This window comes from Candidatus Aciduliprofundum sp. HYA1 (genome assembly GCF_056175085.1).
This window is the reverse complement of record NZ_CM149694.1, coordinates 391,918-500,675: the sequence shown is the minus strand read 5'-3', so window position 1 is coordinate 500,675 and position 108,758 is coordinate 391,918. Positions and strand designations below refer to the sequence as shown.

Annotated in this window: 129 protein-coding genes, 6 tRNA genes and 1 other RNA gene (2 of these 136 only partly in view); 57 read left to right on the top strand and 79 right to left on the bottom strand. The window is 45.3% G+C overall.

The genetic code is table 11. The annotated features are described in order from the left end of the window. The 4 genes in view from AC0S1O_RS02900 to AC0S1O_RS02885 are tightly spaced (at most 3 nt apart) and all read right to left on the bottom strand, a layout consistent with a single transcriptional unit that may run on beyond the window. On the bottom strand, positions 1-181 hold the 5' end (the start) of the coding sequence (locus AC0S1O_RS02900; RefSeq protein WP_475394262.1) for a DUF58 domain-containing protein. Its footprint begins 995 nt before the window's first position; only the first 181 of its 1,176 coding nucleotides appear in the window; it begins with the start codon at positions 179-181; its stop codon lies off the left edge, out of view. A 3-nt stretch (positions 182-184) separates the two neighbouring features. Then, the gene (locus AC0S1O_RS02895; RefSeq protein WP_475394261.1) at positions 185-1,117 is read right to left on the bottom strand and encodes an AAA family ATPase; all 933 of its coding nucleotides are present in this window, start codon (positions 1,115-1,117) and stop codon (positions 185-187) included. Further along, complete coding sequence (locus AC0S1O_RS02890) at positions 1,114-1,680, bottom strand: hypothetical protein (protein WP_475394260.1); 567 nt, start codon at positions 1,678-1,680, stop codon at positions 1,114-1,116. The genes AC0S1O_RS02895 and AC0S1O_RS02890 overlap by 4 nt, the downstream gene beginning before the upstream one ends. After that, a complete protein-coding gene (locus tag AC0S1O_RS02885) occupies positions 1,661-2,485 on the bottom strand; it encodes a DUF4129 domain-containing protein (RefSeq protein WP_475394259.1) in 825 nt (274 codons plus the stop codon). The genes AC0S1O_RS02890 and AC0S1O_RS02885 overlap by 20 nt, the downstream gene beginning before the upstream one ends. A gap of 72 nt (positions 2,486-2,557) precedes the next feature. On the opposite strand from AC0S1O_RS02885, the gene AC0S1O_RS02880 reads away from it, so the two are divergent. From AC0S1O_RS02880 to AC0S1O_RS02870, 3 genes are read left to right on the top strand one after another with little or no spacing between them, the layout of a single operon-like run. Continuing rightward, a complete protein-coding gene (locus AC0S1O_RS02880) occupies positions 2,558-3,040 on the top strand; it encodes a deoxycytidylate deaminase (RefSeq protein ID WP_475394258.1) in 483 nt (160 codons plus the stop codon). Further along, positions 3,037-4,365: a serine--tRNA ligase gene (gene serS / locus AC0S1O_RS02875; protein ID WP_475394257.1), complete on the top strand. Its 1,329-nt coding sequence runs from the start codon at positions 3,037-3,039 to the stop codon at positions 4,363-4,365. The genes AC0S1O_RS02880 and serS overlap by 4 nt, the downstream gene beginning before the upstream one ends. A 34-nt stretch (positions 4,366-4,399) precedes the next feature. Beyond that, entirely contained in the window at positions 4,400-5,971 is a 1,572-nt protein-coding gene (locus AC0S1O_RS02870; RefSeq protein WP_475394256.1) for an NAD(P)H-hydrate dehydratase, read from the top strand. A 24-nt stretch (positions 5,972-5,995) separates the two neighbouring features. Here AC0S1O_RS02870 and AC0S1O_RS02865 read toward each other — a convergent pair whose 3' ends face one another. Continuing rightward, on the bottom strand, positions 5,996-6,799 hold the full coding sequence (locus AC0S1O_RS02865) for an HD domain-containing protein (protein ID WP_475394255.1): 804 nt from the start codon (positions 6,797-6,799) through the stop codon (positions 5,996-5,998). A gap of 1 nt (position 6,800) precedes the next feature. Next, positions 6,801-7,553, bottom strand: coding sequence for a hypothetical protein (locus tag AC0S1O_RS02860; RefSeq protein WP_475394254.1), 753 nt, complete (start codon positions 7,551-7,553; stop codon positions 6,801-6,803). A 94-nt stretch (positions 7,554-7,647) separates the two neighbouring features. Here AC0S1O_RS02860 and AC0S1O_RS02855 point away from each other — a divergent pair, with 94 nt between their 5' ends. Next, positions 7,648-8,658, top strand: coding sequence for an alcohol dehydrogenase catalytic domain-containing protein (locus tag AC0S1O_RS02855; RefSeq protein ID WP_475394253.1), 1,011 nt, complete (start codon positions 7,648-7,650; stop codon positions 8,656-8,658). Here the strand turns inward: AC0S1O_RS02855 and AC0S1O_RS02850 are convergent. The 3 genes from AC0S1O_RS02850 to ppdK form a co-directional block, all read right to left on the bottom strand. Further along, a complete protein-coding gene (locus AC0S1O_RS02850; RefSeq protein ID WP_475394252.1) occupies positions 8,650-9,060 on the bottom strand; it encodes a 4Fe-4S dicluster domain-containing protein in 411 nt (136 codons plus the stop codon). The genes AC0S1O_RS02855 and AC0S1O_RS02850 overlap by 9 nt on opposite strands. Positions 9,061-9,159: 99 nt before the next feature. Then, entirely contained in the window at positions 9,160-9,675 is a 516-nt protein-coding gene (locus AC0S1O_RS02845; protein ID WP_475394251.1) for a DUF367 family protein, read from the bottom strand. A 26-nt stretch (positions 9,676-9,701) separates the two neighbouring features. Further along, positions 9,702-12,440, bottom strand: coding sequence for a pyruvate, phosphate dikinase (ppdK, locus tag AC0S1O_RS02840; protein WP_475394250.1), 2,739 nt, complete (start codon positions 12,438-12,440; stop codon positions 9,702-9,704). Between the two features lie 89 nt (positions 12,441-12,529). On the opposite strand from ppdK, the gene AC0S1O_RS02835 reads away from it, so the two are divergent. The 3 genes from AC0S1O_RS02835 (at position 12,530) to AC0S1O_RS02825 (ending at position 14,245) form a co-directional block, all read left to right on the top strand. Then, the gene (locus AC0S1O_RS02835; RefSeq protein WP_475394249.1) at positions 12,530-12,913 is read left to right on the top strand and encodes a hypothetical protein; all 384 of its coding nucleotides are present in this window, start codon (positions 12,530-12,532) and stop codon (positions 12,911-12,913) included. A 38-nt stretch (positions 12,914-12,951) separates the two neighbouring features. After that, on the top strand, positions 12,952-13,356 hold the full coding sequence (locus tag AC0S1O_RS02830; RefSeq protein WP_475394248.1) for a hypothetical protein: 405 nt from the start codon (positions 12,952-12,954) through the stop codon (positions 13,354-13,356). An 82-nt stretch (positions 13,357-13,438) separates the two neighbouring features. Beyond that, entirely contained in the window at positions 13,439-14,245 is an 807-nt protein-coding gene (locus AC0S1O_RS02825) for a hypothetical protein (RefSeq protein WP_475394247.1), read from the top strand. Between the two features lie 5 nt (positions 14,246-14,250). On the opposite strand, the gene nadC is transcribed toward AC0S1O_RS02825, so the two are convergent. The 3 genes from nadC to nadX are packed head-to-tail and all read right to left on the bottom strand — an operon-like array spanning position 14,251 to position 16,675. After that, complete coding sequence (gene nadC, locus AC0S1O_RS02820; protein ID WP_475394246.1) at positions 14,251-15,051, bottom strand: carboxylating nicotinate-nucleotide diphosphorylase; 801 nt, start codon at positions 15,049-15,051, stop codon at positions 14,251-14,253. Continuing rightward, complete coding sequence (gene nadA / locus AC0S1O_RS02815; protein ID WP_475394245.1) at positions 15,051-15,938, bottom strand: quinolinate synthase NadA; 888 nt, start codon at positions 15,936-15,938, stop codon at positions 15,051-15,053. The genes nadC and nadA overlap by 1 nt, the downstream gene beginning before the upstream one ends. Positions 15,939-15,940: 2 nt before the next feature. Then, complete coding sequence (gene nadX / locus AC0S1O_RS02810) at positions 15,941-16,675, bottom strand: aspartate dehydrogenase (RefSeq protein ID WP_475394244.1); 735 nt, start codon at positions 16,673-16,675, stop codon at positions 15,941-15,943. A 99-nt stretch (positions 16,676-16,774) separates the two neighbouring features. On the opposite strand from nadX, the gene AC0S1O_RS02805 reads away from it, so the two are divergent. After that, positions 16,775-17,752 (top strand): transcriptional regulator, encoded by a 978-nt coding sequence (locus tag AC0S1O_RS02805; RefSeq protein WP_475394243.1) that lies wholly within the window; start codon positions 16,775-16,777, stop codon positions 17,750-17,752. Here AC0S1O_RS02805 and AC0S1O_RS02800 read toward each other — a convergent pair. Together AC0S1O_RS02800 and AC0S1O_RS02795 are read right to left on the bottom strand one after the other, a co-directional pair. Beyond that, positions 17,739-18,608: an Lrp/AsnC family transcriptional regulator gene (locus tag AC0S1O_RS02800; RefSeq protein WP_475394242.1), complete on the bottom strand. Its 870-nt coding sequence runs from the start codon at positions 18,606-18,608 to the stop codon at positions 17,739-17,741. The two genes, AC0S1O_RS02805 and AC0S1O_RS02800, sit on opposite strands and share 14 nt — an antisense overlap. 245 nt (positions 18,609-18,853) lie before the next feature. Next, positions 18,854-19,483, bottom strand: coding sequence for an endonuclease III domain-containing protein (locus AC0S1O_RS02795; RefSeq protein WP_475394241.1), 630 nt, complete (start codon positions 19,481-19,483; stop codon positions 18,854-18,856). Positions 19,484-19,565: 82 nt separating this feature from the next. Here AC0S1O_RS02795 and AC0S1O_RS02790 point away from each other — a divergent pair, with 82 nt between their 5' ends. Continuing rightward, the gene (locus tag AC0S1O_RS02790; RefSeq protein ID WP_475394240.1) at positions 19,566-19,928 is read left to right on the top strand and encodes a DUF6015 family protein; all 363 of its coding nucleotides are present in this window, start codon (positions 19,566-19,568) and stop codon (positions 19,926-19,928) included. A gap of 4 nt (positions 19,929-19,932) precedes the next feature. On the opposite strand, the gene AC0S1O_RS02785 is transcribed toward AC0S1O_RS02790, so the two are convergent. The 5 genes from AC0S1O_RS02785 to AC0S1O_RS02765 all read right to left on the bottom strand — a co-directional run bounded on the left by AC0S1O_RS02785 (position 19,933) and on the right by AC0S1O_RS02765 (position 22,034). Further along, positions 19,933-20,055 (bottom strand) — tRNA-Gln (locus tag AC0S1O_RS02785). Between the two features lie 90 nt (positions 20,056-20,145). Beyond that, positions 20,146-20,451 (bottom strand): hypothetical protein, encoded by a 306-nt coding sequence (locus AC0S1O_RS02780; protein WP_475394239.1) that lies wholly within the window; start codon positions 20,449-20,451, stop codon positions 20,146-20,148. Positions 20,452-20,489: 38 nt separating this feature from the next. Further along, the gene (locus AC0S1O_RS02775) at positions 20,490-20,963 is read right to left on the bottom strand and encodes an HD domain-containing protein (protein WP_475394238.1); all 474 of its coding nucleotides are present in this window, start codon (positions 20,961-20,963) and stop codon (positions 20,490-20,492) included. 22 nt (positions 20,964-20,985) lie between these two features. Next, a complete protein-coding gene (locus tag AC0S1O_RS02770) occupies positions 20,986-21,813 on the bottom strand; it encodes a TatD family hydrolase (protein ID WP_475394237.1) in 828 nt (275 codons plus the stop codon). Beyond that, a complete protein-coding gene (locus tag AC0S1O_RS02765; protein ID WP_475394236.1) occupies positions 21,810-22,034 on the bottom strand; it encodes a hypothetical protein in 225 nt (74 codons plus the stop codon). The genes AC0S1O_RS02770 and AC0S1O_RS02765 overlap by 4 nt, the downstream gene beginning before the upstream one ends. Positions 22,035-22,076: 42 nt before the next feature. Between AC0S1O_RS02765 and AC0S1O_RS02760 the strand changes: the two genes are divergently transcribed. Further along, a complete protein-coding gene (locus AC0S1O_RS02760; RefSeq protein ID WP_475394235.1) occupies positions 22,077-22,745 on the top strand; it encodes an SDR family NAD(P)-dependent oxidoreductase in 669 nt (222 codons plus the stop codon). A 4-nt stretch (positions 22,746-22,749) separates the two neighbouring features. On the opposite strand, the gene AC0S1O_RS02755 is transcribed toward AC0S1O_RS02760, so the two are convergent. The 16 genes from AC0S1O_RS02755 to AC0S1O_RS02680 form a co-directional block, all read right to left on the bottom strand. Beyond that, positions 22,750-23,811, bottom strand: coding sequence for a hypothetical protein (locus AC0S1O_RS02755; protein ID WP_475394234.1), 1,062 nt, complete (start codon positions 23,809-23,811; stop codon positions 22,750-22,752). Between the two features lie 80 nt (positions 23,812-23,891). Further along, positions 23,892-24,017: transfer RNA gene (locus tag AC0S1O_RS02750), tRNA-Arg, on the bottom strand. Positions 24,018-24,046: 29 nt separating this feature from the next. Next, positions 24,047-24,340 (bottom strand): DUF5611 family protein, encoded by a 294-nt coding sequence (locus AC0S1O_RS02745; protein ID WP_475394233.1) that lies wholly within the window; start codon positions 24,338-24,340, stop codon positions 24,047-24,049. Between the two features lie 25 nt (positions 24,341-24,365). Further along, a complete protein-coding gene (locus tag AC0S1O_RS02740) occupies positions 24,366-24,851 on the bottom strand; it encodes a 4Fe-4S binding protein (protein WP_475394232.1) in 486 nt (161 codons plus the stop codon). Between the two features lie 4 nt (positions 24,852-24,855). Continuing rightward, complete coding sequence (locus AC0S1O_RS02735; RefSeq protein ID WP_475394231.1) at positions 24,856-25,983, bottom strand: NADH-quinone oxidoreductase subunit D; 1,128 nt, start codon at positions 25,981-25,983, stop codon at positions 24,856-24,858. Then, a complete protein-coding gene (locus AC0S1O_RS02730) occupies positions 25,980-26,477 on the bottom strand; it encodes an NADH-quinone oxidoreductase subunit C (protein ID WP_475394230.1) in 498 nt (165 codons plus the stop codon). Before AC0S1O_RS02730 ends, AC0S1O_RS02735 begins: the two co-directional genes overlap by 4 nt. After that, positions 26,474-27,016: a NuoB/complex I 20 kDa subunit family protein gene (locus AC0S1O_RS02725; protein WP_475394229.1), complete on the bottom strand. Its 543-nt coding sequence runs from the start codon at positions 27,014-27,016 to the stop codon at positions 26,474-26,476. The genes AC0S1O_RS02730 and AC0S1O_RS02725 overlap by 4 nt, the downstream gene beginning before the upstream one ends. Continuing rightward, entirely contained in the window at positions 27,013-27,981 is a 969-nt protein-coding gene (locus AC0S1O_RS02720) for a respiratory chain complex I subunit 1 family protein (RefSeq protein WP_475394228.1), read from the bottom strand. Before AC0S1O_RS02720 ends, AC0S1O_RS02725 begins: the two co-directional genes overlap by 4 nt. Beyond that, positions 27,978-29,813 (bottom strand): proton-conducting transporter transmembrane domain-containing protein, encoded by a 1,836-nt coding sequence (locus tag AC0S1O_RS02715; RefSeq protein WP_475394227.1) that lies wholly within the window; start codon positions 29,811-29,813, stop codon positions 27,978-27,980. Before AC0S1O_RS02715 ends, AC0S1O_RS02720 begins: the two co-directional genes overlap by 4 nt. 1 nt (position 29,814) lies before the next feature. After that, positions 29,815-31,233 (bottom strand): proton-conducting transporter transmembrane domain-containing protein, encoded by a 1,419-nt coding sequence (locus tag AC0S1O_RS02710; protein WP_475394226.1) that lies wholly within the window; start codon positions 31,231-31,233, stop codon positions 29,815-29,817. Continuing rightward, complete coding sequence (locus AC0S1O_RS02705) at positions 31,233-31,568, bottom strand: sodium:proton antiporter (RefSeq protein WP_475394225.1); 336 nt, start codon at positions 31,566-31,568, stop codon at positions 31,233-31,235. Before AC0S1O_RS02705 ends, AC0S1O_RS02710 begins: the two co-directional genes overlap by 1 nt. Beyond that, positions 31,565-32,293: a Na(+)/H(+) antiporter subunit B gene (locus tag AC0S1O_RS02700; RefSeq protein WP_475394224.1), complete on the bottom strand. Its 729-nt coding sequence runs from the start codon at positions 32,291-32,293 to the stop codon at positions 31,565-31,567. The genes AC0S1O_RS02705 and AC0S1O_RS02700 overlap by 4 nt, the downstream gene beginning before the upstream one ends. Then, positions 32,290-32,538, bottom strand: coding sequence for a DUF4040 domain-containing protein (locus tag AC0S1O_RS02695; RefSeq protein WP_475394458.1), 249 nt, complete (start codon positions 32,536-32,538; stop codon positions 32,290-32,292). Before AC0S1O_RS02695 ends, AC0S1O_RS02700 begins: the two co-directional genes overlap by 4 nt. 4 nt (positions 32,539-32,542) lie before the next feature. After that, complete coding sequence (gene mnhG / locus AC0S1O_RS02690) at positions 32,543-32,890, bottom strand: monovalent cation/H(+) antiporter subunit G (protein WP_475394223.1); 348 nt, start codon at positions 32,888-32,890, stop codon at positions 32,543-32,545. After that, positions 32,887-33,153, bottom strand: coding sequence for a monovalent cation/H+ antiporter complex subunit F (locus AC0S1O_RS02685; protein ID WP_475394222.1), 267 nt, complete (start codon positions 33,151-33,153; stop codon positions 32,887-32,889). Before AC0S1O_RS02685 ends, mnhG begins: the two co-directional genes overlap by 4 nt. Next, complete coding sequence (locus AC0S1O_RS02680) at positions 33,150-33,674, bottom strand: Na+/H+ antiporter subunit E (RefSeq protein ID WP_475394221.1); 525 nt, start codon at positions 33,672-33,674, stop codon at positions 33,150-33,152. The genes AC0S1O_RS02685 and AC0S1O_RS02680 overlap by 4 nt, the downstream gene beginning before the upstream one ends. 129 nt (positions 33,675-33,803) lie before the next feature. Here AC0S1O_RS02680 and AC0S1O_RS02675 point away from each other — a divergent pair. Both AC0S1O_RS02675 and AC0S1O_RS02670 read left to right on the top strand, forming a co-directional pair. After that, positions 33,804-33,929: transfer RNA gene (locus AC0S1O_RS02675), tRNA-Pro, on the top strand. Between the two features lie 31 nt (positions 33,930-33,960). Next, positions 33,961-34,713 (top strand): Rossmann-like domain-containing protein, encoded by a 753-nt coding sequence (locus tag AC0S1O_RS02670; protein ID WP_475394220.1) that lies wholly within the window; start codon positions 33,961-33,963, stop codon positions 34,711-34,713. Here the strand turns inward: AC0S1O_RS02670 and AC0S1O_RS02665 are convergent. Further along, the gene (locus AC0S1O_RS02665) at positions 34,694-36,541 is read right to left on the bottom strand and encodes a S9 family peptidase (RefSeq protein WP_475394219.1); all 1,848 of its coding nucleotides are present in this window, start codon (positions 36,539-36,541) and stop codon (positions 34,694-34,696) included. The two genes, AC0S1O_RS02670 and AC0S1O_RS02665, sit on opposite strands and share 20 nt — an antisense overlap. Positions 36,542-36,638: 97 nt before the next feature. Between AC0S1O_RS02665 and AC0S1O_RS02660 the strand changes: the two genes are divergently transcribed. Continuing rightward, entirely contained in the window at positions 36,639-36,947 is a 309-nt protein-coding gene (locus AC0S1O_RS02660; RefSeq protein WP_475394218.1) for a hypothetical protein, read from the top strand. On the opposite strand, the gene AC0S1O_RS02655 is transcribed toward AC0S1O_RS02660, so the two are convergent. Further along, positions 36,937-38,136, bottom strand: coding sequence for an adenylosuccinate synthase (locus AC0S1O_RS02655; protein ID WP_475394217.1), 1,200 nt, complete (start codon positions 38,134-38,136; stop codon positions 36,937-36,939). The two genes, AC0S1O_RS02660 and AC0S1O_RS02655, sit on opposite strands and share 11 nt — an antisense overlap. Before the next feature lie 170 nt (positions 38,137-38,306). Between AC0S1O_RS02655 and AC0S1O_RS02650 the strand changes: the two genes are divergently transcribed. The 6 genes from AC0S1O_RS02650 to AC0S1O_RS02625 are packed head-to-tail and all read left to right on the top strand — an operon-like array spanning position 38,307 to position 45,165. Further along, positions 38,307-38,711, top strand: coding sequence for a DUF6015 family protein (locus AC0S1O_RS02650; protein ID WP_475394457.1), 405 nt, complete (start codon positions 38,307-38,309; stop codon positions 38,709-38,711). Positions 38,712-38,720: 9 nt separating this feature from the next. After that, complete coding sequence (locus AC0S1O_RS02645) at positions 38,721-40,481, top strand: ribosome biogenesis/translation initiation ATPase RLI (protein WP_475394216.1); 1,761 nt, start codon at positions 38,721-38,723, stop codon at positions 40,479-40,481. 29 nt (positions 40,482-40,510) lie between these two features. Continuing rightward, positions 40,511-41,173, top strand: coding sequence for an ERCC4 domain-containing protein (locus tag AC0S1O_RS02640; protein WP_475394215.1), 663 nt, complete (start codon positions 40,511-40,513; stop codon positions 41,171-41,173). 34 nt (positions 41,174-41,207) lie between these two features. Continuing rightward, positions 41,208-43,307, top strand: a complete 2,100-nt coding sequence (locus AC0S1O_RS02635; RefSeq protein ID WP_475394214.1) for a DEAD/DEAH box helicase — start codon at positions 41,208-41,210, stop codon at positions 43,305-43,307. 30 nt (positions 43,308-43,337) lie between these two features. Next, positions 43,338-43,763: an Lrp/AsnC family transcriptional regulator gene (locus AC0S1O_RS02630; RefSeq protein ID WP_475394213.1), complete on the top strand. Its 426-nt coding sequence runs from the start codon at positions 43,338-43,340 to the stop codon at positions 43,761-43,763. Between the two features lie 37 nt (positions 43,764-43,800). Then, positions 43,801-45,165: a transporter substrate-binding domain-containing protein gene (locus AC0S1O_RS02625; RefSeq protein ID WP_475394212.1), complete on the top strand. Its 1,365-nt coding sequence runs from the start codon at positions 43,801-43,803 to the stop codon at positions 45,163-45,165. A gap of 5 nt (positions 45,166-45,170) precedes the next feature. Here AC0S1O_RS02625 and rnpB read toward each other — a convergent pair. Beyond that, an RNA gene (gene rnpB / locus AC0S1O_RS02620) (RNase P RNA component) lies at positions 45,171-45,534 on the bottom strand. A gap of 177 nt (positions 45,535-45,711) precedes the next feature. On the opposite strand from rnpB, the gene AC0S1O_RS02615 reads away from it, so the two are divergent. Genes AC0S1O_RS02615 through AC0S1O_RS02605 form a run of 3 tightly spaced genes read left to right on the top strand, consistent with a single transcriptional unit; the run spans position 45,712 to position 47,042 of the window. Further along, complete coding sequence (locus AC0S1O_RS02615; protein WP_475394211.1) at positions 45,712-46,431, top strand: DUF2202 domain-containing protein; 720 nt, start codon at positions 45,712-45,714, stop codon at positions 46,429-46,431. 9 nt (positions 46,432-46,440) lie between these two features. Next, positions 46,441-46,797, top strand: a complete 357-nt coding sequence (locus AC0S1O_RS02610) for a hypothetical protein (protein WP_475394210.1) — start codon at positions 46,441-46,443, stop codon at positions 46,795-46,797. Then, on the top strand, positions 46,794-47,042 hold the full coding sequence (locus AC0S1O_RS02605) for a DUF4405 domain-containing protein (RefSeq protein ID WP_475394209.1): 249 nt from the start codon (positions 46,794-46,796) through the stop codon (positions 47,040-47,042). Before AC0S1O_RS02610 ends, AC0S1O_RS02605 begins: the two co-directional genes overlap by 4 nt. An 8-nt stretch (positions 47,043-47,050) precedes the next feature. Here AC0S1O_RS02605 and AC0S1O_RS02600 read toward each other — a convergent pair whose 3' ends face one another. From AC0S1O_RS02600 to AC0S1O_RS02590, 3 genes are all read right to left on the bottom strand, one after another. Next, a complete protein-coding gene (locus AC0S1O_RS02600; protein WP_475394208.1) occupies positions 47,051-49,237 on the bottom strand; it encodes a CDC48 family AAA ATPase in 2,187 nt (728 codons plus the stop codon). A gap of 31 nt (positions 49,238-49,268) precedes the next feature. Then, complete coding sequence (locus AC0S1O_RS02595) at positions 49,269-49,691, bottom strand: Hsp20/alpha crystallin family protein (protein WP_475394207.1); 423 nt, start codon at positions 49,689-49,691, stop codon at positions 49,269-49,271. Between the two features lie 147 nt (positions 49,692-49,838). Next, positions 49,839-50,228, bottom strand: a complete 390-nt coding sequence (locus AC0S1O_RS02590) for a hypothetical protein (RefSeq protein WP_475394206.1) — start codon at positions 50,226-50,228, stop codon at positions 49,839-49,841. Positions 50,229-50,292: 64 nt separating this feature from the next. Here AC0S1O_RS02590 and rph point away from each other — a divergent pair, with 64 nt between their 5' ends. Together rph and AC0S1O_RS02580 are read left to right on the top strand one after the other, a co-directional pair. Next, positions 50,293-50,997: a ribonuclease PH gene (rph, locus tag AC0S1O_RS02585; RefSeq protein WP_475394205.1), complete on the top strand. Its 705-nt coding sequence runs from the start codon at positions 50,293-50,295 to the stop codon at positions 50,995-50,997. Then, entirely contained in the window at positions 50,990-51,652 is a 663-nt protein-coding gene (locus AC0S1O_RS02580; protein WP_475394204.1) for a class II glutamine amidotransferase, read from the top strand. The genes rph and AC0S1O_RS02580 overlap by 8 nt, the downstream gene beginning before the upstream one ends. Here AC0S1O_RS02580 and AC0S1O_RS02575 read toward each other — a convergent pair. The 5 genes from AC0S1O_RS02575 to AC0S1O_RS02555 are packed head-to-tail and all read right to left on the bottom strand — an operon-like array spanning position 51,609 to position 55,241. Beyond that, positions 51,609-52,295 carry a metallophosphoesterase gene (locus AC0S1O_RS02575; RefSeq protein ID WP_475394203.1) on the bottom strand — a complete coding sequence of 229 codons (687 nt, stop codon included), beginning with the start codon at positions 52,293-52,295 and terminating at the stop codon, positions 51,609-51,611. The two genes, AC0S1O_RS02580 and AC0S1O_RS02575, sit on opposite strands and share 44 nt — an antisense overlap. Continuing rightward, positions 52,282-52,926: a 2,5-diamino-6-(ribosylamino)-4(3H)-pyrimidinone 5'-phosphate reductase gene (locus tag AC0S1O_RS02570; protein WP_475394202.1), complete on the bottom strand. Its 645-nt coding sequence runs from the start codon at positions 52,924-52,926 to the stop codon at positions 52,282-52,284. The genes AC0S1O_RS02575 and AC0S1O_RS02570 overlap by 14 nt, the downstream gene beginning before the upstream one ends. A 4-nt stretch (positions 52,927-52,930) precedes the next feature. Then, a complete protein-coding gene (gene uppS, locus AC0S1O_RS02565) occupies positions 52,931-53,707 on the bottom strand; it encodes a polyprenyl diphosphate synthase (RefSeq protein ID WP_475394201.1) in 777 nt (258 codons plus the stop codon). Further along, positions 53,686-54,306, bottom strand: a complete 621-nt coding sequence (locus tag AC0S1O_RS02560) for a potassium channel family protein (protein WP_475394200.1) — start codon at positions 54,304-54,306, stop codon at positions 53,686-53,688. Before AC0S1O_RS02560 ends, uppS begins: the two co-directional genes overlap by 22 nt. Then, on the bottom strand, positions 54,303-55,241 hold the full coding sequence (locus tag AC0S1O_RS02555) for a potassium channel family protein (protein WP_475394199.1): 939 nt from the start codon (positions 55,239-55,241) through the stop codon (positions 54,303-54,305). Before AC0S1O_RS02555 ends, AC0S1O_RS02560 begins: the two co-directional genes overlap by 4 nt. Before the next feature lie 89 nt (positions 55,242-55,330). On the opposite strand from AC0S1O_RS02555, the gene AC0S1O_RS02550 reads away from it, so the two are divergent. After that, positions 55,331-55,564 carry a hypothetical protein gene (locus tag AC0S1O_RS02550; protein WP_015283136.1) on the top strand — a complete coding sequence of 78 codons (234 nt, stop codon included), beginning with the start codon at positions 55,331-55,333 and terminating at the stop codon, positions 55,562-55,564. On the opposite strand, the gene AC0S1O_RS02545 is transcribed toward AC0S1O_RS02550, so the two are convergent. After that, the gene (locus AC0S1O_RS02545; protein ID WP_475394198.1) at positions 55,565-55,867 is read right to left on the bottom strand and encodes a ribonuclease P protein component 4; all 303 of its coding nucleotides are present in this window, start codon (positions 55,865-55,867) and stop codon (positions 55,565-55,567) included. Between the two features lie 168 nt (positions 55,868-56,035). Between AC0S1O_RS02545 and AC0S1O_RS02540 the strand changes: the two genes are divergently transcribed. Further along, entirely contained in the window at positions 56,036-56,305 is a 270-nt protein-coding gene (locus tag AC0S1O_RS02540) for an HU family DNA-binding protein (protein WP_475394197.1), read from the top strand. 17 nt (positions 56,306-56,322) lie between these two features. Here AC0S1O_RS02540 and AC0S1O_RS02535 read toward each other — a convergent pair whose 3' ends face one another. Genes AC0S1O_RS02535 through AC0S1O_RS02525 form a run of 3 tightly spaced genes read right to left on the bottom strand, consistent with a single transcriptional unit; the run spans position 56,323 to position 59,515 of the window. Further along, positions 56,323-57,135 carry an isopentenyl phosphate kinase gene (locus AC0S1O_RS02535; RefSeq protein ID WP_475394196.1) on the bottom strand — a complete coding sequence of 271 codons (813 nt, stop codon included), beginning with the start codon at positions 57,133-57,135 and terminating at the stop codon, positions 56,323-56,325. Further along, positions 57,135-57,962, bottom strand: a complete 828-nt coding sequence (locus AC0S1O_RS02530) for a diacylglycerol/polyprenol kinase family protein (protein WP_475394195.1) — start codon at positions 57,960-57,962, stop codon at positions 57,135-57,137. The genes AC0S1O_RS02535 and AC0S1O_RS02530 overlap by 1 nt, the downstream gene beginning before the upstream one ends. A gap of 56 nt (positions 57,963-58,018) precedes the next feature. Next, positions 58,019-59,515, bottom strand: a complete 1,497-nt coding sequence (locus AC0S1O_RS02525) for a carboxypeptidase M32 (RefSeq protein ID WP_475394504.1) — start codon at positions 59,513-59,515, stop codon at positions 58,019-58,021. A gap of 93 nt (positions 59,516-59,608) precedes the next feature. Here AC0S1O_RS02525 and AC0S1O_RS02520 point away from each other — a divergent pair, with 93 nt between their 5' ends. From AC0S1O_RS02520 to cysS, 3 genes are all read left to right on the top strand, one after another. Then, the gene (locus AC0S1O_RS02520; RefSeq protein ID WP_475394194.1) at positions 59,609-60,733 is read left to right on the top strand and encodes a pyridoxal phosphate-dependent aminotransferase; all 1,125 of its coding nucleotides are present in this window, start codon (positions 59,609-59,611) and stop codon (positions 60,731-60,733) included. A 51-nt stretch (positions 60,734-60,784) separates the two neighbouring features. Beyond that, a complete protein-coding gene (locus AC0S1O_RS02515; RefSeq protein WP_475394193.1) occupies positions 60,785-62,665 on the top strand; it encodes an aldehyde ferredoxin oxidoreductase family protein in 1,881 nt (626 codons plus the stop codon). A 177-nt stretch (positions 62,666-62,842) separates the two neighbouring features. After that, positions 62,843-64,219: a cysteine--tRNA ligase gene (gene cysS, locus AC0S1O_RS02510; protein WP_475394192.1), complete on the top strand. Its 1,377-nt coding sequence runs from the start codon at positions 62,843-62,845 to the stop codon at positions 64,217-64,219. On the opposite strand, the gene radA is transcribed toward cysS, so the two are convergent. From radA to AC0S1O_RS02495, 3 genes are all read right to left on the bottom strand, one after another. Further along, a complete protein-coding gene (gene radA / locus AC0S1O_RS02505; protein ID WP_475394191.1) occupies positions 64,216-65,208 on the bottom strand; it encodes a DNA repair and recombination protein RadA in 993 nt (330 codons plus the stop codon). The two genes, cysS and radA, sit on opposite strands and share 4 nt — an antisense overlap. Positions 65,209-65,226: 18 nt before the next feature. After that, positions 65,227-66,225 (bottom strand): type I glyceraldehyde-3-phosphate dehydrogenase, encoded by a 999-nt coding sequence (gene gap, locus AC0S1O_RS02500; protein ID WP_475394190.1) that lies wholly within the window; start codon positions 66,223-66,225, stop codon positions 65,227-65,229. Between the two features lie 89 nt (positions 66,226-66,314). After that, on the bottom strand, positions 66,315-66,425 hold the full coding sequence (locus AC0S1O_RS02495) for a tyrosine-type recombinase/integrase (RefSeq protein WP_475394503.1): 111 nt from the start codon (positions 66,423-66,425) through the stop codon (positions 66,315-66,317). A 148-nt stretch (positions 66,426-66,573) separates the two neighbouring features. Between AC0S1O_RS02495 and fbp the strand changes: the two genes are divergently transcribed. The 9 genes from fbp to AC0S1O_RS02450 all read left to right on the top strand — a co-directional run bounded on the left by fbp (position 66,574) and on the right by AC0S1O_RS02450 (position 73,968). Next, entirely contained in the window at positions 66,574-67,686 is a 1,113-nt protein-coding gene (gene fbp / locus AC0S1O_RS02490; protein ID WP_475394189.1) for a fructose-1,6-bisphosphate aldolase/phosphatase, read from the top strand. 69 nt (positions 67,687-67,755) lie between these two features. After that, positions 67,756-68,187: a FeoA family protein gene (locus AC0S1O_RS02485; protein ID WP_475394188.1), complete on the top strand. Its 432-nt coding sequence runs from the start codon at positions 67,756-67,758 to the stop codon at positions 68,185-68,187. A 4-nt stretch (positions 68,188-68,191) separates the two neighbouring features. Continuing rightward, positions 68,192-70,186 carry a ferrous iron transport protein B gene (feoB, locus tag AC0S1O_RS02480; RefSeq protein ID WP_475394187.1) on the top strand — a complete coding sequence of 665 codons (1,995 nt, stop codon included), beginning with the start codon at positions 68,192-68,194 and terminating at the stop codon, positions 70,184-70,186. 2 nt (positions 70,187-70,188) lie between these two features. Continuing rightward, a complete protein-coding gene (locus tag AC0S1O_RS02475; protein WP_475394186.1) occupies positions 70,189-70,617 on the top strand; it encodes a hypothetical protein in 429 nt (142 codons plus the stop codon). Next, positions 70,614-70,865, top strand: a complete 252-nt coding sequence (locus AC0S1O_RS02470) for a MarR family transcriptional regulator (protein ID WP_475394185.1) — start codon at positions 70,614-70,616, stop codon at positions 70,863-70,865. Before AC0S1O_RS02475 ends, AC0S1O_RS02470 begins: the two co-directional genes overlap by 4 nt. A gap of 26 nt (positions 70,866-70,891) precedes the next feature. Then, positions 70,892-71,398: a metallophosphoesterase gene (locus AC0S1O_RS02465; RefSeq protein WP_475394184.1), complete on the top strand. Its 507-nt coding sequence runs from the start codon at positions 70,892-70,894 to the stop codon at positions 71,396-71,398. 47 nt (positions 71,399-71,445) lie between these two features. Next, positions 71,446-72,288: a DUF835 domain-containing protein gene (locus tag AC0S1O_RS02460; RefSeq protein ID WP_475394183.1), complete on the top strand. Its 843-nt coding sequence runs from the start codon at positions 71,446-71,448 to the stop codon at positions 72,286-72,288. A 6-nt stretch (positions 72,289-72,294) separates the two neighbouring features. Further along, complete coding sequence (locus AC0S1O_RS02455; RefSeq protein ID WP_475394182.1) at positions 72,295-73,620, top strand: RAD55 family ATPase; 1,326 nt, start codon at positions 72,295-72,297, stop codon at positions 73,618-73,620. 6 nt (positions 73,621-73,626) lie between these two features. Beyond that, positions 73,627-73,968, top strand: coding sequence for an ArsR family transcriptional regulator (locus AC0S1O_RS02450; protein ID WP_475394181.1), 342 nt, complete (start codon positions 73,627-73,629; stop codon positions 73,966-73,968). Here the strand turns inward: AC0S1O_RS02450 and AC0S1O_RS02445 are convergent. Beyond that, positions 73,863-74,444 carry a hypothetical protein gene (locus AC0S1O_RS02445; protein ID WP_475394180.1) on the bottom strand — a complete coding sequence of 194 codons (582 nt, stop codon included), beginning with the start codon at positions 74,442-74,444 and terminating at the stop codon, positions 73,863-73,865. The two genes, AC0S1O_RS02450 and AC0S1O_RS02445, sit on opposite strands and share 106 nt — an antisense overlap. A 126-nt stretch (positions 74,445-74,570) precedes the next feature. On the opposite strand from AC0S1O_RS02445, the gene AC0S1O_RS02440 reads away from it, so the two are divergent. The 3 genes from AC0S1O_RS02440 to AC0S1O_RS02430 are packed head-to-tail and all read left to right on the top strand — an operon-like array spanning position 74,571 to position 76,145. Next, the gene (locus AC0S1O_RS02440; RefSeq protein ID WP_475394179.1) at positions 74,571-74,909 is read left to right on the top strand and encodes an ArsR/SmtB family transcription factor; all 339 of its coding nucleotides are present in this window, start codon (positions 74,571-74,573) and stop codon (positions 74,907-74,909) included. Positions 74,910-74,911: 2 nt separating this feature from the next. Then, complete coding sequence (locus AC0S1O_RS02435) at positions 74,912-75,481, top strand: hypothetical protein (protein ID WP_475394178.1); 570 nt, start codon at positions 74,912-74,914, stop codon at positions 75,479-75,481. Beyond that, positions 75,471-76,145 carry an RAD55 family ATPase gene (locus tag AC0S1O_RS02430; RefSeq protein WP_475394177.1) on the top strand — a complete coding sequence of 225 codons (675 nt, stop codon included), beginning with the start codon at positions 75,471-75,473 and terminating at the stop codon, positions 76,143-76,145. The genes AC0S1O_RS02435 and AC0S1O_RS02430 overlap by 11 nt, the downstream gene beginning before the upstream one ends. Here AC0S1O_RS02430 and purC read toward each other — a convergent pair. Genes purC through AC0S1O_RS02415 form a run of 3 tightly spaced genes read right to left on the bottom strand, consistent with a single transcriptional unit; the run spans position 76,128 to position 77,607 of the window. Then, positions 76,128-77,024, bottom strand: coding sequence for a phosphoribosylaminoimidazolesuccinocarboxamide synthase (purC, locus tag AC0S1O_RS02425; protein WP_475394176.1), 897 nt, complete (start codon positions 77,022-77,024; stop codon positions 76,128-76,130). The genes AC0S1O_RS02430 and purC overlap by 18 nt on opposite strands. Positions 77,025-77,053: 29 nt before the next feature. Continuing rightward, the gene (locus AC0S1O_RS02420; RefSeq protein WP_475394175.1) at positions 77,054-77,209 is read right to left on the bottom strand and encodes a hypothetical protein; all 156 of its coding nucleotides are present in this window, start codon (positions 77,207-77,209) and stop codon (positions 77,054-77,056) included. A gap of 14 nt (positions 77,210-77,223) precedes the next feature. Next, complete coding sequence (locus AC0S1O_RS02415) at positions 77,224-77,607, bottom strand: DUF4064 domain-containing protein (RefSeq protein ID WP_475394174.1); 384 nt, start codon at positions 77,605-77,607, stop codon at positions 77,224-77,226. A gap of 88 nt (positions 77,608-77,695) precedes the next feature. Here AC0S1O_RS02415 and AC0S1O_RS02410 point away from each other — a divergent pair, with 88 nt between their 5' ends. Next, entirely contained in the window at positions 77,696-80,227 is a 2,532-nt protein-coding gene (locus AC0S1O_RS02410) for an AAA family ATPase (protein ID WP_475394173.1), read from the top strand. On the opposite strand, the gene AC0S1O_RS02405 is transcribed toward AC0S1O_RS02410, so the two are convergent. After that, a complete protein-coding gene (locus AC0S1O_RS02405; RefSeq protein WP_475394172.1) occupies positions 80,228-80,458 on the bottom strand; it encodes a hypothetical protein in 231 nt (76 codons plus the stop codon). A gap of 153 nt (positions 80,459-80,611) precedes the next feature. On the opposite strand from AC0S1O_RS02405, the gene AC0S1O_RS02400 reads away from it, so the two are divergent. Next, the gene (locus AC0S1O_RS02400) at positions 80,612-80,950 is read left to right on the top strand and encodes a response regulator (protein WP_475394171.1); all 339 of its coding nucleotides are present in this window, start codon (positions 80,612-80,614) and stop codon (positions 80,948-80,950) included. A gap of 37 nt (positions 80,951-80,987) precedes the next feature. Here AC0S1O_RS02400 and AC0S1O_RS02395 read toward each other — a convergent pair whose 3' ends face one another. The 5 genes from AC0S1O_RS02395 to AC0S1O_RS02375 are packed head-to-tail and all read right to left on the bottom strand — an operon-like array spanning position 80,988 to position 84,251. Continuing rightward, entirely contained in the window at positions 80,988-81,191 is a 204-nt protein-coding gene (locus AC0S1O_RS02395; protein ID WP_475394170.1) for a KEOPS complex subunit Pcc1, read from the bottom strand. 11 nt (positions 81,192-81,202) lie between these two features. Then, complete coding sequence (locus AC0S1O_RS02390) at positions 81,203-82,132, bottom strand: 3'-5' exoribonuclease YhaM family protein (RefSeq protein WP_475394169.1); 930 nt, start codon at positions 82,130-82,132, stop codon at positions 81,203-81,205. A gap of 45 nt (positions 82,133-82,177) precedes the next feature. Continuing rightward, entirely contained in the window at positions 82,178-83,266 is a 1,089-nt protein-coding gene (locus tag AC0S1O_RS02385) for a M24 family metallopeptidase (RefSeq protein WP_475394168.1), read from the bottom strand. 23 nt (positions 83,267-83,289) lie between these two features. After that, positions 83,290-83,865, bottom strand: coding sequence for a DUF998 domain-containing protein (locus AC0S1O_RS02380; RefSeq protein ID WP_475394167.1), 576 nt, complete (start codon positions 83,863-83,865; stop codon positions 83,290-83,292). A 20-nt stretch (positions 83,866-83,885) separates the two neighbouring features. Further along, positions 83,886-84,251: a YigZ family protein gene (locus tag AC0S1O_RS02375; protein WP_475394166.1), complete on the bottom strand. Its 366-nt coding sequence runs from the start codon at positions 84,249-84,251 to the stop codon at positions 83,886-83,888. Between the two features lie 955 nt (positions 84,252-85,206). Between AC0S1O_RS02375 and AC0S1O_RS02370 the strand changes: the two genes are divergently transcribed. Genes AC0S1O_RS02370 through AC0S1O_RS02355 form a run of 4 tightly spaced genes read left to right on the top strand, consistent with a single transcriptional unit; the run spans position 85,207 to position 87,992 of the window. After that, positions 85,207-85,629 (top strand): hypothetical protein, encoded by a 423-nt coding sequence (locus AC0S1O_RS02370; RefSeq protein WP_475394165.1) that lies wholly within the window; start codon positions 85,207-85,209, stop codon positions 85,627-85,629. Positions 85,630-85,682: 53 nt separating this feature from the next. Continuing rightward, the gene (locus AC0S1O_RS02365; RefSeq protein WP_475394164.1) at positions 85,683-86,471 is read left to right on the top strand and encodes a hypothetical protein; all 789 of its coding nucleotides are present in this window, start codon (positions 85,683-85,685) and stop codon (positions 86,469-86,471) included. Between the two features lie 2 nt (positions 86,472-86,473). Then, a complete protein-coding gene (locus tag AC0S1O_RS02360) occupies positions 86,474-87,301 on the top strand; it encodes an ATP-binding cassette domain-containing protein (RefSeq protein WP_475394163.1) in 828 nt (275 codons plus the stop codon). A 28-nt stretch (positions 87,302-87,329) separates the two neighbouring features. After that, entirely contained in the window at positions 87,330-87,992 is a 663-nt protein-coding gene (locus tag AC0S1O_RS02355; protein WP_475394162.1) for a hypothetical protein, read from the top strand. A 344-nt stretch (positions 87,993-88,336) separates the two neighbouring features. Here the strand turns inward: AC0S1O_RS02355 and AC0S1O_RS02350 are convergent, their stop codons facing one another. The 4 genes from AC0S1O_RS02350 to AC0S1O_RS02335 form a co-directional block, all read right to left on the bottom strand. Next, positions 88,337-88,564 (bottom strand): hypothetical protein, encoded by a 228-nt coding sequence (locus AC0S1O_RS02350; RefSeq protein WP_475394161.1) that lies wholly within the window; start codon positions 88,562-88,564, stop codon positions 88,337-88,339. Between the two features lie 154 nt (positions 88,565-88,718). Beyond that, positions 88,719-89,072, bottom strand: a complete 354-nt coding sequence (locus AC0S1O_RS02345) for a M56 family metallopeptidase (RefSeq protein ID WP_475394160.1) — start codon at positions 89,070-89,072, stop codon at positions 88,719-88,721. A 210-nt stretch (positions 89,073-89,282) separates the two neighbouring features. Then, positions 89,283-89,576 carry a hypothetical protein gene (locus AC0S1O_RS02340; RefSeq protein WP_475394159.1) on the bottom strand — a complete coding sequence of 98 codons (294 nt, stop codon included), beginning with the start codon at positions 89,574-89,576 and terminating at the stop codon, positions 89,283-89,285. Positions 89,577-89,897: 321 nt separating this feature from the next. Then, positions 89,898-90,827, bottom strand: a complete 930-nt coding sequence (locus AC0S1O_RS02335; RefSeq protein ID WP_475394158.1) for an endonuclease V — start codon at positions 90,825-90,827, stop codon at positions 89,898-89,900. 84 nt (positions 90,828-90,911) lie between these two features. Here AC0S1O_RS02335 and modA point away from each other — a divergent pair, with 84 nt between their 5' ends. Genes modA through AC0S1O_RS02315 form a run of 4 tightly spaced genes read left to right on the top strand, consistent with a single transcriptional unit; the run spans position 90,912 to position 94,306 of the window. After that, entirely contained in the window at positions 90,912-91,697 is a 786-nt protein-coding gene (gene modA, locus AC0S1O_RS02330; protein WP_475394157.1) for a molybdate ABC transporter substrate-binding protein, read from the top strand. Then, a complete protein-coding gene (locus AC0S1O_RS02325) occupies positions 91,688-92,494 on the top strand; it encodes an ABC transporter permease (protein WP_475394156.1) in 807 nt (268 codons plus the stop codon). The genes modA and AC0S1O_RS02325 overlap by 10 nt, the downstream gene beginning before the upstream one ends. Further along, a complete protein-coding gene (locus AC0S1O_RS02320) occupies positions 92,463-93,521 on the top strand; it encodes an ABC transporter ATP-binding protein (protein ID WP_475394155.1) in 1,059 nt (352 codons plus the stop codon). Before AC0S1O_RS02325 ends, AC0S1O_RS02320 begins: the two co-directional genes overlap by 32 nt. Further along, a complete protein-coding gene (locus AC0S1O_RS02315) occupies positions 93,518-94,306 on the top strand; it encodes a beta/alpha barrel domain-containing protein (RefSeq protein WP_475394154.1) in 789 nt (262 codons plus the stop codon). Before AC0S1O_RS02320 ends, AC0S1O_RS02315 begins: the two co-directional genes overlap by 4 nt. A gap of 4 nt (positions 94,307-94,310) precedes the next feature. Here the strand turns inward: AC0S1O_RS02315 and tmk are convergent, their stop codons facing one another. Beyond that, positions 94,311-94,910, bottom strand: a complete 600-nt coding sequence (gene tmk, locus AC0S1O_RS02310) for a dTMP kinase (protein WP_475394153.1) — start codon at positions 94,908-94,910, stop codon at positions 94,311-94,313. A 51-nt stretch (positions 94,911-94,961) separates the two neighbouring features. Here tmk and hxlA point away from each other — a divergent pair, with 51 nt between their 5' ends. Further along, a complete protein-coding gene (gene hxlA / locus AC0S1O_RS02305) occupies positions 94,962-96,242 on the top strand; it encodes a 3-hexulose-6-phosphate synthase (RefSeq protein ID WP_475394152.1) in 1,281 nt (426 codons plus the stop codon). On the opposite strand, the gene AC0S1O_RS02300 is transcribed toward hxlA, so the two are convergent. Further along, positions 96,243-96,764, bottom strand: a complete 522-nt coding sequence (locus tag AC0S1O_RS02300) for a ferritin-like domain-containing protein (RefSeq protein ID WP_475394151.1) — start codon at positions 96,762-96,764, stop codon at positions 96,243-96,245. Positions 96,765-96,847: 83 nt separating this feature from the next. On the opposite strand from AC0S1O_RS02300, the gene AC0S1O_RS02295 reads away from it, so the two are divergent. Then, the gene (locus AC0S1O_RS02295) at positions 96,848-97,540 is read left to right on the top strand and encodes a PHP domain-containing protein (protein ID WP_475394150.1); all 693 of its coding nucleotides are present in this window, start codon (positions 96,848-96,850) and stop codon (positions 97,538-97,540) included. Beyond that, positions 97,537-98,340 carry an SDR family oxidoreductase gene (locus tag AC0S1O_RS02290; protein WP_475394149.1) on the top strand — a complete coding sequence of 268 codons (804 nt, stop codon included), beginning with the start codon at positions 97,537-97,539 and terminating at the stop codon, positions 98,338-98,340. Before AC0S1O_RS02295 ends, AC0S1O_RS02290 begins: the two co-directional genes overlap by 4 nt. Here AC0S1O_RS02290 and AC0S1O_RS02285 read toward each other — a convergent pair. Then, positions 98,337-99,419: an MFS transporter gene (locus AC0S1O_RS02285; RefSeq protein ID WP_475394148.1), complete on the bottom strand. Its 1,083-nt coding sequence runs from the start codon at positions 99,417-99,419 to the stop codon at positions 98,337-98,339. The two genes, AC0S1O_RS02290 and AC0S1O_RS02285, sit on opposite strands and share 4 nt — an antisense overlap. A gap of 84 nt (positions 99,420-99,503) precedes the next feature. Here AC0S1O_RS02285 and AC0S1O_RS02280 point away from each other — a divergent pair. Together AC0S1O_RS02280 and AC0S1O_RS02275 are read left to right on the top strand one after the other, a co-directional pair. Next, positions 99,504-99,575, top strand: a tRNA-Gly gene (locus tag AC0S1O_RS02280). A gap of 240 nt (positions 99,576-99,815) precedes the next feature. Then, positions 99,816-101,033, top strand: a complete 1,218-nt coding sequence (locus AC0S1O_RS02275; RefSeq protein ID WP_475394147.1) for a cation:proton antiporter — start codon at positions 99,816-99,818, stop codon at positions 101,031-101,033. A gap of 1 nt (position 101,034) precedes the next feature. Here AC0S1O_RS02275 and lat read toward each other — a convergent pair whose 3' ends face one another. The 3 genes from lat to AC0S1O_RS02260 all read right to left on the bottom strand — a co-directional run bounded on the left by lat (position 101,035) and on the right by AC0S1O_RS02260 (position 104,428). Then, a complete protein-coding gene (gene lat, locus AC0S1O_RS02270; RefSeq protein WP_475394146.1) occupies positions 101,035-102,354 on the bottom strand; it encodes an L-lysine 6-transaminase in 1,320 nt (439 codons plus the stop codon). A gap of 192 nt (positions 102,355-102,546) precedes the next feature. Then, positions 102,547-102,620: transfer RNA gene (locus AC0S1O_RS02265), tRNA-Ala, on the bottom strand. 38 nt (positions 102,621-102,658) lie between these two features. Further along, complete coding sequence (locus tag AC0S1O_RS02260) at positions 102,659-104,428, bottom strand: GH25 family lysozyme (protein ID WP_475394145.1); 1,770 nt, start codon at positions 104,426-104,428, stop codon at positions 102,659-102,661. Positions 104,429-104,485: 57 nt separating this feature from the next. Between AC0S1O_RS02260 and AC0S1O_RS02255 the strand changes: the two genes are divergently transcribed. Next, a tRNA-Asp gene (locus tag AC0S1O_RS02255) sits at positions 104,486-104,602 on the top strand. Between the two features lie 153 nt (positions 104,603-104,755). Here the strand turns inward: AC0S1O_RS02255 and AC0S1O_RS02250 are convergent. The 6 genes from AC0S1O_RS02250 to AC0S1O_RS02225 all read right to left on the bottom strand — a co-directional run. Further along, positions 104,756-104,950, bottom strand: coding sequence for a hypothetical protein (locus AC0S1O_RS02250; protein ID WP_475394144.1), 195 nt, complete (start codon positions 104,948-104,950; stop codon positions 104,756-104,758). Between the two features lie 7 nt (positions 104,951-104,957). Next, on the bottom strand, positions 104,958-105,284 hold the full coding sequence (locus AC0S1O_RS02245) for a hypothetical protein (RefSeq protein ID WP_475394143.1): 327 nt from the start codon (positions 105,282-105,284) through the stop codon (positions 104,958-104,960). 197 nt (positions 105,285-105,481) lie between these two features. Beyond that, a complete protein-coding gene (aspS, locus tag AC0S1O_RS02240; RefSeq protein WP_475394142.1) occupies positions 105,482-106,768 on the bottom strand; it encodes an aspartate--tRNA(Asn) ligase in 1,287 nt (428 codons plus the stop codon). 43 nt (positions 106,769-106,811) lie between these two features. Next, positions 106,812-108,209: an ATPase domain-containing protein gene (locus AC0S1O_RS02235; protein ID WP_475394141.1), complete on the bottom strand. Its 1,398-nt coding sequence runs from the start codon at positions 108,207-108,209 to the stop codon at positions 106,812-106,814. After that, positions 108,199-108,591 carry a ribbon-helix-helix domain-containing protein gene (locus AC0S1O_RS02230; protein ID WP_475394140.1) on the bottom strand — a complete coding sequence of 131 codons (393 nt, stop codon included), beginning with the start codon at positions 108,589-108,591 and terminating at the stop codon, positions 108,199-108,201. Before AC0S1O_RS02230 ends, AC0S1O_RS02235 begins: the two co-directional genes overlap by 11 nt. A 17-nt stretch (positions 108,592-108,608) precedes the next feature. Continuing rightward, a protein-coding gene (locus AC0S1O_RS02225; RefSeq protein WP_475394139.1) for a transcriptional regulator crosses the window boundary here: on the bottom strand, positions 108,609-108,758 show its 3' end. The gene runs 150 nt beyond the window's last position; only the last 150 of its 300 coding nucleotides appear in the window; the start codon falls outside the window, past its right edge; its stop codon occupies positions 108,609-108,611.

Genomic DNA, 108,758 nt, shown 5'->3' with positions numbered 1-108,758 from the left:
ACCTGCGCTCTTCAAATTTGCGCTTGAATTTCACAGGCTTAAAAGGGAGAATTTCTGAGAATATTATAAGCCAGAGTATGGGCAGAGCGAGGAACATGGCTAATGGAGAGAAAAGCACTATTCCCACAAACACGAGCAGAGCGAAGTAGAGCGTAAGGGCATAGTAGTGGAGGGTTCGCATCCTTTACACCTTGGGCACAGGCACCTTCTTCAGCACATCCTCCACAACATCCTTCGGCCTAACACCCCTAATCCAGGGCTCAGGTTTGAGGATTATCCTATGCACCAGAGCGATTCGGGTAACCGCCTTCACATCGTCGGGAACCACGTAATCCCTGCCATATACCAGAGCACGGGCACGGGATAGCCTCATTATAGCCAGACTTCCCCTGGGACTTGCCCCAACTTCAACCTGCACATGGCTGCGTGTGGAACGAACTATACGTACTATGTAATCAAGAATATCGTCCTGGATGAACACATCCTCCACCATCTTCTTCATTTCGAGCAATTCTTCCCTTGTCACCACCTTGTTTAAGGGTATCTCGTCCCTTCTCCAGGCTATTCTCCTCTTCAGAATCTCAATTTCGTCCTTCTTGCTCGGATACCCTATACTCAGCTTTACCAGAAACCTGTCAAGTTGTGCCTCTGGAAGTGGATATGTGCCCTCGTACTCTATCGGATTTTGGGTCGCTATGACTATGAATGGCTCCTCAAGTTTGTAGGTCTCACCCTCAATGGTAACCTGTCTCTCCTGCATGGCCTCAAGTAATGCGGCCTGGGTCTTTGGAGGAGAGCGATTTATCTCATCGGCAAGAAGAATATTCGTGAACACAGGTCCCTTCATAAATTTGAACTCTGAAGTTTTCCTGTCAAATATGTAGGCGCCTGTGATATCGCTGGGCATAAGATCTGGTGTGAACTGAACACGCTTGAAATCGCATCCCAGAACCTGGGCAAAGGATTTCACTATAAGCGTTTTTGCCAGACCGGGATAGTCCTCAAAGAGTATGTGCCCTCCGGCCAGAATTGTGTACAGAACCTCACGCAGCACCTCGTCCTTTCCAACTATTACCTTCTTCACCTCATCAATAATTTTTTCCATCTTTTCCTTCATTTCATCGCCTCCAGAATGGTATTTATATTTTTCAAAAACTCATCCTTGGGTAGAGCGGTTCTCAGATCATGGATTCTCCTGAACATTTCAGCCACTATTTTTGCTCTATCTCCCAGATACCTTCTTAGGAAATCCTCATTGGCAAGGTTCTTTCTCACAAGGAGTTCCGGAAGATCGTACCTTATGCTCAGATCTATGGCAAGAGTATTGAGAACCCTTAACTCTATATCCCTCTGGGCAACTGCCTTGCCCTCAAGGGCTTTTTTCACGGTCTCTTTGAAATGGGCAATATCCTCATCCACGACCACACGTTCTTCCTCTTCAACCCGGGGTCTCGGGGCATTTCTTATGGCAAAGATGAATGGTATGTAAATCAGGGATATGAGGAGCACGATGAGGAGGAAAAACTCAACGGACATTATGGCGTAAAAAGAGAAGGCAAGGATTATGGCAATGTACCATACCCAGGCATTGCTCTTTCCTGTGGGTTCTGGATTCATGCCCATAAATCCCATCCTTCTCGCAATAACCATCCTCGTTACCTTACTTTCCTCCGGCTTCATTTTTTATCTCCTCCAGGGCATTAAGTGCAAGTTTTCTATGCTCCTCGGTCATATGGTGACCGCTGTATCTGGCAATCTCAAAAAGGGTAGTGAGGATATCCACAGGCTTGGGAGAGATTTTAAGGGTGCTCAGTGCAAATTCTCTAAACTCACGGGGTGTGTAGTAACTCTTATCCTCAACTCCCTGGCTGCGCATCAGAAGTTCCATCTCCTTATAGGCAGAAAGTATGGCTCCACGAACATCCTTGCCAATCTTGACCTCATAAATTGCCTTTTCCACCGCTTCCCTTGTGGTTATCTTCTTCTTTTCAACCTTGACCTCCCTGCGACGGTAGACCATCACCACGAACAATCCGAAAATCAGGCCCATCACAACAGAAAGGATTATGAGAATGAGCATGTTTCCAGCATAGGAAGGAGTGCTTCCCTGGTGGGCAGGAATACCTCCTGTCTTTGAATAAAGAATGAAGGTGACTTTATCTGCAAGGAAATAAATAGCCCCAAACATCAAAAGAGCCAAAAACATGCCAACTACACCCATAAGGGCCTCCTTCAAAAATCTCTGACGATAGATGAATGCACCCACAACTGCTATGGCAACTATACCCCAGAGAATCGCCTGCAGGAAATACATGAAGTATGAGGAGCCCGAAGATTCCTGGGTTGGGGGTGCCACCACAACCTGCTGCGGTCTCGTGGAAACGGGTGTGCTGAACTTTATGGTTGTTGTTGGCAAAATTGCACCTAAGGAAACTGTAAGCCATATGAGAAGTAGTGCTGCTGGAATCTTCAGGCTCATTTTCATTGCAAGGTGAATGGCTTAAGAAATTTAAAACCTTCCCATCAAATATTAAATACCCAATGACCATGCATACCCATGCGTCCTTCCTGGGATGAGTACTTTATGCGAATGGCCTACCTTGTTTCCACACGCTCCACCTGCACAAGAAGGAAGGTTGGAGCCGTGATTGTCAAAGATAAGAGAATTCTAGCCACTGGCTACAACGGGCCTCCAAAGGGTCTGGCGCATTGCGATGTCACCGGCTGCATTCGCGAAGAACTGAATGTGCCAAGTGGAGAGAGACACGAATTGTGCCGTGGATTGCATGCGGAGCAGAATGCCATAATACAGGCGGCCGTGCACGGCGTATCCATCAAGGATGCAACCATATATGTGACGAATCATCCCTGCGTTGTATGTGCAAAGATGCTAATAAATGCGGAAATTAAGGAAATCGTGTACGCGGAGGGCTATCCGGACGATCTGGCGGCCCTCATGCTTCTTGAGAACGATATTAAGGTGAGAAGATTCACCCTTCCTGAGGAGGAAGTAATAAAAATTCTGGGTGAGGAAGAATGATTGACATAAAGATTCTGCGTGCAAACCCGGAAAGCGTGAAGGAGATGCTTCGAAGGAGGTACGAGTCCACGGATATTGTGGACGAGATTCTGAAATACGACAGAATGTGGAGAGATACTCTGAAGGAAATTGAGAATCTCAGACATCTGCGCAACAAAAAAAGCGTGGAGATAGGAAAACTCGTGAAAATGGGTGAGGATATCTCCACGGTAAAGATGGAAATGAAGGAAATAAACCAAAAAATAAAGGAACTGGAAGGTAGGGTGGAAGATTACAAGAACAAGAGGGACTACCTTCTCCTGCGCCTCCCAAATTTCCTGATGGAGGACACACCCATATGTGAGGGTGAGGAGAATTCCCCCGTGCTGCGCACCTGGGGCAGGGCCATGGTTCTAAATGAGAGTTTAGAGGATTTTAAAAGATTCTCAAATGGAATGGATTACGAAATCATAGAAAAAAGGCCGGAGAGCCATGTGGATATAATTGAGAAGTACGACCTCGCAGACATAGCCCGTGCTGCCAAGGTGGCGGGAGCGAGATTTTATTACCTGAAGAATGAACTCGTGTTGCTTGAACAGGCCCTCATAAGATTCGCCCTGGATAAAATGGTTGAAAAGGGGTACGTGCCCGTATCTCCGCCCCTTATGATTCGTCGCGCCGCAATGGAGGGCGTCACCGATTTCTCAGCCTTTGAGGAGATGATTTACAAGATTGATGGGGAGGATCTCTATATGATTGCCACAGCGGAGCATCCCCTGGTTGCAATGCATATGAAGGAAATTCTTGAAGAGGAGGATCTGCCCAAAAAGTATGTGGGCATCTCACCCTGTTTCCGCAAGGAGGCGGGGGCGCATGGTAAAGATACCAAGGGCATATTCCGTGTGCACAATTTCTACAAGGTGGAGCAGGTCATATTCTCAAGACCTGAGAACTCACAGCAGTATATGGAGGAACTGATAAGGAATGCTGAGGAGATTCTCCAAGCCCTGGAACTTCCATACAGGGTCATAAACATATGCTCCGGCGAGTTGGGCGCGGTGGCTGCAAAGAAGTACGACATAGAGGTGTGGATGCCCGCACAGCAGAAGTTCCGCGAGGTGGTCTCCTGCTCAAACTGCCTTGAATATCAATCCCGGAGACTCAAAATAAGGTACAGACATAAAGGAGAGTTAAAATTTGTGCACACCCTCAACAGCACGGCACTGGCAACAACGCGCATCATGGTGGCCATAATCGAGAACTTCCAGGATGATAGGGGAATAAGAATTCCAGATGCTCTGCAACCTTACACGGGATTTGAGCGCATAGAATTTGGGAAAAATTAATCTTCACGATGCCCATGGAGATTCGGTGATAAATATGAGGATAAGCACCGTTGAGCAGATGCGAAATCTTGATAAAAGGGCTATTGAAAAATACGGCATTGAGGACAAATTGCTCATGGAGAACGCAGCCCATGCCCTCTACTTCATCATTCTCTCCCATTTCGGAAATCTGAATGGAAAAAAATTCGTGGCCTTTGCCGGCCCCGGCAACAACGGCGGAGATGCCATAACCCTATCGCGAAAGCTTTTTTCCAACGGCGCAGATGTGAAAATATATCTCATGAGCAACCCTGAAAAGTACAGGGGCTCTGCGAGAATAAACTACGAAATCGCGGAGAGAATAGGCATATCAATTGAGAGGTTTGAGGGAGATAACGCCATGGTTCGCCTGGAAGTTGAGAATGCGGATGCTGTCATAGACGGAATTCTTGGAACAGGCATATCCCGCAATGTGGAAGGAAGGTATGCAGAGGCAATAAGGATCATAAATGAATCCGCGAAACTCGTTTTCTCCGTAGATATCCCTTCGGGGATAAGCGGTAATACGGGCAAAATAATGGGCACCGCAGTAAAGGCGGATTACACCGTCACCTTCGGATTGCCAAAAATAGGGAATGTTCTTTATCCCGGCTACGAGCACTGCGGAAAGCTGTATGTCTCTCACATCTCCTTTCCCCCTGAGAACTACGATGACGAGGAGATAAATATCCTCACCAACGATCCACTGCCACTGCCTCCCAGAAAGAGGGACGGACATAAGGGCACATTTGGAGATGCCCTGTTCGTAGCGGGAGCAAGAAAATATTACGGTGCCCCATATTTCTCGGCCCTCTCCTTCCTCAAGGCCGGGGGTGGATACGCCAGATTGGCCACCGCAAGATCGGTTGTTCCCTACATAGGTACACAGGGCAGGGAGATAGTTTTCCATCCCCTACCTGAGACGGAGGAGGGTAGCATAAGCTATACCGCCAAGGATGAGATATTGAAGATCGTGGAAAATGTGGATTTCGTTGTTCTGGGTCCAGGGACCTCGCTGAATGAGAGAACCCAGAATCTCATTAGAGATTTGATAAGGGAAATCCACAGGCCGATGCTCGTTGATGGAGATGGCCTCACTGCCTTGAGCAAAGATCTGGGCGTGCTTGAGGGTAAGGAGAATGTAGTGCTGACGCCCCACCCCGGAGAGATGGCACGTCTCACAGGACTCAGCGTGAGGGAGATTCTGGATAGGAGTGTTGATGTGGCCAGGGATTTTGCGATGAAGCATGCTGTTATTGTGGTTTTGAAGGGCGCACACACACGCATAGCAATGCCAGACGGAAGAGTTTATATCAACATGAGCGGAAACTCAGGGATGGCCACCGCGGGCAGCGGCGATGTTCTCACGGGCACCATAGCCGCGATGTTCGGTCTCGGTTTGGAATTTGAAGATGCTGTTCTTATGGGCGTGTTCATGCATGGCCTCGCCGGCGATATTGCAGCGGAAAGGAAGGGCGAGGATGGAATGACTGCGAGGGATATTATGGAAGCCTTGCCTGAGGCGATGCGCCGCATAAGGGAGAATTTCAAAGAAATCAGAAGGAAGTATGAGATTGAGATTGTTTAGTTCATGAAATTGAGATCAAGAGTACTAAATAACACCCAACGATTTGAGGGTTCTGTAGTACCATAGATGATAATACGCCGATGTGTCGGCGGCAAGAGGATAGTACCACTTAAGTGTATCTTCAAGGTACCGTTTTCTCTTTCCCCAAGAGGCGTGTTGGAGGCAAAAAACGTTGTTAAGACGATCCGCAAGTTTCACAAGTTTGACCTCTTCAGGGCCATTTCTTATCTTTGCCATGTACTCCTCCATAATGTACGATTTCTCCCATGGTCTTTTCTTGGTGAGATGCTCAATCATCCTATAAACCCTATAACCAAACTCCTCCCTTATTATATCCTCATCCAAATTGGTATCTTCAAGTGAATCATGCAGCAGGGCAACTATTATTGTATCCTCCAGATTATGGGGTGAGAAATTAGGAGCGCGGTTCTCCGGAAATGCCTTTTTATATTCATCCAGCAGTTTTCCATTGAGAGCACGTATCCATAACATCATTGCAGCCACTGGGTAGATATGCTGCTCAAGATAGGGCGAGCCATCATCCCTCTTCTGATCCCAGTGCGCTTCCTTGGCAATCTCTATTGCCCTCTCCACTCTCTCATTCATGTACCCGCGGGATTCAAGCCAGATTCTGAGATCTTCCTCCTGAAAACATGGATCAATGAGCACCGTTTTTCTATCATCCTTACTCCCAAGCCCTGGATAGGTTCGATAGGTGCTAGGTAGCATTATTCCTGATTTTACCATCAGCCAGTGCCCCCCATGTAGCCAGTGCTCAAAAGAACCATCGCCAGGAATGGTTGGAGAGTTCATCCTTTTACACACCATCTTACCACGCCCCCATCCTATAGCGAAGGTAGAATCCACGGAAAGTAGAGAACCGCGTTCCATCCTGCAGTTTCAGATATATACGATCAAATTTGCCGCCCATAGCCAAACCCGGATCCATGGGATCCATCCAAGAAACCAACGAATCTTCATAAACCCGTACTATTGAGCCGTAAACTCCCCCGATGTTGCTTACCACAATGATTTCCTCCCAAGGGCGAGATTCCATAACATAGTCCCAAGCGTAGCTTTCGGCCTCCTTCCAGGTCTCCATCTCTGTTGTTTCAAAATCTATACCATTCTCCGATTTTCTGGCTATAAGAACAATCCACTTCTTTTCCTCCAAAAGCACATACTCGACTGGAAAGATAGCAATGCCATCAAGGATGGTCACCATAACATATTTCTTACCCTCCTTTTCAAGAAGCGCTGCCCTTATCCCGTAGATTATCTCGGGTATGGCCACAATATCGTATGAATCGTCCGGCAAAAATCTGGAGCCATCGTAAATCACATTTCCCTCAAAATCAATAACTCGCGGAACATAATCGTGCAGTTTTCCCTCCTCCCACACGGCCTCCTGAAACAGGAGTAGCGCGCTCCTCGCCTCAATCTTCGTTGGATATGCCCCCAATAAAAATTCACTTCCATCCTCACCTCTGACAACAAGCCTGTAATAATTTTTATGGCTCGGCAAATTTAAGGAATGTTTCATTCTCTCTTTGTCCTCCAGCCAGGGAAAGTGCCTGCTCATATTTTTCACCCCATTCATTTGTAGTTTTGATGGTATAAATATGTCCCGCAGAAGTATCGGAAAAACATTTTACCCCTTATCACCATATCCCCCCATGAAAGCCTGGATCGTGGAGGAGCAAAAGCCCATTGAAGAGGGGCCCTTAAAATTGAGAGATGTTCCCATTCCAGAACCGGGAGAGAAGGAAATAAGAGTTCGCGTGACGCACTGCGGGATTTGCCGCACTGATTTGCATATTGCCGAGGGTGACATTCCCCTGAGTAAAAGGCCAATAATTCCCGGGCACGAGATCGTGGGCGTGGTGGATAAACTCGGTTCGAGAACGAAAAGATTCAATGTGGGAGATCGCGTTGGCATTTCCTGGCTCAATTCCACCTGCGGTACCTGCAAGTACTGCATGCGAGGTGATGAGAATTACTGCCCAGATATAAAGCGCACGGGCTACGATGTTGATGGCGGATTCGCGGAGTATGTGCTTGTGCACGAGGATTATGCTTTTGACCTGCGCAACATTTCTCTCTCATCGGATGAGCTTGCACCCATAATGTGCCCTGGCATCACAGGACATTATGCATTCCGCATCTCGGAGATAAGGGAGGGTGAGCGCCTCGGAATGCTTGGATTCGGGCCCACCGCATATTACATTCTTCGTGTGGCAAAGAGCATGGGCATTGAGGTTTACATAAGCACCAGGAGCGAGGAGCATAAGAGAATCGCAAAAAAATACGGCGCCGATTGGGTTGGAAATATAGCAAATGAGAACTTCCCGCATAAGGTGGACGCATTCATATTCTTCCCCACTGCCGGGCATCTCGTTGAAAGAGCCCTAGAAAACACCTTACCTGCCGGCACGCTCGTGCTTGGAGCGGTGACAATGAGCCCGATAACCATTGGAAACTACACCCAAAATCTCTGGGGGAGGAAGATAAAGACCATCTATCAGGTTCGCCGTGATTACGGGAGAGAATTTCTGGAGATTGCAGATAAGCTCAAACTGGGAATTGAAAAGGAGATGGTGCGGTTTGAAGATGTGCCGGATGCCATGGTGAGGCTCAAAAAGGGCGAAATTAAGGGAATGGTGCAGGTGATTGAATTTTCACCCTGATTCCTTTGGATTATTTCTCAAAAACTTATTTTTGTGTTCCTCTCTAAACACAAATTTTATACCGTATCTCTTTTTGAACGGAAGTTTCAGAGTGCTGTAAAGTAGAACAAATCCGGGATGCTTGACCTCCTTTCCTGCAGGCCTCAGCGCCCCTGTGGGACATGCTTCCACACATATATTGCACCTTTTACAAAGTTCTGGATGCGCCATCACAGGTCTCCTTCTAACTTTGTAATTGAATCCAAATAGAGAGACCTTCATTTCCACAACATCCCATATCTTATCTCCAAACGGACAGGCTGTTATGCATTCCTCGCCACCACCACAAAGGGGATAGTATATTCTAAGAGGATTATCCCTTTGAAGTTCCGCAAAGTATTTCCAGTCCTTGACATCGTCCATCAATCAGGGAAGGGCGTTTGGAAAATAATAAATTTTTGTAGTTTTAAAAATGACATCAGTCCAAAATTGGTGAAATTTTCAGTAAATTTTTCTTGAATTTTACTCTATTTCCAAAAATTCTTTTTCATAGCTAATTACCTCCTCCCACGATTTTGCCCGGGCATAGAGTTCCAGGGGCTCCTTATTCACCACAAAGAAATTCGGGCCCCATTTGAAAATCCCCATAATTTTCCTTGCCTGCTCCTCAAAACCGAGAATGTACAGCGAGGCAGCAAGGGCTTCAGCGCTGCTCAGCTGGTAGGGATGCCCGAAGTTGGTGGGATTCACGGCCACGAGATAGGGCAAGCGGCGAAAATTTCCGCGCAGCCTGTAAAATGTTTCTCTGGCATTCTTCCAGGAGCAATCCACCGCTGTTATCCCCTGCCTCTCAGCGGTGCACTTATCTGCCGGGGATAAAACACGATGGGTGTAGGGTGAGAGAACTATGCTCCCTCTGGGTATGTGGGAAATCTGCGATGTGAGCTTCGCATATCCAAACCTTCCAAGTTTTTTAGCGGTGCATTTTTTGGGATCGTCCTGGTTCAGGTGCAAAACATAGAGGCGGATTTCATTCACAAAAAGAGAAAGGAAAGAGATATTAATTAATTTCTGGGATGCTTTACCTGGGCCTGTGCAGCCGCGAGCCTCGCTATGGGCACGCGATATGGAGAGCAGGACACATAATCCAAACCAGCCATGTGGAAGAACTCAATACTCTTGGGATCTCCACCGTGCTCTCCGCATATTCCCGCCTCAAGATCTGGATTTGTGCTCTTGCCCTTCTCAACACCCATTTTCACAAGCTGCCCTACACCATCCCAGTCAAGGCTCTTGAAGGGATCATCCTTCAGTATTCCCATCTCCACATATTTCTTCAGGAACTTGGCCTGGGCATCGTCACGGCTGTAGCCGAATGTCATCTGTGTCAGGTCATTTGTGCCAAAGGAGAAGAACTCCGCAACCTTGGCAATCTCATCGGCAGTTAGGGCTGCGCGCGGTATTTCTATCATCGTACCGAACATGTATTTGATCTCCTCACCGGCCTTTTCCATTTCCTCCCTGGCTACCTTCTCGAGATCCTCCTTTAAGATCTTGAGTTCATTGATGTGCCCGATGAGCGGTATCATTATCTCCGGATATATGTCCTTGCCCTCGCGCTTGACCTCTATGGCCGCCTGAATTATGGCACGAACCTGCATCTCGTAAATTTCCGGATATATTATACCCAGCCTGCAACCGCGGAATCCGAGCATTGGATTGAACTCGTGGAGCTCATTTACCACATTGAGCACCCTCTTCTTCTCATTTATCTGGGACAGGATCAGGTCCATCTCCTTCAAACTGGTTGCCTCTTTCAGTTTCATCTTGAGTTCGTTTATCTCCTCGGTGAGCTCCTCTCTGCTGGGCAGGAACTCGTGCAATGGGGGATCAAGGAGTCGAATTATCACGGGGAATCCCTCCATTGTGCGGAAGAACTCAATGAAGTCGCTGCGCTGCATAACCAGCAGTTTTTCAAGGGCTTTCACACGCTCTTCCTTGCTCTGGGCCATTATCATCTCCTGCATTATGGGCAGGCGCTCCTCACCAAAGAACATGTGCTCCGTTCTCGCCAGTCCAATTCCCTCTGCTCCAAATTCTCTGGCCTTCCTTGCCTGCTCAGGAGTATCCGCATTGGCACGCACACCAAGAACCCGAATCTCGTCGGCCCACTCAAGGATCCTCTCAAGATTTCCACTTATTGATGGAGGGATGAGGGGTACCTCTCCAAGATAAACCTCGCCAGTTGTTCCATCAATCGTTATCATATCGCCGTGATTTATCCTGTGTCCCCTGGCCACAAAGTACCCCTCACGCATATTGATGCTGAGTTCCTCACAACCCACCACTGCAGGCTTGCCCATGGCCCTCGCAACCACCGCAGCATGGGAGGTCATACCGCCACGGGCCGTGAGAATACCCTGGGCTGCATTCATACCGTGTATGTCATCAGGAGTGGTTTCCGGGCGCACCAGCAAAACTCTCTCACCCTTCTCTGCCAGTTCCACCGCCTCATCTGGATCGAAAACAACCTTGCCCACCGCTGCTCCAGGACTTGCAGCAAGACCCTTGGCTATGAGTTCCTTCTTCGCCTTGGGATCTATCTGAGGATGCAGAAGTGTATCCACATTATCAGGAGTGACACGCATTATTGCCTCTTCCTTGGTTATCAATCCCTCATCAACCATTTCCACAGCTATACGCACAGCCGCCGCTGCAGTTCTCTTTCCATTGCGGGTCTGCAGTAGATAAAGTTTGCCCTTCTCAATGGTGAACTCAATATCCTGCATATCCTTGTAGTGCTTCTCAAGAAGTTCGGCAACGCGCAGAAGTTCCTTGTAAACCTTGGGCATGGATTCCTCAAGGGTGGGTAAATCGCGATTTGCATCCTGCTTGCTGTACTCGTTTATTGCGTGGGGCGTGCGAATTCCAGCGACAACATCCTCCCCCTGAGCGTTTGGCAGGAACTCACCATAAAGATGCTTCTCTCCCGTACGAGGGTCACGGGTGAATGCAACCCCTGTGCCGGAATCATCACCCATATTACCGAAAACCATCATAACCACGTTAACTGCGGTGCCCATATCATCTGGAATCTTGTTTATCTTCCTGTAAACTATGGCACGCTCATTGTTCCAGGAGTCAAACACTGCCTTTATGGCCATTTTCAACTGCTCGTAGGGATCCTGGGGAAACTCGTAGCCATGCCTCTTGTAAACCCTCTTGTAGGCCTCAACCAGTTCCTTCAGGGCATCCACAGTAAGGTCCACATCCTGCTTTGCCCCGTACTTCTCCTTTATCCTCTCAAGTTCCTCCTCAAACTCGTTGTGCTCTATTCCGAGAACCACATTACCGAACATCTGTATGAGTCTTCTATAGGCATCCCAAGCAAACCTGGGATTTGAGGTCTGCTTGGCAAGACCCTCAACGCTCTTCTCAGTGAGTCCAAGGTTGAGAATGGTATCCATCATTCCTGGCATGCTTATGGGTGCCCCTGAGCGGACGGATACCAGAAGGGGATTATCCTCGCTTCCAAATTTTTTGCCCGTGTGCTCTTCAAGTTTCTTTGTGGCCTCAAGAACATCCTCCCAGAGCCCCTTTGGAAATCCCTTTTCCTCAAAATACTTCATGCAGGTTTCTGTGGTTATTGTGTAACCCGGTGGAACGGGCAATCCGATGCGAGTCATCTCTGCAAGCCCTGCTCCCTTGCCCCCGAGCAGTTTCTTCTTCTCTGCCATGGTGGGCGCCACTTCGTTTAACTTCTCTATGTCCTCCTTCAGGAAATACGCGTATATGTACTTCATTTCAATCACCTTTGTGTGTGGGAAATATAAAACCCTATAAATACCTTCTCAATAAAAAACTATAAGTAAAAGCAGCAAAATTGAAGCCCGTGGATGAAACAATGAAAAAACTCAGAATGAAACGCAGAAAAAGGGCCAGAAGATTCTTGTTTTCCTTTATTTTGATTTCACTTCTCCTGATGCTCGTATCACCATGGCTCTCCATGATCTTCGCACTTCTTCTGGCAGGTGCCGCGGCCTATGGGTTGAGCCCAACAATGGACCTTTACAGAGGCTTCAAGTCCGCCGCCACGCTGAGCGTGATATCAAAGAATGCAGCCATGGATGTTTACAAAAATGAGACAAATGAGGTAGAGGGTAGAAAATCACAGTATGCGGATCTCGTGATAGTTATATTCATTGCAATCTCAATTTTCATCGCTTCCATATTTCTTCTTGCCTCGGGATGGGGAGGGTTAATTCTTGGCCTCTGATTTCAAAAATTTTATATGCACAATTAAGATATGAGGGTATGAAAGAAGAGATAAAGATCCTGCTAAGTTTTTTGACCACGTCCCCTCCAGATGTATTGATAACCCCATGCGATTTAATGAATGAAGAGTGGGTCGAGGAAATAAAGGCAAAGAGCATAAAATGCACATCCACCAAGTGCGAGGAGGAGGATAAAAACTGCATAACCATGCACCCAACAGGAATGTACCTGCCCATGAAAAGATTTGACATTTGGATCATAGACCTCGAGAGTTTTCCCTACACTCCAGGATATGCCTTTTACCTTGGGAACAGTGCAATGAAACGGTTTGGAATAATCACCCTGACCTCTCTGCCCGATGATTCAATGGACTCTGTTGCCCTGAGTTATGGATTTCAGATTCTGCACCATGGCTCTTGGCACTACTACCTTAAATCCTCGTGATTCCATTAGAAATTTATAAATAATTTCAAACAATATACTTTTTGGGGTGAAGTATTTGAAAAAATGGGGCTTGATGTTGATTATGACCATTGTTATGATGGTCTTGGTGGGAGCAAGTGGTATAGCGAGTGCTGCAACAATAAGTTTTGAAGCCAGCGATCCCGTGGATACGACAAACCCGGATTTTGACATTGTTGCTTTTGGAGCCACGCCCAATGGAAACTACGTGGATTTCTGGATTCAGGTTAGGGGCAATATCGACACACAACCGGGAAATGGATATATGAACGCCTACGTGATAGAAATAAACGGCAACACTGATTATGAGATTGCATCAATCTGGTCCAACTTCAACGGAAACATCCAGTATCTTGGCTGGTTCAAGGTTGGAGAGAACACCAATCCCCTGCCAACAAGTGACATAAAAATTTCTGGAAACAAGATAACTTATCACATAGATGCTCAGATGCTCTCGGGCATAGGTGATGAATACAGCGTTACCGTACAAACTGTGCATGCACAGGGAAACAATCCTTCGATGCTCAACACCTATGCAGATGAGGCCGAATATTATTACAATGCCCAGAGTGGAGGATCCGGGGGAGAGAACAACGGGGGCAATGGTGGTGAAGGAAGCGGAGATATGGATATGCTCTATGGCATGGGAATCCTTGCAATCTACCTAGCGTGTATTTTTGTGTGGATCATAATCTGGATCATCGTGGCCTGGTGGGCATACAAGGATGCCAAGAGCAGGTGTATGGACAGTCCTATAATATGGTTCCTGGTTGTGCTTCTTCTGGGGCTAATTGGATTGATCATATACCTAATCATAAGGAAGGATCAGTGCCAGAAGGATCTTGGGACCATACCACCACCGCCCACATAACCCTTTCAACATTTTTTTATTTCCAAAGAAAAATTGCAGGAGCGGGCAGAATGGGTGAGATAACCCATTGAAATCACATCAACATCACACCTTGCATATTCTTCCACATTCTCGGGGGTTATGCCACCAGATACCTCAATTATAACCCCATATGCCCTCAGTTTTTTTGCAATGCGACAGATCTCATCGGGAGTCATGTTATCAAGCATTATTACATCCACGCCCATCTCAGCGGCCCTTATTGCGGAACGCTCATCTTCCACCTCAACCTCTATCTTCTTTGTAAAACCCACACTTTTGGCACGCTGGATGCTCTCCTCAAAACCAACAAGGGCTATGTGATTATCCTTTATCATAACCATGTCCCCGAGGTTCCAGCGATGCGGGTCTCCTCCCCCAATCTCCACAGCCACCTTATCCAGATAACCCCACAGGGTTTTACGGGTCGCTGCGATTCTCACATTCTTGTTTACTTTTTTCACTCTTTCCACAACACGCCGCGTTTCAGTTGCAATGCCGCTCATCCTGCCAAGGATATTCAGCAGCGTTCTTTCCACCATCAGAATATCCCGCGCATTCCCCCTTACTCTCATCACCACGGTGCCCCTATTAACCTCAGCACCATCATTCAGAGACTCAACATCCAGGCCAAGGTTTTTCAAATTTTTTTTAAGATACTTCACACCGGCCAGAAGACAATCTTCCCTCGCTATAACTTGTCCCTCAGCCATCAAATCCTCTGGGATTACCGTGGAGGAGGTCACATCACCGAAAATCGTATCCTCCTGATACATCTTCCAGAACATCACGAAACCTCCAGCATGCGCTCAATGGCCCTTCTCGCCCTCTCGGCTATTTTATCATCAACCTTCACCACGTACTTTTTATCACGTAAACTCTCATAAATCTTTCGCACAGTGATCTGCTTCATTCCGAGACATATGGCATTTTCCCACGCAGGCACGAATTCTTTATCGGGAAAGAGTGTGCGAAGACGCTCCACCATATCACGCTCGGTGGCCACCACAAATCTCTTGGCATCACTTTTTGCCACAAATTTGACCATCCCCCCGGTGCTCGCAATGACATCTGCCTCCTTCTGCAGGTCTGGCGGGCACTCGGGATGTACCATGAGCACACCATCGCGCCTCACAACCTCTGGTGTGAGATTGGTATGCACATAGCAGTGTCCGTTGGTAGGCAAAGGTATGATCCTCTTATCCGTTCTCTCAGACACATAATGGGCAAGATTGGCATCCGGTCCAAAAAGAATGGTATCTACATCAAGGGAATTCACAACCTTAACGGCATTGGCGGATGTGCAGGTTATATCGGCAAGGGCCTTGCATTCTGCGGTGGAGTTCACGTACAGCACAACCCTTGCCCCGGGGTATTTTCTCTTCGCTTCCAAGATGATCTCCGGGGTGAGATACCTGGCCATCTCACAACTGGCTGTTTTTGACGGGATTAACACCACCTTGCCAGGGTTGAGAATTGCCGCAGTCTCGGCCATGAAATCCACCCCTGCAAACACTATGTAATCAGCGTCAATGCTTGTGGCCTTTCTCGCAAGTTCGAGGGAATCGCCCAGAAAATCGGCAATTCTCTGTACCTCACCTCTCTGATAATTGTGGGCCAGAATTACCGCGTTCATCTCCTTTTTCAATTTTTTTATCTCATCCTCATAGTTCATTCTCACACCCCCACCCACACAGATGAATCAATAAGATCAAGCACCTCAAGAGGTGAAAGGGCTGCAAGATAACTGGTGCGCGGGTTGCTCTTACTTGGATTGTTGCTCACCCTTATTACCGCCTCTCCAAAATCGCCCTCCAGATGGATTTCGTGGGTGTTTCTCTTTGCGTTGGGATCGGCATAAACCTCCACCTCCACATCAATACCCGTGGCAATGCTGAGGAGCACGGTCACATTGGTGCTTTTTGGAAACTTTTCAATTGCCTCCTTGGCAGAGCCCTTGAATATCAGCGTTCTCTCCTTGCACTCAACCCCAAGGGTTTTTGAGTTCTTGGTACTCATTATTTTTGCCTTTCTTATACCGGCCCTGCGGGCGGACCTTATTATGTCAATGCCTCCTATTGCTCCAGCAGGGAGGTATATGTGCACACCCCTTTCTCTGGCCATTCTGAAGATTTTGGCACGGAAATTATCATCTGCAAGGCCTCCAACACTCATAATCAAAAGATCCTTTCCCGCCTCAATGATCCTCTCAGCATACTCCTTCACGGCGGATGGTGATGCGGCCTCAATGATGAGATCGGAGCGTGAGATGAGAGAATCAATATCCTTGCAGAGAAAACCGGGTAAATCCTTACATTTATTACCATCAATATCGTAAAGGGCCACCACATCATCTCGATGCTTTGCAATCTCGTGCGCAATTGCACCACAACCGATTATTCCTATTTTCATGTGAATCACCTTTGAACATGTGTTCAATGGTGCATGCCGATTTTCAATTTTAACCTTGCGATTAACCAAAAATTAAAATTTGTAAATCAATTATTGTCTATGCAGGAAAGAATTCTGAAAATTCTCAAAAGAGCGGGAAAGGACGGTGTACTGCAGGAAGAATTTACAGGCATATATGGAATAAGCAAGAGCACCGTGTCCACCGTGCTTTCAAAACTTGAAAAGGAAGGTGTCATTTTCAGAAAAAAAGTAGCGGGAAAATCCTACAGGGTCTGGTATGTGAATCACTCTCCCTACACCCCCAAGGGAACAATAAGAGTTGGCATACTCAAGGCAATCGAATACCCTGCAATATTTCTCACTGCAAAGGATTTGAAGGACCCGAAAATAATAATAAAGATTTACAAAAACGCGTTTGAACTCACAAAGGACCTTGCAGAGGGGTATCTGGAGGTAGGATGCTCGCCCCTTATCACCCAGAGTATGTTTGCCCTTGTTTACCGGAGCATAAAAATTAGAGCCGGATGCGGTTTTGGTGGTGGAGGTATTGTGAGAAGGGTTGAAAATCCAAGGATATTCGGAAGCACGGAACTATCCACAATGGAATACATGCTCAGAAAATACATTGGTGCACGGGAGGATGTGCAAATAAGGTACTTCAACTCCCCAGAGTCCATGCTGAGGGCCTTTGAAAAAAGAGAAATAGAGGCATTTGCCATATGGGAGCCATATCTCACACTCCTATCCGAAAAATACGAGACATCAAGATTTGACTCCATATTTGGAAAATATCCATGCTGCACCCTGGCCATAAACAACAGGGTGGAAAACAGCCCGTTAATTGAAAGATTTTTGAATCATTACAAAAAAGCAGTAGAGCATATTCCCGCAAGAAGGAATGAGGCCATATCCCTTGAGAGCAGGGCATTGAGAATGAGAAAAAAGGATGTTGAAAGGGCCTTTGATGGATACCTCTATCACTGGAAACTTGAAAAGGAGGATGCTAAAAGGGTTCTGGAGGATTTCGGAATAAAATTAACTGAGGAGAGTTCAAAGAGGATATTCAATCTGCTCTGAATCCCATCTTTGTTGCAACATAATCCAAATAATCCGGATAAAATCTTTCCTTCACTATTATCTCGTAGAATACCCGCCTTACACTGGGCATCCCCACAACGGTTTCCATAATTTCATCAACCTCCTCAATTGTGCGACCGTAAAAAACACCATAAACCATGGGGGGGTCTGCGAATGTGGATGTCCTCCAAAGGTTTTTTATTTTCCTTATGCGGCTCTCAAATAATACATCATCGGTCTCTATGAACAGGGAGAACCAGAATATTTCCTTGCTTGAGGGCCTATTCACAACGGGATAAACCTTGCATGCATCCATTTCCCTCAACCTTCTGCACCTCTTTGCCACAGTTTTTGAAGACACATTGACCTCCTTGGCCACTTCAGAGAATGGACGCCTGGCATCTCCCCTCAGTGCAAGAAGAATTTTCCAGTCCAGATCCGAGAGTTTTATGTCCTCCTCCTTTCTGTGCTTGTAAACTTCAATTCTGTAAGCACCGGTGAGATGCTTCAAATAATTGACCTTGTCCTTCAATTCGTAGTTATCGCTGTACCATATCTCCGCATAATACCTGCCCCCAAAACCCGCCACAACATGCATTGTTCCACTCAAATTCCCAAGAATTTCCATAACCTCATCACGCTTCTTTCTGGCCCTTATGGATATCACAGCGCTGTTCAGGATTTTGTCAGAATTGAGAAGAATTGAGAATCCATTCAATTCTCCCCTCTCCCTCATAGCCACAATTCTCTTGTACACTGCTCCATTCGAAATACCAATCTTCTTCGCAATGGAGTATATGGGCATCCTCCCATCTTCCCAAAGCAGTTTCAGAATCTTCACGTCGAGATCATCCATACTGGGTAAATGGCTCTCACCCTTATAAATTTTCCTATTTTGTTACTTTTTGTTTTAAAAATTTCCAATTAAAGGTATTTTTTCCAAAAATTTTCCATTTTCTAAACAATACTTCAAATATAAGGTGAATATATAGGAATTTAGAGACCCGAAAAGGGAGGTGATAAGGATGATAGAGATGATGCTTGCAATAGGAAAGAACAAGGCCGAGGAGATGCGAAGAAGGAAGTAATCACGCTGACCCCCTACCTTTTCTTTTTATTTTTGAAATACTCACAGAAATCCCTTACGGGGCACTCGTCGCATTTTGGTCCCACGGGTCTGCATATTGTGCGTCCAAACATCACGAGAAGTTCGTTTATATCCCTCCAGTATTTCCTGGGCAAAATTTTCATCAATTCCCTCTCCGTTTCTTCAGGGGTACGGGTACTCACCCAACCGAGACGATTTGATATTCGATGCACGTGAACATCAACTGCAATTACATCCTGATCAAAGCATCTTGAAAGCACTATGTTGGCTGTTTTCCTGCCCACCCCCGGAAGTTTAAGGAGTTCATCCAGAGTGCGAGGCACAACACCACCGTATTCCTCGTCTATGATCCTTGCAATCTCCTTTATTTTCCTGGCCTTCTGCTTGTAAAACCCGGCTGGATAGATCAAACGTGCTATATCATCCCCAGGAGCATTTTTTAAGGATTTTGCATCTGGATATTTATCAAACAATCTTTCAGCAACCGAATATGTGACCTCGTCCTTTGTTCTCTGAGAAATCACCGTGGCTATGAGAACCCTGAATGGTTCCCTGGATTTGTAGGGGTGGGGAGGCACCGTGGCCTTTAAAATTTCTACAACCTTTTCTATATTCTCGGGCATCATAACCTTAAAGGGCACTGCGTATAAAAATATTAGAACATCCACGAAAATTTTATAATTTTTATGGCCATGCCCCCTTGCAATGGATATTGTCACCTATGAGATTTTGTACACTGTTCTGAAAAAATTGCTTGGGGGGAAAATGGAAGAAGAGGATATTAAGGATTTGGCAGAGTACGTTGTGAATTTTTTTGGTTATGGGGACAGAATAATAGACAACATGCTAACTCCTGCGGACAGGGATGTGTTTTACTATCTTGAAGAACTCGAAATAGTAAAGCCCATGGAGGAGGAGATAACCATATCCAAGGGCAAACTATGGAGAATCCACTACTGGGTTTACAGAAAGGACAAAATAGAGGAGGTGCTGAAGAGCAAACCTCAGGAAAAGAAGGAAGAGTCTCCAGAAGAACTCTACAAAAGGCTTTTTGAGGAAATGGAATAAGTAGCAGCCCCGGGAGGATTCGAACCCCCGTCGCGGGATCTCTCCGAAGCCGCCTTTGATGATGAAGTACCTTTTCCAAAGGGGCTCCGCCAAAGTCCCGCATGCTTGACCGCTACACCACGGGGCTATGCTCCGCTCGCTCCGGGGCTAGTTCGCATCTTCCGATGCTCACCACACCACGGGGCTACGGTGCAATATTTTTCAGATATTTTAATTTTTATTTCTCCAGATCATCGCCCATGAAATTCAATATTATGTTGGCCCTCGCGAGCATCTCCTCCTCATACATATCGGGTCCATAATAATTCGAGAGAGCATTTAGAACCGCGGCAACAGCCCTTTCATCCCTGTCCTCCACATCCAGATTTGCATATTCCTTCTTTACCTCTTCCACGAATTTTCTCTCCAACTTAACCTCCGTTGGACTGTCCATAAAAATTCCCTTCTTCATCATATCCACTATGAGAGCCATGCTGAGGTGCTCCACATACTCTTCAAGCAATTTGCAGTATTCCTCGTCCATAAATTGTGAAGAGGAGGGATGTATAAAAATCTATGCCCTCATTTCAGGTACTCCGGCAGGTACTTTAACATATCCCTATAAATTGGAAATCCAACACTTGAGTACTCCAGGGCCTGATAGGCCATCTCCGCCTTATCAACCTCCCTTGCGAGTTCGGCCTCTGCAGATGTCCCGTAATTGAACTCTCTCCACAATTCATATATTTTCCTGCTCCCTATTTTATCCGCCAGGAATTTCACCGCCCTATCCTCCACCTCGCTCTTTTCCAGAAACTCCTCACCCTCCGGGGTGATATCACCTATAAGTGCCTCGCCAATATCGTGGATGAGAAGCATACCGGCAACCTTTCCGGCATCAAGGCCTCTTTCCAACGCGAGAAAATAACCCAAAAGTGCAGCACGATAGGAATGATCCGCAATGCTCTCGGGCTCGGATATTCCCCGAACAACCCATCCTGTACGCTTTATCCTCTTCAACCTACCTGCATAGTCAAGGAGAGTTTTGAAGTTCATGGGTAGAAATGAAACAAATATATTAAGACCATTCTGCAAATGTTTTGTAAATTCTCCTCGCATTCTCCATTATCCTGCACCATGTCTCCTCTCCGTACTCCTGCACTATCCACCTTGCCCTTTTCGGCACGGATTCTATGGGTAAAACCGCGTTCCTGCGCGATGGTTCGTCCATGAAATCCGTCTCAAGGAGGAATCTCGTGCCCTGCTTCAGTGCCTCTCTGACATTTTTGCGAGATGCCAGAACCGATGGAAATATACCCCGATTACGAGCATCAACCACTGGCGGGGAGTAGTGCTTTATCACCATGTCTTTTGAGATGCCGGCCCTCTCGGCAAGATCAGAAAGGTCTTTCCACGTTCTCTCCGTGGCACTCTCCGTGTGGAGAATCACAGGCACGCCTAAATTCTTCGCAATTTTCATTCCTTCCAGAATGACCTCGTTGCTCGCATTCCATATCTCCTCGCCCACGGGAAAATGCGGCCTGCCGATCTCTCCGATGGCATGGGCTTTTCCCTCCTGAATGTACTTCGCCGCCAGCTCAAGCCCAGAGATGAGGAAATCCTTTGCTTCTTCCACACCCTTACCTTTCTGAACGAGTTCAACCATATCTACAGGGTACGGACCAATTGTTATGAGAACCTTCACTTTTGTCTCTCTCTTTACCATTTCAGCCAGTTTAAGTGTATCCTCATAAATGCGCTTGTAATAATTTTCATCAAGGGGATAGGAATAATTGGGCACATTTGTCAGGTTTATGTGCGTTCCTCCGAGGTGCTCGAATCTCTTCACGGCGAGAGCATTCTCCCCGTGAAACTGAAGATGCATATGATTGTCAAATACTATCATTCCTGCACCTCAAACACAACTATTCCTTTTTCCAAAATTCTGAAACTTTGCTCCTCAATACCCAGGATTCCTTTTATCTTTTCAACCCTTTGGAGCATATACCTTTCAAAATCCTCCTTCCTATCCTCCCTGAATACCTTTAGGGCGGTGTTGTAGAGCGATATCTGAAGTTTGACCTCGAACCTTGTATTCTCGTCCAGATCATTGAGTTCAACATCCATACGCTTGGAAAGATTTAGATATATTTAAACCCATTTCCACCCATGTGGGCCCTGATAACTGGCGGTTCAAGAGGACTCGGATTCTTCATAGCCAGAGAGTTGAAGGAGAGAGGATACAGGCCGATCCTCATTGCGAGAGACGAGGAGAAATTGCAAAGGGCAGCAAAAGCGCTCAATGGAGAGTGGTTCGCCATGGACCTATCAAAGAGATACCGGGAGGCTGGAAAAATAATCGAAGAGTACAAACCAGAGGTCCTGGTAAACAACGCTGGATTCGGGTTATATGGGAACCTCCCGGAGCAGGATTGGAATAAAATTGAGGATATGCTCCTGCTGAATGTGCTTGCACTTACATATCTCACGAAGAAATTCATAGATGTGAATGATATGGGCTACATATTGAACATATCCTCCGTGGCAGCCTGCAGAGCACAGAAAAAATTGAGCGCCTACGCGGGATCCAAATCCTATGTGGCCCACTTCACAAGAAGTTTGAAGAGAGAATTACCTGAAGGAATAAAAGTATCCTATCTCATTCTCGGTCCAACGAGGACGGATTTCTTCAAAAATGCAGGTATGCCCACCCATGGATTTGAAAAATTGATGCTCTCCCCGGACAGGGTGGCGAGATACGCTGTTAAAAATATGTTGAGAGGGAAGAGCAGAATAGTTCCGGGCATACTCTACAAACTTTACTGCCTTGGAAAATGAAAAATCAGAGTTTGGAGGAGAGGTCAAATTCTAAAATCTCTGGATTTTCGTTGATAAGAGCGGCAATGTAGAGTTTTTCATTTATAATGGCACTCGTGGGCTGTGAGTAATCCACCTGCATATCGCTCAATTTGTAAAATTCATTGAAATGCACGCCGTCCTTTGAGTACATCAGTGCACCTTCTTGCCCAATTCCGATGGTTATCTCATTGCTGGAATGGTAGAACGGCAATGCTGCAACACGCTTCTCCGTATTTTTTCCATCTGGAGAGATAATATAAAGATCAATGTCCTTCTTTGCGGGCACATATAGATACACCTTTCCCTGAGATGTGTAGGAGTATATGAGTGGGGTATGGGGGCTGCTGTGGAAAATGCACTCTATGTTATTACCGGATATTTTTATGAGAGACAGGTCATCATTTGTGCTGTTTTTCAGAGATAGCAGATATGTTAGATAGAAATTCGCACTATCGTGCATGAAATAGCTTCCCATGATGAATTTCACACTCTCAATGGATTTTATGGCAATGTAGCTCCTGAAATCATTGGTCATTAATAGCGTTGCATTGCTGCCACTCAACCCCATCATGTAAAATTTCCCATTGTTTTCGCCGATTGCATACACAAGAACATTTCTGAGCCAGTGGGCGGCAAGCATTTTTCCTTTCTCGTTCAGCACAATAATCTCTGTAACGGCAGTGTTATTGCCTGTGCCGTTGTTCATTGCGATGACCACATAGAACTTGTTACCGGTTTTCACCTTGCTGAAATACACGGGATGCCCTGAAAGCGTTTGGATTTCATTGCTCTTACCAAAAGAAATATTCACACCGGAAGAAATGGGTGCAATGTGAAGCGTTGTATTCTCACCTTTGTGCGATGTTCCCAGAAGATACACTGAATTTCCTGTGTTGAGAAGTACTCCATTTCCGTCCCAGTTGGAAACCGAAATCTCCGTGGGTTTTATCTCCTCATTCCCTATGGTGAAGTAAACATAGCCGGCCACAATGGCCACAACCACAACGGATACAGAGATAATGCCCATAAGCTTCTTGCTGATCATTTTCCTCACTCTGGGGAATCATGGCCAATTGAGATATATATCTTTCATATCTTTCCAAAAAAGAGACAATTTTATATCAGTGCCCGAGCCGGGATTCGAACCCGGGTCCGGGGCTGCCTGCAAAGCCACCCTTTTGGGGGTAGAGCACCTTTTCAAAAGGGGCTTTTCCGCAGGCCCCTAGGATATCCAAGCTACCCCACTCGGGCACAGGATAGGGATAATTGATCCCATTTATTTATGTTTTGGTCATCCTCTTCTTCCTCTCCTTGGCAGTATAGCCGGTAACCCGGAAAAGAAAATCGTTCCAGCGCTTCAAAGTTTCCTGAGCAATTGAACTCTCCACTTTCCTGCTCTTTGTCTCTGCAGCCATCTTACCTGCTTCAATCCAAATTTCAATTTTTTCAAGTGCTCCATAGGAAGAGATAAGGTGTTCATTCTCTCTGCTCACATTTCCAAAAATCTCCTTCATTATGACCTCAATTTCATCAATGCCCTTCTTGTGCCCTCTTTTGAAAGGATACAATCTCATAAAATTGGGAAAAATTGAGAGATTATTAAGTTTTCTCTTTCTCCTCCTTTGGCTCGGGAGGCACGTAATCTTCTGGCTTAAAGAGAACCTCATCCATATGTATTGCCTTGTCCTTCTTCTCCCTGATCTGGTATGTGGGTATGAACTTGAACTCCTCAATATTTTCCGTCACAAGTTCATATCGAGGAGTGAGAATCAGAGATTTTGTGGGACATATATCCGTACAGAAACCGCAGTAACAGCAACGACCGTAATCTATAACAGGTCTCCACTTCAATCCCTTTTTCCCGGAGTTTTCAATCTTCACATAGGTTATGGCATTTGCCGGGCAGACCTTGGCACATAACTGGCAACCTATGCAGGTTTCAATATTATTTGAATGGAATCCCCTGTACCTCTCCGTTGGTAGTTCAAGACCCTCAATATCGGTATGCTTCTGATACGGATATCTGACAGTGTGCGGTTTCCTGCCAAGATGCTTTAATGCCTTAAATGGCTTAACTATACTCATTTTATCACCTCTCAATATCCGGCGGGCAAACGTCAAGGCTGAATGCGGTGGGCGAGAAATCGGCAATGTTCAATCCAGGAGCGATCTTCTCAATCACATTTATCCCGTGGGTGTAGGATGGCCCACGCACATGAACCCTGTAGGGCATCTTTCCACCATCACTAACAACGAGATATCCAAACTCGCCCTTTGAACTCTCCACGCGGGCAAATGCGTAACCTGCAGGAACCTTCCAGGCAACAGGATTTGGAAGTTTGAGTGTGTGTGGGCCCTCCGGTATCTTCTTTATAATTTGTCTAAGAATCCTTATGCTCTGCTCTATCTCCAAACGTCTCACTATCATGCGGGAATAGGCATCGCATCCGTGCCCGTAGGCCTCAAACTCTCCAAACTTTGGATAGTGGGGTATCTCAAACTCCAGATCAGGATAGGCAGCATAGGGATCCACCTTCCTCACATCGTAAGGATATCCACAGGCCCTTAAATTTGGCCCCGTAACTCCCCACTCTATTGCCTTATCCTTTGGAATCACCCCCACATCAATGGCCCTGCGGAAGAAGATCTCGTTACGGAACATTACCTCATCGTAGAGTTTCAATCTCTCCTCAAGGTAATCAAGCACCTTGCCCAGTTTGCGAAGGAATCCATCGGGCAGATCCCAGCGCACGCCTCCCGGGAAGATGAAAATATGGTAAACCCTCGCACCTGTAAGTTGCTCAAAGAGATCCAGAAGATAATCCCTATCTCCTATGGCCCAGTTTGGAAGGGTATAGAGACCTATGGCTCCTGCATATCCACTTATTGCGAGAAGGTGCCCGCTTATTCTTGCCATCTCAAGCACAATGGCACGGATGTACTTTGCCCTCTCGGGTATGTCCCAGTCCATAAGAGATTCGACGGCCATTGCATATACGGCCTCATTCACATCTGGCTCGGGAACACATATTCTTGGAATGAGAGCCACATTCATAAGCCAGCTACGCCTCTCCATGAGTTTTTCAAAACCCCTGTGCAGATATCCCACATTGGTTTCAACCTTAACAACGGTATCACCATCAACCCAGACATGGTACATCATGTTTCCCGTGACACCAACGTGCTGAGGCCCAACAAAAAGTTCAAACTCCTTCATTTCTTTTCACCCCCTTCCTCCACAAGGGGCACATCCTCATAATGCTCCTTGGCATACTTCACCGTATCAAAGTCCTTGCGCATTGGTGGCATATCGTTCCAGTCCTCAAGTATAAACTCTCCAAGCCTATCATTGCCCTCAAAATCGACGCCAAACATCTCATGGGTCTCCCTTTCATAGGTTTCAATCTGAGGAAATAGGTGTCTCAAACTCTTGAACTTCGGTTCATCCCTCGGAAGGTATATGCTCAGAAACACATCCTCCATATGCTCGTAACTGAAGAGATGGTATATGAGTTCAAGATTTCCATCCTTTATCCAGTCCACACAGCTCATGGCAACGAAGTGGTTAAATCCATTTTCCTTGAATTTCAAAATTATGCCCTCAAGTTTATCGGGCTCTACTTTGGCCTTGAATCTTGGAGCACGATTACCCTTGACCTTCATAGGCTCATATTCCAAACCCAACTCCTTGAATATTGCCTCTGCCTTCATTCATCCCACCTCTTGAACACGCGCATCTGGTTAGCCTTGTACTTCTCGTAATATTTGCGATATCTCATCCATCCATTAGCTTTACCTTCATCAATGTCCTTCATGAGTTTGAGGAATGCGTCCATTATGGCCTCGGGCCTTGGCATACATCCTGCAATGTACATATCCACGGGGATGTACTTGTCAAGCCTCTTTATGATGTTGTATGAATCCCAGTATATCCCACCGTTTATCGGACATGAGCCGAAGGCTATCACATACTTTGGATCCTGCATCTGTTCATAGACGCGCACTATCCTTTTCAGGGTTTTTACGGCCACATATCCCGTGACGAGGAGTAAATCGGCCTGACGCGGGGTGGCCATAGGTATTATTCCAAATCTCTCCATATCATATCTAGAGGTCATGGTCGGGGGCATCTCCATCGCACCGCACCCGGTACAGAAGTGAATCATCCATAGGGAACGTTTGGAGAGCATTCTCTGAATTTTCTTCCAGTCCTTCTCAGGTATGACATTTGGCAGTGGATTCTCATTCATGGTACCACCCCCAGGAACACGCTCATTATATATGCCTGCGCCAGCCCAATTATGGCAATTATGGTGGGCCACTTCCAGTAGAACTTGAAGGCCTGCTCAATTCTGAATCTCGGAAACACTGCATTTATGAATATTGCAATAAGCCAAACAATGAGAATAAGTATGAACCACACAATGTAGTTCACTATGTACGCAAGGATACCGTAGGTGGCCGGATTCAAAACAATACCTCCGCCAAGGAAGAGGTCCACAAAGAGAGAGGTCTCCACAACCACAGCTCCAGCGGAGTAGAGCATTAGCATGCCCAGGTAATTACCGCCAAACTCCACCATTGGTCCAGAGGCAATTTCATGTGGAGCTATTGGTATATCAAAGGGCTTCTCCATCATCATACCCTGAAGCGCCATATCCGCAGCGAGGGCAGATATGGGAAGCACTGCAATGGCCCACATGCCCATCTGCTTTTGCAGAAGAACGTTGAGGGAAGCTGTGTTGTAGTAAATCATCAGGGAGAGAAGCACTATGAGAAAAGGCATTTCGTAGGAGAGCATGAGGGTCAGGGCCCTCATAACACCCACTCCCGCATTTGGATTTGCCGATGCTCCTGCACCCAGAGCGAAGCCAAGGGCAGGTATGACCATTATGTAGAGAAGGAGAATCAAATCTCCCTGTGCACTCAGCATTCTGTAACCACCCATTGGGAGAAATGCCAGGGTCAGGAGCACACCTGAAAACCCGAAAAGGGGAGCTAGATCAAATATCCAGTTATGTTTTATATTCGTTTTCTTGGCAAGCAACTTACCCACATCAATGAAGTTCTGGTAAACTGGAGGGCCCACCCTGTTATGGATTCTTGCCGTTACCTTCCTGGCTATACCCATAAATAGAAGTCCTATGACTATGGCGAGAAACAGATACAGAGCAGTGACTCCTGCAGTGATGAGCACACCTATCCAGTCAGTCATAGCAACCACCACCCTACGATCAGAAATGCCAAAAATGCGATTCCGAGATAAGCGGCATAATCCTGAGGATTACCTGTATACATTCTCTTTATCTCCTCAAATCCATCGGTGAAGAATTTGCTGAATCTCTCATAGGCCCTATCAATGCTGTATTTCAGCAGGGGAGCCCAGGTATCTCTCAGGGGCTTGTAGAAGTTGTGGGCTGCATGAAGTTGCACATAATCCCTTGCCTCTCCACCAAGGTAATTGTCATACTGATCAACCACAACCGTGGTCTTTGCCTTCCTGAGGAATATGATGAAGGCAGCCATAAACAGCAGGATGAATGCCACCCAGAAGACCGCCATATCTGCTCCACCTATGGAGGAGTAATAGGCAAAGGTGGTGTAATCCAATTTTCCAACACCCATATTCACAAGGATCTGATTTATCCATCCCATAATCCATCCGGGGAATATGGAAAACAGAACCAGGGGAATTGCAAGAATACCCATTGCGGCCAGCATGGGGGCTGGAGCCTCCTTCACATTCTCATTTGGCCTATCCAGTTGACCAAGGAAGACACCGTAAAGTATGCGGAACGAGTAGAGGAAAGCACCAACAGAGGCAATGAGCATGAGAGGTGCAATTATGACAAACTTCCTTGCTATGGCTGCCTCATAGAGCATCCACTTTGATATGAACCCTGAAGTTATTGGTATTCCTGCAAGGGAAAATATGGCCAGCAGCACAAATAGGAATGTGAAGGGCATCCTGTATCCAAGTCCACCCATCTCACTTATCTTGTACTTTCCTGTTCTGTATATGACCGCACCGGCACCCAGGAAAAGCAGTGACTTGAAGAACGCGTGATTGAAGGCATGGAAGAGCGCACCCCCAAGTGCCAGAGGCGTGCCAAGTCCGAGACCGACCATAACATAGCCCAACTGCCCAATGGAGGAGTATGCGAGCAATTTACGCAGATCGTCCTGGAATATGGCCAGTATTGTGCCTATGAAGGCCGTTATGGCACCCAGAAGGGCAAAGGGATAACTCATAAGGGATATCCCTCTGAATGTTCCAAAGGAGGAGAGCACACTAACACCAGCAACGGCGTACATGCTCATCATTATCCCGAAGGTTCCAAGTTTGCTCAAACCACCGGATAGGAATGCGACAAATGGCTGCTCGGAGGAATAGGCATAGGGTGCCCATACATGCAGCGGTACTATGGCCATTTTCACCCCAAATCCCAGGATGAAGAACAGGAGAATCCAGGCCCATGCATACTGGGGTATGACTCCAGATGCGGCCGATGAATAGAGAAAACTGCCTGTGAAATAGTAAATTATGCCTATACCCATCAATATGAAGTATGCAGATAGCACACCGAAGAGAAGGTATCTGCGGGCATACTCACCGGATGTGCGCAGAACGAGAACGTACACGGACCAGGACATAAGTTCCCAGAATATGTACAAACTGAGGAAATCCCTGGATAACAAGACCCCGTTGGCACCTCCAAAGCTAAGAAGCATTAGCGTTGAAAATCCACCAGGATTCTTCAGATTGTAACTTATCGCAAATAGCAGAGATGTGAAAATCACTGTGTTCATCATAAGCATGAAAAACCAGGTGGTGGCATCAAAGGTTAAGTTTAGCTGCACTCCTATGTTCACCGTGAAAGAATAGGCCGTTACATTCCATTCACCGTACCAGAGGTATAGAAATATGCCAGGTATGGCCGTGAAGATGAGGGCAATGATGGGAGAGTACTTCCTGCCGAAATAGGAAATCAACGCACCCGCAAGGGGAAGAAGAACGAATATTCCAAACAAGGTCCAGGCATTCATTTCAAGCACCTCCTGCTATGAATGCAGCCGCGTGACTCAACACGCTAAGCACAGGTTTTGGATACACTCCAATAAGAATTATCACCACTGCCAGGATTATGAGAGGCACATAGGTAATTGCATCCGGTTTAACACTGACATCTCCCTTCTCAAACACAACCTTGATGAATCTCGCGTAATATGCAACCTCCACGATACTTGCAGCAAGGAACAGGGCGATTACAGCATAGTAACCCTGGGAAAAGCCGCCCATAAGTATGAAGAATTTGCCGTAGAACCCTGCAAAGGGAGGCATGCCCATTATTGAAAGCACACCAACAAGAAGGGGTATGCCTATCAGTGGATTTCTGGCCAGCCCTTTCATATCAGAAATCTTGTCGCTCTTGGCAGCGTATATGAGGAATCCTGCAGCGATGAACAGCAGCGCCTTTCCAAGGGCGTGGGCGAGCATCTGGTAAAATGCACCCTCAACTGCAAGGGTCGTTCCTATGCCCAGCCCCATTATTATCATTCCCATCTGCCCGATGGACGAATAGGCGAGCATCTTCTTCAGGTTCTTCTGCGTGTAGGCTATGATCTCACCAAAGAACACCGTGAGAAGCCCCATTATGACCACGAACCAGAGGAAATTTGAAAAACCGAACATGGTGAATATAACCCTCGCCAGAGCAAATATGCCCGCCTTGGCGGGAATGGATGCAAAGGCTGCACTTATTGGATTGGGAGCACCGTCGTAGGCATCAGGAACCCAAGTGTTGAGGGGGAACATCTCTGCTTCCACACCAAATCCGAGAAACAGGGATGTGAAGGCCATTATCTTAACTATCGGACTCATCTCACCAAGGCGCGCCGCAATATCCAACATGTTGAGGGTTCTCAGTTGGGCGTAGATGAGGGTTATTCCAAGCAGAACAAACGTGCTTCCTATCGAACCAACGATAACATACTTCATCGCGCCCATATAGCCCTTCTTGTCCCTGTTGTATGCGGCCAGACCGTAGGAGGCTATGGAAGTGATCTCCAGGAACACAAACAGATTGAAAAGGTCTCCAGTGAGAACCATTCCAGTGGAACCCATCATAAGAAGGAGGTAAAGCATTGAGTACCTCACAATGGGCTCCTTCTCCACCTTGAGGTTGTATATTGATATTACAAAGGCAACCCCACTTATGAGGAGTGCTATGAGAGCACCCAGAGGCCCCACCATCAGAACGATGCCAATTGGTGGCTGAAATCCACCAATTGTATCAAACACGGGTTTGTTAAGAGCCTCAAACAGAAGAATCGCGGCCAGCAAGGTATTTAACGCTGTAGCAAATAAAACGGTGTACTTCACGGCCTTCTTGCTCCAGAAGCCGATTATGGGCATGAGAAATGCGAAAAACAGGGGAAAGGCAATAAGCAAAACTGGCCTTATCATCATTTTTTCACCTCCAGAAGTTCGTCAAGTTCCATCGTACCAGTATTTTTGTATATTCCTATGGCTATTGAAAGGGCGAGGGCCATTACAGATACACCTATGACGATGGCTGTGAGCACAAGGGCCTGGGGTATGGGATCCACATAAGGACCAGGCACATTCTCAATAGGGGCGGTTCCCCCCTTCACATAACCAACAGAGATGAGAAGGAGGTTAACCCCCGTATCCATTATATCCAGCCCTATGATTATTTTGATCAGATTTCTCTTGGCTATCACAATGTATATTCCTATTGCTATGAGAGCCAGTGAGCCAAGGTAATAGTAGGGAGTCACTCTCTCACCCCCATCATTGCATCAACTATTCCTGTGAGTTCGCTACCCACCTTCACACCTATCGCAGTATAAATCACGGGAATCACTCCGGCGCTGAAGAGATACGTGGGAATTCCAAATGGCAGGAAGTTGTAGAGGAAATATCCGGCCAATACCAATCCAAGAAGACCCACAATAACATAGGTCAATCCAGCAAGACTTTCAGAGACATTGAGCCTCTTATGATTGGCATGGAACTTTGGATATGCAAGGTAGAGCAGCAGGAACGCCGAGGCAATAACCGCACCACCGGGGAAGCCTCCTCCTGGTGTTAGGTGGCCATGTATGAATATGTATCCACCAAAAAGAATTATGAACCCAAACAGAAGCTTTGAACCCGTTTCAACAACGGCATTGGACCTTCTTACCTTTCTCTTGTGCTTATCCTCAACATACATCAGGGAGCCCACACCCGTGGCTGCAAGAAATAACACAGTTACCTCACCAAGGGTATCAAAACCCCTGTAGTCAACCACTATGGCGGTAACCATGTTTGTGGCTCCAGTTTCCTTCTTTCCATAGGTGAGGTAGTGCTGGGGCAGGGACATGTTTGAGGTACTGTTGAGCAAGGGCTCGGTGTAGTTAGGATAGGTGCTCATTTTTTCGCCGAAGGGTATCTTTGCAAAGGCCATGGCGAATACGATGAATATGAGTATTGCCAGAACTGCTGCAAGTATCCTCTTCATTTTTCCCACCTCTTCGTGCTTCTAACAGCAAATATGACAATCGCCATACTCAGTGCCGCACCTATGGCCGCTTCGGTGATTGCCACATCCGGTGCCTGGAGCATGTAAAAGAGAATTGATACAACAAGGCTCATAACTCCAAGAGCCACCGCCGCGGAGAGCAGGTCCTTTAACTCGGCTGCGATTATGGCCGATATGATCATCACAATTATGAGGATCACTGAAACTATGGTGAACATATCTATCAATTCAATCATCCTCCTTTTCCTCTTTGTATTTATCCACCACACTATTCTCCCACAGGGGTATGCCATGCTTGTAACTTGCCCTGGCAAGAGCACTGGCGCCTATGGGGGCTGTGAGAACTATGAAAACCGCAAGAATAAGGCTCTTGGGAAGCCAGTAGAGATCCACAAGCCCTATACCCACAAGCACGCTCAGGGCTCCAAGGGTTGTTGCCTTTGTTGCCGTCTGCATCCTGTTGTAGACATCGGGCATCCTTATCAGACCGATTGATGCAAGGAACAGGAAAAACGTGCCTATACCCATCAGAATGTACCCGATGATACGGAGTATGTAAATTATAACCCCAATCATAGGCCTCCCTCCAGATACCTGGCAAGGGCGATCACACCCACAAAGGCGAGTATTCCATACACAAGGGCCACATCAAGGTACACAAACCTACCGAAATAGTAGCCCAGCAGAACAAGGAAAACTATCGTGACATTGGTCAATATATCCAGAGCAACAGCCCTGTCAGGAGTTGTTGGACCCTTCACAAGGCGCACAATAGTGAGGAAGGTTGCAATGGCTATGAGCACTATGTATATGGCACACAAATCTATTGGGCAGTTCATTCAAACACCTCTTTAAGGTATGGCTCAAATTCTCCCTTTATCATCTCGCCAGCTTCCTTCTCATCCTCGCTATGCACGTAAATCCAGTGAATGTAGTACTTATCGTCAACAATCTGCATGGTCATTGTACCTGGAGTCAGGGTTATTGAATTTGCCAGAGCCAGCTTTCCAACGGGGCTCTTAAGATCGGTTCTTATCCTCACTATACCGGGCCTTATGGGTCTGGCAGGATGCAGAACCCTGTAAGCAACGTCAAGGTTGGCCTTTATCATCGCCCATATAAAAACTGGAATGTACTTCAAAAACCACCATACCCTGTGGGGGGAGAGATTGTACAAGCCCCTCTGTGAAAGATGCTCATAACTGAAGGCCGCCGCAATCAGTGAAAACACAATTCCTGCCAGAAATTCTTCAAGATACTGCTCTGGCTTGATCCCAGGTGAAAATGTGAAACCGCACCATATGACAATGAATATCAGGAAGGCATACGCAAACCGGTTCGCTTTGCTTACCTTTTCCAAGTTACCACCTTCTTAGGTCTTTTTATCTTCCCTGTAATCTTAAGTTTTATATTTAATTTTATTCGTTCGAATTTCAAACCAAACCCCGGGCAAAAAATTAATTTACAAGTTTGCTCATTCACCACCAGCGGGGCCGTGGGGTAGCTTGGTTATCCTACCGGCTTTGGGTGTGAAGGGACACCTACGGTTTCCCTTTCAAAACCCTTCCCTTCGCCAAAACAGCCGGTGACTCCGGTTCAAATCCGGGCGGCCCCACTCTTTTAATATCCGAGATCAATTTACCCGTATGCTTGTGGATTCACTGGCAGAGAGAGCCATGAAATTTGCCGAAAGGGAAGACCTTGTGTTTGAAGATTTTGCCGTTGGTCTGAAATATTCCTATGCCATCGTCAAGGGCCCGATGGGTAGGGAGATGGGCGTTGCGTACATGCCGGTGGAGGATCTCACCAGAGGATTCGCTCAAGAGCCACGAGCGGATAATTTGGGAGAGATGGTGAGTTCAACAAACACGCAGAACAAGTCCCTTGGACTTGCAGCCATAAACGCAATCTCCCAGTACATTCTATGGAACATGGATATACCCAGGAATGTTGAGTACAGGAACATAGTGGAGCATATCCCGGAATGCTGCCCAAGGGGGAGAGTGGCGGTGGTGGGCAACATGGTTCCATTGGTGAAAAATTTGAGAGAGAAGATGGATGTTGTGGTGCTTGAAAGAAATCCAAAATTGAGATTTAATGCGTATCCGGATTCCCTTGCGGCGAGAGTAATACCTGATGCTGATGTTGTGATAATAACGGGAGCGACCCTTGTTAACGATAGCATAGACATCATCTTATCCCTCGCAAGGGGTAAAAAATTCCTTGTGGGCCCAACAGCAGGAGTTTATCCTCCCTGGCTCACTGGGAAAGTTGACCTGGTTGCAGGAACGAGAATAAAGAACATAGAAAAAACGAGGAAAATAATAAAGATGGGTGGTGGCAGATGGGACTTTGCCCAGTTCTGCGAAGAGTACATATTCACTCCAGGTGATTTTTGAACCACTCCGCAATTTCCCTCAGGCGGATTTCGCGATGCTTTGGCTTTCCGCTGCGGGAGAGATCATGGTTTTCCTTCGGGAACAGAACCATCTTCGTTTCCACGCCGTTCATCTTGAGGGCGTAGAAGAGCTGGTACGCCTCGCTCACAGGGCAGCGATAATCCTCTTCACTGTGAATTATTAGCAACGGAGTTTTTATATTTTTTGCGTACTTCAACGGGCTCATCTTCCAGTAATCCTCAAATCCCTCCCAGAGATCTTTACCTGAGCCGATGTAATCACCGTTAAACCATGGCCCGATGTCGCTTGTGCCCCAGAAGGAGAGCTGATTGCTTATGCTGCGCTGCGTCACAGCCGCCTTAAATCGTGAGGTATGACCCACAATCCAGTTGGTCATGAATCCCCCATAGGAGCCTCCGGTGACATAGAGCTTTTCAGGGTTTATGGGATAATTTTTCAGCACGAAATCCATCGCTTCCATGATATCCTGATAATCTCTCTCCCCAAAGGCGCCGCGAATGTGCAGAGCAAAATCCTCGCCGTAGCCGGAGGAGCCGCGGGGATTTGTGAATATCACTGCGAAGCCCTGTGCGAGGAGATAGTAAAATTCGAACATGAACGCGTGGCCGTATGAGGTCTTCGGACCGCCATGAATCTCCAGGATTGCCGGAAACGAGCCATTCCCTTCTGGTAAGAGAATCCAGCCATCAATCTCCTCGCCATCACTGGCTTCGAATGTGAAGTGCGTTGGTTTAGGCAACTTTTCAAATTTACGATTGAATGCGGTTATTTTCCTCTCTCCGTTTTTCTTTATGTAAACCTCTCCTGGCCTGTTGATCTCCTGGGCGATGAAAGTCAGAGTTCCAGATGCGTAGGCAAAGGATTCAATGCTGCGCTCTCCGCCAAGAAATACGTAGAATTTACCATCCGTGTAAATCATTATTTCCTGTTTCCCCCTGCGGGTTGCTAGGAATAAAATACTTTCATCAAGCCACTGCATTACGCTGCCTCCCCCAAATCTGGAATCGGAGTTTAAAGAGCGCCCAAGGGATACGCCCTCATCGCAGGCAAGTTCATAATCACCTCCTTCTATGGGAATGAAGTGAAGTCTCATATCCTCTGCAAGACCCCTTTCATTGAACTTCAAGAAAACCGCCACGCGTTTTCCATCGGGATAGATTCGAAATGAACCTATTCCGGCCTTTCTTTTGCTTATTCTCCTGCTTTCTCCATCCCAGAGACAGAGATGCTCCATAAAGGGCTCTCTCTCATCATCCACAACCGTGTAAACCACTTTTCCAGCATTAACATCAAAACTCCCTACCTTCCCACTCTCGCTGGTTAGTTTTTCAACCCTTCCACCGGTGAGTTTAACCCTGAAAATCTGCAGGTTCTTGTTGTATATGAATCCCTTGCCGTTAAAGTAGAAGGGTATGCTTGTTATACGCTTCACATCATCCTTCTCCTTATCCTCAACAGGCGCCGTGAAATAAACGTAGTTTCCATCAACCTTCATATCCACGAGCCCATTTTCAAGCGTTGCTATTGGTCTTGATTCTCCACCCCCAACGGGCAAAACCCTGAGCTCTCCTCCCTTTTTCTTTGCTCTGTAGTAAACGAGCAATTTACCATTCCTGGCAAATCTGGGCATCTTATCGCTGTCCCCGCTGGTGAATCTCCTCAACTTCCCATCATAAAGATAGATGCGAGAAATATATGTGTCCTTTTTCCTGTTCATCTGGCCAACCACAAAGGCAACAACATTTCCATCGGGGGAGATGTGCACATCTCCCGGCATCTTCATCCTGTACATATCCTCCAATTTCATATTGTTTGCATGCCAATACAAAAGATAAACGTTTCGCCTCTCGCAAGTTTTTTATACCTCATCCTATACATGTTAGCATGCCTCAGGGGGTGAAAAAATGAGCATAACATATAAACTTGAAACGGAAATGGAGCTGATAGAGAGGCACATTCGTGTGCTGAAGGCAGTTATGGAAAATCAACCCGTGGGAATCATAAAATTATCACATATGCTGAATATGCCTGAACATAAAATAAGATACTCACTTCGTCTTCTTGAGCAGGAGGGAATAATAGAGGCCTCACCAAGCGGGGCACGGGTGACGGAAAAGACGCCCCAGGCTCTGGAGGAAATAAAAAATTTCATAAAAAATATGGAAAAGCAGTGTGAGGAGATAAACAGAATTCTGGAGGAGATCAACCAATAACCCTCGTATTCTCCCTGTCTGCCCCATAAGATATTAACTTGACACTTGCCCCTGTTTCACCCTCAATCATGGATATAAATTCTCCAAATTTCTCATCCTCTATGCTCTTCCATCCATCATAATCCCTGTAAACGGGCTCACACTCTTCAAGATTGTAAGGAGGATATTTATGATTCTCACCACCGCACCTGTACTCCCATGCAACGGGCACATTCTTCATACCGTAGAGTATATCCACCTTGGTCAGGGCAATCTCATCAACACCACCAACAAGGCTGGCATATCGGAGAAGGGGCATATCTAGCCAGCCAACACGTCTCGGTCTTCCCGTTGTTGCACCGTACTCCATGCCCTTTTCCCTCAGCCCACGGGCATCCTCACCAAAGATCTCCGTGGGAAAGGGTCCACTTCCAACACGGGTCATATAGGGCTTCATCACACCAATTACCCTGTTAATCCTGCGAGGAGATACCCCAAGGCCAGAGCATATACCACCCACAGTTGTGTTTGAGGAGGTCACATAGGGATACGTGCCAAAATCAATATCGAGTAAGACAGCCTGGGAGCCCTCAAACAGAACGGATTTACCGGAGTCCATTGCGGCATTGAGCCATATCTCCGTGTTCTTCACACTTTCCTTAAACTCAAGGGCAAGTGCATGCAATTTTCTTGACTCCCTTCTTACCCGCTCATCATCATAAATTCCCCATAGTTTCGTCATCAATTCCAACCTTTTAAAAATCCTATCCTCGTTGAACAAATCCCCAATGCGCAGTCCCACACGCTTTGCCTTTGTCTCATAGGTTGGTCCTATACCCCTTCTTGTGGTTCCAATACCTATCAACTCGTCCTCCAGTGCATCAACTTCCCTGTGGAATGAGGTTACCACATGGGCACGGCTACTTATCACCAATTTTGGCTCTATACCCTCTGCGTGGAGAATCTCCAGTTCCCCCTTTAGAACCTCAAGATCCACAGCCATTCCGTTACCAAGCACCCCTATTTTTCCCCTCAGAGCACCGCTCGGGATGAGATGCAATTTGAATTTTTTGCCTTCGTGAACAACACTGTGACCCGCGTTGCTTCCTCCCGAAAATCTGGCAATTATGTCAAAATCCTTGGACAGGAAGTCAACAATTTTCCCCTTGCCCTCATCGCCAAACTGCAAGCCAATAACCGCCACATTCATAGGAGCACCCATACCCTAACACATTTCGCCATTATTAAACTTACCTGCCATGACATCGCATCTCAGGAAAAATTTAAGAAAATAGGGTTTATGCCCCACCCAATCAGAAATGTTTAAATAGGAAAGTTTAGTAATATCATGCTGCGCCCAGGAGTGAGATAAAAGTGGATATGGAATATGTGGAAAGCGCCGAATTCGTGGTTACCGTGGATTTTTTGGCAAGGGCAATTCAAAATGGGCTGAGCAGACCCAAGAGGAGATTGAGCATCGAGGAGGCAAGGATGACGGCGGAGCATGTTCTCAATTTCTTCGGATACGGGGACAGGATCATAGACAATATGCTGGAACCCGAGGACAGGGACACCTTCTACATTCTGGAGGATCTGGGCATTCTGAAGACCGAACGCGAGGAGACAACTCTGTGGGACGGCAGGGAATGGCGCATACATTACTGGCTTCTCAACAAGGAGCGAATATACGAACTGGTTAACTACAAAATGGAGGAGGAAAAAAGGGAGGAGGATTTTGAGGACATTTACGAAGAACTTCCCGAGGATATATGGATGCGCAGTTGAGGTGCTCATATGCATATTGCAGTTGTTTTGCAGGATAGGTGCCAGTTCAAGAAGTGCAATTACGAGTGCCGGACCTACTGTCCCCCTGTGCGCATGGGCATAGATACCGTTGTGATAACGGAAAAGGGATACCCCAAAATAATTGAAGAACTATGCGAGGGCTGCGGCATATGCGTTCACAAGTGCCCCTTTGAGGCCGTGAAAATAATTGGACTTCCCGAGGAACTGCAGGAAGAACTCGTGCATCAGTATGGAGAGAACGGTTTTCGCCTGTACAGGGTTCCAGTGATCCAAAAGGGTAAAGTGGTGGGAATCCTCGGTCCAAACGGCGTTGGAAAAACAACGAGTTTGAACATTCTCTCTGGAAATCTCATACCAAACCTTGGAAAATATGATAGGGAGCCAAACTGGGATGATGTGATTGAATACTTTTCCGGCACTGTGATGGCCGATTACTTCTCCAGGTTGAGAGATGGAGAAATAAAAACTGCTCTGAAACCCCAGTATGTGGATAAAATTCCCCGAATTTTCAAGGGAAAGGTTAAGGATCTGCTTAAAAATGTGAGCGAGGATATTGATGAGATTGCAGCCCTTCTGCAAATTGAGAACTCCCTGAACAGGGATGTGGATAAGTTGAGTGGGGGTGAGTTGCAGAGCGTTGCCATAGCGGCAACGATGCTTAAGGATGCGGATGTTTACTTCTTTGACGAACCATCAAGTTATCTTGACATATATCAGAGGTTGAGAATTGCCAACATAATAAAGAATCTCGCGGAGAAAAAAATAGTGTTCGTGGTGGAGCACGACCTCGCAATTCTGGATTTCATAGCGGATGTGGTGCATATTCTATATGGCTCAGAGGGGGCCTATGGTGTGGTTTCTCAAATAAGGCCCACCAGAAACGCGATAAACTCGTTCCTAGAAGGCTACCTGCGTGAGGAGAACATAAGGTTCAGACCATGGAAAATAGAGTTCACGGCACATCCTCCAAAGAAGAGTATGGACCTGCCCACCCTTGTAAAATGGACCTTCATAGAGAAGAGGTTCAAGGATTTCAAACTGGAAGTTGAGCCGGGAGAGATAAAAATAGGCCAGGTCGTTGGCGTTGTGGGGCCAAATGCAACCGGTAAAACAACCTTCGTGAAGATCCTGGCAGGAGTGCTCAGGGCAGATAGGGGCGAAATAGAGGAGGAAATAAAGGTGAGTTATAAGCCGCAGTACATAAAGCCGGAATACGATGGAACCGTGGAGGAACTCCTCATCCTCACCCTCAAGGATAGGATGAGCAACTCTTTCTTCCAGGCAGAGGTTCTCCATCCCCTGAATATCAGGCACATTTACAACAAGGATGTGCAGGCACTCTCGGGGGGAGAGATGCAGCGTCTTGCAATAGCCCTGGCCCTTGGGAGGGATGCTGATCTATACCTTCTGGATGAGCCCTCCGCCTATCTTGATTCAAATCAGAGAATGATAGCCGCCAAGGTAATTCGCAGGGTGATGGAGAACACGGGTAAAAGCGCTCTGGTGGTGGACCACGATGTGTACTTCATAGACATAATCTCAGATCACATCATGGTGTTCGGTGGCGAGCCAGGTAGACATGGTGTGGGAAAGGGGCCATTCACAATGCGTGAGGGTATGAATATGTTCCTGAAAAATGTGGGCATAACGTTCAGAAGGGATGGGGACACAAGGAGACCGAGAATAAACAAGCCGGGAAGTTACACTGACAGGGAGCAGAAGGAAAGGGGCGAGTATTACTACGCTTAAATTTTTTATTTTGTTTCACATACACAATTATGCGAATCCTCGTGGATTACAGGGAGCACTCTGTTATTCCCCTTATTGAATCTGTGCTGGGCAAATTTGAGATGGTGAACCTACCTGTTGGGGATTTCCTCATCTGCGGTGAGAGTGGAGTTCTTGTTGAGAGAAAGAGTGCCCGGGATTTCCTGAGCAGTATGAAGACAAATCGGCTTTGGGATCAAATGCGCAGACTCCTCGCCAATGAGGTTATGAATTGCAGAATTTCAAGAAGGGCCCTTCTAATCCATGGAAGCATAGAAGAGGAACTTCACCTATCAGGATTTGGCTGGAACCATGTTATGGGTGCATTTATGGAAATCCAGTTCAAGCATGGTATTCCCATTTTCCACGCGGAGAGCGACGAGGCCCTTGTTGAATTCTTCAGAATCCTCATAAAAAGGGAAGATGAGGGAAAGAATGAGGGTGAAATTGAGAGAAGGTGGGAGCGCATCCCTCCCAGAAAGAATATGAGCGAGGAAGAGTGGAAGATCTACGCCCTATCCTCTCTGCCGTATATTGGAGAGAAACTGGCAAGAAATCTTCTTGCCCAATTTGGATCCATTGAAAAAATAGCAAGGGCCAACATCGTTGAGCTGAGAAAGGTTGAGGGAATAGGGGAAAAGAAGGCAAAGCAAATTTACCGCATATTCCATTAGGAAAATTATTAAAGCCATAAGAGATTAATCCACCGTGAAAATCAGTGATATCCCCTTGAACCGCGAGTGGTTACAGGTTTTTGAGGATGAGGGAATAAGAGAACTCTATCCTCCCCAGGAGGAGGCCATAAAAAAAATTTTCAAAGGGAAGAACCTTGTTGTGGCCATTCCAACTGCCAGCGGCAAAACCCTTGTGGGATACATTGCCATTTTAAGGGCCTTCAAAATGGGGCTCAAGAGCGTATACATCGTGCCGCTCAGGGCTCTTGCAATGGAGAAATACGAGGAGTTGAAGAGATTTGAAAGATTTGGAATGCGTGTTGCACTGGCCATTGGAGATTATGACAGCCCCTCCGGGTACCTGAAGAACTACGACGTTGTAATTGCAACCAGCGAGAAAATGGATTCCATCCTTCGCCATGACATAGAATACGCGTACAACCTCGGCGTGGTCATAGTGGACGAGGTCCATCTCATGGGAGAACCAACCCGTGGCCCAACCCTTGAGATGGTGATTTCAAAAATAAGGGATGTGAATGATGAGGCTCAAATAATCGCACTCTCCGCAACAATAAAAAATTCTGAGGAAATTGCGTCCTGGCTTGAGGGAGAGCACGTTTATAGCGAGTTCAGACCGGTGCCCTTGAAACTGGGTGTATACTTTGACGATACCCTTCTCTTCGAGGATGGTGAAACCTTAAACGTGCCCCATGATGGCATAAACATAGGAAACCTTGTAAGGAGGAGCATTGAACTTGGGGGACAGGTGCTCATATTTGTAAATCGAAGAAAATCCGCTGAATCCCTTGCAGAAAAACTGAGAAGGAGGGTTGATAAATATTTAAGCAATGAGGACAGGGAAGCACTTATGGCCATATCCATGGAGTTGCAGGAGGATGAATACACCATTTACGGAGAGAGACTCTCAAAAATGATAAGGCATGGGGTATCCTTCCACCATGCTGGATTAAGCAACAGGCAGAGAAGTGCCATCGAAAGGGCATTTAAGGGCAGATGGCTCAAGGTGATAGTTGCCACTCCAACCCTGGCGGCGGGAATAAATCTGCCCTCTCGCACGGTTATCGTGAGAGATGTTACAAGGTACGATGGGTTCACAAGCGTTTACATACCCGTAATGGAGGTAAAGCAGATGCTTGGCCGCGCAGGAAGACCAAAATACGACAGGTATGGGGAGGGAATAATCTATGCCAGGAGCGCCAACAGGGCCATGGAGTATATGGAGATGTATATTCGCGGAGAGACGGAGGATATAGAATCACAACTTTCAAACGATGCAGCGTTGAGAATCCACATTCTCGCCCTGATTGCAAGTGATATGGTGAACAAGGAGGAGGAACTGTTTGATTTCTTCTCAAAAACATTCTACGGGTTCAAAATGCCTGTGAAATATCTGAATAAGAAAATTGAGCACGTTTTGGATTTTCTTGAGTATAACGAATTCATAACCCGAAAGAGGTTGATACTCGCAACCCCTCTTGGAAAGAGGGTTTCAGATTTGTATATTGACCCATACACGGCAATATTCTTCAAAAAATGTTATCAGGAGGAATATGATGAATTCTGCATTCTGCACACCATTGCCTGCACTCCGGATATCATTCCGATCAGGGCTAAGAAGAGCGAGTTGTCCGAACTTCTCCCCGTGGCCTACACCCACAATCTTGCAATTGATGAATTTGATGTGGATCAGGACACCTTCTTTGGAGCACTCAAAACTGCCCTGATGATTATGGACTGGACAAACGAGGTATCTCAGGACATGCTCATAGGCAGGTACGATGTAGGTCCCGGTGATATTCATGGAAGGGTAGAGATAACGGACTGGCTTCTTTACGCCTTTGCAGAGATAGGAAAGGTTCTCAAATATCCCCACGTTCATGAGGTAGAGAAATTGAGGTTGAGGGTTAAGTATGGGGTTAGAGAGGAACTGCTACCCATCGTCTCTTTAAAGGGTGTTGGCCGTGTGAGAGCGCGCAGGTTGTTCGATTATGGCTTCAATTCCATTGAAAAACTGCGCGAGGCCAAGGTTTCGCAGTTAACCAGAATTCCAGGGATAGGTGAGAAGCTGGCCCAGCAGATTTTAAAACAGGCAAAGGGAGAGGTTTTAAAATAAAGAAGATAATATCCCGGAGACGGTGATTCCATGGACGATAGAGACAGAAAAATCGTGGAACTGCTCCTAAAGGACTCCCGCATGAGTTATTCAAAAATAGCCGAGATTTTGGGAATCAGTGACACCGCCGTGCGTAAGAGAGTCAGGAACCTGGAAAGGGAGGGAGTCATAAGGGGTTATACCATATGCGTTGATCCCCATTCCCTGGGCTATAAATGCGTGGCCATACTTGGAATAGATACCGAATCGGATAGATTTTACAAGGTGGCAGAGACGCTCAAAAATATGAAGGAAGTAAGGTGCGTGGATATGACAAGCGGGGAGAATATGATAGTGGTTGAGATATGGGCTGAAAATGGGGAGCATCTGGCAAAATTAATATCAGAGAGAATCGGAAAAATTGATGGGGTAAAGAAGGTAAAATCATCAGTAGTTCTCCAAAAACTCAAGGGTTGAGAAAATTTTATATTGCTCCCTTCACTTTATTATTGAAATGAAAGGGCGTTCAATAGCATTGATTGTTCTCACACTACTTCTTGTTTCCACACTGTATTACTCAGGAATGGCTCTCTCCATTCCTCAGAAATCCGAAAGAGACATTAAAATTGGGGTTGATGTAAACATTCCTCCCTACTCCTACATGGTGAACGATGAGCCCACGGGATTCAACATTGATATGCTCAAGGCCATGGAAAAGTACACAAATATAACCTTTGATTTCGTCCCGGGTACCTGGAACTCGTTGATATACAAACTAAAGATTGGGCAAATAGATGCCCTGATGGCAATGGTGCCAACAAAGGAGAGAAACAAAACCTTCCTCTTCACCCAGATTTATCAGCACATATACTTCAATTTTTTCCAGCGCGCATCCATGGCACCCATAAGAAGTATAAATGACATTGCCAATCACACAATTGCCGTCGTGAAAAATGATATAACTGAGAATTTCGCCCTGGAGTGGATGAACAAAACACACAGGAATCTCTACATCGTTGAGGTGGACACACCCCAGGAAGGCTTGAAACTCGTTAATAGCAATAGTGTTGATCTATTTCTATACGAAATTCACACCTGCTCCTATTACATTTCAAAGATGAACTTGAAAAATGTTATTCTTACAAACATTCAGGCCTTTTCAATGCCCCTGGCAATAGCCGTGAAAAAAAGTGAGCCCTGGCTTGTAAATGAACTGAACATGGGAATAAACAGTATCAAGGATTCTGGGGAGTACACGGAAATCTATAATAAATGGTTCAACCCGCAAACATCCACAGGCATTCCCCTCTACATTTACGCTGTAGCCCTTATTCTTGGAATATCTGTGAGCACCATCGGTTACATAAGCGTGAGATATATTAGGGAGAGGAGGAGGGTCAGAGAGCAGAGCAGAAGAATAGAAAATCTCCAAAAACTCTCCAATACCCTTATGGAGAACATGCCCATTGGCCTGCTGTACATAAAAGGGGACAAATGCATCTACGCCAATCCGGAAGCCCTTAAAATCCTTGGTTACAATTTCAGAGAGATAAACTCCACAAAAATTTTCAGAAAATTCATTAGGGGAGGAGAGGTGGAGATAAAAACAAGAACTGGGCAAATTAAGTGGGTGTTATCAAAATCCATAGATTATGCCAATGGAAAGATAATAAGCCTGATAGATATAACGGAAAGGAAAATCCTCCAGATCAAGGAGAAGAAGAGGTTTGAATTTTTGAACAATATGCTTGATGCCCTGAGAAATCCCGTTCAAAATCTGGTTTTTGCATCGGAAGATATGGAGAGCAAAGATATGCAAGAAATAATCAAAAAGGAAATAGAAAAAATGGCAAATATACTGAAGGAAGAGCCAAAGTAGGGGCCAAGTGCCAGGAGTAAGCCCCCTTCTGTTGAGGAGACACCTACGGTTTCTCCCTCAACCCTCTTCCCTTTGGTAAGGATTGAACTGGGAACCGTGGTATCTCCTTGGCGGCATCCGACTATGCGTCCTACCTGTCCCTCGTCGGGCAACTCACCGGGACGGTTTGGACTTGCTCCGCCGGGGTCGGCCGTTTCATCAACTCCCATGGGAACGTCATCCGCAGGGAATCATCCTGCCCCACGGGCTGTGTCGTTTCTGCTCCGTTGCCGTCCCTCTCGGGACCCCCGCTTGCGCGGGGCCGGCTGCCCGATGGAGGGGGGACTTTCCTCAGGAAGGGACACCTGCGGTTTCCCTTTCCAAACCCTTCCCTGAATTTAGGGCCGCAGGCATCCGCTTCCCGTGGCCGCCCTCTGGCTCTTGGCCCCAACATTCTAGGTATCGTAATATATAACACTTTCGAATGTTCGAATTTTGTACCACTATTCGAGGATTGTACCATAAATCATTTAAAAAAAAAGACTGTGGGTGTAGTGGTGATAAAGGATGAATAAAGGAATGAAATACATAATAGCCATAGGGCTTGTGGCAGCCATTGTGGCTGGAGGCGCTTACTGGTACGTTGCCAGTGAGAACACAAATGAAAACACCAATCCAAATCCAAGCGCAGGATCTGGAGGCTCTGGGAGTTCTGGAAATTCTGGAAGCAACTGGGATGAGATGAAGAGCTACATCATGTCCCTTCCATACCAAAAACTTAACTCCACAGAAATCACGGGTATGAAGTATATGAGGGAAGAGGAAAAACTTGCCCATGATGTGTACATATACGCCTACAACAAATATGGTATCAGGATATTTCAGAACATAGCAGAATCAGAGAGCACACATACTTTCTTGGTCTCCGTGCTTCTTGAAAAATACAACATAAGCGATCCCGCCGCTGGAGAGCCAGAGGGTGTATTTAAGAACGCAACCATTCAAAAACTTTACTGGGAACTGGTGAGCAGGGTTAACAAGAGTGAGGAAGAAGCTTTGATAGTTGGTGCCAACATTGAAGAGCTGGACATTGTGGATATACAGCACTGGATAGGCCTAACCAACAACGAGGATATAAAATACGTATACACCTTTTTGATAAATGGCTCTGCAAATCATCTGAGGGCATTCGTGTCCACCCTTGAAAAGATGTACAACTACACCTATAAACCTGTGTACCTCTCACAGGAGGAATATCAGCGCATAATAAACGGAGGAAATCCCTGAGGGTCATAAATGCAGCAAGGAGACAAAGCACTGTGGATCTTCGTGTTGATGGGCGTTATCCTTGCCCTATTTCCACTTTATGGTGGATACATAGGCAATGCCGTATTTGGCTCAGAGGAGTACGGCTCTGTAAGTGGGCAGGTTGAAAGGGTAGGAGTGAATTATATCACAATACATGGTAAAACAGTGTACGTCAAGGGAAACTGGGAATACAGAGGTAAATCCTACACCTCCGAAGAACTACTCCAATTCATCCACCCTGGAGAGAATTTAAATGTGTACTATACAACCAATCCCAGGTGGGGCGCAACCGCAGAGAAAATAATATTTGAAGATGGATCAACCGCTACAAAGGAGGAAGGATGATGAAAAATCCCGTTGAGTACAACATAAGAAGATTCGTTGTCATCGGTATGTTCATAGGTGCATTGATTCTCATTCTTACAGGAATTATCCTCTACCTAATTCCATCGGGAAGGGTAGGTGCAGAATATGGTAAAGAGGCACTGATCATCATACACACCTATGCAGGGTTTGCAACTGCCGGAATGTTTGTAATCCATACCTATCTTAACAGAAGGCCTCTAAAAAGGTACTTTTCCATAAAATAAAGGGGGAATTACTCCCCCTTTCTGAACCTTTCTGCCATCTTCTCGTACATCTCTTTCTCTTCCTTGCTCAGCGGTTTTACCCTCTTTAAGGCTTCTTCAAAGTGCTTCATTGATATTCTCGCATCCTTTGGATTTTCAGGATCCTTTCCGCTCTGTATGTACTCCCTAAGTGCAAGTATGGTTGCCTCGTTGCACACCGCCTCTATATCCGCACCCGTATATCCCTCTGTCTTATCAGCCAGAGCTTCTATGTCCACGTCCTCGGCCAGGGGCTTACCGCGGAGATGTATGCGGAATATCTCCTTCCTTGCCTCCCTATCTGGTACGGGCACGTATATTAGGCGATCGAACCTTCCAGGGCGTAGCAATGCAGGATCAAGCATATCTGGGCGGTTAGTGGCCGCTATAACGGTCACATTGTGCAGTTCCTCAAGGCCATCCATCTCGGTCAGGAGTTGAGATACCACCCTCTCTGTGACCCTCGTGCCGAGATCCATACCACGCACAGGAGCAACGGCGTCTATTTCATCTATAAATATGACAGCAGGTGCGGCCTGCCTCGCCTTGCGGAACACCTCTCTCACGGCCTTCTCGCTCTCTCCTACCCACTTGCTTAGGAATTCAGGCCCCTTAACACTTATGAAATTGGCCTCACTCTCCGTGGCAACTGCCTTTGCAAGGAGCGTCTTGCCCGTGCCGGGTGGGCCGTAGAGAAGTATACCCTTGGGTATCTTCACCTTCATATGGGCAAAGAGTTTGCGATACTTGAGAGGCCATTCCACAACCTCGCGAAGCTCCTGCTTCACATCCTCAAGCCCCCCGATATCATCCCAGTGCACATTGGGCTTCTCTATGAGTACCTCCCTCATTGTGCTGGGCTGCATCTCCCTGTAGGCATCCATGAAATCGTCCCAGGTGACCTCTATTTTCTCAAGTATCTCCACTGGTATTTTCTCCATTTCCATATCTATCTCTGGCATTATTCGCCTGAGGGCACGCATTGCTGCCTCCTTAACCAAAGCGGCGAGATCGGCACCTACATACCCATGGGTCATATCTGCCAATTTGTCAAGATCAACATCCTCTGCAAGAGGCACTCCGCGGGTATGTATCTCCAGTATCTCCCTTCTGGCCTTGGTATCCGGTATACCTATCTCAATCTCCCTGTCAAACCTTCCAGGTCTGCGCAGCGCCGGATCCAAGGCATTTGGCCTGTTGGTGGCACCTATAACAACAACCTTGCCCCTGCTTTCAAGTCCGTCCATGAGTGCGAGAAGTTGAGCTACAACTCTTCTTTCCACCTCACCGCTGACCTCGTCCCTCTTCGGTGCAATGCTGTCTATTTCATCTATGAATATTATGCTTGGCGCATTCTCCTGCGCTTCCTTGAATACCTCCCTTATGTTCTCCTCGCTCTGCCCGTAGTACTTGCTCATTATCTCAGGCCCGCTGAGGTATATGAAGTGCGCATTTGCCTCGTTGGCCACCGCCTTCGCCAAGAGCGTCTTGCCCGTTCCAGGAGGTCCATAGAGAAGCACTCCCTTTGGTGGCTCTATGCCCAACCTCTCAAATAATTCGGGATGCCTCAACGGCAGTTCAACCATTTCGCGTATCTTCCTTATTTCCTCCTTCAAGCCCCCAATATCCTCGTATGTCACAGTTGGAATTCCTCCAGTCCCCTCCTTTGCGGGCTTCTCACTTATCTTTATCTCCGTGTTCTGGGTGATTAAAGCAACCTCCTTAACCGGCTTTACGCTCGTGGCTATGAGATCTATTGAATTGCCCATCACGTTTATGGTTATCACATCTCCTCTCGTTATCACGCGCCCCTCAAGAAGGTTCTTGAGGTAATCCTCGCCCCCCATGAGTCGCAGAGGTTGAGTTGGAGCAAATGTCACCTGGGTAGCGGGAGTTGCCATGGCCTTCTTTATCTTAACCTTATCGTCAATGCCAACTCCTGCATTTCTCCTGGTGTAACCGTCAATCCTTATCAACCCGGAACCCTCATCCTCGGGATAACCGCGCATGACAACTGCCGCTGTCTTCTTCTTCCCCTCTATTATTATGGCATCTCCCGGCATAAGACCCATCTTCTCAAATATGACGGGGTCTATTCTCGCTATGCCCCGGCCCACGTCCCTTGAGCGGGCCTCCGCTACCTTAACCACCATACCATCATTTTTCCCATTCTTCATTTAAATCACCTCCAGAAAAAGAGTGGAAAATTTATTGAATTTCCACCCTCCTCTTCTCGCCGGCCTCCTTCTTGAAGCGGATGACCAGCATTCCGTTCTCGTACTTCGCCCTTACATTTTCAGTGGATACCTTCATCGGCAGGGTTATGCTCCTGTAGTACCTCCTTATGACCCTCTCCTTCTTGTGGTACTTCTTAACCTGCTCCTCTGACTCCTCTGTGAGTTCTGCACTGACCTCAACGCTGCTGGGTGAGACGTTGAGATTTATATCCTCCTTGCGAACCCCTGGAAGCTCCATTATGACCACAAGCTCATCATCCGTCTCGTATATGTCCACCAGAGGCATCTTATAATCCTGAGCGTACTCCTTGCGCATTGCGTTGAGTTCCCTCTCCATCTCCGTCATTATGTCGTACATGTCCTTGAATACCCTGTCTCCGAATATCATCTTCATCACCTCCAGTTATCAACTTTTAGTTGATTACCAATTTCTCATATACAGCACTTCTATATAAAATTTTCGCTAATTTGACGTGATAAGACGTGGCAGGAACAGACGTATCTATGAGAGAATCAACGCCTTGTGAAATAACCCCTATTTTCATTTTTGTGGAATTTTGGGAGATGCGAACATTGGCAGGTCTTCAACATCCCGTATAAGATGACTTCTCACCAGGAGATCATCCACAGAGAGGTAGATAAGGTAGAAATAAACACCCAGAAATACCAGTCCAAAGAATATTCCCAATGGCCAGAGAATTTTCAAATTATCTCTTGTTTTCAGATAATTGCCCTGCAAATACAAATCTCTGGTACTCCTTGAGAGAAACGCTATGAAAATATCCACAAATGCAAAGATTATGCCAACAAGTCCCCAGGGTAGCAGGAGTATGCCCCACAGTGCATTTATGCCTGCCACAAATATGGACAAAACTATGGCCATATCAAGCGATTCCCCCACCTTCTCAACACCCTTCATCACTATGTTCATAATTTTGCTCTTATTTAATATTTGCCATCAAAAAATTATTTATCGCCATTCCCATGTGCATGGGATGAGAACCCGAAAATTTGATGAGATAAGATCCGTTGAAATTGTGCCTAACTTTCAGAAAAAACCTTACGGCTCTGCACTCATAAGGCAGGGAGATACAGTTGTTCTCTGCTCTGCACAGGTTATCGAGAGCGTACCCGATTGGTTGAAGGCCCAGAACTCTGGGTGGCTCACAGCCGAATACTCTATGCTCCCCGGCTCCTCCGATACACGAATATTTCGCGATAGGGGCCATGTGAATGGACGGAGCAAAGAAATAGAGAGGATTATCGGAAGAACTCTCCGTGCAGCCGTGGACCTAACAAAACTCGGCCCGAGAACCATATGGATTGATTGTGATGTTATTCAGGCAGACGGGGGTACAAGAACCGCGAGCATAACCTGCGGATTCGTTGCACTATCCCTGGCTGTAAGAAGGCTTATGAGGGAGGGAAAGATAGCAGAAAACCCAATAATTCACAAGGTGGCAGCCATCAGCGCTGGTATTGTGGAGGGAAAGCCCATGCTGGACCTCGCCTACGAGGAAGATTCAAAGGCCGATGTGGATCTCAACGTGGCAATGAACGAGGAGGGAAAGTACATAGAAATTCAGGGCACATCTGAGAGAAGGGCACTCAGCAGAGAGGAGCTAAACGTTCTTCTGGATCTGGCAGAGAAGGGAATAAAAGAATTATTCAAGAAGCAAGAGGAGGCCCTTAATGTGTAGATTCGTGGCCGTATTGTCCAGAGAGGATATCAATTTACGCGAATATTTTAATTTCCTGAAAAAACAGGCAATTGGGGGAAAGAAGGCGCCCCACAGGGATGGCTTTGGATACTGGATACTGTCGGAAAAGGGAGAGCATTATTACAGAAAGACCGTACCCGCATGGGATTTCAAAGGTTCCATACCAAAGGGGCACGTTGCATTTTTTCACGCAAGAAAAAGGGGAAAAACCGGGGCTTCTGTGAGAATTGATAACGTTCACCCTTTCGTACACGGGGGTTCTGTATTCATGCACAATGGAGTGCTTCATATCCATAGACATCCCAGGGCTGTGGGAGATACAGATACTGAGAGTTTCTTCCTCACCCTGCTTGACCAGGGAATTGAAGAAGGGCTAAAACGCATAGTGGAAAATTATGAATTCACATCCCTGAATTTTGTGATGTACAGGGACGGAGATCTCCACGTGTTCAGGTTGGCCAGAAAAGCGGAGGATTACTACACCATATTCATAAAGGAAGATTCGGGTAAAATTGTGATTTCCACGGAGAATCTGGGGGCAGGATTTAGAGAGATTAGAAACGGGGAGATGGTTATAATCTCAAAAAATCTCAAGGTTCTTTCAGATTGTATTTTCCCAGATATGTGCCATTGAGAAGATACACCTCCATCTCACCCACCAATTTATTTCGGAAAAGTGGCCCAAGAGGTTTACCGAGGGCCGCACCAACAAGTGGATTGAATGCTGGGAGCACAACTATTTTTACATTCTTCCCATATTTTTTCACACCCTCATCACTTAAATTTCCACGCAAGAGGCATGGCATCTTGCTTGATTTACCCACAGAATCAAAAAATTCCATCTCCGGATGCATATGTCCCATAAGGAGGATATCGGCTGTCATAACATCCTCCTCAGGCCAGGAGTGTCCATGTATGAATCCGTATTTACCCATACGAAACCCCGTTGCGGGTTTGATTTCAAAATCAACCATCTCCTCAATACCACCATCGTGATTGCCCTTAACTGCCGTTATGGAGTATGGAAGATCCTGAAAAAAAGCATTCAATTCTCGGGGGGTGCGTAAAATACTGTGCTTCACATCACCCAATATTATGAGTTGCTCCGCACCATACCGCTCCATCAAAGTGATTATTCTTCCTTTCATACTCCTCCAGATGGGAGGCACGATTACTCCCCTCTCACGAAGTTCATCCTCGTAACCTATGTGAAGATCTGCAATAACCAGCGAATTTATATCTTCAAGGTAGATGGCACGATCTCTATCCACTTTCATGATTCACACCGTAACGCAAGAGCACCCCGTATCCAAGGGGTTTGCATTCCAGCAATTTCAATTTGATTACTTCTTCCGCAAATCTGGCACCCTTCCCCGATACAAGGGAGGGGGCATCTCCTCCTATGATCATAGAGCCAACAAATACGTTGAGTTCATCAACCAAACCTTCCCTCAAAAAAGAGGAAATCACCGTGCTTCCCCCCTCAACCATCACACTCCTTATCCCCCTCTTCCAGAGTTCTTCCATGAGGCAATGCAGATCCACACGATTTGAACCGCATCTTATTATCTCGGCTTTCAAATTTCTTGAAGGAGCATCCCTTGTGGTGGCAATTATTGTGGGTGCCGAATCATTCAGAACCCTCGCATTCTCAGGAATGCGCAATCTTGAATCAAGAACAACGCGCACAGGATTTTTAGCATTTGGCACAAACTTCTCCTTGACTGTGAGTTTCGGATTGTCAAGGAGCACCGTATTTATTCCCACGAGAATGGCATCCACCGAGGAACGGAGGTAATGAACCCTTCTGAAATCCTCTTCATCGCTTATCTTTATCCTCTTTCCCCCAACAAGGGCTATCTTTCCATCAACACTCATGGCTGCATTCACAATTATTCTGGGACGCATGATCTCACCTTCCAAACCGCCTCTGCCTCAACTGGTAATCCCTTATGGCCCTGAGAAAGTCAATCTTACGAAACGTGGGCCAGTAGATGTCTGCAAAGTAAAATTCACTGTAGGCGCTCTGCCAAAGTAGAAAATTGCTTATTCTCTCCTCGCCAGATGTGCGAAGTATCAGATCCGGATCCGGCAGTTCTGCGGTGTACAGGTGCTTTCTGACCTCATTTTCATCAATATCCTCAATTTTGAGTTTGCCCTCCTTCACCTCCTGGGCAATCTCCTTTATGGCCTTCACTATTTCCTCTCTTCCACCGTAGGCAATGGCTATGTTGAAAAAGAACTTATCATAATCCTTCGTTCTCTCCTCCGCGTAATATATGGCCCTTTGCAGGTCCTCTGGGAGAATCTCCCTCTGCCCGATGACCCTTATCCTTATCCCATTCTCATGCACCCTCTCGTCATCCGCCGCCCTCTTCAGGTTCTCAACAAAAAGGCGCATCAATTCAAGAACTTCCTCACGGCTCCTGCTGAAATTCTCTGTGGAGAAGGCATAAACAGTGAGTATCTTTATACCAACCTCCCTGCACCAGTCAATTACCTCCTCCAACTTATCACGACCCTTCATATGTCCATCTGTGGGCTTCATACCCAGTTCCCTTGCAAATCTGCGATTTCCATCCATGATTATGCCAACATGCCTCGGGATCTTTCCCTCCTTCACGATCTTCAAAAGTTTCTTCTCGTACGCCTTGTAGGCAGTTTCCACTAGTCCTTGGGTAAAATCCATTGCCCCATTATTCCCTTTATTTTATTTATTTCTTTTCCTTGGAGGATGAATATGAGCACATCGCCCTTCCTCAGCACCTCATTTGGACCCGGTTTCTTTATAAATTTATCACCTCTCTTTATACCCACAATAATTCCAATTTTCCTGCGTATATCCGTGTCTTTTATTCTCTTGCCGGAGTACCTATCGGGCAGGTTCAATCCAACAATCCTCAAATCTCCGGAAATCATTATTCTATCTACGAAAGAGGCAACTCTGGGGGAGAGAAGGAATCTAAGAATCTCCCTACCAACAATCTCACTCTCAAGCACAGCATAATCAGCGCCTGCCTGATAGGCCTTTCTGACATTTTCAGCCCTACTAACTATGACCGCCACCTTTATCCCCGGATTGAGTTTCTTTGCCAGAAGCGTTATGTATATGTTTTTCTCATCACTTCCAGTGGCGGCAATGAGCACTTTTTCCCTCTCAATTCCTGCCTTCAAGAGCACCTCCTCCCTGCAGGGGTCTCCCCTTATTACCCCCTCCCCCTCAGCATTCTCATCTATAATCGTGCCTCCAAGTCGCCTGGTTAAATCGTTGTAACCACATAATATCATCCAGATACCCCCTTCAAAAGTATAACCACGTCTCCTGGATGGAGCATGAACTGTGGGGCTGGATTTACAAATAACTCCCCACTCCTGTAAACCCCTATTATGATGGCATTCTTCATCCCCTTACCCATTTCCATCACTGTGGTTTCACTTTCAATTCTTTTTTCCAAAATTTGGGTGTCCCTGAATATCTCCCCCGTAAACTGATGGGTGAGATCCTCGTTCACCCAGTGAGATATGAAGGAACCTATTATTTCGTCCTTTCTTATCACAAAATTTGCCCCACTCTTTTTCAGTATATCTCCTGCGCCTGCATTCTCGGCAAGGGCTATTATGTTCAATCTCTCATTCATATTCCTCGCCGTGAGCGTGGTAACGGTATTATTCTCGCTGCTCCCTATTGCAAGCAGGGCTCTGGCCCTGCCTATGTTGGCCTTCATAAGATTTTCCATCTCTGTGGGTTTGCCAATCACGGCTGGGTAACTTGAAGGGGCATTTTCATCCACGATCACGAAGGGTATGCCCAGCAAATCCAGTTCCTCCACTATTATATCCGCCACATCATTGTATCCTGCAATTATAATATGGGCGTCCTCCGGAACTGGCAGTTTCTCACCATGCACCGCACTCTTCACCTTCAACTCTATCCAGGGACCAAGAAGTGCCTGAATACCCCCGAAAATCACGCCAAGCCCGAAGATTAGGTAAATTATGGTGAACCACTTACCCACCTCGCTTTGCAGGTCCACACCTGCAGGATAATGACCCAGGGTGGATATGGTGACAACACTGAAGTATATGGCATTGGTAAGGCTCGCACTCTGATGCTCCACAAAAACCTTTATGAGTACATAGCCCAAACTTCCCAGCAGTATGGTGGTTATAACCATAAGGATGAAGAGAATCAGGCGGTTCTTGAGAGGAAATGATGAAATCATCGGGAGTATATAATCATCAACAATTTAGATTTTATCCCTGATATTGTAGGGAAAATTAATAAATATTGATTATGCAATTCCCCCACGTTATGGGAATGAAAACTTACCTAAAGATAACCTTCAACAGCGAAGGAGCAAACCCCAGCGAGATCATGAGCAGACTACAGTCTCTTGGGTTCAAGCCAATAACTGGTACCTACGATATGGTCTATGAATGGGACAATGGGGCAACGGTGAAGGACGCAATCTGGTTCGCAGATAAGGTGCACGAAACACTCAGGGGATACAACGTCCTGTTCCAGCTGGAAACAATATCGGAATGATCATCTATAGGGATATCTTTTGTAAGTCCCACATTTAAGGCATTTTATCACAACCTTTCCCTTTTTAAGTCTCACCTGCGCCGTTTTTCCGGGTAGCAGTAAACTATGGCATTTCTTGCAAATCCTCATCTTCATATACCTTGGAAGACGCACGTTGTACTTACGAGATAAATTCAAAATGTGCTCCACATACCTTCTGGCAAGTTCTTCATCGCCCTCCATGGCCTCATTCCGGGCCAGTTCGTAAAGAATTTTTATCCTTTCCCTTGCAATTCGCTGCATGTATTTTTTCCTTTGATTCACACAATCTCTACGCACACAACATTAAAAAACTTTGCCATTTACAGCATTTGCGAATAATCGATTAAATGTAAATAAATTTATAAAAGCGTGCTACACGGCTTCTCAATGTAATTCTAACAAAAAAATATTTATACAAGAATGGCAATACCTTCATTGGGGTGACGAAAAATGGTAGGAATTAGTGAGTTGGCAAAAACTGTTGCCAAGGAGACTGGAGTGAGTCAGAAGCAGGCAAGAGCAGTGATAAAGGAGTTTATTAAGCAGGTCGTTGAGCAGGTGAACAAAGGAAACAAGGTAAATCTCGTTGGATTTGGAATATTTGAACGCCGTGTCCAGAAGGCAAGAAAGGCAAGAAACCCGCGCACAAAGGAAGTTATTAACGTTCCTGAGAAGAAGAAATTTGTGTTCAGGGCATCCAGCAAGATAAAGTACCTCTAAATATTTTAAAATCCATTCTATTTTTTTATTTTCACCCTTGTAAATTTTGCACTTTTACCAAGCACATATCCCATCAAATTCCCGTAATTTATCATTGATAGAAATACTATCTCCGTATCTTTTAGGAGATGCGCATATTTCTTTAATTTTTCAATCTTGCCCTTCATACCGGAGGTGACATCTATCCCAGCAGAACCAGATATATGGGCCCTGTTCTGTATATCATCCAAGCTTATCTCCCTTATCAACCGGGCATTCTCGTTGGTCTTCGGATCATCGGTGTAAATTCCATCCACATCGGAGACGAAGATCAAGCGTCTTGCATTCAACCTTGCTGCCAGGTGCAGGGCAATGGTGTCTCCCGAACAAACAGAGAAACCCCTACTCTCGTCGTACACCATATCTCCCCCTATCAGAGGCACCATGCCAAGATTCAGAAATTTCTCAATGGGCTCGCTGTAAAATTCCTTTATTTTTTCGTTTTCAGCAACAGTAACGCTGCTGGGAAGGAATATCATGGCCGGTATGCCCTGGCTCCGAAGGGCATCCGCCAGTTTTGTTCTCAGAATAAAAACGAGGGACTGGGTATGGGCAAGGTTTATCAGATCCTCCTCGCGCCCATAACCCCTGTAAAGATGATATTCCTTGACCGGAGGATGACCGAAGGAGCCCACACCATGCACTATTATCATTCTCTCAAATACCTCCCCCAGTTCCCTCCCAATTTCCCTAATTCTCTCTTCCATCAAGGAATATGGCCTGGCCTTATCGGTGAGCACCGAGCCTCCGAGTTTTATAACAGTAAGATCGGGAAGGGGAAGGGCGGGCATCACAATCCCCAGAAGGGTTCCCAGAAGGTGTGTATTCCCGGCCAGAGACCCAGAGCGATCAGTATTATCCCCACCACAATCACGGAAGCTGGTATGATTATATTATCCACGTCGTGGGGGCTGAATAGTTCAACTACCATGGCAACTATGGAGATGATCAAAATGGGCACAAACCACTGGGCCACAGTTCCAATGCTGTAGGTGTATACAAGATTTCCGGAGGAGTAAACGCCCGCACCCATCAATCCGTAAAGGAAAATCATGAACAAAGTAAGCACAAATCCAATAAGAAACATTCCGAGCAGGGAGCCCTCAATTGTCTTTGTTCCTGCAGGAACCTTCAACTTCCTCTTCCCATAATTCCTTCCAATTATATCGGCAAAACCATCACCGAAGGCAAGGATGGAGAAGGATACAAGTGCAAGGGGATGTGTCCACCAGAGAAGTGAGACGAAGATCATTATCAGGGTGTAGTAGAAGGTTCCCCTGAGCAACTCCCTGGGATCTCCAGAGCGGGACATTGTGTTGACAAAGGCCTCGTCCTTTGATATCCCAAGCCCAATTGTTAGAAATTTCAAGGCGAAAATGAGGGGCACTATGGAGGCTATGATTGGCGAATACCAGGAGCCAGAGTAAAAGGGAAAGAAAAACACATAAATCGGTGCTGCAAATGTGTGTATGACCTTTCTGGATACGTTGATGCTCAGTTTCCCCGAGTTTCTGAGTTTATCGTTTATGCCTATCAGTGCAAAAATTGCCACGAGGGTTATGAAAAAGGAAATTATATCCTCCACTATCGGTATCCCTATGAAAGCAAGCAAACCCATTTTTAAGCCTCCTTAAAAAAGATATGAAAGAGGAAGTATATAATTTTTCGCAAAAATCACAGGTACTTTGACTCCACGTACCTTATGAAGTACTCCGGATTGAAATCTTCTCCAAGGCTCTTTCTCAAAAGCTCCTTTGGAGGATAGATTGAGCCGTACCTGTGGACCTTATCCCTGAGCCAGTCCTTTATGGGCTGGAAATTGCCATTCTTTATTGAATCCTCTATATTTATGTCCCTTCTCATATGCTCTGCTATCTGGGCTGCCAGCATTGTACCTATGGAGTAGGTTGGGAAATAACCTATTGTGCCATGGGCCCAGTGTATGTCCTGGAGTATGCCCTCCGCATAGTTCTTCGGTCTTATTCCCAGGAGATTCTCCATCTCATCATTCCACAGTTCGGGCAGATCCTTTGCATCAATGCCCTCGTTGATCATTATCTTCTCCAGTTTGAAGCGAAGAAGTATGTGGAAATTGTAGGTCACAACATCCGCCTCCGTCCTTATGTAATCCGGACGCACAATGTTCATGTACCAGTAGATGTCCTCAGGAGTGTAATCCCTTATGCCTGCCAAGTTTTCATTCAGAACAGGGTAAATCAGTTCTGCAAATTCCATGCTCCTTCCAACAATGTTTTCCCAGAACCGGGACTGGGACTCGTGAATACCCAGGGACACTCCTCCAATTATGGGTGTGAACATGAATCTCTCATCCTGCTGCAATTCGTAAAGGGCATGGCCAAACTCGTGCACAGTGCTCAGTATAGTGCGGCGAAAATCAACTCCCTCGTACCTTGTGGTTATTCTCACATCCTTCAGACCGAACTCGGTGGTGAATGGGTGGGCAGAAACATCCATGCGGGAGCGCACACCCAGAGGAAATCCAAACATCTCCAAAATTTTTCTGTTCACCTTCTCCATGCTCGCACGCTCGTACTTCAGCTTCTCAAGGGGATGCTCCCTTGGAACCTTCTCTTCGCTCAAAATTCTGTCAAGTATGGGTTTGAGTTTCCTTTCAACCACATCAAACATCCTCTCAACATCCTCGGTTGTCAGGCCCTCTTCAAAGAGGTCCAGCAGGGCATCGTAGGGATACTTTTCATAGCCGAGATAATCCGCAGCCCTCTTTCCTAAATCCATTATTTTATCGAGCCAAGGCGCAAATTTGTCGTAATCGTTCTTCTCCCTGGCCTCCTTCCACACGGCGGTAGCTCTGCTCGTTGTCTCGCTCAATTCCTTGACAAACTCTGGAGGGAATGAACTTTCAATCTTTATTCTTCTCTTTAACACCCTGACAACTCCTCTTTCGTACTCGTTGAGTCCCTCAATACCGTCGGCACGGTTCACAAGTTCCACGAATTCCGGTTTAAGAAGAAACTCCTGGGACAGGATTGCAAGTTCTCCCTCGGCAACGCTCCTTTCAGTTATGCCCTCCTTGGGCATGTTAACCTCCATATCCCAGCCAAGCACCGAGGATGCATGGCCGATGGCCCAGATTCTCCTGTACTTCTCAAGAATTTTCCTTATTACCTCATTCTCAAACACCATTTGAATCACCATGCAAGCATGGCATTCCATTAGATAAACTTAATCGTGCTATTATTTAGCAATGGAAATATTTAATTCCTTTAATTCCTTTTCGCACCTATGTTCTCAAACAGGGTGAAGAACATTGAACTCTCGGGCATAAGAAAGATTTTTGATATGGCCCAGGGAGAGGTCATCAATCTCGGTCTTGGTGAACCCGATTTTCAGCCCCCGCCTGAGGCCCTGGATGCAATAAGGGAAGCGGTGGAAAGGGGCTACAACAAATATGGGCCCTCTAAGGGATTTCCGGAACTTCGAGAGGCCATTGCCGAGAAATTCTCAAAATACGCGGATATAAATGCCGATAATGTCCTTGTAACCGTGGGAGCAACGGAAGGGATGCTTGCCACCATGCTCTCCCTAATAAACCCGGGTGACGAGGTCCTGTACCCAGATCCGGGCTTCGTGCTCTACAAGCCCCATACGGTCATTGCAGAGGGAAGGCCCGTTGCCTACCCAATCCTGCAGGAGAACGATTTCATGCCCACGCAGGAGGATCTGCAGCAGAGGATAACGAAGAAAACGAAGGCCATAATTCTGAACTATCCAAACAATCCAACGGGAGGAATAATTGACGAGGAGCACATAAAAATGGTGGTGGACATTGCGGAGGATAACGATCTGATAATAATTTCCGATGAGGTTTACTTCAACATAATCTACGAGGGTGCACCCAGAACATTTCTGGGAAGATACGATAAACTCATCTTCTTGAACTCATTCTCCAAGGAGTTCGCCATGACGGGATGGCGCCTTGGATATTTGATCGGCCCGAAAGAATACATAGAGCAGATAGGAAAGATCCACTACTACTCTGTGGCCTGCCCACAGAGCCCCATAGAATACGCTGCCCTGACAGCAATCAGGAAGAGCAAATACTACTCAGACATGATGGTGGAGAAATTCAGGAGAAGAAGGGACCTGATATACGAGTTGCTCAGTAATATGGATGGCGTGCGGCCTAATTTCCCGCGGGGCGCGTTTTACATATTCCCAAAAATAGAACTTGATGCTGATCCGGTGGATATCGTGAAGGAAGTCGTGAAAAGGGGCGTTCTGTGCACCCCTGGAAACGCCTTTGGAAATATAGGCACGCAGCACATTCGCTTCTCCTACGCTGCCAGCGAGGAGGACATAAGGAAGGGTATGGAGATATTTGACTCCGTGCTCGAAAAGTTCAGATGAGCATAACGAAACCTTTTATTTTCTCTTTCCATACCTATTTCCGGTGATAAGATGAACGGTTACGGTAGAATTTTGAGGATAAATCTCAATGATGGAAGTGTGAGAAACGAGGAATTGCCCCCCGAGATTGCAAGGAAATTCCTTGGTGGATTGGGAATTGCCGCCTATTACCTCTACAAGGAGGTCCCCAAGGGTGCAGATCCCCTGGGTGAGGAGAACAAGATATTCATCGCCCCAGGCCTATTAACTCCCTTTGGAGTGCCAACAGCATCCAAAACATCTCTGACCTCCAAGTCCCCACTCACCGGCGGATTTGGACGCACAGTTGTTGGAGCTCCAATGGGCGTGGAGCTCAAGAAGGCGGGGTACGAGATGCTCATAATTGAGGGAAAGAGCGATGAACCCGTGATCATAAGAATTGAGGATGATAATGTGAGCATAGAGCCCGCCCAGGACCTTTGGGGCCTGAATACGAGGGAAACACAGAAAAAATTGAAGGAGAAATACGGAAAGGTGAGCACCGCCGTGATAGGCCCTGCTGGAGAGAATCTGAGCAGGATCAGCGGTATAGATTTTGAGGAGAGGCAGGCCGCGAGGAACGGTATAGGTGCGGTTTTTGGAGCGAAGAAATTGAAGGGCATAGTTGTAAGGGGCACCAAGAAGCCCGAGCCGTACGATGCTGCAAAATTGAGAAAGCTCATAGCCAAGTGGGCCAAGATAATAAAGGATCATCCAGCCACCAAGGACGATATGGGCTACGGAAGCGGAGAATTTTTGAGATGGATGAATCTGGAGCGCGGCACATTTCCAACGAGAAACTGGCAGTGGGGTTACTTCCAGAGTTTCTACGACAAGGCCAAGGAGGGCGAACTTCTGGGCATAGACCCATATTACTGGGTTCCAAAGTTCAGGAGCGGTAGGAACCCCTGCCCCAACTGTACCAAGCCATGCTCCCAGGTGTTCAAACTCACAAAGTATATGCCTGGAGTGGAAACGGACGGACCTGAATATGAGACCCTCTACTCACTGGGTGGAGAACTGGAAATTGATGATCCCGAGGCCGTGGCTTACCTGAATCTGCTCTGCGATCTGTACGGACTGGATACCATAAGCGCCGGTGTGACCATCGGCTGGGCCATGGAAGCCTATGAAAGAGGATTGCTCACAAAGGAAGACACCGACGGCCTTGATCTGAGATTTGGAAATGTAGAGGCTGCAGCGGAGGCACTTCGCAAAATGGCCTACCGCGAGGGAAATCTGGGCAAATTGCTTGCGGATGGAAGCAAGAGAGCCGCCGAAAGATTGGGGAAGGGAAGCGAGAAATTCGCCATACATGTGAAGGGCCAGGAATTGCCTGCATACGATGTACGCGGCATAAAGGGAATGGCGCTCGCAATGGCCGTATCCTACCGTGGTGCATGCCACCTCACCGCCGGCGTGTATGGCACAGAACTTGTGGGCAGGTGGTGGAAGTTTGATGGCATAGATAGGTTAAGCGCGGAGAACAAGGGATTTGAGGTGAAAACCCACGAGGATCTCATGCAGGTGTATGATGCCCTCGGTGTCTGCAAGTTCTCACGCCACATGTACTTCCTTGAAGGATTTCCGGAACTGATTCACGCAGTAACTGGATTTGAAATGAGCAACGCCGAATTGATGGTCATTGGAGAGCGCATATACAATGTTGCCCGTGCCTTCAATGCCCGTGAGGGATTCGATCGCAAGGATGATACCCTGCCATGGAGAATTCTGCACGAGCCCATACCAAAGGGCAAGAGTGCTGGCGCCTATGTGAAGCCCAAGGAACTTGAGCATATGCTGGACGAGTACTATCAGGCCAGGGGCTGGAGTGAGGATGGAATACCCACCAAGGCCAAGCTCGTTTCCCTGGATCTGGAGGATATTGCAGAGGAAATCGGCGTGGGTCATTAGGCCCTTTTTCCCAATTTTCTTGATTTTAGCAGTCGCGTATATTGTAAAACCTCTTTGCATCATTGCGCAATTGGTGGAACGTATGATATACGCAGGCACTCTTGCCTGGTTTCTTCCGCTACACCTCTGATTTCCCAGATAACTTAATTATTTTATACCTCACAAACATGCCAAATTATGGAGGACATTTACATCTACGACACGCTCAGCGGCGAGAAAAGGAAGTTTGAGTCCGTTCATCCGGGAAGGGTGGGCATTTACGTTTGCGGACCAACCACCTACGATTATGCACACATAGGCCACGCAAGGCCCGCAATTCTGTTTGACGTCCTTAGGAGATTTCTGGAATATATGGGCTACGATGTTGTCCTCATATCCAACATAACCGACGTGGATGACAAGATAATAAACAAGGCAAACGAACTGGGCAAGGATCCCATAGAGATGGCCCACTACTACGCCCAGGAGTACCTGAAAGACATGGACGCTTTGAGGGTGCGCCGTCCAAACATCATACCCAAGGCCACGAGGCACATGGGGGAGATCATAAATCTCGTGAAAACCCTCATTGAGAGGGGCTACGCCTATGAGAGTGGTGGAGATGTGTATTTCTCCGTTGAAAAATTCAAGGATTACGGCAAATTATCACACAGAAAAATGGAGGATATGCTGGCCGGGGCAAGGGTTGAGGTGAGCGATAAGAAACGCAACCCCCTCGATTTTGCCCTGTGGAAATCCGCCAAGCCCGGAGAGCCCTCATGGTCCTCTCCCTGGGGTCCAGGAAGACCTGGCTGGCACATAGAATGCAGTGCGATGAGCATGACCTATCTCGGCCCAACCCTGGATATCCATGGTGGCGGTGCAGATTTGATTTTCCCCCACCACGAGAACGAGATTGCCCAGAGCGAAGCCGCAACGGGCAAGCCCTTTGCAAGGTACTGGATGCATGTTGGTCTGGTGAGATTTGAGAAGGAAAAAATGAGCAAGAGCATAGGCAACGTGTTCCTCGTTCGGGACTTCCTCAAAAAGTATCCGCCCGAGGTGCTGCGTCTCATGTACCTGAACTCCCATTACCGCAAGCCCTACGATTTCAGTGAGAAGAACATTGCAGATTCCCTTCCACTTCTTGAAAAAATATGGAGCACATACCAAATACTGAAAAAATCGGCCAATGAGGGGGATGCATCAGAGCAGGTGAAAAGGAGAATAGGGGATGCGAGGAAGAGCATAATTTCGGCTCTCAGCGATGATTTCAACACCAGGGAAGCCATGGCGGCGTACCTTAACTTTGTGACCCAAGCAAAGGACCTTCGGGGTCCAGATGCGAGGGCAGCCCTTGAGTTCCTTGAAGAGATGGATTACATATTTGACCTGCTGCCCAGATCCAAGGGAGAAGATAGGGAGGAAGAACTCATAAAACTGCTTCTTGAAGTGAGGAGCGAGGAGCGCAGGAGAAAGAACTACGATATTGCGGATTATATCCGGGAGCAACTGGAAAAAATTGGAATAAAGATAGAGGATACAAAAGAGGGAACCAGGTGGTACCTCATTTAAGCGTCCCTTATTCCCTCCTCAACTATTTTTATGACAACCTCCCCATCGGGCAGTGCCGGGGAATCTATGAGCCGTGCAACCCTCTTATTGCCCCTGCTCTTGCGAAGGTATATGCGATAGGTGGCGGTGTGCCCCACAATGTGGCCCCCAATGGGCTGGGTCGGATCTCCAAACATCATGCCCGGGTTTGCGGCCACCTGGTTTGTCACTGCCACAACGGCGTTGTTGAGATCTGCAAATTTCAAAAGGTCGTGCATATGCTTGTTGAGCAACTGCTGTCTCTCTGCCAGAGAGCCCCTACCAACATACTCGGCACGAAAATGAGCGGTCAGAGAATCCACGATGAGGAGACGAACAGGATATTCCTTCGCCAGTTCCATGGCCTTGTCAACAAGGAGAATCTGGTGGTTGGAGTTGAAGGCCCTTGCCACATGTATCTTCTTGAGTGCCTCAATGGGATCAAGTCCAAGGGCCTCTGCCATCTGCTTTATCCTTTCAGGCCTGAACGTGTTTTCCGTGTCAATGTATATGGCATGCCCCTCCAGACCCCCCTTATCAGCGGGTAACTGGACATTTACGGCAAGTTGATGCATTATCTGCGTCTTACCTGAGCCGAACTCTCCGAAAAACTCAGTTATAGCCTGGGTTTCAAGACCTCCACCAAGGAGCCTGTCAAATTCGGGAGAGCCTGTTGTGAGTTTTGTAACATTCTTTCTACGTTCGTAGATAACATCACCCGTTTCAAAGCCCCCAACATTGGCGTACTTCCTGGCGGCTAGAATTATCTTCTGCGCCACGCCCTCACCTATACCTGCAACATCGGCAAGGTCCTTTGGAGATGCCACTGCAAGTTCAATCAAATCCGTATAACCGGCATCACGCAGTTTCTCGGCCGTGGTTGGCCCCACACCGGGCAAATCCTCCAGGGTGAATTCCTCTTTCTCTTCCTTCTTTTTTGTCAAATCAATCACCTTCAATATCCTATGCATATTGGTTTATTAATCTTTTCACAGCCACCTGGATATGTATTTGACGAGATCAACCACGCGGGCAGCATAGCCGTACTCGTTATCGTACCAGGCGAGCACCTTGACGAGGTTTCCCCGCACGTAGGTCTCAGAGGCATCGTACATGGCACTGTGGGGATTGCCCTTGAAATCTGAGGACACGAGGGGCTCATCCACGTACTGCAATATACCCTTCAATTCTCCTTCGGCTGCACGCCTGAACGCCGCACGCACCTCATCCTCCGTAACAGGTTTCTCAACCTCGACCACGAGATCCACAATGCTCACAGTGCTGGTTGGCACGCGAATTGATATGCCGTGCATCTTTCCATCCAGTTCGGGAAGCACCAGCCCGATGGCCTTGGCCGCACCCGTGGTTGTGGGTATGATGTTCTGAGCCGCTGCCCTTGCCCTGCGAAGATCCCTGTGGGGAAGATCCAAAACGCGCTGATCATTTGTGTATGAATGCACCGTTGTCATAAGCCCGTACTTTATTCCAAAATTCTCGTGGAGAACCTTGGCCACGGGAGCAAGGCAATTCGTCGTGCAGGATGCGTTGCTTATAACATCGTGCCTCTCTGGATCGTACATCTCGTGGTTCACCCCGAGCACGAGGGTAACATCCGCAGGCTCACCCTTGCTCGGGGCTGTGATTATAACCTTCTTCGCTCCTGCTTTCAGATGCTTTGCCGCCTTGTCCCGCGAGCGGAAAACTCCGGTGCTTTCAACCACAACGTCCACGTTGAGATCCTTCCAGGGCAATTTTTCCGGATCTCGCTCGCTGAAAACAGGTATTTCGCGGCCATTGACGATTATGCTGTTCTCCGTGTGCTCAACCTCACCTTCAAATCTTCCATAGTTTGTGTCATATTTCAGCAGGTGCGCCAGTGTGCGCGCATCAGTTATGTCGTTTATGGCCACTATGTCCAAGTCGCGATGACCTATGCGGAAAACAAGACGGCCAATTCTCCCAAACCCGTTTATTGCAACCCTCACCACATTATCACCAAAGCATAATCATATTGGGGTATTAAATGTTTATCTCCTAAACTAGAGAAGCTTCGCAAGTGCCTTTATCTCCTTATTAGTCACATGCGTGTAATCTGAGTAGTTTTCAGGTATTTGTGGCCGAGTAACTGCTGTATGTACCCGATATCTGCCCCTGATTCAAGAAGATGCGTTGCGAATGAGTGGCGCAGGGTGTGCGGAACTCTTCGCCTGCTATCGCAGGCTCGCCCTTCGGATCTGCTAACAAGCGGCTATCTGGCTTCGACGACTTCAGATGTCCACAAAAACACAACTTCGCAAATTTTAAATCCGTTGCGATGATTTAGGCACGGTGATAAGATGAGCAAGATAACCATAAGTCTGATTAAGGCGGATGTCGGGGGCTGGCCCGGACATTCCACGGTACATCCAGATCTGATTGAAACGGCAAAGGAGGCCCTGCAGAAGGCGAAGGATGAGCACATCCTCGAGGATTTCCACGTTACGGGCGTGGGAGACGACCTGCAACTCATAATGACCCACCGCAAGGGTGTGGATAGCGAGGAGATTCACAAACTTGCGTGGAACACATTCGAGAAGGCCACCGCAGTTGCCAAGGAACTGAAACTCTACGGAGCAGGCCAGGATCTGCTGAAGGATGCATTCAGCGGAAACATACGCGGTATGGGTCCTGGTATAGCGGAGATGGAGATAACAGAGAGGAAGAGCGAGCCAATAGTGGCCTTCATGATGGACAAGACAGAGCCGGGAGCGTTCAACCTGCCCATATACAGAATATTTGGAGATCCCTTCAACACTGCGGGACTCGTTATTGATCCCAGCATGCACGATGGATTCAGATTCGAGGTATGGGACATAATGGAGCATAAAAAGGTGATACTTCACACCCCGGCTGAGATGTACGATCTTCTCGCGTTGATAGGGGCCAAGAGCAGGTACGTGATCAAGAGAGTTTACGCTGCGGAGAGCAATCCCAAGGTCAAGGGCGAGGTTGTGGCCGTTGTGAGCACGGAAAAACTCTATCAGATTGCCGGAGAGTACGTGGGCAAGGACGATCCCGTGGCCCTTGTGAGGGCACAGAGCGGTTGCCCCGCCCTGGGAGAAGTGCTTGAGCCCTTCGCATTCCCCCATTTGGTTTCTGGGTGGATGCGCGGTTCCCACAATGGCCCGCTCATGCCCGTGAGCATAAAGCAGGCACACTGCACTAGATTCGATGGACCTCCCCGCGTGGCAGCCCTGGGATTCCAGATCGCGAATGGCAGGCTTGTTGGTCCTGTGGATCTATTTGACGATCCTGCATTCGACCGCGCAAGGGAAACTGCCGAGTACATAGCAGATTACATGCGCAGGCACGGCCCATTCGAGCCGCATCGCCTCCCTCTGGAGGACATGGAGTACACCACATTGCCCAAGGTGCTCAAGAAGTTGCAGGATAGGTTTGAATCCCTCTGATCCCTCTTTATTTTTGATTACCCGAATCTGTTTAATTAAGTTTAAATATGTTCTCCCTATCCTTAACCCGTGAAACTCAGTGAACTCAAACCCGGGGAGACAGGCGTTGTTACGAAGGTTGGCGGTTCAGGTGCAATACACCGTAGGCTGCTATCCATGGGTATACTCCCCGGCACTGTTATCAGGGTTGCCCGATACTCTCCATTCGGAGATCCGATTGAGTGCGAGGTAAGGGGTGTTTTTGTATCCCTAAGGAAGAGTGAGGCCGATTACATAGAGATTGATAGAATTGTGCCTCTTCATCTTGTACCTGCGGGGGAGAGGGTTAGGGTGGTAATTCTTGATGGAGGTATGGGATTCATAAGAAACATGGCCAGAATTGGAATATCCCCAGGCAAATTTGTGGAGATTCTGAGACCCTGCTGCCCCATGGTCGTGAGAACTGAGGTGGGAGAGTTTTACGTAGGAAGGGGAGAGGCGTACAGAATCTATGTGAGGTGATTCTGTGCTCATAGCCCTGGCAGGGAACCCCAATACGGGAAAAACGAGTTTGTTCAACGCAATTACCGGGGCGCATCAGCACATAGGCAACTGGCCTGGTGTGACCGTGGAGAAGAAGGAGGGCACTGTAACATTTGAGGGAAAGAAAATAACCATTGTGGACCTGCCGGGCACGTATTCCCTCACAGCCTACTCCCTTGAGGAGATCATAACCAGAAATTTCATACTTGAGGAGGAGCCGGATGTCGTAATAGATGTGATTGATGCCACCAATCTGGAGAGGAATCTCTACCTTCTAACGGAACTCATGGAACTCACGGACAGGATAGTCGTGGCTCTCAACATGTTTGACGAGGCAAAGAAGAAGTACAAATTGGACGTGGATAAGATGCGCTCCCTCCTCGGGCTTCCTGTGGTACCAACCGTGGCAATAAGGGGGCAGGGAATCAAGGAACTTCTGCATCAGGCCATGCACGGCAAGTTCTCTGCAAAAAAAATCTACTACCCCGAGGATGTGGAGAGAAGAATCTCACTCCTAAAGGAAAAATTAAAGGACCTGGGCTTGAAGAATCCTAGGTGGCACGCGATAAAATTGATTGAGAACGATGTGGAGGTGCGCAAAAAGATTGCGGGCCTAGGGGGAAGGGATATCCTGCACCTTGCCGAGCACTTGAGGCACGAAATTGAGGACATTTACGGGGATGACATAGAAACGCTTATGGCCTCATTCAGGTATTCCTTTGCCCACGGACTGTTCCACGAGGTTGCCGTTCCCATTAATGTGGGTGGTGTGACCATAACGGATATGATTGACCATGTGGTTGCCCACAAAATATTCGGATTGCCCATATTCCTCGTTATTCTTTACCTCTCATTTGAGTTCGTGTTCACCGTTGCCGCTCCGTTTCAGGACGCCATTGATTTCATATTCAACGGAAAGGATGTTGCCGGCGGCCATATAAATGGGCTCATTGACCTATCATACAAGTGGATGTCCTCCTTCATGCCATCCTGGGCATCTTCCTTTATAAACTACGGAATGTTCAGGGGCCTTGCCGCAGTGCTCACATTCACGCCCATAATAATGCTCTTGTTCCTCATATTGTCCATCTTGGAGGACTCGGGCTATCTTGCAAGGGTTGCATTCCTGATGGACAGGATTATGAGAAAAATAGGAATGGAGGGGCGCGGGGTCATATCCCTAATGCTGGGCTTTGGCTGCAACGTGCCAGCCGTTATGAGCACGAGAGCCCTTAAAAATGAGAGGGAGAGGAAATTGAGCATTGCACTCAACCCGCTAATTCCCTGCGGTGCACGTATACAGGTGTTTGCATTTCTGACTTCCATATTCTTTGCACGGCATCAGGCACTTGTGCTCTGGTCCCTTCTCCTGCTCTCAATGCTCGTTGTTGCCCTTCTCGGTTACATCTACAGCAAAACCATATTCAAGGGCAGGGCAGAGCCATTCGTGATGGAACTTCCACCCTACAGAGTGCCCTCTGTGAAGGGAATACTGATTCATATGTGGGAGAAAAGCGAGGGATTTCTTCGCAAGGCCGGAACAATAATAATAGGGGCTGCCGGGATAATCTGGCTCCTGGCCGCACTGCCATGGGGAGTGAAGTTTGGGGGCCCTGAAAGTTACATTGGCCAATTTGCAAAATTTATGGCACCGTTGGGCGCGCCCTTTGGCATCACCCCAGAGGCCATAATAGCACTGTTCTTCGGATTCTTCGCAAAGGAAGTCGTGATAACCGCATTTTACTCCCTCTATCAGACCAAGGCGGCCATGCTGGCAGCCATGACCCCTCTCCAGGCCTATTCTCTTCTGGCGTTCATCCTGTTCTACACACCATGCGTGGCCACACTTGCCACAATATACAATGAGACGAGAAGCAAAAAATTCGTTCTTTTCGTGATCGCTGAAGGATTTGCCCTCGCAATGATTTTCTCCTTCCTGATTTACAACATTGGCTCACTTCTGGGGGTGGGCTCTTGAAAATGGAAAGAAAGGTGCTTTTATCCGTTATATACTCCTCGGCCCTCTCAATATTCGCAATCATACTGGGAATTCTTGAAATTCTATCATTTATTGGCTTAAAATTGTGGGGGGCACCTCCAGACGTGATGGGCGGGTTCTCTCTGATTGTGGCTTCAACCCTGATCCTGTACGGGGCAAAGAACACTGTTAAGATGCTATACGACGGGCTCTCCTTTTACATCGTGGGCCTTTCGCTGCTCATAGGCATAGGTCTGCTCCAAACACTCATAGTTCTGGCAAATATTCTTGATTATTACATACTATGCATCGGGGAATCTTGTGCACCCTACTCCACACCACCCCGTCCCGAAGTTTACATGTTCTTCCTCGCCCTGCTGGGACTTTATCCGTTCTTCGTACGGTGGCATTTCAGGAGGAAAGAGCCATGATCAAGGATGTGCTCCGGGGCATAAATGCTGGGAAAACCCTTGCACAGATTGCAGAGGAACTCAATATGGAATATTCTGCCCTCCTCGGAATGGTTGGGCAACTTGAGAAGATGGGTTATCTCCATTCATCGGAGCGGAGCGAGAGCGAGTTGGTTATGTGCAAAACCTGCGCCCTTTACAGGGTGTGTTCAAAGCGCGGACTCAAGATCTATTATCTCACGGATAAGGGAAAGAGGGCGATAAAATAATTAAGCATGTTCCCCTTCTTCTTATTATGAAAATAGGGATAATAAGTGATACCCACGACAACATTGAATCCGCAAAAAGGGCGGCCAGCATATTCAGGGAGGAAAACGTGGATTACGTATTTCATCTGGGTGACTTTGTGGCACCCTTCACCCTGAGAGTATTTGAGGGCTTGAAACTCTACGGAGTTTTTGGAAACAACGATGGAGAGAGGTTGCTTCTTTCCAGGGTCGCAGAGGATCTGAATTTTGTAATATCGGAGGCACCCTTTGAGATGAATATAGAAGGAAAGAAATTCCTTCTTCTCCACGGGTGGGGCAGTGTTGATAGAACAAGAAGCATAGTGGATTCCTTCGCAAAATCTGGAAACTACGATTTTGTGCTCTACGGCCACACACACAGGAGGGACCTGAGAGAAATGGGAGATACGAGAATAATAAATCCGGGGGAAGCCTGCGGATATTTGACAGGCACGAAGAGCATCGCTCTGCTGAATCTGGAAGATTCTTCCGTGAGATTTGTCGTGCTCGATTGATTCTCGTGTACAAAAAATTAAATACGTTTAGGGGAATAGGGATTTATATGGACCTACTCTGCTTCCATAGCAGTGCCGATGTTCGGAATAAAATATCCATGCATTTGAAAGATATGAACTTCAAATTCAGATGCTATGATGTTAAGCCCTACAAGGAGGTCCTTTCCCTTCATAAAAAATACAACCCCTCCATAATTTTAACTGAACTGCACAGCGAGAATATTGAAATCTTGGAAGAGGATATGTTCGTGGTACCTCTCGTTAGGCATGTTAACAGGTCTCTTATAACGAAGTATGCAAACAGGGATTTTATAATAATCGATGAGAGCCTTGCTAATTTCAAAACCATTTTTATGGGACTTCTTGTATCCCACAGGGATAAGAGAAGAGTGAATAAACTTTTGAGATTGAAGAGAATTGCAAAAAACATAATTTACGCCTATGGCTTTGAATGGGGAAAGACCTTCATTGTGCGAAGAGAATTTGAGAGAAAAATATACGACATCATTCCAAAATTTATGACGGGTAGCATAAATTTCTTCATGGCACTGAGAAACTTTGCAAATGCTCCAAAAATAAAGAATGCTAAGATCGTATGGGTCACGGATATTGTGGGCAAAGACAGAATAAAACCCCACAACCTGACCATTCTGACGGACAGCATAATAAGGTTCATTGAAGAGAATGAGAACGCCATTGTTCTTGTGGATTGCGTTGAGTATCTCCTCCTATACAACGATTTCATCAACGTTCTCAGAAACATAGAGCTGATAAACAGTTACGTGATGGAGAGGAATGCAATTCTCATTATCATAACTGATAATAATGCCTATACAAACAAGGAGTATTCTTTATTAAGGAGATATGCAATAGAGTGGTCAGGAGAGTGATTGAAAATGATCCCCGAGGAGATCGTGAGATTCTTTCAAAATGGAGGAGGACACTCTTTGCTGATAAAGGGTGAGCCGGGAAGCGGAAAAACAACATTCGCGCTCGAGATCCTGAACCAGCTCAAGGGAGATTTTGAAATTCACTACATATCCTCCCGGGTTGCCGATGAGGTTCTATTCCTACAGTTCCCATGGCTGAAAGAGGTGCTGAACAAAAAGGTTGAGAGCAAGAAGAAGAAAATTTCAAGAACAGAACTATCCAAATTGGAGGGACTAATAGAGGAGGGTATGATCGAGGAAAGGGCGAAAATTCTGGAGAACGAGGCGTTCATAGAAGTGGGCTCAATGATGCCAGAGATCGATGAGATATATGATTTTGTGGAGAGTGTTTATCCAAAGAAGGCCCTTGTATGCGTGGATTCCATAGATGGCCTAAGCGAGAAGTACGGCGTGCCCGCAGAGAAACTTCTTTACACCCTGCAAAAGGACCTTGTTGAGGGGGGATTTACAAACATAATATTCGTGCTGGAAAGTTCTTCCTTCGAAAATATAGAGTACTTGGGTGATGGGGTTGTAAGTCTGCACCATGAACCCTGGGACTCCTCGTGGAAGAGGTACATGATCATAAAGAAACTCAGGGGCTCACCCATAAAGAGGTCAAGGTACATATACACCCTTCACGGGGGTCACCTCCGCACTCTCAACTACGAGAACTTCTCCCTTGATTCTGTGGATGGTGTTGAGAGCGCAGAACTTGAGAAATACCTGGAGTCCCTGAAATCCACCTCCCTTAATTTCATAATTTCTCCCAATTTTCCCGTGGAACTCATTCAACTTCTGATTCTCACGATGATAAAGAGAGACTATAAGAACACACTAATTGTACCGCCCATAACCTATCCAGGATTCACTCTCAAAAAGCATGCGGATAAGTTCACAAAGGGCAAGGTGAAAATCGCAGGATTTGGCAAGGAGAACGCAGATATAATTCTTGAAGGCAGGGACATGCTCATTGAGCTCTCTCCAGATATAATAGAATATCACGTGGGGGGCAATTCTTTGGCAATAATAAGCATTGATGCTCTCAAGAGTATGTACAAAGAAATGACCGATTTGCCTCGCCTAATTGAGACCATAAAGATGAAGCACAGGGTCATTCTTCTCACACCAAGCAACGTGGAAAAAGAGATAACATACCTGGGCGTTGAGAGAAATGTGTACCTGGAGAATATGGATGGAATACCCGTGATCAAGGATTCCAATTCCGTGATGGCCCTGATCACAAGGGTGGAAAAAAATAGATTGCTCGTTGAGATGGTACCCCTTATGTGAGGGGTGGTGAGAATCGCAGAGGATAACACCTATGCCTGGGACGTGCTTCGACATCTCTCCGATCCATATTCTGTGAGAATTTTAAGAGCCACCCTGCACAGACCACTGGATGCAATAACCCTGAGTAACACCTTGGGCATACCCATAGCAGTATGTTACAGAAGACTCCGCGAACTTGAGCGCCTGAAACTAATAGAGGCTGTGGGAAGAAAATTAACACAGAAGGGTAAGTGGATTACCCTTTACAAGGCCCGCATAAAGAACGCCACCGTTGTTATGAAAGAGGGGAAATTGTACCTGCGAATTTCCTTCCGCTGGGGAGAGGAGCAGGAACTGGAAGTGGAGTAATACCTTCTGCTTATGTAGTAGAGCAACCCGAAGATGGCAAATAGTGCAGCAGCACTTAGCAGGGTTGCATTGATCCCATATACGGTTGCTCTAAATGTATACCACTGTGGTGTCAGGGGATAGAATATGGCAAGATTATCTCCCTCAAGAACGGCATCCGAGAAGAAATGGGTCAGATTTATCCCCAGTATGGTGAGAAACAGAGGCATATGCCTCCCCTTGGCATCGAAGATATAGTCAAAGAGAATTAGAGCGAGGGGAATCTGAAGGAAGAATATCATGTTGTGTGTTATATCCTTATTTACGAGGTGAGCACCATCGGTAATGGCCTCCATAATGATTGAGAGTATGAGTGCCCCATAAATCTTGCCCCTCCTCTTTGGGAGAATTATGATGCCGGCTAAGAATCCAAGGAGAATATGCCACATTATGTTACCGATAGAGGTTTCCAAGAGGAAGTAGGACATCACATTCATATTTGCAACTTGGCTGGATTATTTAAAAAATATATGCCGTGAAAATCTCAAAAGATTTTTGCGATTGATTTTCATTTGAGATAATCACAATGCAAATTATTTAAAACCCCCAACCATCGTTCAAATATGGATAACGTTCCCCTGGACAGGATAGTTAAGATTTTGACGGATGGTTACGCAATAAAGATCCTCGCGGCCACGACCAAGGATGTGAAGAGCGCCATAGATCTGAGTCAGGAACTTAACGTGCCCATTGCTGCCTGCTACAGAAGATTACACATGCTTGAAAATGCAGGATTGCTCCATGTGCAGGAGAGGATCACCCCAAAGGGCAAGAAGATGAAGTACTATCGTTCAAAGATAAAGAGGGCAAACATACACATTGAGGACAACACGCTAATTGTGGAACTCATATTCTCAAATGGAAACATAAAGAAGTACAGCGGTAAAATTGTGGCCGGATGAAAATGAACCTTGAAGAATCCCTCCTCTCGGAGTATTTTGCGACTTTCATGGAGGGAAAGAGTTTTGTGGTTGTGGATGTCAAGCCACTTCTCATCACAAAGAGCAATCTCATTCTTATAAAGGCGCTGGCGGACATAGACAAGAAGAGGGGTCTCGTTATAACCCTTGAAAGGCCCCACCACTACCTCACATACCTTCTTGGGATACAGGGGATAAATCAGAGAAATATAACCTATGTGGATCTTGCCTATTCAAAAACCAAGAAAATCAAGTTCCCGATAAAAATTACGGGGAAGGAGAGGCACCTGATCGGGGGATTCATAAACGAGGATTCGGTGAATCTTGAGAACTTCGAGTTTGTTATGATTGACAACCTATCCACGTCCAGAATGTACATGGGAAGGGACTCACTGTTCAAATTTGTGCATTACCTCGCGGATGCAACAAAAAAGGCGGATGCTTCTTTTATCCTTTCCCTGGATGCATCCAGGGAGAGGGATTTGATAAACTCTCTGGAGGATTTTAAATATGAGGTCATAAAATTTGGAGAGGTGATGAAGAATGGCTATTAGCCGAACTCCCTCGGGAATAAATGGTCTGGATCCCCTCATTGAAGGTGGATTCCCAACACCCTCCGTCATACTCATTGCCGGCTCTGCAGGATCTGGAAAAACAACCTTTGCATTTCAATTCCTGATGGAGGGTGCAAGGAGGGGTGAGAGAGGACTCTACATATCCACACTCAGCGAGAAAACAGAATGGATGCTCAGATTCATCTCTCCCTACGAGTTCTTTGACCCAAGGTACATTGAGGATGAGACTATAATATACGAGGACATAGGCAAGGAACTGGGTACGATGGACACGATGAAACTCATAATAAAGATAAACGAAATCATTGCAAAATACGTGCCCCAGAGGATAGTCATAGATCCCATAAATGTGGTAGGAAATTTTGTGGAGGATTACAGAGAGTTTCTATTTGAACTGGTGACCCTGCTCAAGAACTGGTCAGGTGTTACCCTTCTCACGGGCGAGGTAAAACCCATGGAGAAATATCCAGAAGATGTGGGCTACACTGCCGATGGAATAATCAGTTTGATAATGCGCACGGAGGATCATGTGATAAAGAGGTACATTCAAATTCTGAAGATGAGGGGAACAAACCACAGCATGGCCATACATCCCCTTGAAATAACAAGCAAGGGCATATCCGTTTTAAAGGCCCAGTTCTAATTTTCTTCCCGTTATTCTCTCATACATTTCCATGTAGAGTTTTGACGTGCGCTCCACCAGTTCCTGAGGCAAGGGCGGAATTGGTGGCTCTTCCCTACCCTCTTCCCTGGCCTTCTTTAGGGCTTCATAGTATCCTATGCTCCTGTAATATTGCCTAACAAATTCCTTACTCAACTGAACAATATTTCCGTTCTCATACTCCTCCCTATCCCACCATCGATCTTCGTCCAGTGTTCCAAAGGTATCAACCACAACAATCTCCCTCTCATTATTCAGGGCGAATTCCTTCTTTCCATCCACATGGATCAGACCCCTCTTTCTTACCTCCCTGTCCATCATGGAATCTATCTTCAATATTATTTGACGTATCTCCTCAATTTCATCCCTGGTGAGACCTCCTATTTTCATGGCTTCCTGCACATCCACCTTGCGATCGTACTCCTCAAATTTTGTGGTTATCTCAAAAACGGGCTCAGGTAAAGGGGCACCGTAATCGGGCATACTTTTAAATCCCAGTTCCCTGTAACTCATTTTCCCGCTCTTTATCCTATCGTAAAGTGAGCCCGCAAGATAGTACCTTGTTATGAACTCAAGGGGAATGAGGTAATTCCCATCCCTCCTCGTTGGCTTATCCAGAATTTTGAATCTCTGAACCTTCATCTTGTTACCTCTCGAGGATATATAATGGTTTTTTATCCCCATATCATTCAATTTTTCAAACCAGAAGGATGCTGTGGAGCAAAGGGTTTCACCCTTGTGGGGAATCTGGGAGGGTATTATCTTATCAAATACTGATATGTTGTCCGTGAAAATGAATAAAAGGGTTTGAGAATCTATGGCATATACCTCCTTCACCTTGCCCTTTCTGATGAGTTCCATAAAAAGAGATGGAAAATAAATATAAAATCTTAGCGATTGGCGATCATCTGTATGTACCCGTAAAGTTGTTTCAAATAATCCTTTATGTCTTTCACGTCCTTTTCAAGTACACGCAGATCAACCTCGATCTTGTTTACCCTGTCTTCCAGGTCTCTAAGTTTCCTTTCCACATATTCATCATCCATATTGCATCACCTCATCAACTTGGTGGTGGGGGCGGCAGGATAACCGCCTTTTTCTCAGGCCTTTTCCAGGTGAGGGCAAGTATGCCCCCGATCAGCAGGAGGATGAAGGTCAATATTCCTCCAACACTGAGAAATGCGGCTATTATGGCCAGCAAACCCCCTGTATGCACCTTGTCCGGGTCCTTCATCATGAACGCGGCAATGAGTGCAACCAGACCACCTATGAAACCAAGTATAAGGCACATACTCGCAAAAAAAGCAAGGCTATGGGATATCATATAGGACCCAACCACAAAATATGCTCCAATTATCACGTAAATTACGCCGTATACCAAGGATAGTACTGCCCCGATCAATGTGATAACGAATGCGGCCACTGGATAATCCTCATTGCCCATCGAAAACACATAACTTTAAGGTAATTAAATTTTTACTTGTTTTAACATGAAAAAAAATTTATACTATTTCCATTCTATTTGCTAATGAATGACACGGGGGTATCTCAACAACAGGCAGAAAATAATGCTTCATTTATCTCAATATTCGAATGATATAGATGATATGCTCGCTCCAAAGGCAGTTACACAAGATTGCATTGCCAAGGCCATTGGCATAGGTCGAAATAATGTTCCAAGGGAAATCAAAAAACTCATAAGTTCTGGTTTTGTATTATCTAAAAAATTGCATGTGAATGGACTGAGGAATAAAAGAACAGTATATTTTCTTACAGAAAGGGGGATTGAAGAAGCAAATAAAATAAAAAGAGAACTAAAAAAACTTAAAATAACTGTTGTGGATAACTCCGGCAAAAGAGAAAATATGATTTTGAAGGATGCATGCGAGAGATATAATTTACCCTTCATTCTGTGTGCCCTAAATCTTGACAAAAATAAGAATTTAAACTTAATATATCTGGATAAAAAAAGAGGAAATGCCTATCACAGCATTGATGAGAATTTAATTATTAGAGATTTCTATGGAAGAAGTGAGGAATTAAAAAATTTAAGAAATTGGATAAATTCAGATAAGAAAATACTCCTTATGGCCGGAATTTCAGGTATTGGTAAAACCACACTTTTACTAAAATTCGTTAAAGAGTATCTTAAGGATAGAGATGTTTTGTTTATAAAAATTGAAAGTTGGAGCGGGGTGGAAAATATAGCGTATAAGATCTCAAAATTTTTATCAAAAATAGGGGCTCCACAGATGGAGAGATATATAAAACAATTGCCATTCTCAGAAGACAGAAAATATGAGTGGAATAACATATTACTATTAATCAAGGAATCTATAAAAAACGAAATTTTCATATTTGATAATATTGAAAACTGTGATGATAATTCAAAGAATTTTATAAGGAAGATTGTGGAGATGGTTAATTCAAGTAAAGATTTTAGGGTGATATTGAGTGGAACCAAGATAGAGGATGTCGTGCCCATATCAAAGATTGAGTATGTTGAAGAGATAAAACTGGGAGAGTTGGATGAGAGAAATGCATTAAATATGCTCATTCAAAAAGGATTCTCAAAGGAGGATGCCATTGAAATTGTATCAAAATACGGGGCAAATCCACTTATACTCAAAATATTGGGAAATGGAAATTATGGAATGATAAGAAAATTCATGTTTGAGGGCATTCTTAAGAGTTTGAGTAAGGAAGAAGCGGACGCTTTGAGTTTCGTTTCCGTTTTAAGAAAGGAGTTCAAACTGAGTATGCTCCTTCAAAACAACATTGAATATCCCACAATCTACTCTCTGATAAACAAAAATATACTTGTGGAGTTGGAATATGAGATGCTTTCAATACACAGAAGCATTAGAAACTTTGTGTACGAGCATCTAACAGAAAAAAAGAGAAAAACCTATCACCTTATGGCGGCAAAGTACTACGAAGAAGAGGATGTTCTCGAGGCCGTTTATCATTATGCACATGCAGGAAATATTATGAGAGCAACAATGCTTCTCCACGAAAATTACGAAGAATATCTCTTTAAAAGAGGGGGAGAGATAAGGAAACTTGCCCAGGATATTTTAAACCGATACGATGACCTAACCAAGGAGCAGGAATGGCAACTTTACGGTATAATTGGGGATACCTATGAGATCGTTGGTAAGTGGAATGATGCTTTGGAAAACTATAAAAAGGCAAGGTCACTTTCCAAGAAGGGGGATGTTGAATTCAACGCAAGAGTCTCTTTAAAAATCGCAGACATTCTTGGTAAAAAGGGAAAATACTCCGAGGCTTCAAAGATTGTTAAAGATGTGTTAAAGAAAATCACAAAAATAGGAGATAAAAAGATCATGGCCTATGCATATTATGTTCTTGGAATAATCAGTATGAAAAGTGGAAACACGGAGGATGCAAAAGAATATATGTTTGAGGCAATTAAATTTGCAGAGCAAACATCAGATCTGGAAAGCTTGGGATACGCGTACAATGGTCTTGGAATTATAGAGAGGTCTAATAAGAATTATGAAAATGCCATAATATTTTTTGAAAAATCTGCAGAGTGCTTTGAATCCTCCGGTGATCTCTCCGGCCTTGCAAAGGTAACTAAAAACATAGGGTTGGTTTACTACAATCTTTACGATGACCGTGCAGAAAAATATTTCAGAAAGGCAATGCGACTCTCAGAAGATATAGGAGATAAATGGACCCTGGCCCACACCTATATTTCAATGGCAAACTGGAACATGTACAAGGAGAAGTTCTTTGAAGTTAGAGGATACCTTGATAAAGCTCTGAATATTTTTGAAAAATTAAACGATTTAGAGAACCAGTCCTACGTATATAATTCATTGGGGGTTTTCTATGCCTATCTTGGAGACAAAGAAAGGGGTAAGGAATTCTTTGATAGAGCCATAAATTTAGCAGCACAGATTGGAAGAGAGGATCTCATAATAGAATTCTCCAAATGGGCAATGAAGTATCTCAAGAAATATGGGATCTTCTATGTGGAAGATTATGAAAAAATTGCAAATGGGGAGAAAAAGGTTGTGGCCATCATAAATCTATAATCACCACGCATCATCATCTGGTGGATGCGGACCTACAGATGTGGAATACACTATGCTCCAAGCATCATCATCTGGTGGATGTGGGCCGTAGGTGTTTGCATTACCTCCCGTGCTTCCTACGGTAACAGTGTTTGTGTGAATCTGGGTGTGCATTCCCAGCATTCCGACACCAATGAGACCAGCCACTATCACCAATCCCAATACCATCTTCCAGTTCATTTTGATCACCATTTTATTTTACACGGGTCTTTATATTAAGGGTTTGTGAGCATACTCTAATCCCATATGGCTCACAGCAAAACAGGAAAAACTCAAAGCAAACTTGGGGTAAAATGAGCATGCTCACTACAATCTTTAAATATGAATGTGCAAATTTTACATTCAATGAGAGTGCTGGTGATTGATGATAGTAGGGAATTGATAAAACTTATTAAAATTTCGCTAAAAAGAGTAGGGATAGAAGATGTTGATGGAGCCTATAATTTTGAAGAGGGACTTAGTAAAATCCAAAAAAATGATTATGATGTGTACATAATAGATTATCACATTTCTTTTGCAAATGGGCTTGAACTTGCAAATATTGCTAAAGAAAAAGGAAAGGTCATAATAATGACCGGAGACCCGGATTTTAAAAGCAAACAATTTACAGTTTTTTACAAACCCTTTAACCTTTTAAGTTTTACTGAATACGTCCGCTCACTGCAGCAACCCCACAACCCATAATGTGTGTATATCAGCGCTTTTCCATATACACAAAAGATCATACCTTGCGATAGGCCTCTTCGGCGACGATAATGCATGCGAGTAAATCATCCAGTGTATGCAGAAGTTTTGATGCGCTGGGAGAGCGGGCTTCGCAGGATATCATCCTTCCATTTAAAGAGCAGTGCACATAATGATAATTGTCAACCCTTATGCTCTCAAATATGGCCCTAGCCATCTCATCGCTATCGTATTCAAGCACAATTTTTCCGCCTATCCAATGTATATCTCCCGACCCATTCTGCGGGAGTACTGCCACTCTTCATCACCTCCTTCAAATTCCTTGAGGGAAAGATCTATCATATCCGCGTAAAAAAGTATGTAGGCTTCCTTGGTCCTTATCCTCTGGGGCACGTTATCCACTATGGGAGAGTGGTGGGATATTATGGCATGAAGAAGTTTATCCCTCAACTCTCCTGGAAAATCCACAATCTCCCTTATTTTAGATTCCACAAGGTTAAATCCAATAACCGTGTGCCCCAGAAGTTTTGCACTATCCCTCTGCCTTATGGTTGTATCTATCTCATATGCTTCAATTTTTCCAATGTCGTGGAGAAGCGCCGCGGTGAGCATAAAATCTCTATCAACCTTGTAAATATCTGCGAGCCCCTCGCATATCCTTGTAACATTCAGAGTGTGCTCTGCCAGTCCTCCCATGTAAGCGTATATTTCATAGGATGACCATGGAGCCTCTTTAAATCTCTCAACAAACTGCTCATCGGAAAAGAAAGAATCCAGGAGCCTGGAAAGGTGGGGGCTTTCAACTTTCTCCACATATGCAAATATATCCTTCATTATCTCCTCCACATTGTCCAGTGAGGGAACGAATCTCGTAACATCATAATTATCGATCTTGCGTATGTAATCGTATTCGGCATCCACAGATATGGAGGGTTGCGTGTCCTTCTGATACGTGCCCCTAAGTTCAACAACATCCCCCTCCTTTATCTCCCCGTACAATCTCTCAGTTAGAGCATCATCATTTCCCCAGTATTTTATGAGCACGTTTCCCGTTTTATCTCCCGCTTCAAGAACAAAGTACTTACCAAATTTTGAACGGTAATCTCTAATTCCAAATTTCTTGCGCACAACGAGGATCGTGTTTACATTCTCCCCATCCTCAAATTCACTGACGTATTTCATATTTTGATATTTCCCTCTCGGTATTATAAGTTTCGCCGAAGAAATTCAGGATACCTCAATTAACTCTTCCTTCTTCGCTGAGGTGAGAACCTCGTGCCCGTCTCTGCGAACAACCACATCGTCCTCTATCCGAACCCCACCGAATCCGGGGATGTATATTCCCGGCTCAACAGTCACAACCATTCCATCCTTAAGGGGCACATCAAGCATGCGTGAGAGTCCCACATGGTCATGAACGGCAAGACCCAGACCATGACCTGTGGAGTGGGTCATCCTCTCCCTGTACTTGGTAGAATCTATGAACTCGTGGACCTTGGCATCCACCTCTTTACCGTTCACCCCTTCCCTTATCATCTCAATGCCCATTCTCTGGGCCTCAAGCACCGTGTAGTATATATCCTTCTGCATCTCAGATGCTCGACCAAAAACGAAGGTGCGTGTTATGTCCGAGTTGTAGCGATGGTACCTTGCTCCAAAATCACAAAGCACAAAATCCCCCCGCCTCAGTTTTCTTGCCCCGGCCGTGTAATGTGGCTCCGCTGCATTTTCCCCGAAGGCGGCTATTGTGGTGAAGGCAACGTCCTCGGCACCTCGTCTTAGCATCTCGTAAACGATCTTGGCGGCAAGTTCGTACTCGCGCATACCCTCATGTAAGAAATCAGGTATGGAATCGGCAACCTCGCTTGCAATCTTGGCCGCTTCCCTCATTATCCTTATCTCCTCCTCACTCTTTACCTTCCTGGCATCCATTATGGCTTCGGATACGTTTATGTATTCTCTCTCACCCAGAACTTCCTTTATCCCTTCAAAATCCCTGACGGAGAGAGCATCAAAATTCAATCCTACTTTCCTGGCATCTCCAACAATCTTGCGCAGAAGCTCCTCACGCTCCTTACCTGTTCTGAATATGTAAACCTCATTGCTTCCCTTCCTTGCGCTGGTCTCTTCAAGAAGTGATGTGAGAACCTTCACGCCCGTGGGTGTGACCACGGCGTAGGAGCCCTCAAATATTCCTCCTTCCACGAGCCCTGTGACATAGAAGAAATTCAGGTCCTCAACGGGTTCTCCTCTGTTGTAAATCAGAATGACATCAACTTCCTCCTTGAGATTTTCAAATATGCTCTTCTGATGCATAGGCGAGTATCGCTTGCATCTATTTACAATTTTTCTCTCCTCATATTCCAGAAAATGATGGTGTAGGACCATATGAACAGGGTTATTGCGCCTATGAACTCCGCTATGGCCACCCCCTTGAAGGTTCTCAGTGCCCAAACTGCAAGAATCCATAAAATCACGTACAGGGCTATGGAGAATATGCCCATTTTGCGGCTGTATCTCAGGAGGAATCCCACGCCAGCCACCAGTATGCCGAAGGACGCCGTTAAGAAAAATGCCCAACTAACGTACCAGTGGGGTGGTGTGCCCTCGGGAAAAACGCCTATGAGGGTGAGAAATATCATACCGAGGAGATAAACATAAATTCCCCACCTTGCAACACCCTCAAATTCCCTCTGCAGCCCGTAGGAAAAGTAGGTCATCCCCAGACCCGCTATTATGAGCCCCGTGCTGAGAACCCATGGGTAGTTAACCCAGGAATGATATATGTTTCCCAGATCACTTATGGCATTATCTGTTATGCGCCACCATGATGAGTTAAGGTATATTGCTATGCCTATGAAGAGAAAACCGATTACTGGAGATACAAGCCCAGAATAGAGATACTTCCTTTCCATGGGGGTAAATCTGCATCATACTATTTCTTTTTTTCATCGTAGTACTGCATCACACTCTCCCCAGCATCCCTAAATGCCCGGGCCACACCTCCAACCCCCAGTTTTATGCCCCCAAATATTCTTGACACTACAAGAGCATGATTTCTAGCATCGTACTTTTTTAAAATGCCAAGTAAAACTTTCCCAGGATGTCCTACTTCTCCATCATCCTTATACTTCTCATCATTATTAACTATAGCTGCCCAACAATGATGTGAGGCTTTTTTATACATTCTTCTATGCATTTTTAGTATATCATTTACCTCATCCATATTATCAATCTCATATAAATGTGCGTAAAACTTAGATTTTTTGACCTTTATCATCCCAACCGATATTTCTTTCATTAATTGTGCAATGCAAGACAATATAAATGAATTATGAAGGTAATTTCCGCTTTTTTGAAATACCGCAAAAACATAAAACAGAGTCTCCAAGCTACAGTCACATAGGAGTATAACTTCAAAAGTAAAGTTTCCCAAGGAATTTTATTCGAGATCTATAAACCTGCAAGACCGCTGAAAAAAGTGACTGATGATACCAATCTCAAAATTCTAATCTTCTTGCCTTCAACTATCTCATCCCATACTCTTGCCTTCTTCCAGCGGGAGAACAAATAAACTAGTGCTATAACTGGAAGTATCACGCACTGGGTTACACGAATTCCAAATAATCTACAGAATTATTATGATTTTGAGTTATTTTTAACATCGGATATACATCATTCCTCCCATGACCAAGCAATTAAATATGTAATTACTAAAGTAAATAACGTCTACTTAATTCAGAGAGGATGGTATGATACCACCACCCTCAGTAGCTCAATATCAACAAGGCAGTCACCCCAACCAAGAATAATTTTGAAATGAACATTTTTCTGTCTATTTTTCCACTTTTAAAACGATAAAGGAGATATATAAATGCTATAACCTCAAGTACGCCAAGAATATAAAAATGCTAGGGGTATATACCAAACTCATCAACTCTATTTTCGTTATCATCTCCTTATGGTGATTATTATACAAAAAATGACTTGTCGTATCTTTACTTTAACACTTTTTACTTCTTTATAATATACTCTTTTTCTATTACATTAACTTAACCTTCTTTCTATATATAATCTATGTAATAAAGTACTTTATAGAGAAAAGTATATATACATTAATACCATTTACTTTTTGCCTAACAAGGTAGGAGGTGTGAAAATAGAAAGAGAAAAAAAAGAGAGTAAAATACCTTTGGGAATTTACGATAGTACTTTTGTCTCTAACTTTGATTGCCATGCTACCTAATGCACATGGAATGTATTCCACATATAAACCAAATATATACGGCAATACTGCTACGGTTTATGCAAAAGGAACTAACATATTCGGATTTGTAGTAGCTTGGGTAAAATCAGAATGGACATTTGGAATTAATGGTAACACTGGGAAGTTTATTTTAAATAACCAGGATACTTTTTTGACATTAGACTCGGGTGGTACATGGCCAGATGGAGGAAACTGGAAAGGCACGCAGTCATCTACCTCTTCCACAGCTTTGGATTTTTCAGGTGAGTTCAGCTTGGACAGCCCTTTCAATGGGCTTAGTGGTACTATGTACAACAATGTGGTTTATCATCCCGATGATGGATCTTACTCTTGGTACAGGGGTATATATGGCGTAGATTTACACATGGAGTCATTGCCCTTTCCACCCATAGACGTAGAATTTGATGCATAATTTTTTTATTTTTTTATTTATAATGTAGCTAGCTAAATTAGAGGTGTAATGCTATGAAAATAAAAATATGGGTCATTGGAGTAGTATTAATATTGACACTTGGAATACTCATAAATATAATTCCAATGAGTAGTTATTACTTCAGCCCCGAATATCAGAATGCTAAATATAAAGGAGCCATAGAACCTGGAAAAAGCAGTTTAGAATACAAACTGACTACGGGAGTATTCCTGGAAAAAAACAATACTACTGGAAAATATCTTAATATATATCTCAGAATTATAATGAACATCACAATCATAAATAAGAATAATTATTCTATATCCTATGAAGTATTCAAGGGATATGTAACAACTTCCGGCATGGGATATGCTAAAATGATTAACAAGGCTTATATCTATGTCTCAAAATCCAATCCAATAATTTCAATCTTGTTTCCTTCTGGTTCAAATGTTACAATTTTAGATCATACTCTCACCATAAACAATAAAGGTTATCATACATTTGTAAACAAATTTTATGGATATCCTGTCTTTTATCCTCTTTCCTTATATGGTGGATATGTTAAATATGGAAAACAGTATGTAGCCATGTATTTTGGAGCAGGATTTAACACCAGCCAAATTCATAAACTTCTTAAGGATATATATCCTGAGATAGAAAATTACAGCTCAGATAGCCAGATCATGCTTATGATTCATATTATTGGAGGAAATAGTGTCCCAAACCAAGACTGGAGTGGTTGGTTTAAATACGGATTTGCACATGCGTTTCCACTCAACATAGCATTAATTATAGGTTCTTTTATTATTGCCATAGTGTATGTTAGGAGAGGTGAATAATATTGCCAGAAATAACCCTTGAAAATCTTACCTACATCTATCCTGGAAATGTAAAGGCGCTACAAGGTATATCACTTAATATTAAAGCCAATAAAATTGGTATAATAGGCCAAAATGGAAGTGGAAAAACCACATTATTAAGCATACTTATGGGTTTTCAAAAACCATCAAAGGGATATGTGTCTTTAGATAATATAAATCCCTTTAGAAATAGGAATAAAATCTTAGAATATTATACACCATGCTTTGAAAAAGTAAAATTGACATACGGGATGAAAGTTAAAACATTTATAATAACTATAGGAAAAATTATAGGAGATACAGAGTACGCAAAAAATTTGGCTAATTATCTTGGAATTGAAGACTTTGAGAATCATTCGCTCTCTCATCTCTCTGCAGGTCAAGAACAATTAATCTGGCTATTTAACTCACTGGTAGATAAGAGAAGAATTCCTGTTTTAGATGAACCTTTTGTGCATTTGGATATTCACACTTATAGAAAAGTATCCACTATTCTTGTAAAGAATTTTAAAATGTATATACTTACATCTCACATTCCTGAGGATGTTGAGCTTCTAACAGAGCATATAATTATTTTGGAAAGGGGAAAATTAAAGTGGTATGGTAATTTAAAAGAGTTATTTAAAGAGGAATATTATGAAGTATTTTCTAAAGAGACATATATAAAAGAACTTAAAAATATCCTTGGAAGATTTGGAAATATAATAATATGCAAATGTAATAAAAATTTACTCCAGAAGTTAATGGATGATGGGAAAATATTAGGATATAAAAAAGCAGGGGTGAGAGCATTTTATGCAAAAATTTAATTATATTATAAAATGGTATAGCAGAGAGATGTTTAAACATCCACTTTTTGAATTATTATTAATAGGTATATTTGTTTCAGAATATTTTTCATTAAGCTTTTTTAAGAAGTCCCCTATAATATTTATAGATCTTATGCAGTTGTTAATTATACCTCTCTACCTTTTTTTAATATCATCTGTATTTTTCAAGAACTCTCGAGTTTTGGTATTTGAACTCTCAATTTTAAAAAGTTGGAGATATGTGAGCATTGGAAGAATTATTACCATACTCATAGGCCTATTACCATTTACTATTGGAACTGAAATATTTTTAATAATATTAAACAAACAAAATTTATTAATCCCATTAATTATTAGCGAACTTGTTTACTCTGCAATTATGATGCTTATTTCATTATCAGGTAAACCTTCTGTAAATTATGTATCATCTATGATCATTCTTTTCCTCTTACCTATAGGAGTACTCTCTTTAATACAATCTTATGCTCAATTGGGTTCAAAAATATATGGATTATATGGGTATATAGGATATATACTTTCACCATTATATATACACTATTACTATAAAGAGGGAATTGTACAAATAAATCCAAATAACGGATTTATATATGCATCTATTCTAATTCTGATCCTATTAATTATTTATATACTCCTTTTTGAAAAATTGGAACTTGTTGTATCAAACTCGTGAATTAAACACGATGACAAGGGATAATTATCACATTTCTTAAAACATCCAGGCACCTATTACCATAACCGATAAATAATATATATAGACTTTCTCAGAAAGTTAAAATATGAACTCATCACTAATGAGAGCTATTATAAATTCTTTAAACATTGAATGATAAAAATATAAAGAGCAACTATAAAACCACCCCATTTATATCCACTCCGCATAATCCATTATAAGCTCTTTTGTTATACTTCTCAGAGTCCTATTTCTATTGTTTCCTTTTATCATTGCAGTTCTCATTCCGAGTATATATTTCCCTATACTCACTCCAAAATAGGATTCAAAAGTGAAATAAATTGCTAAAATACTATGTAAATGCCAATGAAAATCAAGCCATCTTTAGAGGTTAATTCTTTAAGAATTGCATGATGCCCGTACAAATAATATACACATATTTTATATATCACTGGTTCCGCATTAAACGCTCCAGAAATCAATGTGGCCAATGATAAGAGAACTACTAAATCAAGAATATATGATAAAAAACACTCATTTATTGATACCGAGATATATCCTTCACTTTCCATATCCACTACACTTCTCTATATTCTAAATTCTCTTCATCATATTATTCACAATTTTCTCACCAAAAATTTCCTGGGGGTGAATAATAGAATTTATCTTTTTCAATGCTGAAATTAAATTCTCCTCCCCCACAAACTTTATTGCATAACAGTCAGTCTAATACTCAAAATATCTACAGATATACCTGCTTATCAGCATATAAAAAATAATTCCTGAAAACAGTATTAAGCCTGCATAAATTTCTGTATCTTTCTGTGAATCATACAGCGAAAGAATCTGTGTGAAATTCAAATCCAGCCCTATGATAATATCAAATAAAAGAATCTTTTTAAGCACATGGCTTAATTTTATATGTGCCAGTTCATGTACCACTATGCTTGCCAATTCTTCTCTATCAAGGTTTTTAATTAGTTTCTCTGTGAGAAATATGTATCTCCCCTTTGCTCCCACCTCAAATGCATTGAACATCTCAGATTTTGCGGTATATATCTCCACTCCCCTAACTCCCATTTATCCATAATTTTATCTATTTCTTCATAGTTGATCCTTTTTCCCTTCAGAGCCAATTTTTTAGTCCCGGAACTTCATACCAGATTATAGATGCCATGAGCAAAAGAACATTGAACCCCAGCACATAACTCCACAGTTCTGAAATGAAAATATACAGAAAGAGAAAAATGAAAAGGGAGAGAATTCCAGCAATAATCGCCCATCTGCGCATTAATCTTCCCCTTCAAGGTATTTCTTATCTCCCCTCTCCAAGTACTTTATGTATCTGTCTGGAAAGATTAATGTTAATCGCTCATACAAACTCATTTTTAGTTGTAGTATTTGAAAACGAATTCCAGGAGGCGATTTGCTCTTTATTTCTTCCCTTTTAGCATACATCACAGCAAAATACACCACTCCAATAAGAATGCTTACGAGAGGAAAAAACAGCACCGTTGCAGTTAAAAGGCTATACATATCTCTATGATGATTAATAATAATTAATCCCCCAATAATTATTCCCACCAATGCTGGAAAATGTAAAAAATAAGGAAATATTAGCGCATGATATACAACACCCCATCGGATAACTCTTATAAATCCCCTCAAAAATAATAAATAAAAGTATACTCACAGCAATAAGGTCTCCATTTGGGTATTCTGTCAGTAAACCAGTCCATTCAGATAAAATAAACACAATGACCGTAAGAGATACGGATATACCTATCTCCTCGATAAATTCAGCCCTTGTATTTCCCAGAATACTCACCATACTTAGATATTAGATAAAAGAAAGAAATATATGATTTTTTTACAACTTGTATCATATTAAAATATCTAAACATATTATAGCTCTTTACTTCCTGAAATTTCACGCCTGAACTCATTGGCATAAATGTGAGCGAGCCTCAGCGGCTCCGGATTCTTGTACCTCAAATAATTCTTCACGATTTTCAGAGAGGTTTCCAAGGATACCCTGTGGCCGGGCGAGATGTATATGCCCCTCTTTCTTCCGCTCTTTATGAAGAAGCCCACATGCCTGTCATTGATGAGCACTCTTTCCCCAACAACCCTTCCCACCAAGGGACTTTTTGCCACCCCTATTGTGGGAATATCATTCTTAACACCCACATGGGAGGCAAGGCCAAAAAAGAGAGGATGCATTATACCATTGCCATCCACCAGGAGCAAGATCTCCTCATCCACCTCCCCCAGTAGAGAGGATATGATAGGTTCCTCTCTGAATGCCAGATAGGTGGGAATGTAGGGAAATTCAACCTGAAATTTCCTTTTGATCACCCTCTTCACCTCTACCCCCGACATTATAACCAGGGCAGCATAGGCGTCCCTACCCTGATATGATACGTCTACCCCACCCACGAGTTCAGGGGAGAGATCATCTTCAATGCGCACCTCCCTTCGCATCCTTTCCTGCTCTTCCCTCAATTTGCGAAGGGAGTAATCTGTGCGAAAATCCTCAAAAAGAATAGCATCAAAATTCACTATTTTTCCATTTCTAACTTCAACGCCCTCTTCTCGCAATCTCTCAATCTTTTTCCTTATTCCCTCTGGGTGCGTGAATCCTCCTATGCTGCCATCACTCATAACTACCCGGTGGCATGGTATGCGTGGAGGATCGGGATTCTGCGAAAGCATAACTCCACACGCCCTGGCCGCCCTTATATCCCCCAAAGCCCTTGCGAGCGAGCCATATGTGCTCACCATTCCGCGGGGAATCTGCTTCACGAGAGAGTAGAAGTAGGAGTAAAGGTCCATATGTTAATTATTGCCATCTCCGATAAATTATTTCCCTCAAAATTTTTATACGTTATGCTCATATAGACATCACGAGGTGATGTGATGAAGAAAATCATTACCTTGGTCGTGGGACTGGTAGTGATTGGTTCCATAATTGGTGGGATTTACATTCTTAATGGAAAATCAGCCAAAACTGTTCTGGTGGTGGATTCCGGAGCGGGATTGATGAAACCCATGAATGAACTCATATCAATGTTTGAGAACCAGACCGGTATTAGTGTGCAGGTGCATTACGGAGGAAGTGCTGAGATATTCGGTGAACTTGTAACAACAGGGTGTGATGTTTTCATTCCAGGAGCCTACAAGTACACGGAAGATGCGATGAATAAAGGATACATAATCAAAAGCACTGTGCAAAACATAACCTATCACATACCTGTAATAGCGGTACCTGCGGGAAATCCAAAGAACATAACATCACTTCAAGACCTCGCCAGACCGGGTGTGAAGGTGGTGCTAGGTGACCCCAACGCCTGTGCCATAGGAAAAGTCGCAAAGAAAATCCTAGAAAAGAACAATCTATGGAGTGCCGTGGAGAAAAACGTTGTTACATACACACCCACCGTGAATCAACTTCTAATATACATTGCCATGGGCCAAGCAGATGCCGCAATAATCTGGGAGGATATGACAACCTGGGCCCAGGCTCACGGCAAGATAAAGGTCATTCACATTCCGAGCAAGGAGAACATAATAAAAACCATTCCCACCGCCGTAACCATCTATGCAAAAAAGGATGGCCATCTCACCGCCGCAGAAGAATTCAATAATTTCATAATAAAGCACAAGGAGATCTGGGAAAAGTGGGGGTTCAAGCCATGCAGTTGAGGTTCAGACACCTTTGCATTCTTCTCTCACTTATGTTTACCTTTGCACTCATCATCGCCATTTTATCCCTGTTCATAGTACCAAATCCTAGGAAAATAATCAGTTCCATGGTCTCACAAGAGATGATATATTCCCTGAAACTAACCTTGCTAACATCGTCAATATCCACAGTAATCGTGATGATGACCGCTGTACCCATGGGGTATGCACTTTCAAGATACAACTTCCTTGGAAAGAGCATTGTGAAATCCATAATTGACCTACCAATGGCCTTTCCTGAACTTGTGCTTGGTTTGGCCTTACTTCTGCTTTTTGGCAAAACTGCAGTGGGCAGTGCCCTATCATTCTTAGGAATACACCTAGTATTCACACGGCTGGGGATAGTGGTGGCCCAGGTATTCACAGCACTGCCATTCGCCACACGGATAGTCTACTCCACATTTGAATCAATAAATCCCAGATTTGAATTTGTATCAAGAAGCTTGGGTTACGGGGAGTTTGAAACCTTCAAAAATGTTACCCTGCCCATGGCAAAGAGTGGTTTGCTGGCATCAACCATAATCTCCTTTGCAAGATGTGTGGGGGCCTTTGGCGCCGTGCTGATTCTTGCGGGGGGAAGTTATATGAACACCGAGGTGCTATCCGTTACCCTGTATCTGAATATATCCTACGGAAACATAGGTATGGCCATAACCAGCGGTATAGTTCTGATTACTGTTTCGTTCATAGCTATATACGCGTTTGAGAGGTTGGAGAGTGTGAAAAATGTTCCTGCACGTGGAAAACCTCAGCATTGACCTCGGAGAGTTCAAGCTGGATAGGGTATCACTAAACATCAGGCAGGGGGAGTACCTGATCCTAATAGGGCCCACCGGAAGCGGAAAGACCATTCTTTTAGAAACCATAGCAGGGTTTTACAGGCCAAGTGAGGGAAGGATAATCCTAAGGGGAAAAGACATAACCTCACTGCCCCCGGAGGATAGAAACCTCAGCGTCGTGTATCAGGACTACATGCTCTTTCCCCATATGAGCGTACTAGATAACATATCCTACGGTCTAAAAAGGAGAGTAAAAGACAGAGCCAAAATTGAGGAAAGGGTTGAGCAAGTGAGCAAGATACTGAAAATATCACATCTTCTTTCCAGATATCCAGAGACGCTCAGCGGGGGAGAGCAACAGAGAGTTGCCATAGCCCGGGCACTAATTGTGAAGCCAGATGTGCTGCTTATGGATGAGCCATTCTCGGCTCTTGATACTAAAACCCGAGAGAGTCTGAGGAGTATGGTAAAAGACGCAATTAGAGAATACGAGACTACTGTGATTCACGTGAGCCACGACTTTGAAGATGTGTTTTCACTGGCAACCCGCGTGGCGGTTTTCAGCCAAGGACGAGTAATTCAGGTGGGAACTCCCGAGGAGATTTTTAGCAATCCTTCATCTGATTTCGTGGCTGATTTTGTGGGTACGAACATACTCAGATGTATATGTGAGAATTCGGGCACAGATGAATCCGTGCTGAAATGTGGAGATGTTCACATACTCACCTCCGACCCAGTAAACGCAGGAGAGGAGGTTAGCGTGGCAATAAGACCAGAAAACATAATCATCACAAGAGAGAGAATAAAAAGTTCGGCCCGCAATCAACTAACAGGCAGGGTGGAGAGTGTAATAACCAGAGGTCACGTTGTAAGAGTCATCGTTGATGTTTATGGAACGCAGTTTAAGGTCATCATAACACCGAACTCTGCGGAACTTCTTGATATAAAGGAAGGCGCAGATGTGTACCTCGTATTCAAAGCCTCAGGGGTGAGGGTGATAAGATGAAATTTGAAGACTATCTCCGGGAAGACTGTCCATTCAACGATGAAACTTCCGATTTCCTCAATATAAGAGGAAGGGGAGTGATGAAGATAACATCCCGCGAAGTGGGAATAGCTGGATGCACATCCCAAGTTGAGGAATGGCTTCAAAAATTTGGACTTGATGGAGAGTGCATTCCTTCTGGCACTAATTTTGAGAAAGATGCTGAGATATGCAAGTTTGTGGGGCCTCTAAAGGACTTGTTCAGAGTTTGGCGCACAGTACAAACTCTGCTATCCATAACCTGCAGCATAGCCAAGGCCACTGGAGAGTTCTTAGAAAAGGCAAGAGCAGAAAATCGAAATGTTGTGATAGCCACCACTAGGAAAACTCATCCGGGACTTAGAAACTGTGAGATGCAGGCCATTAGAGATGGAGGAGGCACTGTGCACAGAAACTCGCTTAGCGATTCTATTCTGATCACTCAGAACCACCTGAACATCGTTCAGGATATCCCACGGAGAACTAGTTTGAGACCCATAGAGATCGAACCAAGAAACGAGGAGGAAGCGTTGAAATACGCAAACGTGGCAGATATAATCCTCCTTGATCACTTCACTCCGGAACAAGTGAGAAGACTGAGAGATAAAATAAAAAAATTGAATTCGAAGGCGAGGATTGCTGTCAGTGGTGGCATAACCCTTGAAAATGTGGCCACATATGCAAGACACGCAGATATAATAATAACAAGCGAGCCATACTACGCGAAACCGTTGGATATGACAACCGAAATCTCCAGAATAAATTGAAAATTCAAGTAGTTAGGATGGCTTTTACCTTGGCTTTAACATCTTCAAAAACCTCTTCAATTGCCCTGTTGCTGTCCACCACTCTGAAACCATATTTCCCGGCCATCTCAAGGTATATTTCCTGAACACGCATCAAGAACTCCTCACGCTCAAACTTCTCCCGGAAATCTCGGGTGTTGACAAAATCAAGTCCGCGCCTTGGCTCAATGGTCAGAAGAATAACCAGATCAGGATCGAGGCGCATGGGCTCGTAAACCCTTTCCAGCCATTCAAGCGCATTTTTCAGGGGCATGAGCGATTCCATCTGGGCCCCCTGATAGGCATAGGTGGAATACACATAGCGGTCGGAGATCACCACCTCACCCCTTTCCAGATGCTTTTTCACATCCTCCACGTGCTCGGCACGATCTGCGAAGAAGAGTAGGGCCTGCGATAACGGATTTTTCTCCTCCTCTATGGCACGGCGCACGTCCCTGCCCATCCACGTGCGGGTTGGCTCTTCGGTAAGGTAAACTTCATGCCCCTCTTCTTTCAAATAGGTCGCAAGTTTCCTTGCAATTGTGCTCTTACCGCTTCCATCTATACCCTCAAGAACTATGAACATCGTTCCATAATGGAGGGCAAGTTATTTAACTTTTCAGAGCATTTGCAAATTATGCCAATACTGCAGGTTGCCCTGGATTTTATGATCCTTGAGAGAGCCCTGAAAGCAGCGGAGGAAGCCGTGCGAGGTGGAGCCGACTGGCTGGAGGCGGGAACACCACTTATTAAGAGCGCCGGTATGCAGGCCGTGCGAGAATTGAAGAGAAGATTCAAAAAGCCCGTTGTGGCCGACCTCAAAACCATGGATGTTGGTCGTGTGGAGGTTGAAATGGCAGCCAAGAGCGGAGCAAATATAATAACCGTTCTGGCCGTGGCCGATGATCCCACAATTGAGGATGCAGTGAAGGCCGCCAGGAAGTACGGAGCAAGTATAATGGTTGATTTGATAAATCACCCTGATCCCGTAAAGAGGGCAAAAGAAGTGGAGAAGTTGGGCGTGGATTATCTCTGCGTGCATGTGGGCGTTGATCAGCAGATGCTCGGCAAGAATCCTCTTGAGATTCTGAAGAATGTGGCTTCTGCTGTTAGCATACCCGTTGCGGCTGCGGGAGGGATAAACAGCGAGACCGCGGCGGATGTGGTGAAAAACGGGGCGGAAATTGTAATAGTCGGAGGTGCCATAATAAAGGCCCCGGATGTGGAGGAGGCCGCGAGGAAAATAAAGGAGGCCATAACAAAGGGAGTGAAAATAGAGAGTGAGTTATACAAAAAATACGGTTTGGAGGAGTTGAGGGATGCCTTTATGAAGGTATCCACACCAAACTTGAGCGATGCAATGCATCGCAAGAATGCCTTAGGAGACCTGATTAAATTGGGTGGGAGCAAGATCGTGGGTCGGGCAGTGACAGTTAAAACGATGGATGGAGACTGGGCAAAGGCTGTGGAGGCCATTGATCACGCAAATAAGGGAGATGTGATAGTCATAGATGCGGGAGATGGGAACACGGCAGTTTGGGGCGAACTGGCCACCTGGAGTTGCAAGGTGAAGGGCATTGAGGGAGTGGTCATATTCGGTGCGGCAAGGGATGCCGATGAAATAAAAAGGATGGACTATCCCGTATTCGCAAGGCATATCGTACCAAATGCGGGAGAGCCCAAGGGATTTGGAGAGATCAACGTGGAACTTATGATCAACGGCATTAGAATACGCCCCGGGGATTGGATAGTTGGGGATGAGAGCGGCATAGTTGTTGTGCCAAAGGAGAATGCTGTGGAAATTGCAAATCGCGCCATTGATGTTATGGAGCATGAAAATAGAATAAGAGAGGAAATAAAGAGAGGTAACACCCTGTCCTCCGTGATAAAACTGGAGGATTGGGAAGTGGAGCGATGATCAGAACCTTGAATCCAGGCGCATGAACTCCTCGTCGTACATAACGCTTTCAAACTCCACAATTTCCTCGTACTGCTGCTTTAGAATCTTGTAGTGGCCCTCTTCAATCTTTCCCATGTAACGCATTATTCTCTTTATGCGCGCATCATCCACAATTTCGGCTATGCCCTCGTAGTACTCCTTGGCACTTAACTCTGCCTGCATGGCACCCTCAAGAATCTTACGCATATCCGTGGTTTCTCCAATCTCCCTGAATATTCTTATTTCAGGAAACTCCGGTATGAAATCCGGGTTCTCCGGTGGCTCGGGCTCCTTGCCGTTGAAAAGGTCCTTGTACAGTTCAACCAGGATGGCCCGATGCCTCTCTTCCTCCTCCGCCAGGGCCTTGAGTTTATTCTTCAGAAAAGGGTTCTTTGCCTGCTTTGCCACATTCTCATAAACTTCCTTTGCAACCTCTTCGCTCTTTATACCCAAAAGGATCAGATCCTCCAGACTGTACTTGTTCAAGTCAATCCCTTCCATGGTGGCAGGTAAGGCATTCTACCCGTATAAAGATTTTGTGCCCATAGAAAAGTTATTTTAACAATTTGCCCATATATGGCTGAATGATGAACTTCCACATACACAGCACGTGGAGCGACGGTCTGTACACGCCTGAGATCATAGTGAGAGAGGCCATAAAGAAAAAAATGGAAAAAATAGCCTTCACGGATAACTACAGCACAAAGAAAACACATTCAATACCCAAAAAATATCTGAAAATGTACGTTGAAGATATACGTGGTTTGCAGAAAAAATATGGGGGGAATATTGACATTTACATAGGCATCGAAATTGATTTCTCTCCCAGAACGGATATTGATGCCCTTCCAAATTTTGAGGATTTTGACCTTGTGCTCTTTGAATACGTGCAGGACTCTCTCTGGGATGGTTATCCACTCTGGATGCTTCTGGACCTTCGCAAGGACATAGACGCTCCCGTTATTCTGGCCCACAACGATCTGAGCAGAAATTTCGGATCCACAGATATCGGAGCATTTCTGAGGGTTCTTGAATCGGATAACATAGGTGTGGAACTGAACACGAATTACAATTACACAAAACTTGGAGAGACCTATTACAGGCTCGCATACCCAATATTTGAAGAGATGAAAAACTACAAAATACCCATCTCGGTAGGAAACGATATGCACGATGATCTGGAAAGAATAAACGATGTGGGCGATGCCCTGGACTTCATCCAGGAGTACGGTTTGGAGGAGAATTTAAAACTCTTTTTAAAGGAGGTGAGTGAGTGAAGGATAAGGTTGCCATAGTTTGTGGCTCCAGCAAGGGAATGGGTAAGGCCATTGCCAAAGAATTTGCAAAAAATGGAGCAAGGATTGTTCTGGTATCAAGAAATGAGGAAAATTTGATGAACGCAATGAAGGAGATAACCACAGAGATTGTGCAGAATGGGGATAGAAGCATTATGAACCGTGTTCTCGCAATCCCCGGAGATGTGAGAAAAATGGAGGACATAGAGAGGGTCGTTAAGGAAACAGTGGAGGAGTTTGGCACCGTGCATATCTTGGTAAACAACACGGGAGGACCACCCGCAGGATATTTTGAAGATCTGAGCGATGATGACTGGTACAATGCCTTCAACCTCACATTTATGAGTGCAATGAGATTCATAAGAGAGGTGGCTCCCTACATGAAGAGGCAGAAGTACGGAAGAATAATAAACATCACCTCAATGAGCGTAAAACAGCCAATAGATAATCTCATTCTCTCAAACTCAATACGCCTGGCTGTGGTGGGTATGGCAAAAACCCTCGCCATCCAGTGGGCGAAATATGGAATTACGATAAACAACATAGCCCCAGGCCCCATTTTCACAGAGCGTATGAAGGAACTATCCTGGGCCAGGGCGGAGAGGGACGGAATAACCTACGAGGAGGCACTGAACGCATGGATTAAGGAGGTACCCGCGGGAAGGTTTGGAGAGCCAGAGGAGGTTGCATATCTTGCCTCCTTCCTCGCCTCAGAACGTGCAGGATTCATCACGGGTGCAACGATACAGATAGACGGAGGTGCAGTGAAATTCGTGCTCTAACCCTTCTCTCCAATTTTGAAAATTATTATTCCAAACAGGGCAACTGTTGAGGAGAATAGCATAAGGTACCTGTAATTGCTCACAAAACTCATAAATGCACCACCAAGGAGTGGCCCGATAAAGGCGGATATACCGATGGACGAGTTGAGAAGCCCTGTGGCCGTTGCCTTCTCCGGATTGCGAGATGTGAGATAATTCAAAGAGCCCACATATAGAAATGCCCAGGATGCTGCGAGAAGCACCTGCACGGGAAGCATCTCCCAAACATTGGTTATCATGGCATACAGGAAAAAGGTCAGGGATGATAGAGCAAGACCCCATAATATAAGATGCGTGCTCTTTTTTGTGTCTGCGTAAAAATACATGATGAAGAACTGTGCGGTGGAATTTACACCCATTGTGGCCGCCTGCCAGAAGGAATTTCCACCCATGGATGCAACGAAGAGGGGCCAGAACGCCCAGATCATGGTTGCAGCAGAGTGACGAAATATGTAGGACAGGTAAATATGCCAGTTTCTCCTTATGACCTCCAGAGGTATGCGAGGTACGTGCTCCACACGCACACCCGAGTCCTTAAGGCCCAAGGTGATGAAATATGCAATTATGAAAACAATGGATGAGAAGATATAGGTTGCCTTAAGCCCGAAAAACAAGGATATTATGCCGGCCAGATATGAGCCGAGGGCCCATCCTGCGGCACCGAAGGCTGAGAGTTTGCCCATCTTCATCCTTATATCATGGGCCAGAGAAATGGTGGCTGCTGGAAATATGCCCGCAGAAAAACCGGCCATCACACGCAAAATAAGGAGAGAGCAGTAGTTCCAGTAGAAGTACTGGGAAACAAAGGCCAGAGATGCTATGAGAAATCCCGTAGAGATGAATATCTTTCTCCCGTGCAAATCGGCAAGACGCCCAAAAATCATGGAGGATAGAAAATAGGCGAGGTTGTAGAGTGAGAATATCAGGGCTATTTCAAAGGCACTTGCTCCTGCACTGGCTGCCAGGCGGGGAGTGTAGGTTATGGAGAGCATAAGTGCCGTGTACGTGGCCACCTGTATGGCGTATATCCTCTTATCCACATAGGAGCATGGTGTGGAGATTTAATTGCTTTTCCGTGCAATCATCGTTAATTTAATATCCACTTTTCCATATTACCCTCTTAAGCGGGTGTAGTCTAGTGGTTAGGACGGGGGCTTCCCAAGCCTCTGACCCGGGTTCGAATCCCGGCACCCGCATTAAGCCCCTTTAAAAAAGGTGCCTGCGCCTCGCAGAGCGAGGCTTGTTCACATCATTGATGCTCTTTTACCCCCAAACCAAATCACTGAACTCCTTTTCTAAAAAGAAAGCGGTTTTACCTGGAAAGAATGAGAGGTTATGTTTTCCACGGTCAAGGCAACTATGTAATTGGAAAAGAAACAATCATTGGATTTCGTGCGACCCGAAATGTTATTATTTGATGTGATTGATATGCATTTATGGGGCTGGAGTTTATACTTATTATACTTGTAATCCTGGCATTTTCAAGGATAGTGGGTGAGTTGTTTGAGAGGATAACTATTCCTGCGGTTATTGGAGAGGTGCTTGTTGGAATAATCCTCGGGCCAATGGTTTTGAATTGGACATCTCCAGATATTGGGGAATTTAGAATTCTCGTTGACATCGGTCTGTTTTTCTTGGTGTTTACATCCGGGCTGGAATTCTCCATAACCCACATAAAAAAGTCCACAAACAAAGCATTGCCCATCTCTTTTATGGGTAACAACATTGCATTCTTTTCTGGAATTATAATGGCTCTACTACTAAATTACTCTCTTGAGGTTGGCATATTCATAGGTGCGGCCTTTTCACTAACGGCACTTCCCGTGGCCTTGAGGGTTTTGGGCGACTTGAAAAAGACAAACACCAGGTTTGGAAGGACAGTGATAACCTCGGCAATATACGATGATCTTTTCAGCATGTTTCTCCTTGGACTCGTGTTTTCACTTGGCACCCATAATCTGAACGCTTTGAATATCGTTGAAATTGTGTTAAAAATAATCTTGTTCCTTGCATTTATATGGCTCATATCCAAGATTTTCCAGTGGAGATATGGGTTTTTGGCAAGGTATGTGCAGCACTACATTCGCAAGTTCAGAAGTAGGGAGGCGGAGTTTGCGGTCATCGTGCTTTTTGGAATGGCTCTGGCCATTGCTGCTGAGGCCCTCGGCATATCATTCATTCTTGGAGCATTTTACGGCGGTGTGCTTATTGGAGAGCATGTTGTGGGTGAGAGGGTATACAGAAAGGTTAAAATTACGTTCTCCGCGGTTACATTTGGATTTTTTGCCCCAATATTCTTTGTATACACCGGGATGAATTTTTACATTCTATCGGGTACAAATTGGGTATATTTTATCGTTATGAGTGTGCTATTTATCTTGGTGGCTGTTGGCAGCAAAACTCTTGGTGCATACACGGGGGCCAGATTGTCGAATATACCACATAAAAGTGCTCTGGGTATTGGCATTGCCCTCAATTCCCGGGGCCTTATGGAACTAATAATAGCCACCTATGGACTTGAATTGGGAATAATAAATCACAACATATTCTCGCTTCTTGCTCTGGTCAGCATAGTAACAACGATAATCTCTCCAATAATTCTCTCAAGATACCTAAAAAAATATGGAAGTGTGGTGGAAAATTTGGAAAGATAATTCAAAGGAACCGCAGAGTGCGGTCCATTATGTCGTGGGCTATGTTAATTTCATCCTCTGTAATTATCAACGGTGGGCGGAACCTTATTCCGCGTGCTCCGCTCTTGAGAACGAGCAGGCCATTCCTGTATGCATCGCTGAAGAATTTATCGCGCATCTCTGTGGTGGCGAGATCAAAGGCATCGAATATTCCACGGCCACGCACATTGCTCACCTTATCCGGGTACTTCTCTTGGAGTTCGTGGAGCATCTTGAGCATCTTTTCACCCATCCTTGCTGCGTTATCCACAAGTCCATCATCATGGATGATCTCTATTATCCTCTTGGCCTTCACCATATCCACTATGTTTCCGCCCCAGGTGGAGTTTATTCTGCTGGGCACGTGGAAAACGTTATCCTCTATCTCATCGACCTTTTGGCCCACCATAATTCCGCAGACCTTCATCTTCTTACCGAATGCCATTATGTCTGGCTGAACATCAAAATGCTCGTGGGCCCACCATTTGCCCGTGGCGCCAACGCCAGTTTGTACCTCGTCAACTATGAACATTATGTCGTTCTCCTTGAGAATATTCTCAACGGCCTTGAAATACTCCTTTCTGAAGTGATTGTCACCCCCCTCTCCTTGAATGGGCTCAATTATGAAGGCTGCAATATCCTCCTGATATTTGTCAATGGCCTCCTTTATCTCCTCCAGGCTCTTCTTCTCCAGCTCCTTCACCTTCTCTAAGTTCTCCCCTTCCAGAGGGAAGGTTATCTTAGGATTCGTTACCTTGGGCCACTCAAATTTTGGGAAGTACTTGGTCTTGTTTGGGTCAAAGGTGTTTGTAAGTGCGAGAGTGTATCCGCTTCTGCCATGGAAAGCCTCCTTGAGATGTATAACCTTCAAACGCTGTGTATTGTCCTCCTTTCCATTTGCGATATTCTTCCTAACCCTCCAATCAAAGGCAACCTTCAGGGCATTCTCAACGGCAAGGGCACCGCCAGAGACGAAGAAGAAGTATCTGAAATAGGGGGGCGTGGCATACTTGGAAAGGGTGTCAACGAATTCCGCATATTCCACGGTGTAAATATCACTATTTGTTATCTTGTTTATTGCAGTTCTCTGCAGTTTTTTCAGGAACTCGGGATCGAACATTCCGGGATGGTTCATCCCCAGCGCGCTGGTTGCGAAAAACCCGAAGAAATCCAGGTAATATTTGCTGTGTCTCGCATCGTAAAGCCACATCCCGTGGCTCTTGTCAATGTCCAGAACCATGTCTAGACCGTCGGTGAGAATTCTCTCTCCTAAAACCTTATGAACTTCCTTTGGCGATATCATAATGGGGCATGGAAGTGTGGGATATATAGGTTTGGGATTCTCCCCATAATATAACTCACAAGGAATTAATTTATAAATGGGAAAAATACAAATTCTTTGGGGGTAAAGCACCTTTTTTAAAGGGGCTTAGTGGATCGGGCGGGACGAGCATATCTGATGCGAGTAAGCCCGTGTCCATGGAGCGAAGCGGAATGGACCGGGCGGGATTTGAACCCGCGGCCTCCACATTGCGAATGTGGCGATCTTCCGGTCTGATCTACCGGCCCTCAAGTGGAAATTAGGGGAGATTATAAAAATATTGCGTCTACCTACATTTTCTCCTGAAAAAGAGTAAGATCAAAAATATCAATACAAGAGGAAATGCGGAAAATTCGGGAACCTGGGTAGATATCTGTTCCGTGTACTGAGATGCACACCAAGATTGTGTGGAAGACCACCAGAACTCGTACCATGTTATTCCCTCAGTCCCGTTGTAATCCTGGCCGATCCTTGCAAATAGCATTCCATCGTAAACTTCCCCCAAAATCTCATAGCCCGTTCCTGGTCCTCCTCGCACATGCAGGTAGGTAGCAACATTCACCCTAAAAACGCCGTAGGATACATTTTCAGTGTACCAAGATGCACACCATCCCACCCTGTCATCATAGAAAAATTCCCACCACCGGCGCCCGCTCGAGTCCACATAATAATTATAGGCCACATACACCTGACCTTCCTTAATCGTACCTAAAATCTGATAAGATGTGCCTGGACCCACTCGAACATTTAAAGCATACGCGGTGACCTTGAAGGGCTGTATTACCCTCTTCGCCCCGTCTTCTATGTGATAATAATTAATTCTGCTGTAGGTTGATGGAAAGTACGAAGATAAAGAGGCGTTCCAGACATTAGGATCATGCATGGCTATTCCAACATCATTTCCGCTTCTGTAAACCACAATTGCCGCATGGCTCCAGTGATCCCCGCTCTCATTTCCAAAAATAATAACATCTCCAACCTCCAGATCCCCTGGCACTGAGAAATTTTGAGATGTTACATAGGTATAATCCACATCCTGATACTCAATTAGATTGTTGTGAAGTGCTTCACATGACGGAAGTGCCCCATAACTGCTGGAATCCAATCCGCCTCCAGAACCGTCATCACCCCTCCAGAGAGACAGACCTCCTGCAATGAGGGCCTGAGATACAAAATTGGCACTTTCATCACTTGAATTTGAATAGGATGCATAATGCGGGTTTGAAGATGACCACCACTTATAGGCATAACCATAGGCCGCCTGATGGTCATAAAGAGGTTGTGGTGAGACTTTGTGGATAACGTATTCATCCTCAAGAGTTTCCAAATTTCCATTGAAAACATCTTCATCCACATTTCCAGATATTCCACTCACACTCCCACTATCTGTATACTGCCAGAAACTCCAGGATGGCCATACTCCCGTATTGGGCTCTTCACTGGAATCTCCCGTGTATTCTGCAATCCACAGGTCCCACTGGGTTATAGATTGCCCCAGATTCTCTGCCCATGAAGAACTTGTATATACAAGAGGCCTTATTCCGGTCTCGTTGTAAACCCGGCTACAGAAGGCGTTGGCCCAATCCGTAAGCTGGGACCATGTCAAATCATTGCTATTGTCTTCCAAATCAAGAACAGGCACAAGATATCCATCCTTAAGATATGGAGAAATTGTATTTACAAAATGATCCGCCTCCTGATCCGCCTCGCTTTCTATGGGCGTGTTGGGCTCTGCAAAATGATAGGCTCCCATATATAACCCCGCTGCATGGCCATTTTCCATATTCGTGGTAAACTCGCTATCCACATAACTCGTGCCCTGCGTGGCCTTCACAAATGCAAAGCGGTATCCATCGTTGTAAACTTCCTGCCAATCAACGTCTCCCTGCCAGTGGGAGACATCCACACCATATACCCTTCCAGAGGTTGAGGATACTTTGAGTTTTAAATAATTATAATCCGTCCCGTTGGGCTGACACAAAGTTAACCCGTAAAATATTGTAGTAAACATAATTGCAACGCCAACAAGGGTAATAAACATTGATTTGTATTTCATCTCTATCCCGCATGTATTGAAAAAGTATATATATTCTTTTTCATTTTGCCCCTTGCTGCCCCGGTAGTGTAGCGGCCCATCATGCGGGCCTGTCGAAGCCCCTTTGGAAAAGGTGCTTTACTCCCAAAGGGCTGCAAATAGCCCGCGACCCGGGTTCAAATCCCGGCCGGGGCGCTTCACTTTTGCAACGAATCTTTATAAATGGAACCCATTACCGAGGATCTGTTACAAAATCCGATCTGGGTGTTTTAATACATACTGCAATATAATCCTGTTCTACGGCAGAAATTTAAAATATAATCCTTACATTATATTCCTTGGTTAGAATCAGACCATGCTGGGATTGAAATTAATTAATAGAAACTCTGTATCCTTCTTTTTTTGCCAATTTGTTAGAATCAGACCATGCTGGGATTGAAAAGGGCATATTTCCTGCACGCCTCTATCTGTGCCTCTATGCTGTATGTATCCTTTTCTCTTCTGCTCTTCCGTACTCACCCTGGCGTAGATGATGGCTCTCATATGGCATCTATGGATGTGCTAGCATCCAAGTATATGCTGCCATTCCAAAGAAAAAAGCTATTCCGATTAAGTGAACCAAAATCAGTATAACTTCTCCTTTTTTCATGAGGCTACCCTCCTTCTTTTTCTCTCTCCTCTCTTGTATATAGCATAATTCACTATCATCAGGAATGTCAAAATCACTCCACCCGTCGCCCACCATATCCACATTTTTTCTGTGAATGAGGCCGTCAGAGCCGACGCTATATATTGCCCCAAACCAACCGCCTATATCACCAGTATAGCCCCAAATATCCCGAATATAGTGGTTATTTTCCATTTCAAACTTTTCCATCCCATATATTCATCACCTCCTTCTTATTTATTCCTTTCGCCTTCCAGAAGCCCGGTGAGCTCCTTCCACTTGCGGATCTTCATCTGTATGCTCCTCTTGCTGAATTGTATACTCTCTTCCTGGATAATCTAAAGAATTACGATAAAAATCTCCGTGTTTTTAAAAATATAAAAGATTAGAGTGGGAAAATGGAAAAATCATGGCACGAGCCTGGTGCGATCTCTGGGAAATATCACACATTCCCTTATGTTTTTAACTCCCGTTACTATCATCACCAATCGCTCCAGTCCAAGCCCCCAGCCCGCATGGGGAGGCATGCCATAACGAAATGCCTTAAGGTAGAAGTCAAAGTTTTCCGGGTTGAGTCCCTTGCGCTTCATAATTTCCACGAGGGAGTCGTATCTATGATTTCTCTGCGCCCCTGAACTTAACTCCTTCTCACGGTACATCAAATCAAAGGCAAGTGAATATTTTTCATCCTGGGGCATCACATAGAAGGGTTTAATCTCAAGGGGCCAGCGGGTTATGAAGTAAAAATCTTTTATTTCCTCTCCGAGAACCTTAAGCGCCTCAGTGGAGAAGTCCTCGCCCCATTCCATCTCCATATTTCTGTTTATTATGCTTAATGCCTCCTCGTAGGTTATCCTCTTGAAGGGCAACTCTGGCACCCTCCATTCCATACCAAGGAGCTCCAGAGCCTCTCTCTCCCTCTCAATGGCGTACCTTATTCCATTTGCAACGCTCTCTTCCAGCACCCTCATAGCATCCTCATGGTTTGCAAAACTCATCTCTGCATCTATGGATATGAACTCATTAAGATGCCTCGTTGTGTTGTGCTCCTCGGCCCTGAACGCTGGAGCAATTTCAAAAACGTGGTCAAATCCCGCAGCCATCAAAATCTGTTTGTAAAGCTGAGGACTCTGGTTAAGGTACGCATCCTTCTCAAAATATCGCACGGGAAAGAGTTCCGTGCCCCCCTCTGTGGCCGTGGCCACAATCTTTGGAGTGTGCACCTCCAGAAAATTCTTGGATATGAGGGTATCACGTATTCCCTGAAGAATTGCACTTCTAACCTTGAATACAGAGAGAACCTCCGGCTTTCGCAGGTCCAGAAATCTATTTTCTATTCTGGTTTCCATATCTGCGGACACCTTATCGGCAACACCGAGGGGGAGTGGTGTTTCTGCAACGCTCAAAACTTCAATCTCCTCGGGCAAGATTTCAAAACCCAGTTTTGCCTGTTCAGTGCGCTGCACCTTTCCACGGGCACATATGACCGTTTCTCTTGTGAGTTTTGTGTACTCCTTAAATTTCTCCTTTCCTACGATCCCACGGATCAAGGTGAGCTGGGCGAACCCGCTTCTATCACGAAGTATTATAAATGCTATGCGCCCAAGCACGCGTATATCGTGAATCCACCCACAGACCTTGACCTCCTCGCCATCAAGTTGAGATGCTTCCTTGAGTGTGTGTGTTCTGAGCATGGGCATAGGATTGCGGATAAATATTAAAAATTAGCGTATAAACTTACTTGAAAAACTTCTCAACACGCTTCTTCATCTCAAGATGTCTCGGAATTCCGCTTATGACCCCCTCCATAAATTCCGCCTTGCCCAGAATCTTTATGCCCTTAGGTCCGATGTCGTACTCAATTATGCCCTTCTCGTAATTCATCCCCATACTCTTAACCACCACCATGAATTTTCTCAACTCTGAGCCTATCTCCGCATAGCGCAGATCAATTATTATATCAGAGAGGTACAAAACCTTGGATGTACCGAGATTGTAGGAGGATATTATGCGTGGAGTTGTATATGTGACCAGCGTGGTTATGCCTCTGGTCTTGAAGTTTTTCACAATCTCGTGCTCTATTTTCTGGGATTCTTCACTTTCCCCCACATTGTTTATTCCATCTATCACCACCCTCGTTGCTGATTTTGATTGCCGGTAAATTTCCCACATAAACTTGTAGGCATCCACGTTAACCGGGTTCTTCTCCAAAATACTGCATTGTGAGAGGTCAAATCCGAATTCTCTAGCATGCTTCAATATCATGCTTTCAGTGTCCTTGAACGATACAAACACGCATTTACCCTTCTCCCTGGCCGATTCGCTTAGAAATTGATACGCCATAACAGTTTTTCCTGTTCCTGGAGGACCTGTTACGAGAATTACACTTCCTGAATAGACCTCTCCAAGAATATTCTCCATACCCCTTATTCCAAAGTTTATCTTCCGTAACTTTACCTGCCTCTCCCTGGGCAAAAAATTCGGATAAACTCTCAACCCCGTTTCCGCGATATCAAATCCATGAAGGCCATGCACGAAATTGCTACCGCGAACCTTCATTATCTGAACCCTTCTTTTTGTTCCATCGTAGCGAAGCAGGATAACACTGTCTGCAACATACTCCTCCACACTGCCCGTGTCAGATATGTTCCTCTCTGCAGTAAAAAGCATTGTGCCTCCGAGCCTCCTTATCCTCTGAGATAACTCAAAAATGGCAGCACGGAGTTCCTCCACGCCTCCATAGTATGGAAGCAGGGGCGATATCCCGTCTAAGGCCACAATTTTTGCATTATGAACGTTCATGCTTGTGGTTATGACCTCCCCAAGGAGCTTCACATCAAGGGCCCTCTTACCAAGCACGGGCCTTACGGCACTGAAATCGAGATAGTGCACATTTTCCCGCACATTTGCGTACCTGTGCCTCATCCCTCTTGGCATGTTACTCACAATGTTCTTCCAGGATTCCTCCAGGGATACGTAGAGTACATCCCTCTCCTGTGCATGATGCAGGAGGTAGTTCACAGCAAAGAGCGTCTTTCCAGCCCCCTGAGAGCCCACAACGAGATTGAAACTCCCATCAATAAAACCCCCGCCCATGAGTCTGTCAAGCTCTTCAATACCTGTGCTAATCCTCATCCTCCCCTCCCTCCAGCAGAGTTTGAGCAAGAAGTTCTGCCAAAGTATAGCCCAGACGGGATTTTAGAATATCAACCACCTTTTCCACATACTCCTCAGGATCCTCAGTTTCAAGTTTTTCTATTTCATCTGCAAGTTGCCTCGCATCATCCTCATCCATAAAATTGGAAAGAATCGATTCGATCCTCGTGGGCATCGTGCCCATGGCCCTTCTCATTATAATTTCACGCTCTCTTATCTCCTTCACGTACCTCCTTATGGCATCTCTCACAAATTCGGATGGGCCCTTCCATCCATAATGCGGATACTTCTTTATTATCTCATGAATGGCCATATACATATCCTTGGGCACGCGGACCATCTTGTCCTCTTCGCTTCCCACAGGTATTTAACGGCTTTTTAATATTTAACATTTCCCTCCAGATGCTCCCTCAGCAATCTTATGTATTCCCTCGTCTCCTTCACACCTTTATCCGTTATCCATACGGCTGTTCTGGGTCTATCCACAATGACCTTCCTCATTATGATCAGTCCGTTCTTCTCAAGGGT

What these genes read in the sequence shown, in the direction of transcription:
- nadX (WP_475394244.1), bottom strand. Translation starts at nt 16,675, where the DNA reads ATGAAAATAGGAATAATCGGTTGTGGTGCAATTGCGCACGAGATTGCA.
- AC0S1O_RS02805 (WP_475394243.1), top strand. Translation starts at nt 16,775, where the DNA reads ATGCAGGAAAGAATTCTGAAAATTCTCAAAAGAGCGGGAAAGGACGGT.
- nadA (WP_475394245.1), bottom strand. Translation starts at nt 15,938, where the DNA reads ATGAACTATGAGGATGAGATAAAAAAATTGAAAAAGGAGATGAACGCG.
- AC0S1O_RS02710 (WP_475394226.1), bottom strand. Translation starts at nt 31,233, where the DNA reads ATGATAAGGCCAGTTTTGCTTATTGCCTTTCCCCTGTTTTTCGCATTT.
- AC0S1O_RS02645 (WP_475394216.1), top strand. Translation starts at nt 38,721, where the DNA reads ATGCATATTGCAGTTGTTTTGCAGGATAGGTGCCAGTTCAAGAAGTGC.
- AC0S1O_RS02770 (WP_475394237.1), bottom strand. Translation starts at nt 21,813, where the DNA reads ATGATAGTATTTGACAATCATATGCATCTTCAGTTTCACGGGGAGAAT.
- AC0S1O_RS02830 (WP_475394248.1), top strand. Translation starts at nt 12,952, where the DNA reads ATGAAAGAAGAGATAAAGATCCTGCTAAGTTTTTTGACCACGTCCCCT.
- ppdK (WP_475394250.1), bottom strand. Translation starts at nt 12,440, where the DNA reads ATGAAGTACATATACGCGTATTTCCTGAAGGAGGACATAGAGAAGTTA.
- AC0S1O_RS02720 (WP_475394228.1), bottom strand. Translation starts at nt 27,981, where the DNA reads ATGACTGACTGGATAGGTGTGCTCATCACTGCAGGAGTCACTGCTCTG.
- AC0S1O_RS02390 (WP_475394169.1), bottom strand. Translation starts at nt 82,132, where the DNA reads ATGAAATACGTCAGTGAATTTGAGGATGGGGAGAATGTAAACACGATC.
- tmk (WP_475394153.1), bottom strand. Translation starts at nt 94,910, where the DNA reads ATGTTCATAGTTCTTGAGGGTATAGATGGAAGCGGTAAGAGCACAATT.
- AC0S1O_RS02735 (WP_475394231.1), bottom strand. Translation starts at nt 25,983, where the DNA reads ATGAAGGAGTTTGAACTTTTTGTTGGGCCTCAGCACGTTGGTGTCACG.
- AC0S1O_RS02665 (WP_475394219.1), bottom strand. Translation starts at nt 36,541, where the DNA reads ATGAAATTGGAGGATATGTACAGGATGAAGATGCCGGGAGATGTGCAC.
- AC0S1O_RS02540 (WP_475394197.1), top strand. Translation starts at nt 56,036, where the DNA reads ATGGTAGGAATTAGTGAGTTGGCAAAAACTGTTGCCAAGGAGACTGGA.
- AC0S1O_RS02795 (WP_475394241.1), bottom strand. Translation starts at nt 19,483, where the DNA reads ATGCCCGAGAATATAGAAAAGGTTGTAGAAATTTTAAAGGCCACGGTG.
- AC0S1O_RS02885 (WP_475394259.1), bottom strand. Translation starts at nt 2,485, where the DNA reads ATGAAAATGAGCCTGAAGATTCCAGCAGCACTACTTCTCATATGGCTT.
- fbp (WP_475394189.1), top strand. Translation starts at nt 66,574, where the DNA reads ATGAGCAAGATAACCATAAGTCTGATTAAGGCGGATGTCGGGGGCTGG.
- AC0S1O_RS02560 (WP_475394200.1), bottom strand. Translation starts at nt 54,306, where the DNA reads ATGATATTATGTGGTTACAACGATTTAACCAGGCGACTTGGAGGCACG.
- AC0S1O_RS02725 (WP_475394229.1), bottom strand. Translation starts at nt 27,016, where the DNA reads ATGAATGAGAATCCACTGCCAAATGTCATACCTGAGAAGGACTGGAAG.
- AC0S1O_RS02755 (WP_475394234.1), bottom strand. Translation starts at nt 23,811, where the DNA reads ATGATCAGCAAGAAGCTTATGGGCATTATCTCTGTATCCGTTGTGGTT.
- AC0S1O_RS02470 (WP_475394185.1), top strand. Translation starts at nt 70,614, where the DNA reads ATGATCAAGGATGTGCTCCGGGGCATAAATGCTGGGAAAACCCTTGCA.
- AC0S1O_RS02315 (WP_475394154.1), top strand. Translation starts at nt 93,518, where the DNA reads ATGAAATTTGAAGACTATCTCCGGGAAGACTGTCCATTCAACGATGAA.
- AC0S1O_RS02295 (WP_475394150.1), top strand. Translation starts at nt 96,848, where the DNA reads ATGATGAACTTCCACATACACAGCACGTGGAGCGACGGTCTGTACACG.
- AC0S1O_RS02435 (WP_475394178.1), top strand. Translation starts at nt 74,912, where the DNA reads ATGAACCTTGAAGAATCCCTCCTCTCGGAGTATTTTGCGACTTTCATG.
- AC0S1O_RS02625 (WP_475394212.1), top strand. Translation starts at nt 43,801, where the DNA reads ATGAAAGGGCGTTCAATAGCATTGATTGTTCTCACACTACTTCTTGTT.
- AC0S1O_RS02320 (WP_475394155.1), top strand. Translation starts at nt 92,463, where the DNA reads ATGTTCCTGCACGTGGAAAACCTCAGCATTGACCTCGGAGAGTTCAAG.
- AC0S1O_RS02555 (WP_475394199.1), bottom strand. Translation starts at nt 55,241, where the DNA reads ATGATTTCATCATTTCCTCTCAAGAACCGCCTGATTCTCTTCATCCTT.
- AC0S1O_RS02715 (WP_475394227.1), bottom strand. Translation starts at nt 29,813, where the DNA reads ATGAATGCCTGGACCTTGTTTGGAATATTCGTTCTTCTTCCCCTTGCG.
- AC0S1O_RS02745 (WP_475394233.1), bottom strand. Translation starts at nt 24,340, where the DNA reads ATGAGATTGTATCCTTTCAAAAGAGGGCACAAGAAGGGCATTGATGAA.
- AC0S1O_RS02630 (WP_475394213.1), top strand. Translation starts at nt 43,338, where the DNA reads ATGGACGATAGAGACAGAAAAATCGTGGAACTGCTCCTAAAGGACTCC.
- AC0S1O_RS02370 (WP_475394165.1), top strand. Translation starts at nt 85,207, where the DNA reads ATGTATTCCACATATAAACCAAATATATACGGCAATACTGCTACGGTT.
- nadC (WP_475394246.1), bottom strand. Translation starts at nt 15,051, where the DNA reads ATGTTCTGGAAGATGTATCAGGAGGATACGATTTTCGGTGATGTGACC.
- AC0S1O_RS02865 (WP_475394255.1), bottom strand. Translation starts at nt 6,799, where the DNA reads ATGGTGTGTAAAAGGATGAACTCTCCAACCATTCCTGGCGATGGTTCT.
- AC0S1O_RS02375 (WP_475394166.1), bottom strand. Translation starts at nt 84,251, where the DNA reads ATGAAAGAAATATCGGTTGGGATGATAAAGGTCAAAAAATCTAAGTTT.
- AC0S1O_RS02245 (WP_475394143.1), bottom strand. Translation starts at nt 105,284, where the DNA reads ATGGAAAAGTTTGAAATGGAAAATAACCACTATATTCGGGATATTTGG.
- rph (WP_475394205.1), top strand. Translation starts at nt 50,293, where the DNA reads ATGAGAACCCGAAAATTTGATGAGATAAGATCCGTTGAAATTGTGCCT.
- AC0S1O_RS02380 (WP_475394167.1), bottom strand. Translation starts at nt 83,865, where the DNA reads ATGGAAAGGAAGTATCTCTATTCTGGGCTTGTATCTCCAGTAATCGGT.
- lat (WP_475394146.1), bottom strand. Translation starts at nt 102,354, where the DNA reads ATGATATCGCCAAAGGAAGTTCATAAGGTTTTAGGAGAGAGAATTCTC.
- modA (WP_475394157.1), top strand. Translation starts at nt 90,912, where the DNA reads ATGAAGAAAATCATTACCTTGGTCGTGGGACTGGTAGTGATTGGTTCC.
- AC0S1O_RS02655 (WP_475394217.1), bottom strand. Translation starts at nt 38,136, where the DNA reads ATGAATGTGGCGGTTATTGGCTTGCAGTTTGGCGATGAGGGCAAGGGG.
- AC0S1O_RS02275 (WP_475394147.1), top strand. Translation starts at nt 99,816, where the DNA reads ATGGGGCTGGAGTTTATACTTATTATACTTGTAATCCTGGCATTTTCA.
- AC0S1O_RS02570 (WP_475394202.1), bottom strand. Translation starts at nt 52,926, where the DNA reads ATGCGTCCCAGAATAATTGTGAATGCAGCCATGAGTGTTGATGGAAAG.
- AC0S1O_RS02600 (WP_475394208.1), bottom strand. Translation starts at nt 49,237, where the DNA reads ATGAAGAATGGGAAAAATGATGGTATGGTGGTTAAGGTAGCGGAGGCC.
- AC0S1O_RS02650 (WP_475394457.1), top strand. Translation starts at nt 38,307, where the DNA reads ATGGAATATGTGGAAAGCGCCGAATTCGTGGTTACCGTGGATTTTTTG.
- AC0S1O_RS02765 (WP_475394236.1), bottom strand. Translation starts at nt 22,034, where the DNA reads ATGGATGTTGAACTCAATGATCTGGACGAGAATACAAGGTTCGAGGTC.
- AC0S1O_RS02685 (WP_475394222.1), bottom strand. Translation starts at nt 33,153, where the DNA reads ATGAACTGCCCAATAGATTTGTGTGCCATATACATAGTGCTCATAGCC.
- cysS (WP_475394192.1), top strand. Translation starts at nt 62,843, where the DNA reads ATGGAGGACATTTACATCTACGACACGCTCAGCGGCGAGAAAAGGAAG.
- AC0S1O_RS02515 (WP_475394193.1), top strand. Translation starts at nt 60,785, where the DNA reads ATGAACGGTTACGGTAGAATTTTGAGGATAAATCTCAATGATGGAAGT.
- AC0S1O_RS02260 (WP_475394145.1), bottom strand. Translation starts at nt 104,428, where the DNA reads ATGAAATACAAATCAATGTTTATTACCCTTGTTGGCGTTGCAATTATG.
- AC0S1O_RS02780 (WP_475394239.1), bottom strand. Translation starts at nt 20,451, where the DNA reads ATGGACGAGGAATACTGCAAATTGCTTGAAGAGTATGTGGAGCACCTC.
- radA (WP_475394191.1), bottom strand. Translation starts at nt 65,208, where the DNA reads ATGCATAGGATATTGAAGGTGATTGATTTGACAAAAAAGAAGGAAGAG.
- AC0S1O_RS02530 (WP_475394195.1), bottom strand. Translation starts at nt 57,962, where the DNA reads ATGGGTTTGCTTGCTTTCATAGGGATACCGATAGTGGAGGATATAATT.
- AC0S1O_RS02825 (WP_475394247.1), top strand. Translation starts at nt 13,439, where the DNA reads ATGACCATTGTTATGATGGTCTTGGTGGGAGCAAGTGGTATAGCGAGT.
- AC0S1O_RS02350 (WP_475394161.1), bottom strand. Translation starts at nt 88,564, where the DNA reads ATGGAAAGTGAAGGATATATCTCGGTATCAATAAATGAGTGTTTTTTA.
- AC0S1O_RS02415 (WP_475394174.1), bottom strand. Translation starts at nt 77,607, where the DNA reads ATGGGCAATGAGGATTATCCAGTGGCCGCATTCGTTATCACATTGATC.
- AC0S1O_RS02410 (WP_475394173.1), top strand. Translation starts at nt 77,696, where the DNA reads ATGACACGGGGGTATCTCAACAACAGGCAGAAAATAATGCTTCATTTA.
- AC0S1O_RS02400 (WP_475394171.1), top strand. Translation starts at nt 80,612, where the DNA reads ATGAGAGTGCTGGTGATTGATGATAGTAGGGAATTGATAAAACTTATT.
- AC0S1O_RS02740 (WP_475394232.1), bottom strand. Translation starts at nt 24,851, where the DNA reads ATGAGTATAGTTAAGCCATTTAAGGCATTAAAGCATCTTGGCAGGAAA.
- AC0S1O_RS02550 (WP_015283136.1), top strand. Translation starts at nt 55,331, where the DNA reads ATGGGAATGAAAACTTACCTAAAGATAACCTTCAACAGCGAAGGAGCA.
- uppS (WP_475394201.1), bottom strand. Translation starts at nt 53,707, where the DNA reads ATGGATTTTACCCAAGGACTAGTGGAAACTGCCTACAAGGCGTACGAG.
- purC (WP_475394176.1), bottom strand. Translation starts at nt 77,024, where the DNA reads ATGGAACTCATCAGAAAGGGCAAGGTGAAGGAGGTATATGCCATAGAT.
- AC0S1O_RS02420 (WP_475394175.1), bottom strand. Translation starts at nt 77,209, where the DNA reads ATGGATGATGAATATGTGGAAAGGAAACTTAGAGACCTGGAAGACAGG.
- AC0S1O_RS02800 (WP_475394242.1), bottom strand. Translation starts at nt 18,608, where the DNA reads ATGGATGATCTCGACGTGAAGATTCTGAAACTGCTTTGGGAAGATGGG.
- AC0S1O_RS02335 (WP_475394158.1), bottom strand. Translation starts at nt 90,827, where the DNA reads ATGGACCTTTACTCCTACTTCTACTCTCTCGTGAAGCAGATTCCCCGC.
- AC0S1O_RS02855 (WP_475394253.1), top strand. Translation starts at nt 7,648, where the DNA reads ATGAAAGCCTGGATCGTGGAGGAGCAAAAGCCCATTGAAGAGGGGCCC.
- AC0S1O_RS02460 (WP_475394183.1), top strand. Translation starts at nt 71,446, where the DNA reads ATGGACCTACTCTGCTTCCATAGCAGTGCCGATGTTCGGAATAAAATA.
- AC0S1O_RS02300 (WP_475394151.1), bottom strand. Translation starts at nt 96,764, where the DNA reads ATGGAAGGGATTGACTTGAACAAGTACAGTCTGGAGGATCTGATCCTT.
- AC0S1O_RS02580 (WP_475394204.1), top strand. Translation starts at nt 50,990, where the DNA reads ATGTGTAGATTCGTGGCCGTATTGTCCAGAGAGGATATCAATTTACGC.
- hxlA (WP_475394152.1), top strand. Translation starts at nt 94,962, where the DNA reads ATGCCAATACTGCAGGTTGCCCTGGATTTTATGATCCTTGAGAGAGCC.
- AC0S1O_RS02890 (WP_475394260.1), bottom strand. Translation starts at nt 1,680, where the DNA reads ATGAAGCCGGAGGAAAGTAAGGTAACGAGGATGGTTATTGCGAGAAGG.
- AC0S1O_RS02355 (WP_475394162.1), top strand. Translation starts at nt 87,330, where the DNA reads ATGTTTAAACATCCACTTTTTGAATTATTATTAATAGGTATATTTGTT.
- AC0S1O_RS02615 (WP_475394211.1), top strand. Translation starts at nt 45,712, where the DNA reads ATGAATAAAGGAATGAAATACATAATAGCCATAGGGCTTGTGGCAGCC.
- AC0S1O_RS02445 (WP_475394180.1), bottom strand. Translation starts at nt 74,444, where the DNA reads ATGAATGTGATGTCCTACTTCCTCTTGGAAACCTCTATCGGTAACATA.
- AC0S1O_RS02535 (WP_475394196.1), bottom strand. Translation starts at nt 57,135, where the DNA reads ATGCCCGCCCTTCCCCTTCCCGATCTTACTGTTATAAAACTCGGAGGC.
- AC0S1O_RS02440 (WP_475394179.1), top strand. Translation starts at nt 74,571, where the DNA reads ATGGATAACGTTCCCCTGGACAGGATAGTTAAGATTTTGACGGATGGT.
- AC0S1O_RS02730 (WP_475394230.1), bottom strand. Translation starts at nt 26,477, where the DNA reads ATGAAGGCAGAGGCAATATTCAAGGAGTTGGGTTTGGAATATGAGCCT.
- AC0S1O_RS02895 (WP_475394261.1), bottom strand. Translation starts at nt 1,117, where the DNA reads ATGAAGGAAAAGATGGAAAAAATTATTGATGAGGTGAAGAAGGTAATA.
- AC0S1O_RS02595 (WP_475394207.1), bottom strand. Translation starts at nt 49,691, where the DNA reads ATGAAGATGATATTCGGAGACAGGGTATTCAAGGACATGTACGACATA.
- AC0S1O_RS02430 (WP_475394177.1), top strand. Translation starts at nt 75,471, where the DNA reads ATGGCTATTAGCCGAACTCCCTCGGGAATAAATGGTCTGGATCCCCTC.
- AC0S1O_RS02660 (WP_475394218.1), top strand. Translation starts at nt 36,639, where the DNA reads ATGAGCATAACATATAAACTTGAAACGGAAATGGAGCTGATAGAGAGG.
- serS (WP_475394257.1), top strand. Translation starts at nt 3,037, where the DNA reads ATGATTGACATAAAGATTCTGCGTGCAAACCCGGAAAGCGTGAAGGAG.
- AC0S1O_RS02605 (WP_475394209.1), top strand. Translation starts at nt 46,794, where the DNA reads ATGATGAAAAATCCCGTTGAGTACAACATAAGAAGATTCGTTGTCATC.
- aspS (WP_475394142.1), bottom strand. Translation starts at nt 106,768, where the DNA reads ATGCTCAGAACACACACACTCAAGGAAGCATCTCAACTTGATGGCGAG.
- AC0S1O_RS02325 (WP_475394156.1), top strand. Translation starts at nt 91,688, where the DNA reads ATGCAGTTGAGGTTCAGACACCTTTGCATTCTTCTCTCACTTATGTTT.
- AC0S1O_RS02860 (WP_475394254.1), bottom strand. Translation starts at nt 7,553, where the DNA reads ATGAGCAGGCACTTTCCCTGGCTGGAGGACAAAGAGAGAATGAAACAT.
- AC0S1O_RS02790 (WP_475394240.1), top strand. Translation starts at nt 19,566, where the DNA reads ATGGATATTGTCACCTATGAGATTTTGTACACTGTTCTGAAAAAATTG.
- AC0S1O_RS02385 (WP_475394168.1), bottom strand. Translation starts at nt 83,266, where the DNA reads ATGCATCAGAAGAGCATATTTGAAAATCTCAAGGAGGAAGTTGATGTC.
- AC0S1O_RS02700 (WP_475394224.1), bottom strand. Translation starts at nt 32,293, where the DNA reads ATGAAGAGGATACTTGCAGCAGTTCTGGCAATACTCATATTCATCGTA.
- AC0S1O_RS02590 (WP_475394206.1), bottom strand. Translation starts at nt 50,228, where the DNA reads ATGAACATAGTGATGAAGGGTGTTGAGAAGGTGGGGGAATCGCTTGAT.
- AC0S1O_RS02455 (WP_475394182.1), top strand. Translation starts at nt 72,295, where the DNA reads ATGATCCCCGAGGAGATCGTGAGATTCTTTCAAAATGGAGGAGGACAC.
- AC0S1O_RS02610 (WP_475394210.1), top strand. Translation starts at nt 46,441, where the DNA reads ATGCAGCAAGGAGACAAAGCACTGTGGATCTTCGTGTTGATGGGCGTT.
- AC0S1O_RS02475 (WP_475394186.1), top strand. Translation starts at nt 70,189, where the DNA reads ATGGAAAGAAAGGTGCTTTTATCCGTTATATACTCCTCGGCCCTCTCA.
- AC0S1O_RS02870 (WP_475394256.1), top strand. Translation starts at nt 4,400, where the DNA reads ATGAGGATAAGCACCGTTGAGCAGATGCGAAATCTTGATAAAAGGGCT.
- AC0S1O_RS02850 (WP_475394252.1), bottom strand. Translation starts at nt 9,060, where the DNA reads ATGGACGATGTCAAGGACTGGAAATACTTTGCGGAACTTCAAAGGGAT.
- AC0S1O_RS02345 (WP_475394160.1), bottom strand. Translation starts at nt 89,072, where the DNA reads ATGGGAGTTAGGGGAGTGGAGATATATACCGCAAAATCTGAGATGTTC.
- AC0S1O_RS02760 (WP_475394235.1), top strand. Translation starts at nt 22,077, where the DNA reads ATGTGGGCCCTGATAACTGGCGGTTCAAGAGGACTCGGATTCTTCATA.
- AC0S1O_RS02775 (WP_475394238.1), bottom strand. Translation starts at nt 20,963, where the DNA reads ATGAACTTCAAAACTCTCCTTGACTATGCAGGTAGGTTGAAGAGGATA.
- AC0S1O_RS02365 (WP_475394164.1), top strand. Translation starts at nt 85,683, where the DNA reads ATGAAAATAAAAATATGGGTCATTGGAGTAGTATTAATATTGACACTT.
- AC0S1O_RS02880 (WP_475394258.1), top strand. Translation starts at nt 2,558, where the DNA reads ATGCGTCCTTCCTGGGATGAGTACTTTATGCGAATGGCCTACCTTGTT.
- AC0S1O_RS02640 (WP_475394215.1), top strand. Translation starts at nt 40,511, where the DNA reads ATGCGAATCCTCGTGGATTACAGGGAGCACTCTGTTATTCCCCTTATT.
- AC0S1O_RS02235 (WP_475394141.1), bottom strand. Translation starts at nt 108,209, where the DNA reads ATGAGGATTAGCACAGGTATTGAAGAGCTTGACAGACTCATGGGCGGG.
- AC0S1O_RS02465 (WP_475394184.1), top strand. Translation starts at nt 70,892, where the DNA reads ATGAAAATAGGGATAATAAGTGATACCCACGACAACATTGAATCCGCA.
- AC0S1O_RS02250 (WP_475394144.1), bottom strand. Translation starts at nt 104,950, where the DNA reads ATGAGAGCCATCATCTACGCCAGGGTGAGTACGGAAGAGCAGAAGAGA.
- AC0S1O_RS02575 (WP_475394203.1), bottom strand. Translation starts at nt 52,295, where the DNA reads ATGAAAGTGGATAGAGATCGTGCCATCTACCTTGAAGATATAAATTCG.
- AC0S1O_RS02520 (WP_475394194.1), top strand. Translation starts at nt 59,609, where the DNA reads ATGTTCTCAAACAGGGTGAAGAACATTGAACTCTCGGGCATAAGAAAG.
- mnhG (WP_475394223.1), bottom strand. Translation starts at nt 32,890, where the DNA reads ATGATTGGGGTTATAATTTACATACTCCGTATCATCGGGTACATTCTG.
- AC0S1O_RS02670 (WP_475394220.1), top strand. Translation starts at nt 33,961, where the DNA reads ATGCTTGTGGATTCACTGGCAGAGAGAGCCATGAAATTTGCCGAAAGG.
- AC0S1O_RS02405 (WP_475394172.1), bottom strand. Translation starts at nt 80,458, where the DNA reads ATGGTGATCAAAATGAACTGGAAGATGGTATTGGGATTGGTGATAGTG.